This window comes from Acidobacteriota bacterium (assembly GCA_016713675.1).
Taxonomy (GTDB): Bacteria; Acidobacteriota; Blastocatellia; order Pyrinomonadales; family Pyrinomonadaceae; genus OLB17.
This window is the reverse complement of the sequence record JADJOS010000001.1, coordinates 634,387-749,729: the sequence shown is the minus strand read 5'-3', so window position 1 is coordinate 749,729 and position 115,343 is coordinate 634,387. Positions and strand designations below refer to the sequence as shown.

Sequence of the window (115,343 nt, the reverse complement as noted above, 5' to 3'; positions counted from 1 at the left end):
TACGGCGGTGGCCCAAGACAAGCTCGAACTACCGCTAAAAAGGGTATATGTTACTATCGACGGCAAAGAGATCGAATTAAAGCAGATCAAATTGGTTCTGTCTGAATCGCCATCAAACAAAAGTGCCTCGGCTAAGACGTTTGGTGCCTTTAGGGCAGATGCTCTGTACATCCTGCCGATCAAACTCCGTATGGCCATTGGTGATCTAAACGCCGATTTTGCAGCCAATAAGACAGGATTCAAGATGGCGGCATTCGGCACGCCTGTCTCGGACGATGTTGGCCAAATCATCGCTAAGGGTATTAGAGGTCCGGGACTTAACGAGCCTGCACTGGATAAGTTCATCAAACGCGAGTTTCCGAGTTTCTTCAATTAGTCCAAAACTACTTCCTTTCCGCTGACTAGGACTTTCACTACATCCCTCGCATTCGACGCGAAAACCAGCGCGGTGTGAACATCGCTGACGGGCTGCTGGGCGATGTTGGCGAGTGAGATGACGGCGATGTCGGCTTGTTTGCCTGGGTCGAGTGTGCCGATGAGGTGGTCGAGGCCGAGGGCTTTGGCTCCGCCGAGCGTTGCGGTTTCGAGCATTTGTTTGGCTGAGATGAACTTCGGTGACGAAAACGCCCTTACTTCGTGCGGGCTTCCGCAATTGGTGCGGTTTCGTGCAACCAAGGCGGCGAAGCGGGATTCTTCGAGCAGGTCGCAGGTGTTGTTGCTGGCGACGGAATCGCTGCCGAGACCGACCGCGATGCCGGCGTCGAGAAACGCTTCGAACGGCGCGTAGCCGTGGCCGAATTTTGCGTTTGATTTCGGGCAGTGGGCGATCTTTGCTCCGTTTGAAGCGATCCGTTTGATGTCGCTGTCCGGAGACAACGACGCAATGGGCAAGCAGCGGTTGTGTTGATAGAACGCCGAGGCGTTCGAGGTATTCGATCGGCGTGCAGTGCGGGCTGTTCCAATCGATACCGTATTTTTCATACACCGAGGTGAAAAATCCGGTGCCCTGCGTCATCAGTTCGTGCTCATCCATCGATTCGGCGGCGTGGATCGTCAGCGGAACACGGTTTAGGATCGAGTACTGAGCGATCAGCTCGAACAAACGCGACCCGACCGTGTACGGCGAATGCGGCGAAAGGCCCACGCGGACAAGCTCGGTCTCTTCACTTTTAAGCTGCTCGAATTTCGCTGCAAGCGTGAGAAAATTGTCGTCTGCCGTCCGGTTGTCCGGCGAAAACTCGGTCTCCTGAAAAACGATGCCGCGAAGGCCAACCGTTTTTAATGCATGCACGCCGGCATGCCCCATACGCCCGATATCGCCAAAACACGTCACGCCCGCACGGGCACCTTCGATCGCTCCGTTTACAGCTGCGGCGAGAATGTCTTCGTCAGAAAGCTCCGCTCGTAGGCCATTTAGCTTGAGCAGCCAAGCCGCAAAATCATGCTCTACATCATCCAGGCACCCGCGCATCGAGGTGATCTCGAGATGCGAATGGCAATTGACCATGCCCGGCATGATCGCCGCCTCGCCCAGATCTTCGATATCGATCCCCGGAAATTGCTGAGCGATCTCGTCCCTCGTCCCAACTGCCGCGATCTGAGCGCCGTCGATCGCGACCGCACCATTCGCTATTGGCTCGGACGAGATCGGCAAAACATGATCGGCAGCGATGATCTTCATTGGACAATTAGAACAAAACTGCGACGAAATCGAAAATCCGAAGTTAGCGGACACTTGTTAATTTTTTCCTCGTATTGTGTGGAGCGGTTGGACGCCGAACGGCATCTTGGTGCTGATGAGTTGCGAATGGGGCGGCGATGGGATGTTGGAGATCGCTCTTTTGAATGGGAATGTTGGGGAGCGATGGGTCTTTGTTACAATTGGACCGCAGCGGCGGCCTGTGACAGTTTTTTATACCCGTTTTACGATTGTCGCTGGGGGTCTTTTTTATTGTCGCTGACCCTGTTTTTTACTGTCGCAAGCCCCCTAAAACATTGTCGCTGTCCCCCTTAAAAACTGTCGCAGAATGCATTTTTACGGCACTTTTCGCAATTTTGTTGATGAAATTGTGGTACGTACCACAATTTTATTGTGAGGTGAAAATTACACGTTTGGTCTTCACCAAAAACGCGCCCGATGTCATCATTTTTGTGCTGGAACCGATCGGTATCGCGTGAGGATAGATGAGACGTAGTTTTTGGTCGAGGCGATTCCTATGCGGGCAACAAAATCGGATTCGGACAGAACACCAGTGTCCGTTTCGCGTGTCCATTCCTCGACACGGCTCGGGCCGGCGTTGTAGGCAGCTAGGGTCATAGCGGTCTCAGACGGCAGATCGCGGTATTTTTCGCGGAGCTTTTCGTAATACCAGCAGCCGACCTGGATGTTTCGTTCCGGGTCAGCAAGAAACGTGTTGACGTTCTCGGCTGCCTGCTTTTCAAATTCCTTGAGGCCTGTTTCCTTGGCCCATTCTCGAGCAACGACGGGCGTCACCTGCATCAGCCCGACTTCTTCGTCGGCACCGATCTTCCACGCCCGAAAATAGGTCTCTTCGTAAATGATGCTCCAGACCAATTTTGCGTCGACGCGGTAAACACGGGCCTGCCGCTCGATCAGGCCGTCATATCGATGGACCCAATAACTTGGGAAATAGATCGCCCCTGAAGCAGCGATCACAATGAGCACAAAGATGATGGAGACCAGATAGCGAAGCATCGATAGCCGTTATTAAATCAATTCTTTGTGGTATCTACAAGGCGGATCAGGTTTCGGGAACAAGGTCGGTGTGGCTTTCGACACGTGCTATCGCGTCGTCGGCCGTGTTAGGCGGTTCGGCGGTGCGCATTTCTTTTCGATCCTTTTCCGTGACCGAGGTGCTGCCGGTGCGGGCCATCTCAGAAAACAGATCTACGTCAAAGTCAGCCTCGGCGGACATTTCCTTGCGGATCTCGAGCAGCACTTCGATAAACTTTGAACGGCGGTACATCTTTTTGTTCTAAGCCTTTTGCGACAGCTCCTTTTCGCTTTGTTCTGCCGCGAGCGTCCGGTAGGCCAGGTTTTCGCCATCGAGAAAGACCTCGACCGACGAGTCTTCGGCGACATCGCCCTGCAGCAAACCTTCGGACAGCTCATCCTCGATATATTTCTGAAGTGCCCGTTTCAGCGGCCTCGCACCATACTTTCGGTCGCCGCATGTGCGGTCGATGAGCCATTGTTTGGCGTCCGTGGTCAGGCTGATCTTGAGCTGGCGGTTTTCGAGGATCGTGTTGAGACGGCCGACTTGCAGGTCGATGATCTCAAGCAAGGCCTCATCATTCAGCTCGTCAAACAGCACGATCTCGTCCAGACGATTAATAAATTCGGGAGCGAATGTCTGACGGACGATCGCCATCACTTGATCTTCGAGCTTGTCACGCGACGACGCTGCATTCGCCTGAAATCCGAGTGTGCCGCTCTTTTGGATAACCCGTGCACCCAGGTTCGACGTCATGATAAAGATCGCGTGTTTGCAATCGACCGTTTGCCCCATGGCATCGGTCAAAACCCCGTCCTCAAAGACCTGCAGCAAAACATTGAAGAGATCGGGATGTGCCTTTTCGACCTCGTCGAACAGCACGACCGCGTACGGCGAACGCCGTAATTTCTCGGTCAACTGTCCGCCTTCTTCGTGGCCGACATATCCCGGAGGCGAGCCGATGAATTTCGAGACCGAGTGCTTCTCCATGAATTCGCTCATGTCAAATCGAATGAGCGAGCGTTCCGAGCCAAAGAGAAATTCCGCGAGACTGCGGGCAACCTCTGTCTTGCCAACACCGGTCGGGCCGAGAAAAAGGAACGATCCGACAGGCCGGCTCGGATTCTTGAGTCCGGCACGCGAACGGCGGATCGCCCGTGCCAGAGCCGAGATCGCCGGACGCTGCGAGACGATGCGTTCGTGCAGTGCCGCCTCGATCTTCATTAGCTTTTGAGCTTCTTCCTGCTTGATCGACGCGACCGGAATTCCGGTCCAGCGGGCGATCACTTCCTCAACGTCGTCACGCGTCACTTCGACCGCAAAGAACGAATCTTCGAGCGTCTGCAGCTCGTAGGAGATCAATTGATCTTCGTTGGCGGCAACGCGTTTCCAGTTCTCAACAGTCTCTTTCCACGAGGGCTCACCGCGATTTTCATGCTGGTACCGTAGCTTGGCCCTTGCTCCGGCTTCGTCCAAAACATCGATAGCCTTGTCAGGCAAAAATCGGTCGGCGATGTAGCGGTTCGATTGCTGTACGGCGGCCGCGAGAGCATCTTGCGAATAACGAATTTGATGGAACGCTTCGTAGCGTTCAACGATTCCCTTAATGATCGTCAGAGCCTCGGCCTCGTTCGGCGGATCGACCTTGACCGCCTGAAAACGGCGTTCGAGGGCCCGGTCTTTTTCGATGGTCTTGCGGTATTCCCCAGGCGTCGTGGCTCCGATACATTGGATCTCGCCGCGTGAAAGTGCGGGCTTTAAGATGTTAGCCGCGTCGAGCGTACCTTCTGCCGAACCGGCACCGACGAGCGTGTGGAGTTCGTCTATGAAGACGATCGAATCGCTGGTCTCACGCAGTTCGGCCATTATCTTCTTCAGGCGTTCTTCGAATTGCCCTCGGTATTTCGTTCCCGCTACGATCAGCGAAAGGTCGAGAGAAAGGATGCGTTTATTCTCGAGAAAACTCGGTACATTTCGATCAACTATGCGCTGGGCAAGTCCCTCGATTATTGCCGTCTTTCCGACTCCCGACTCGCCGATCAGGACAGGATTGTTCTTGGTGCGGCGACAGAGGATCTCGATCAGTCGTTCGATCTCGGGCTCGCGGCCGATCAGCGGATCGAGCCGTCCATCCGAGGCTTCGATGGTCAGGTCACGCGTAAATTCCGTTAGACTTGGCGTCTTGCTGTTGTCTTTCGCCGGAGCAAAAACGCCCGGAACTGCTGCCTGGCGGCTCATCTCGTCGCGAACGTCGTGCAGCCTAAGGCCGTAACCGAACAAGATTTCCGCTGCGATCGATTTTTCCTCTCGGACAAGGCCGAGCAGCAGATGCTCAGGCCCGATATGGCGGTTTTTTAACTGGCGGCTTTCTTCGTTAGCGTAAAAGAGAATGCGTTTGGTGATCGGTGAAAGATGCAGCTCTGAAGATTGCGGAATGCGTTCTTTCAGAACGATACGTTCCTCAACATCGCGGCGGATCGTATCGACCGTCAAGGCGTGGCGAAACGGGAAAAATCTCGCTGAGAGATTCTTATCCTCTCGCATCAATCCCAAAAGGATATGTTCAGGTGCGATGACCTGCGAACCGTATTGGAGCGCTTCGTAGCGAGCAAAAAAGATAACCCGGCGAGACCTTTCGGTGTAGCGTTCGAACATATAGTTTGCGACCAAACGAATTTTCAGCTAACGACAATAATTATATCGAAAATTCGTGCCGACGCGTCAATTTCTTACGTAGTTTATTTTCTAACGAGCTTGCGTAAAATACAGTTGCAAAGCTCGCGAAAATCCAGAAGAAAATGCGTCTCGGCCGCAATTAATTTGGCAAGGCCGAGACCGGCTCTATCGCCGACAGATCGTCCGACTTTATTTCCCGGACGATCGCCTCGTCTTTGTTCTTGATGCTGCGCAATATTTGACCGGCTGGTGCGAGTTCAACACGGGCAGTGAGAACGCGAGAAACGCGTTTCGGCAGGAACTTTGGAGCGAGTCCAGCGATCGAATCGGAAAGGGCCACGATATCGCCGCCGCCGGACCAATGTTCGCGAACGACCGATTCGTCGCTGCGGTTGACCAATCGCAGCAGCACCAGAGCAACAACATAAATATCGTCGATCTGCCCGATGAAAGGGAATACGTCCGGAATGAAATCCAATGGCGAGATCACATAAACGATAGCTGCGGCAAAGAGAGCCTTTTCGGCGATGGGGACGCGGTTGTCTTTGAGCAGTCGCCCAAGCAGCATTACCATATTAGGCAGGAACATCAGAAAGCTGTGCATTCTGCCTTTCAGTTCGGACTTTTCACGTCGCTTGATCTTTGTTTTTGACTCTTTCATCCGGTTACCTCGTTCGCTTTCTCAAAGTGTATTGAATAGCCGATATTAGAGCAAGTTTCGCGCCTGATAGTTGTATGATAAATTCGAAGTCGAAACCTATGATATTGCAGCAGATCAGACAGCGAGCCCATGCCGATAAACAACATATTATTTTGTCCGAGGGCGAAGACATTCGCACTGTCGAGGCTGCCGCGATCTGTGCCCGCGACGGCATCGCCAAGATCACGATCCTCGGCAGCGAAGAGAAGATCCGCGAGGCCGCCTTGCAGGCGGGAGCCAATCTTAACGGCGTCGAAATACTCGACCACCGAAAGTCAAACGATTTTGGAAAACTCGCAACACTCTACCATCAGATGCGTCGTGCGAAAGGTGTGACACTTGAGGAAGCCGAGCAAACGGTTAAGGATCCGCTCTATTTTGGTAACCTCATGGTCCGCGAAGGAAAGGCTGACGGCTCGGTGGCCGGTGCGACAAATACGACGGCTCACACGGTCGCTGCCGCTTTGCGGTGCATTGGTGTACGGCAGGGAATGAAGACCGTTTCGAGTTTTTTCCTGATGGTCGTGCCTGAAAAGAAGTTCGGAGCAAACGGGGCGATGATCTATGCTGATTGCGGCGTTGTTATCGATCCCGACGTAAGCGAATTAGCCGAGATAGCCATTGCATCGGCGGACTCGTGTCGGGCGTTGCTCCAAGTCGAACCACGCGTAGCGATGCTCTCTTTCTCAACAAAGGGAAGTGCCAAGCACCAACTTATCGACAAAGTTATCGAAGCGACAAAAACTGTCCGAGTCCGTATGCCCGACCTCATTATCGACGGCGAACTCCAAGCCGACGCCGCTCTGGTCACATCCGTCGCCGAATCAAAAGCGCCCGGTTCACCCGTCGCAGGCAGGGCAAACGTTCTAATTTTCCCTGACCTCAATGCCGGCAACATAGCCTACAAACTTACCGAACGCCTCACCGGCGGCACCGCGATCGGCCCCATTCTACAGGGCCTTGACCGCCCGTGCAACGATCTCTCACGCGGCTGCAAGGCTGAGGACATCGTCGACGCCATAGCAATTACTGCGGTTCAGTCACAAGCCCGAAAAACCTCTTGATCTCGAAATCCGTATGGATCGCAAGGACAACCCAATAAAACGACTTCTGGACCGCCTCGGTCCGGGGTTGATCACGGGCGCGTCTGACGATGATACTTCGGGGATCGGGACGTATTCGCAGGCCGGTGCGGCATTGGGATTTGCGACGTTGTGGACGGCGATAGTGACACTGCCGTTGATGGTCGTTGTGCAGCATATTTGTGCAAAGATCGGCATGGTCTCAGGACGCGGCCTAGCTGGAGTTCTCAACAAATATTATTCAAAAAAGCTCTTATATCCCGTTGTTATTGGGCTCGTGGTTGCGAATACGATCAACGCCGGTGCGGATATTGCGGCGATTTCGGCGGCGATCAATATGTTTGTTCCCATACCGATCTCGGCGATGGTAATTCCGATAGCTCTGGCGATCGTCGCACTTCAGGTTTGGGGCTCATATCGCTTTATCATGAAGATATTCAAGTGGCTGACGCTCACGCTTTTTGCTTATGTGATCGCGGCTTTTCTGGCAAAACCGGAATGGTGGGCGGTGTTCAAGGCAACGTTCGTACCGCAGATCTCATTTACGAGCGAATACATCACGACCATCGTCGCGATCCTCGGCACGACCATTTCGCCATATCTCTTCTTTTGGGAAGCGAGCGAAGAGGTCGAGGAAGAAAAAAGCGAAGGCCGCACCAAACTCTTCGAGCGAAAAGGTGCGACCGACAGTGAGATCAGGAAGGAAAAGATCGACACTATTGTCGGCATGCTCTTTTGCAACGTAGTTTTCTATTTTGTGATCCTCGCGGCAGGCGCGACGCTTCACGTGTCGGGCAAGACCGACATACAATCCGCGACCGATGCGGCACAGGCATTAAGGCCGCTGGCCGGGAATTTTGCAACTGTGCTGTTTGGTATCGGACTGATCGGTGCGGGCCTGCTTGCGGTTCCTGTTTTGACCGGTTCGGCGGCCTATGCTGTGGCTGAGACTTTCGGCTGGCCGTCGGGGCTTGACGAAAAACCCCGTCACGCAAAGAAATTCTACGGCGTCATCGCCGCCTCAACGATCATCGGCGTGTTGATCGATTTTGCGGGGATCAATCCGATTAGCGCTTTGTTTTGGACTGCGGTGATCAACGGCGTGATTGCTCCGCCCTTGTTGGTTGTCGTGATGCTGGTCGCCAATAACAAACGAGTAATGGGCAAACGTGTTAATGGAAAATTTACAAATATTGTTGGCTGGTTCGCAGCCGCAGTGATGTTTGCGGCGGCGATCACGATGTTTGCTTTGTGGTTCCATTAAGTTCACCGTGGTCCTCAGTCAGGCATTTAGGGCACAAACAATCGCTGAATTGTGACTTGAGAACTGTCGCCGCCGCTGCCGGAATTTCGATATCGAAGCACCAGCAGCCATCGAGTTTTGCTCCGCAGCCGAACGATTCGCCGCATGATTCGCAGATCTTAATTTCCGCCATGTCCTTTACTCTATCTTGCATAAGGGTTCGGTTCTCCCTCCGGGCGAGTTTTCCAGCGTTTGTGTATCCATAGCCATTGGTCGGGAAATGCCCGGACAAATGATTCCATATCTGCGGTCATGGCGGCCGTGGATTCAAATACGTCGCGATGGCGGTCATCGGTAAAGGGCGTTTCGATCAAACTGCCGTGATGAACGACGTATTTCCGCTTATCTTTATCCCACACGCAGCACATCGTGATGATCATTGCGTTCGTGCGACGCGCCAATGTCGCAACACCCGCCGTAGTGCATGCGGGAATACCAAAAAACGGAACGAAAACGCCGTCCTTTTTTTGGACGTTTATGTCGGGCATTACACCCAGAACTTCCCCGTTTCGAAGCAGCCCGATCGTTTCATTGAATGAATTTTGTTTGTTGATCGAACGATTGCCAAATCTGGTACGAATACCCGTGATATAGTTCTCGATGAGCGGGTTATCCATACGGCGGGCAAGGTAATTGATCGGCATTCTCGAGGCCGAATAAGCGAAAATGCCGATCTCCCAATTCCCCATGTGCGGCCCCGCAAGTATTGTGCCTCGCCCTTTTGCCACCTGAGCATCGTAATATTCGCGCTCGCTACCCAGGCCGTCAAAATCAAATTCGACCAATTGTGAAATACCTTCGGGGGTTGCAGTCGGGAAATGACAAACTTCGCCGATAACGCGGCCGAGGTTGTCAAAACATCCCCGCACAAGACTCCATCGTTCGTCATCGCTCTTTTCGGGAAACGCGATGCCCGTATTAATGAATGCCGTTCGTCTGAGATCAGAAAGAAAGAGGAAGAGAAAATTAACGATCAGTTGGCCGACCCGGACCGACAGCCGCCTCGGCATAATACCCAGAACCCCCGCAACGACCAGCACCAGAACATACTCGGCCCTAATTTGAAACGAACTTTTTTTGGCCATTTTCGGGCGATCAGCCTTTCCAGCGACGAAACGCCAGAACCGCGTTGAGACCACCGAATGCAAACGAATTTGAGATCGCAGCATCAACGGTCTTCTCGCGTGCCGTATTGGCGATGATGTCAATATGGCATTCCGGATCGATCTCGGTGAAATTAATGTTTGGGGGCAAAATGCCATGGTGAAGCCCCAAAACCGTTGCTGCCGACTCGATAGCTCCTGCCGCTCCGAGCGAATGCCCCACCATTGATTTTGTCGAACTTACCGCGACATCCTTTGCGTGCTCACCGAAAACAAGTCTGATCGCCGCCGCCTCCATTGTGTCGTTGGCCGCTGTCGCAGTGCCGTGTGCATTTACGTAGCCGACCTCGTCAGCGTTTATTCCTCCGTCCTCAAGTGAGAGACGCATAGCTTTTGCAGCTCCGGTCGTTAACGGCATTGTCAGGTGATGGGCATCGGCGGACATTCCGAAACCGACGATCTCGGCATATATCGTGGCACCGCGTGCCTGTGCATTTTCAAGCGTTTCCATCACGAACATTGCTCCGCCTTCGCCGAGTATCATGCCCGTGCGGTCCTTTGAAAATGGGCGGCATGTGTCTGGCGACACGACACGCATCGCTTCCCAGGCCTTGAGATTACCCCAGCAAAGCGGAGCCTCGCTGCCGCCAGTAACAGCGACGTCAACCGTTCCTTGTCGGATCAACCAAAACGCATGTCCCATTGCATGGTTAGCAGACGAACACGCTGTCGAGAGTGTAAAATTTGCTCCCGTAAATCCGTGCTCCATTGCAACTTGGCTGGCGACCGCGTTGCTCATCGCACGCGGAATTACCGTAGGCTGCTGACGGATTTTGCCTTCGACATAATACTTGTAATAGATATCGTCCTCGGTAGTCTTGCCGCCGAGGCACGAACCGGTCACAACACCGGTCTTATCTTTGAGCTCATCTGTAAATACAATGCCTGCGTCGGCAAGTGCTTCTCGAGCGGCGACAATGCCGTAGATACCAAACTCGTCCAGCCACATCAACGCCTTGTCGTCAAAATGTTGGGTCGCATCGAAACCGCGCAGTTCGCCGCCGTTCTTGAATCGGATCGCCGACACATCGGCCCGCTGTATCTCGCGGATCCCCGATCGTCCATTAGAGACGCCATCCCAAAAATCAATCGCGTTATTTCCGAGCGGCGAAACGACGCCGACTCCGGTTATCACAACTCTTCTCATCTATTTTGTTTGCTATTTGGCGTCTTCTGATTCCGCTGGCGGTGCGGCCGTTTCGTCTTTGTCCTTTATTCCGGCGCGTTCTTTCAAGATACGTTCCATTTCAGCCGCGTTGTCGACCGGATTCGCGAGCAGCCATTCTATGCCTTCGACGGCTTCGGCTACGCTCTTCATCATCTGGACCTTGTCGTCAGGGATCATAATGTCAAACTCTTCTTCGAGTTCGAACACGAGATTAAGGCCGTCGAGTGAATCGAGGCCCAGAGATTCGAAAGTGGTTTCCATCGAAATTTCTTCCGGCGGAACCTTTTTGAAATTTGCAAAGACTTTGATTACTCGTTCGGCAACTGTTTGTTCTGACATCTATTGATCCTCTTTCACGTTGAAATCCAACAATGCTGAAACGATATTATAGTAAAAAGCCCGTGCAAACGCACGAGCCTCATCGAACGCCGTTTTGGTCAGCTCGCGCTAATTGTCTTTGAGGCCGTAACTGTTACATAACTCTTACAATTACCGACCAACAATCCTGCTATGGTTAAAAGTGGACCGAGGTTCGGTCCAATGTGCAATTTTAGTTACAGAGGATATAATCAAGTGCAAAACGTAGTCGAATTTACACCTTCTCGAGTCGGAAAATACAATTGGAACACGATCTTTTTTGTGTCGGCGTTTCACCTTGCGGCCCTTGCAGCCATTTTTACATTTAGCTGGGCAAATCTTATTGCCACGCTTGTGGTTTGGGTGATCGCGGCGAGCTGGGGCATCGGCATCGGCTATCACCGATTGCTGACGCATCGTGGTTTCACGACATCTAAATGGATGATGCGTTTTCTCGCGACTTGCGGCACGCTCGGTCTCCAGAGTGGCCCGATCTCATGGGTTACGACGCATCGTTTGCACCACGCATTTACCGACACGGACAAAGACCCGCACAGTCCGCGAAAAGGGATCTGGTGGTCGCACATCGGCTGGATATTCGAAGGAACCGCACAAAATCAGCCGCAATCTGTCCGTCAACGCTATTCGCCCGATCTGCTCAAAGACCCTTACTTGGTCTTTATCGATAAGTATTATTATGTAACAACGCTCTTGTTGGCCGCGGGGTTGTTTGCGATCGGCGGGTGGACAATGGTCATCTGGGCGATCGTTATGCGTGTTGCCGTTAGCTGGCATTTTACCTGGATGGTCGATTCGGTAACGCACCTTTGGGGCAGTCGTCGATTTGATACGCGTGACGACTCGCGAAATAACGCTCTCGTCGCCGCCGTCACGTGGGGCGAAGGCTGGCATAACAACCACCACGCGTTTCCGCGTAGTGCCAAACACGGCTTTACCTGGAAAGAATTTGATATTAACTGGTACCAGCTCTGGATGCTCCAAAAGCTCGGGCTGATCTCGAACGTCTATGCCTATGATCTGGCAACCGAATCAGAGTCGCCAAAGGAAATGAAACTAGCAGCGTAAGAAGACGAGGAGAAAGGGAGAAGGGGAGAGGAGGAGAAAGGCTCGAATGCCGAATTCCTTTTCTCCCCTTCTCCTTTTCTCCTCTTCTCCCCCACTCAATTGCTAAAGCTGTGAAATAATAACGCTACGTGATGCGCCGACGTAAAACCGCAATATTCTTTCTTATCCTAGGCATCTGTCTTTCGGTGCTGGCGGTTGCTCTGAATATAGGCTGGGTCATCTTGAGTCTGCGTGAGGTCGCTCTGCTTGTGTTTGGAGTGGTCTTTTTTTTATTGATCATCACGGGCTTGATCCTCAATACGATCTTCCTGGTTCGCGAAATCCGCCGCAACGAACAGCACGATGCTTTTCTAAACGCTGTTACACATGAACTAAAAACGCCGATCGCTTCGATCAAGCTATATCTCGAAACGCTCAAGGCACGTGACCTTCCGCGTGAGAAACAGCTCGAATTTTATGACATCATGCTCGACGACAATGCCCGCCTTCTCGGCACTGTTGAGCAAGTGCTGCAGGCGAGTCGCACGCGTGAGAAGCAGCGTCTGATGAATCTCGCCGAGATAGATCTAGGTGATCTGATCAGCGAGACTATCCGGGCGACCGTTGTGCGTCGCCATCTGGATGACTCCGCGATAAGATTTTCGCCGCCGAATGAGAAGATCGAGATCATGGGCGATCGTGCCGAACTCCAAACGGCCATCGCCAATCTGATCGACAACGCGATAAAATATTCTCCCGACGGGCCCAAAATTACCATAAAGCTTCGTAGTGCTAGGCCAAAAAAGGCAGAGATATTTGTCCGCGACAATGGTATCGGCATGGCACGCAGCGATCTGAAACGTGTATTCAAACGATTCTACCGTGCCCAGAATTCCACATCGTCGACAACAAAAGGAACCGGGCTCGGGCTCGCTATCGTCGAGTCAATTGTCGCAAAGCACGGCGGCACTGTGCGTGCCGAAAGCAAGGGTGAAGGTCTCGGAACCACGATAATTGTACGGTTGCCGAAAGTTTAATTTCTGTTCGAATATGAAAATTCTCATTGTCGAAGATGAACAACATTTGGCCGACGGCCTTCGGTTCAACCTCGAGGCCGAGGGGTTTCAGGCCGAGATCGCTGAGGATGGGGAAATTGCGGTCAAATGGCTCGAGGCCGCGAAATTCGACGCTGTCGTGCTCGATGTCATGATGCCCGGGATCGACGGATTTGATGTTGCCCGAACAATGCGTTCCCGAGGAGATTACACACCGATACTGATGCTGACTGCTCGCGGCCGGCCCGAGGATGTTTTGCTGGGTTTTGAGGCCGGAACTGATGATTACCTCGCTAAGCCGTTCGACTTGGAGATATTCCTCGCTCGTTTGAAGGGCCTCCTTCGCCGCAGGCAATGGTTAGAATCGGATACCAAATCAAAGGACATCGCGAGTGTAGTAACCGTTAACGGACGTACGATCGACTTCGAAAATCTGGAACTCCGCAACGGCGAAGAACTGATCCACATTACGCTGATGGAAGCGAAACTGTTGAGTTACTTGATCGAGCACGAGGGCCGTGCGGTGTCGCGAAAGGTGATCCTCGAAGAGGTCTGGGACCTGCAGGAAGACACCGACACCCGAGCCATCGACAATTTCATCGTCCGCCTCCGCCGCCATCTCGAAAACGAACCAAACAACCCAAAGATCGTCCAGACCGTCCGCGGCATCGGTTACAAATTTGTACAAGACAAGAGCTAATTGCCGCGAAAAGGCATAAAAGACGCAGATTATGAAGCCTGATTTTGCGTCTTCTTTGCCTTTTCGCAGCCACTATATGTCTATTCCGATGTGCCCATTCGCCCAACCACCCGGATCGCTTCACGCCAATGTTCGTGCAGTTCAAACCGCCAAAGTTCGATCTCGGGTGAAACTGCTTTAGCAAAAAACTCAAAATCTCGATGAAAGCTCCACGCCGGAGCGGTGAGGTAGACGAGTGCGGGTTTGTCCATTATCTCCATGCCGCCAAACAAATTTGCTTCGGCAAGCAGTCCCCGCCGACGCTGTAATTCTATCTTTCGCCAATAGTCCGCTGCCTGAAAGACCATTTCGCGGTCGGGCTGCGTCTTGAGTTCGATTATTACCAAACGACCGTCACATCGGAGTGCGAGCAGGTCGATCTTGTCATTCGACGAGCGAAACTGATTATAGATCGGTGACAAGATCACATTACCGTCGAGCAATTTGATATTGCGGCGAAGGATCGATTCGAGCCAAGCTTCGGGAGCCGTTCGAAAGAACTCGTGGCGTTTATTCGGCGGATCGGGCGAGCGGTTAAGTGTGAGTTCTGCGACTAAATTCCTGAGCCTGTCAGCATTATCGTGACCCAGGATCGACCGATTTGTGCCGACACCGAACCAGGCCTTTTCCTCTCCCATGATCGATCTTACACGGCCAAACGGCAGGCCCATGAACCGCAGTGTCTCGCCCTGTTTCGAGTAGATAATGTCGATCTTTTCCGGAGCAAGATCGATAATCTTTCGTGCAGTTTCGCTCGGCATCGGATCTGCCGGTATGACAAGTTTTCTGGCCTTTTCACGCCATAGATCGCGGATCTTGCGTTTTGGCAATTCTATCAGCCGCGGCGGATCGAGCTTTCGGTCGATCTCTAATACTGTGATCTTGGCCTTCCATTTTTCGGTGAGCAGAGTGTGGAGTTTTTGGGTGTTTCGCGAACTGCGTTTTTCGCATATTATCCAGATATCGAGGACCGGTTTTTTCTTTCGCGAGCCTAATTTTTCGAGCCAAAGCATCGCGGCGGTCATGACGGCTTCGCTTGTAAGCTTGCCGGTAATATCGGCGATCGCCGCCATCGGGATCTTATCGATCGTTTCGAATTGGATCTGAGCAAGACGGCCGGTTTCGACATTTAAGGCGACGCGGCCGAGTTTGGTTCCCGGGAAACTCGGCTCGATCATTGCGGCGATCTCATTCGCCATCTTTAGCCTAGCGATCTCGATCTCAGCAGCGATCTCGGCCGCGGCGACTCGCGGAACAAGCCTGATCGTTTCGCGTTTCCGTCCAAAAGCACCGGCAACATCGAGCGAGATCTCGTTATTTGAAAGCGTTGCGTCGTTCAACCTCCATGAGTGAAAACCATTGTCGTCGAGAAATCCGAACATGGTCTTATCACCATCGACTCCAACTTCGATCTCAGTGCGGTCGAGCGGAAAGGTCTTGTCGAATTCGCGAACCAACAGCCATTCGTGATGGCCGTCGAGGAACGCACAAATATCGTCAATGTTCACCATTCATGATTGGCGGCAAAGTGCCTGATCATTGCCTCGGCCCAGTCGCGATAGCCCTGTTCTGACGGGTGAATGCCGTCTTCGAAGAATCCTTCGGCGGGCACATCGACGGGCTGCGGATAATAGAAGACGCGATCCATATCACGCGTGAATTCACGAATATTCGCGTCGTGCATTTGTGATAACGTCCAGAGAATGGTCTTCACCGGCTCAGGCATGATTGGCGATAGGACGATCATCGGGCAGTTTGAGATGAATATGACAGCGTCGGGATTCTTATGGCGAACGATACCGATCAGCTCGATCATATCGCTGCGCCATTTTCGCGGGCTGGAGAGCCTCATCACATCGTTTCCGCCGATGCCGAGGAGAATGTAATCGAACTTTTCATCCGGCATATGAGGGACGAGTTCGTTGATCGTCCGGCGGGCCGTAACGCCATTTTTGCCCAGCACTTTCCATTCGACAGGACGATTTTTGTGCAGGCTTAAATACTTAGCAAATTGTCCGGCGAGAGCCACTTCATGTGTTCTGGCTCCGAGACCGGCGACTGTCGATTCGCCGATCACATAGAGCTTTGCCGCGTTGTCGCCTTCACCATATTTTCCATGCTTGCTGCCCGCCGCGTCAGGAAGTAGGCCGACTTTCCAACGTGTGATCTGGCCCTGAATATACAAAAACGGGGAGATCGGGATGATCGCTGCCGCCCCGAGCAGATATTTCCGCTGAAGTCGGCGTAAATTGTCGTTATTATTGTTCGTATCCACCGTTATGTTAAAATTTAAAGACTCCAATGTTTTTGTCAAATCTGCACCGACATTTCCTCCTTTTGATCTTGATAGTTCCGATATTCCAGGCGTGTAGCGGAATTCCCGCGAATTCAAATTCAAACACACCTATTGCTAGTGAAATAAAGAGCGAATTCCCATTCTCGACCAAAGAGCCCGAAACTTATCAGGGCGATTTTGTGGTGACAATCGGCACAACGGAAGAACATTTCTTTCGAGCAAGAAAGGGAGATAGCTCGCGAATCGATCTTTTTGAGGGAAGTGACATATCTTCGACGCAGATCGTTACAGACAAAATATACAACATCGATCCCGCACGAAAGATATACACCGAGGAATCGATCGCTTCGGGTGCCCTCAATTCGGTGCCGGTATTTGATGCTACAAACGGATTTTTTGCGGGTAAAGAGTACACCGCGTTCGAAGAAACCGGTCACGACGGCAGCATCACGAGATATCGGGTCAAGAACACAGACACGTCGAAAGGCGAAATACTCGTTTCTGTTGATAAGGCTAGCGGTCTCATGGTGCGTCAGGAATTTATCGCTTCAATGGTCGAGGGCTCGGAGCCAGCCCCAAATTTGATCTTCGAGATACGCAACCTCAAGCTGGACGTAGACGAAGATATTTTTAGGCTTCCGGCAGGCCTCAGAAAGGTCGGTAAGAGCGAGTTTCGTACACCGACACCGAAGGCAGACAAATAATTTCCGGCAACGGCAAAATTCCGTTCTGCCGCCGCCGTGATAAAATCAAAAAAATGTACCTTTCAAAATTTGCAAAATATTTCCTCGTCGCAGCATTCGCAATGCTCGTTGCTCAAGCCTGCAAAACTGTCTCGACGGGCGAGATGTCAAACACGCAGTTAGTCGAAGCGTCAAAGACCGAACCGCCTTATTCGAACAAAGAGCCGGAGAAATATCAGTTTGAGATCTGGCAAACATCGCCGACAGGAACCGAGAAATTCTTCGCCATCCGCAGCGGTGAAAAGTGGCGGATCGATTCGGCATATGGAGAGGTGAATCAGGTCACGAGCCTGCACACAGATAAGGATTACGTGATCGCATTCGTAAACAAGACTTACGCCGTCTATGGCTCCAGCCACGGGTTTGACGAACGCGAAAATATGATCAACGAGATCACCCGAGGCATGCTCAACAACCAGACCAAAGGCATATTCGAAAAGCAAACGACCGACAACGGCATTACCAAATACAAAGTGACCTCCGATATCGACAAAGGAAAGGAGGCGATAATAAGCTTCGATGAAAATGCCGGTTTTCCGGTTAAGAAAGAGATTTACACGGTCGATGGTGCCAACCGCATTCTTGAAATGACTGTAACGTTAAATGGGATCAAGACCGACGTGGACGAAAAGCTGCTTACAATTCCGGCCGGTTTCAAACAGGTTGATTTGGAATTGATGAAAAAAACACTTAGCGGAACTCCAAAGACCAATTAATGAGCGATAAGGAAACGAGACACGAGATCACTGACGAGCAGCGGGCCTTTGCGGCAAACGCACTGCATAGTTTGCCGTTTTCAAAACTTATTGGAATGGAACTCGTCGAACTCGAGATCGACAAGGCTGTTATCAGTATCGAGATGCGTGACGATCTGCGGCAGCCGAGCGGTGTTTTGCACGGCGGCGTGACCGCAACATTGATCGACACGGCGATGGCATTTGCGGTACGGACGCGAATCCCAATGACCGAGGCGACGGCCACTATTGACCTCACGATACACTACCTACGTCCGCATCTGACCGGTACATTCACCTGCACTGCCAATGTTGTGCGTGCCGGCAAACGCATTTTCACCGTCTCCGCCGACGTCGTGAACGAACACGGCAAACACATTGCTACGGGACTCTCGACGTACACAAGAGTATAGGCGAAGTCTTGGAAGTTCGGTCAGTCGGGGAAGCCTATTAAAGAAGATTCACTCTTCTCAAAATTCCCAGACCTCCTAGACTATCCTTGCTTCATCGACTAATAGAATGGAACAACTTCGCAAATTTGCCGTCTATTTCAGTCCATACAAATGGCTTATCATTCTCGGCATTTTTTTCATTTTGTGCTCAATGGCTTTTGGGCTGTTTGTTCCATATATGGTCGGGCAGGCAGTTGACGATCTCGGTCAAGGCGTGACACGCGACAAGATTATCTATTATCCCCTTGTTATCCTAGGTATCAATCTGATTAGCGGCGTATTTCTATTTTTGCAGCGGCGGTTGCTTATCAACACCTCAAGGCATATTGAATTCGACATGCGCCGCGATTTTTATGCTTCGCTTGTCGATCAGCCTCTCGAATATTTCCAGTCAAACCGCGTCGGCGACCTCATGGCTCGTGCGACCAACGACCTGGCCGCCATTCGACAGATCGTCGGACCGATGATCTTGTATAGCTTTCAGGCCATTTTTGCACTGTGCATAAGCTTGCCGATAATGCTCAATATATCGGTCAAGCTCACTTTGCTGCTACTTATCCCGATGCCGCTGGTGAGCCTGACAGTAAAGTATCTTGGAGCTCAGATCCACACTCGATTCGAAAAGATCCAAGGATTTTTTAGCGACATTACTGCGAGAACACAGGAAAACCTGACGGGCGTCCGCGTGATCCGTGCTTACGCCCGCGAAGAATCTGAGATCGAACAATTTCAAACTCTCAACCGCGAATATGCAAGCCAAAATCTCAAGCTAGTAAAATACGCCGCTGCGATGCGTCCGCTGCTCTTCTTTTTTATAGGCTTGGGCTTTGTGATCATCGTTGCCGTTGGCGTGCCGATGGCTGTTCGCGGCGAGATATCTGCCGGTGATTTTACAGCTTTTATGCTCTATCTTCAGCGGATGATCTGGTATCTTATCGCTCTCGGCTATGTCGTCAATTTGTGGCAACGTGGCACTGCTTCTTTGAAACGCTTCAACGCTATCCTCGAAGCCGAACCCGGCATACGCGACGCCGATCATGTGCGGGAACAAACGCCGATCAAAGGTGATATTGAATTTCGCGATCTGAACCTCTCCTACAACGGCAAGCCGGTCCTGCAAAACATCGATCTAAAGATCGAACAAGGCAAGACGGTCGCACTCGTGGGCAAGACCGGCAGCGGTAAATCGACGTTGGTAAGTCTTATTCCCCGACTGCTCGACACCTCCGATGGCAGTGTCCTTATCGACGGTCGGAGTGTTCGCGAGTATCCGATCATACAACTGAGAAAAGCCATCGGCTTCGTTCCACAGGAAACATTCCTTTTCAGCGACACGCTAGCTGCCAATATCGCGTTTGGAATGCAGAGTAACGAATGGAAAATTGAGAATACTGACTCCGATTCCCAATCCTCAACTCTCAATTCTCAATCGAGCGTCGAGAACGCGGCCAAGATTGCCGGCCTTGCCGATGACATTAACGAATTTCCGGGCGGCTACGAACAACTCGTCGGCGAACGCGGTATTACGCTCTCAGGCGGCCAAAAACAGCGCACCGCTATCGCACGAGCTATAATTCGGGATCCGCGAATATTGATCCTCGACGATTCGCTCTCTGCAGTCGATACTTATACGGAAGAGACGATCCTCAAAAACCTCCGCAGTGTCCGCTCGGGTCGCACGACGCTCATTGTCTCGCACCGAGTCTCGACCATTCGTGACGCAGACCTCATCTGTGTTCTCGCCGGCGGTAGAATAATAGAACGCGGCACACACGACGAACTCCTCGCCTTCGATGGCGAATACGCCGACCTCTACGAACGCCAACTCCTCGAAGAAGAACTCGACGCGACGGAATAGCGAAAAAATTTCGTGCTTTTGGGATGTTTCGCGGTAAAATCTTCGCAATGCAAAACGAAAATACCAATCCCGAAGCGGCATTCAAGACAATGATGACGATCTGGGCGGCACTCGTGATGTCGCAGATATTTTTTCCGGTTATTGTATTTTTCGCCAAGCCGGAGCTTTTTCGGTTTAAAGTAAGTAGGCCGCTGTTTGGAGATTTTGCGGTTGAGATTGGAACAATAGGCGTCTTGTCGCTGGTAATGTTTATCGTATCGTTCACACTTCGACAGCGATTTACCGGACAGGCGATCGCGACTGGCAATGTCGGCCTTGTTCAGACGGCGATGATCTTCGGTTGTGCATTTTGCGAGCTCAGTTCGCTCTTTGGCCTGCTGGTCGCATTTGCCTTTGAATTTCAGTACTTTTTCGTTCTGTCGGTTCTCGGAATTATCGGCACCCTGCTGCATTTCCCTCGTCGCCGCGACATCCACGCGGCGAGTTTTAAAAGATGAGCGATCGAAGTTCTTACCATCGAATCGAGCAAGATCCGTCACCAAGGACCCCAAAAAAGCCGCTCCATCATGATGGAACGGCCAATTATCATTTTATTAAATTATTGTGTTAATTATTGAGCTGAAAAGATTTGAACAGATCGTCGGCCAAATTTTCTGGCTTCACCGCAACCGGGAACCCAGATGTCGATCTTTTTGCCTTTAATGGCACCGCCTGTATCTGACACGAGATACGTCCCGCTCCAGGCACCTGCACTGACATATACACGCGAACCGAGCTTTAACACCCTGGGATCGGCTGCGATCAAACCGCGGCGGACGGGATGTCCCATTGCCGTGCGGCCCGAAAAGCAATATGCAGTTGCGGAAAATGCTCCGCGGCTAGCTCCGGCACCCGTCGCTTTTGTCGAAACTGTCTTCTTGACCAGCTTCTTCTTTTCGTCCTGCTGCTGTGCCGTTTCTACGATAGTTTCAGTAATAGTAGTTTCAATTTTAGCTTGCGAATCATTCGCTATAGCGAGAGTGGATTCTGTCGGGGCCTGTGCGTACATAAATACGACGAACAGAGTCAACATTGACAGGATCGCGCCTCCTCTAACGAGATTTTTCATTCTTAATTCTCCGGTAAATCGTACCTCGTCTAAACGCAAAAATAGTGTCTGAGATTTGGGTCATCAGCCACTATCGCCACGCAACGAAGACTGTTTCGGCGGACTTATTTCCACCTGTTCTCGTGCTCCGTAGTTTCCTACAATGCCGAAACATATTGGTATGTTAGCATCCTCGCACAATCTTGTCCACCCCGCCAAAAACCGCAAGCCCTTATTCTATATGCAATTGCTGAATTGTAAGGCGCTTACGCGTGTCAATTTTTTTCGATTTTGGTAGACTTTAGGGGCAACATAGGCGTATATTTCGAGACGGTTCACCTTTGGTTTTCAGCGATTTTTTGGAAGGACAAATGTATGGATGAAAGACGCGGCGGGGCACGGCATATGGTCTCATTTCCTATCCGTTTGCGATGGAAAGATGCGAGCGGTAAAGAGGTCGTACAGGAAGGCCTGACCTAAAACGTGGGCCCGCAGGGTACGCTTGTATATCTGCCGCGCAACCTGCCGCTTGTCGGTGGTAAGGTCCAACTTACCGTTACCGAGAATCCTGACGACGAGGTAACCGTCGTAGCATCGGTCATCCGGCTCGAACGAAACGCTGCCCATCCGCAGGCCGCCCTGCAACTTATCGACGGAATGAGGCTTTGGAAGAAAAAGGTTTGGGAATACGCCGGCGGCATCATCGCCGCGCAGGAGCCCGAACCGCTGGATGAATGGTAAGGTCAAGCGGCAGAGCGCAGTTGGCGGTATGCAATCACTGCCCTGGATTCCTATTGTGTATGCCGGAAGGCTTTGGCCAATTGCCTAGTATATTTTATTAACATGAAAATTCTCGTACTCGGAGCCGGGCGAATGGGACACGGTGCCGTTTTTGACCTTATCCACAATTCGCCGGGAGTCGAGTCGGTCACGGTGGCCGATTTTGACATTGATAAGGCGGAGGCTGTGGCTGCTTCTGTCGGTAGTGACCGCGTTGTCGCCCATCATGTCGATGCGTCGAATATTTCGGACGTTGCTGATCTGATGCGCGGCTGCGATTCGGCGATCTCGTGTGTCAATTACTGGTACAACGCCGCACTTTCAAAAGCTGCGATTGAGACCCAAACAAATTTCTGCGACCTCGGCGGAAATAATTACATCGTCGACGAACAACTTGCCCTTGACGATGAAGCCAAGGCTGCCGGCATCAACATCATCCCCGACTGCGGCCTAGCTCCCGGCATGGTATCGATACTGGCAATGTACGGTGCTGCCCGTTTCGATCAATTAGATGAGATCCATATCCGCGTCGGCGGCTTACCACAAGACCCACAGCCGCCGCTCAATTATCAGCTCGTTTTCTCGGTCGAAGGCCTTATAAATGAATATCTTGAGTCGGCCCGTGTGATCCGCAATGGCGTTATCACCGAGGTCGATTCTATGACCGAGATCGAAGAACTTTCGTTTGACGGCTTTCCGCCGCTCGAGGCTTTCCAGACCAGCGGCGGCACCTCGACGCTACCCGATTCGTTCCTCGGCAAGATCAACGAACTCGATTACAAGACAATCCGATACGTCGGGCACAGCGAGAAATTTAAGACGATGATGGATCTCGGACTTTGTTCAAGCGACGAGATCTTGGTCGATTTTCAAAAGGTGAAGCCGAGGAAGGTCTTTGGCAATTTACTGCAAATGCATTTACCCGCTGACGGTCCGGACTATGTTTTGGTACGACTCGATCTCGTCGGCACCAATAATGACGTGTCAAAAACCCTTCGCTTCGATATAGTTGATAAGTTCGATCCGGCAACCGGTCTGAGCGCTATGATGCGTACAACAGCTTTTCCTGCTTCGATCATCGCTCAGATGATGGCCCGCGGCGACGTTCTATCTCGCGGTGCGACGCCGCAAGAAAAGGCTATCGACCCCGAAAAATTTGTCGCGGAGCTATCCGGGCGGAATATTGTGATCGACGAAAAGTGGTTATAGAAGCGTCAAGTTTTAAGACATCAATAAATAAACAAAGGGCTGCAAATTTTGCAGCCCTTTATAGTTAATATTGCTATTTTACTAGACGCTCAAACCGATAAGACGCGGATTCGCCTTCTTTTTGAGCAGCTTCTGCAGCTTGAGGCGTGCCTTGTGAAGCTGTGATTTCGATGTGCCGACCGAGCAGCCGAGAATTCTGGCGACCTCTTCGTGCTCAAACCCTTCGACATCGTGGAGGACAAATACATTCTTGTAACCATCCGGCAGTTGAGCGATCGCGTTCTCGAGGGCGATCTTATCGACGATCTGCATCCGCTGCGGATTTAGCGTTCCGGTTACGACCTGATCCGGAGTTTCACCTTCGTCCGTGACCTTTTCGTATTTCACGGTTCGCTTACGGAAGTGCATCAGTACCTGGTTAACCGTCATCCGGTGCAGCCACGTCGTAAAGGCCGAGTCGCCGCGAAAACTGCCGATCTTGCGATAAAGCTGGATAAATACATCCTGCGTCAGATCTTCGGCCTCAGAGGCGTTCTGCAGCATTCTAAGGCAGATCGAATAGACGCGCCGATGATGGCGTTTATAGATCTCTTCGAAGGCCCCCATGTCGCCGCGTGCGGCTACCTTGGCAAGTTCCAGGTCAGCGGCCTTCGTAATGTCGCCGATGGCAACATTCGAATTGAATTTCACTACATCCGACTCGATACCTTGCTCGCTATGAAAAACCGGGTAAGTTAATGTTTCAGTAGTCATTGTGATTCCCCCCACGATCAGCATACATTTCAATTGCCGTGCCAGACTGTTCGCGACCGTACAAATGGCGTTGATCCCATAGTAAAAACTGCGATCTGAGCAAGTTTTTACGGGCATACTTCTCTATTCGCATTTCATCCAATTCCAGATGCGTCTCGTACTTGATCCGGCGTGTGCGTCAAATCGTATACGATTTGGTGCGCTCCGATTACCCTAAAGCGTAAGGCGCGTTTTTCGCGGCGAAAAATGCTAGAATCTACAAACCGTCTGGCACCGGTCGCGGAGTAATTGTAATGTTGAGAGAAATAATAGGTATTGTGCCGAAAAGGTTTGCGTTTGCGTTCGTTTCCTTGCTGCTCGTGGCCGTTCCGGCCTTTTCTCAAGCAGCCAACCCCTACAAGAGCCAGGAAGTATCCGAAAGTGACGGCATTCCCGTTCTCATCAAACATCTTCCCGATTGGGAGTCGTATCGATCGACATTGACCTTTATACGGGACGTCAATTCCCTCAAACAGGCTCTGGGCGAGCGTCCGGTGTTTGACCTTATCGATTTTTCTGCGGGCACTGAGGCCGTTACAGCTCCGTACGATGCCGGGAGATTGCTTATAGTCGAATATGCGACGCCTCAAAGCTCGGTCGACGCTGACAACAAGATCAACGATCGTCTCGCTGAGCTTGGCCCTTCCGCAAACATCACATACCGCCGCATCGGCAATTACAACGTGTTCGTGTTCGATACGACCGACGGTGATGCTGCCGGTGCATTGCTCGATCAGGTCAAGTACGAAAAGAATGTGCAATGGCTAGGCGACGACCCGTTTCTGCTTCGTCGAGCAGAGCGGGCATTTATCAATACGACCGCTGATGTATTTGTCTCGACGCTTCTTTGGATCACGATGGGGCTTGGGTTTTCGATCCTTGCCGGGATCGGCACCGGATTGGTCTTCTTTAGAATTCGTGAGCAAAAACGCCGCTCGATGCCCACGTTCAGCGACGCCGGCGGTATGACACGGCTTAACCTTGACGGTTTTACTCCGGACATTGTGCCCAAGGGTCTTCTTGGCGACTAGGGCAGAGCCTCGATCAGCCGATCGATATCACCACTATTATTGTAGAAATGCGGGGCGATACGCAGCCGGTCGCCGCGCGGGCTGACGATAACGTTTCGGGCCCCGAGCTCAGCGGCAATGGCGTTCGGGTGAATGCCGTCGCGGTGTTTGACGCAGACGATCTGCGAACGCTCGCCGTCTATACGGGAACTCACGAGTTCGTAATTCTTACCGCCGAGGCCATCGCAGAGCTGGTCGGACAATTCGGCTAGGTGCGATTCGATATTCGACGCACCGGCATCTATCAGCAGTTTGAGGCTTTGTTCGAGGCCGTAAAATAGCGACGCACATCCGGTTCCTGATTCCCAAGCCAAGGCGGTCGGTTTGAACGGCTGTTCACGGTCGGCAAAGTCCCAAGGCGTTTCGACGCTTATCCAGCCCGTGAGTATCGGACTCACACGCTCCCTCGCCCGGTCCGACAGATAGATAAATCCGCAGCCCTCAGGAGCGCACAGCCATTTGTGGCTTGCACCACAAGCGGCATCGACAAACTGGGCCGGCAGATCGAACGGCATAGCGCCTAAGCCCTGAATGACATCGACGCAAAACAAAGCATCAACGGCACGTGCGGCCCGGCCTATGCGTTCCAGATCGGCCCGAAAGCCCGATGCGAACTGCACCGCACTGATCGCGACGATACGCGTATTGCGGTCGATCATCGCGATAAGCTCATCGAGGTCGATGCTGCCGCCGTGTTCGGGAGCGAGCCTCAGTTCGACGCCGTATTCATCGCGGATCCGCCGCCAGGGATAGAAGTTAGAGGGGAATTCGGCGGCGAAGCTGACTATGTTATCTCCCGCCTTCCACGGCAAGCCAGCGGCTATCGACGCGAATCCGTCTGAAGTATTGCGCATGAAGGCGACCTGCTCGTCGCGTACGTTCATCATCGACGCCAGCAATTTGCGGGCTCTGCCTTTTGTATCGATCCAATTGTTAAAGTTGACCGTGCCGTTTGCCGCTACGTCGTTGAGCTGTAAATTAACAGCTTCGATCGCGGTCAACGGCATCGGCGAAACGGCGGCACTGTTGAGGTAAGTGTATTTGTTTGCAGCGGGAAATAGGGAACGGATCGCTTCATTCATATTCAAAATTCTTTTGACAAAGTGCTTGGCAAAGACGGATTATTAAGACGTAGCAGCGGCGGGCCAACGCCGAGCGGTAAAGGCGTGTCTATAGTGCTTGATTATGTTCGATTTTAAGGGCAAAAACCAATTTGAGTTCGGTTTCGTCTCGGCCGCCGACGACCGCGATATCGAGGTGACGCATCTCAAACGCGAGTCCCGGCAGGGCCTTTGGTCCGAAGGTTTGCGCTTGATGCGCGACATATTCCTGATCGTCGTTGTCTTTATTTTGTTCGGAGTTTTCTTTGTTCAGCCGGTCGTTGTCGAGGGCACCTCGATGCTGCCGCAGCTGCATGACGGCGAGCGTCTACTGGTCAATAAGCTCGTATATTACAAGATACAGAGCATCAGTTGGGGCCATATCGAACGCGGCGACATCGTCGTCTTTTGGTATCCCAACGACCCTGACAAGAGCTTTGTAAAACGCGTCATCGGCCTGCCCGGCGAGAGCGTCGAGGTCCGCAACGGCCGCGTCTTTATCAACGGCATCGAGCTCAAGGAATCGTATCTCGACACCGAACATAACCAGTCGCTGCCGAGCTGGCCGGCGAAAAAGGTCGAGGACCATCACTATTTCGTAATGGGCGACAATCGCGACAATTCGCTCGACTCGCGCTACTGGGGACTCGTCCCGGAAAAATACATCTACGGCAAAGCCTTTTTCCGCTATTGGAAACCATCCGAGATCGGCTTTCTCGAACACGGCGAGTACGGTGACAATGCTCCCAAACCAATACCGAGCCCGATCCCAAACAGCGAATTTCGCCTCGACGGCGACAAGTAGTTTGTGACATTAGGCCACCGGCCCGACAACACCCAACAAGAACTTTTGATGCCTTAACGCCCGGTTTTTGGGAAAACCAAACGTGTATTTTTTCACCTCACGCTCAAATTGTGGTACGTACCACAAATAGATCAACAAAAAGCGAGAAAATGCTATAAAATGGCGTTCTGCAACAGTTTTTAGGGGGCCTAGCGACAATGTTTATATGGGTCAGCGACAATCCAAACAGGGGCCAGCGACAATAAAAAGCAGCCCTGCGACAATTAATTTTTAGACCTTTACTGAAAGTAGCAGCTTGAGATCTGAGCAAATTCTCCCGAATCGGGCCAGCTGAGCCGCCCGGAAGAAATTGATCGATACGACGACTTTGACCGACATGATGTGATCGACGATCTTGAGCTCAAAAACCGGGTCTTGACCTCGGAAAATAGCCTTGAACCTGAGCTATTCACGGACGGCCACCGACGACACCGACCAGAACGACTACTTTGAAATGACCGACAATTGCGACATCTGCGTAATAGCCAAAATGCTCTCACAATGGGTAGTCATTTGTGCAATTTGCCGATCTCGATCTCGGCAGCAATTCCATTGACCAAATATGCGTCGAATTTGCCCTCGGGCTTTGACTGCACAAAAGGAAACGGATTTTTTGCCTTGAGGCCGAAGAAGATGTCGATATGATCTGCCTTGATATCGCCGCCGACGTCGGCCGCGAAGAAATATCCGTCGTGTTTGGACTTAGCACCGTTCGGCAGCGTGATCTCGACTCCAACGGCCTGCGGAATGAAGATCAGCGAGCCGATCGGGATGAACTTCTTATCGACGGCGATCGTTCGAAACGGTACAAGTTTGTAGCCCGAAACGCCATCGCCAAATTCGCCTTTAGCCGGTGCCCACAGCGTGTAGCCGATCTTTTTGTTGGCGTATTTTGCGTACTTCGGACAGGTAAGGTTGCAGTCGCACTGCTGGGTTGAGCTCGTTGTGGCGTAGTTTAGCGTGACGGGCTTGCCGTTCTTGTCGGTGGTGCGCACCGTTCCCTCGATCGCCGCATCGCACCAGTCGCAATTTGCGAGTTTTACGCCGGTCGGCTTGCCATCGGCATCGTTCAGAGCGACACCGTTCGCATCGTACTCTGCTTCGTGAACGTAGTAGTACGTGGACCAAAGCGATAGTTTAACTGCCGAATTGAGCGTCGGTGCCGAGTGCCCAAAGCCATTTTTATCGAGCTTTGAGTAGCCAAAACCCGAAACGGCAGCGAGCAAAACGACGGCTAAAATAAGTGTCTTTCGTGTTATCACCCAATGCACTGCCTAGTAACCCTTTTTCTTTGGAAAATTCGCGTTCGCCTTGACCTCTAGGATCTGTTTTACGTGCCGCTCGGTGTGCGCCGACAAAAATGCGATCCACAGATATGCATCGATCTCTTTTCCAAATGCCGGATTCATATAGAATCGCTCACGCATGTCGCCGTTGCCTTTATCGACGAAATCGATAGTCGTTTGACGCCGCTGTTTGAATGCCGTGATCGTGTCGGGCATCGTCGTCCACGGCGACTTGTCGGGTCGGATCGGTTCAGGCGCCTGAAACTTATTGGTGCGATCCGGAACCATCGTCATGATCTGCTGCATTGTGACCGCGGTCGTTTTGTTCGCATCTGCCGGAGTCTTCATCACAGCTCCATTGATGAGATCGAAAAGGAACGATTCGGCCAAGGCGATATGCTCAGAAACCTCAAACACCGACCATTTATCGGGTGCTGCCTTCCATTTTAACTGCTCGTCGCTGAGGCCTTTGACCGAATCGAGGAACAGCTTCTTAGTATGTTTTAGGTATTCGACGGCGGCCTTTCGCTCGGCTTTGGTAACGGGCTTTGCCCACACGCTTTCGACACCGGCAAGCAACAACAAAATAACTATGCAACTGAGAACTGAATATTTCATATGCGACTCCTAGACCCGATATTTTCACATATTATTCGCCGAAAATAAATTTACGGACGCCGCAGGATCACTGTGCAACACTGATCAAGCTTCGACGCGGATCCCGCCGTTGAGAATACGGCTAAAGCTCGCAGGCGTTATGCGGCGGCCGCGGCTTTGCGTTAAAATCAAAGCTAATGCAGCAGAAGGCAAAAGCGATATTGGTACTTGAGGATGGGCGCTCGTTCACGGGCGAGTCGTTTGGGGCGGACGGCGAGGCGTATGGCGAGATGGTGTTCAATACGTCGATGTCGGGGTATCAGGAGATATTGACCGACCCTTCGTACGCCGGACAGGTCGTCTGTATGACCTATCCGCTGATCGGCAATTACGGTACGAACGAAACCGACGTCGAATCGCGAAGGCCTTGGGCCGAGGGTTTTGTCGTGAGGGAAGCAAGCCGCATCGCATCAAACTTTCGATCGACGATGTCCCTGCAGGACTATCTCAAAACCAACAACATCGTCGGCCTCGAACACATCGACACACGCGCCCTCGTCCGCCACATCCGCGACAAAGGCGCCATGCGTGTCGGCATATCGACCATCGATCTCGATCCCGAATCGCTGCTCAAAAAGGTGATGAGTTCCCCAAAGATGGAAAACCGAGAACTCGCTAGCCAAGTGACCGTCGACGAAAGCTACGAGTACGACGCATCCGAATCCAAAATCCAAAATCCAAAATCCAAAATCGACCAATACCACATCGTCGCCTACGATTTCGGCGTCAAGACGAACAGCTTGCGAGAGTTTGCCAAGTTCGGCTGCCGCGTGACGGTCGTTCCGGCCGAGACCTCGGCCGCGGACGCGATGGCTCTCAAACCGGACGGCATCTTTCTATCCAACGGCCCGGGCGATCCGGCGTCGATGACGGCAGTCGTCGAGGAGATCAAAAAGCTCACGGCTTCGGAAACGCCGATGTTCGGCATCTGCCTAGGGCACCAACTGATCGGCGAAGCGTTTGGTGGAAAGACCTACAAACTCAAGTTCGGCCACCGCGGCGGCAACCAACCGATCAAGGACCTGACCACCGGCAAGATCGAGATCACCGCCCACAACCACGGCTTCGCAGTCGATGCGGCGAGTTTGCCGGCCGATGTCGAGGTCACGCACATAAACCTCAATGACAACACCGTCGCCGGCCTCCGCCATAAAACGCTGCCGGTCTTCTCCGTCCAATACCATCCGGAATCAGCTCCCGGGCCGCACGACAGCGAGTATTTGTTCGAGAGATTCATCGATCTGATGAATGTGTCGGTAGCCCGCACGTGAGTAAGGGCTCAACATACCCTTAATTCAATTACAAATTGAACTATCCAATGCGAAACCCATGAAAACAACGACACGGATATGAAGCGCGACTACATCGATTTTCAAGACCGATCGGTCGCTAAGGCATACCTGATCACATTTCGATGTTACGGAACCTGGCTGCATGGCGATGATAGAGGTTCCGTTGACCGTCGGTTCTACAACCGCGTCGGAACTCCGCGTATCACCCCAGACTCAGAAAAAGTTGAGCGCAAAGCGGGACAAATGAAGCACAATGTCTTCCTGCTTGGCGCAGCTGAAAGGAAGGTGGTAGAAGCGGCGATACGCGACGTCTGCCGCGTCAGAGGCTATGCGTTATTCGCTCTGGACGTAAGGACGAATCATGCTCATGTTGTTGCAAGCAACTCTGCAAAGCCCGAACGGATGATGGACAGTTTTAAGGCATAGCGACCAAAGCATTGAGGACAGCAGGTTTGATCGGTGAAACTCAAAGGCCTTGGAGTCGTCACGGAAGCACGCGGTACCTGTGGACTGACGGGCACGTCTCTGCGGCGGTCGAATATGTAGTAAATGCGCAGGGCGGGGAGTTGCCTTCGTTTGATTAAGCTTGAATGTAAAGCGCGTTGAGCCCTCACTTACGTGCGGGCTACGGACACGGGGCTGCGGACGCGCGGGCCATGGACTCAGTTGGCCGACAAGATCGCTTTCAGAAATCTATCATCGCCGTCGCCGGGATAGCGGATGTCGTAGATCTTCCAGAGCTTGTTTTTCTGCTGGCGAAAGCGGAATGAAACCATCGTTTCTTTGCCGCTCAGTTTGAATGTGACCTGGACGACTGCTTCGGTCGCGGGGCCGAATTTGGCGTCGCCGCCCCAGCCCGTGTCCATGATGACAAAGTCGGTGTGCGTATTGTCCTGTACGCCGAAGAGCGGATCAAAATCGAGTTTGCCGACTTCGCCGTTCGCCTCTTTGGCGTCTTTCCAGATCAGATCGGCAAGATCCTTGGTGAAATATTTGTCGATGACGACACGGCTCTTCGTCTGAAAGAACGGCCCTGTTCCGGCCTTTTGGGCTTTGTAGAGGTTCTTGATGATGACGTTCGGATTGGTCGTCTTGGCCGATTTAGCCTGTGCAAGACCGATCGATGCGAACGCCAACAAAAGTGCGAGAGTAATTAACGCTTTAATTTTCATTTTTTGTGTACTGCTGGTAAACATTCAAAAAAAGGACCGCCGAAGCGATCCTTCCGTTATCTTAGTCAAGGCCCAATCGAGTGGTTGCTTGAGATTCCCATTCTTCGGTATCGACGCTGCCGATCTCAAACTTTTCCTTGGAGACGACCGAATTTGTTACTTTGGTCTTTTTACCTTTCCCGGTGGTAGTAATGCGTTTTCCGGTGAGGTAATTTGTGCTCTCGCTCGTCACGCTGCCCTCGGCACGGTCGCGGCTGACATAGTCAAAACCGATAAGGATGAACATGCCGGGCTGTTCGTCATAGCGGAATTTGTACGTTACCTCGGTCACCCAACGCGAACCGTGATCATTCATGACCGTCAAAACGCCCTTCGCGATCGAGACATTTGCCGGAGCGGGCATTGCACCGTAAAATGCTCCGCCGCACGCCGTGCACTGAAGGATCTTGCCGGCTACGGCCGCTTTTCTCAGGCCGTCATTTCCGCCGAACACGATCACCAGTGCACGGCCGAGGTCAACCATTTCGTCTTTCTTCGGGTCCGGGTCGATCTCGATCAGCTTTAGGGCATGGTCAATGACGCCGTCCTGATTGAGATCGCCTTTCACATCTTCTTCGATCTTCCAGCCCGCCGGCACAAAATCCTTTACCGTCTTGCCCGAATCGGGTACTAGCGATTCGTCAAATTCGGTCCTCGCCTCTTCGCCGTCCTGCGCAAGCGACGGAGCGGCAGCAAAAAATGTAAATACGGCGCACGCGGCGGCGCCCAACATAAGTGTTCTAAACACTCTATTTCGAACGGTCATTGTCTTTGATTCTCCATTAAAGAAAAATTATCGAAAGTTAAAGATGCGAATGCCCGATCTCGCAGTTGCCATATATTTTGGCTTCGTTGAAGGTCGGGCATTCACACAGACATAAGTTAGATCGCCGATGCGGCGGCGTCGATCACATCTATCGGCTTATGCCGGCTATGAACGGAGCTATGACGAGCGAGACGATCGACATCAGCTTGATGAGAATGTTCATCGACGGCCCCGAGGTGTCCTTGAACGGATCGCCGACCGTGTCGCCGGTCACAGAAGCCTTGTGCGGCTCTGAGCCTTTGTAAAACATCTCGCCGTTGATCTCGACGCCCTTCTCGAACGATTTCTTGGCATTGTCCCAGGCACCGCCGGCGTTCGATTGGAAAATTCCCATCAGTACACCCGAAACAGTGACACCGGCGAGCAGTCCGCCCAAGACCTCAGGGCCGAACGTAAATCCGACGAGTACCGGCGTGATCAACGCGATCGCTCCGGGCATGATCATCTGTTTGATCGATGCGTTGGTCGAAATGGCCACGCATTTTTCATATTCCGGCTTGGCTTTGTATTCCATGATGCCCGGAATTTCGCGGAACTGGCGGCGGACCTCCTCGACCATTTCCATCGCGGCCTTGCCGACGGCCTGGATGCACAACGCCGAGAAAATGAAAGGTATCATACCACCGACGAACAGTCCGGCGAGTACGTTTGCCTTGTAAATGTCGATACGGTCGATCCCTGCCATTCCAACGAATGCCGCGAACAAAGCGAGCGATGTCAGAGCGGCTGACGCGATGGCAAATCCTTTGCCGGTTGCGGCTGTCGTGTTGCCGACGGCATCGAGATTGTCGGTGCGTTCGCGAACCTCAGGAGGCAACTGGCTCATTTCGGCAATGCCGCCGGCGTTGTCGGCGATCGGTCCGAAAGCATCGATCGCGAGCTGCATTGCGGTGGTCGCCATCATACCGGCTGCCGCGATCGCGACACCGTAAAGGCCCGCAAAATAGTACGAAGCGATGATACCGCCGGCGAGCGTCAAGACCGGAATGACGGTCGATTTCATGCCGACCGAAAGGCCGCCGATGATGTTGGTCGCGTGCCCGGTCGATGACTGGCGGACGATCGACAGCACCGGCTTTTTGCCCATTGCGGTGAAATATTCGGTGACGATACTCATGATCGCTCCGACGATGCTGCCGACGACGATCGCGCCGAATACACCGTTGCGGGTGAAAGCGGTTCCACGTGCGGAGTTGGCCCACGCCAGGTTTTCGGGCAGCATCCACATGACGACAAAGTACGATGCGATCACCGTCAGGATGATCGACGCCCAGTTGCCGATGTTGAGTGCGTTTTGAACGCTCGATTTGTCGTCCTTGATCCTGACCATTGCGCAGCCGATGATCGAGAAGATAATACCAAGTCCGCAGATGACCATCGGCAAAAGGATCGGCGACATGCCGCCGAAATTGTCAGTTACCTTTATCTCTTGTCCGAGGACCATTGTTGCGAGGATAGTCGCTACATACGAACCAAACAGGTCGGCACCCATACCGGCGACATCGCCGACGTTGTCACCGACGTTATCGGCGATCGTTGCGGGGTTGCGGACATCGTCCTCCGGAATTCCGGCCTCGACCTTTCCGACGAGATCGGCACCGACGTCAGCCGCCTTGGTGTAAATGCCGCCGCCGACACGTGCGAACAGTGCGATCGACTCGGCACCGAGCGAGAATCCCGTCAACACTTCGATCGCCGTCTTGATTTGATTGGCGCCGAGTCCCTGGAAGATGGCGAGGAAAAGGATGAACAGGCCACCGAGGCCAAAGACAGCAAGACCGGCGACGCCGAGGCCCATTACCGTCCCGCCGGTGAATGACACTCTCAATGCCTGTTTCAGGCTTGTGCGGGCAGCCTGCGTCGTGCGGACGTTAGCTTTGGTCGCGACCTTCATTCCGATATAGCCTGCGGTCGCGGAGAAAACTGCTCCGATGATAAAGGCGATCGCGATCAGCCAGCTCGAATGGATCTCTTTGCCGTTTACTTCGTGGATCGTGCCGGAATATGCAAGTAGAACCGACGTGAACAGCACGAAAATGCTGAGCACCCGCCATTCTGCTTTCAAAAACGCCATTGCTCCGTCGGCGATATAGCCGGCGAGTTCCTGCATTTTCTCGTCACCGGCATCCTGCTTACCGACCCAAGCCGACTTAAATGCCATTACCAGCAAACCCAAGACCCCTAATGCGGGCACCAAGTAAATTACGTATTCGTTCATATTGTTTCTATTCCGTGTTTTCGCCAAGGCGAGGCAAACCTTTACAAACTACCTCAATAAATTGGCATTAAAACTCAGATAAATTCTAGTTAATATCCAAAACTAATGATTATCAAATACTTGCCCCGATTTAACAAATATCGCGCAGCAAAAAGTGGGATTCACCACAGCGTCGCCGCAGACCCTGAGCCAGATAAGATCGTATTCGTTCCCGCTATTATTTTTATCTCAGTGTTCACCGCGTCTCTGTGGTAAATTTCCTTTATGACCACAGGCTATTCAGGAACACCGCTCGCAAAGAAACTTGGCATCAAGGACGGCTTTCTGGTCATGACGCAGAATGCCCCGGATAATTATTCCGAGCTCGTCGCACCGCTGCCCGACTCGGTTTCGATCACAGATAGTTCGGCGGCCGACGCGGATCTCATCCATCTATTTACCAACAGCCGCGACGAATTATTCGGGAAACTTGCCGAGTGTATTCGCCTGATCAAACAAGACGGCTCGATCTGGGTCTCGTGGTATAAAAAGGCCGCGAAACTGCCGACGGAGATCACCGAGGACACGATTCGCGAGGCGGCATTTCCGCTGGGGCTGGTCGATGTAAAGGTCTGTGCGTTCGATGAGAAATGGTCGGGGCTAAAATTGGTTATTCGCAAGGAAAATCGTATATAATACGGTTCACTTTCAATTGATGGAGAGGTTGTTATGCCGACAATAGATCCGCGGATCGACGCGTATATCGAAAAGTCGCAGGAATTCGCAAAACCGGTCCTCACGCATCTTCGCGAGCTCGTTCACGAAACGTGTCCGGATGTTACGGAAACGCTCAAATGGAGCATGCCGAGCTTTGAATACAAGGGCATCTTGTGCGGGTTTGCGTCGTTCAAACAGCACTGCACGTTTGGCTTTTGGAAACAGACGCTGATGGAATCGGCCGAGTTCTCGGAAACGAAAACAGCGATGGGCAGCTTGGCAAGCTCACCTCGTTAGACGATCTACCGAAAGACGCCGTGATGAAGAAGCTCATCAAACAGGCGATGAAGCTCAACGATGAAGGCGTCAAGGTAACAAAGCCGAAGCACGAAAAGAAAGAGTTCGTCGTGCCCGACATCCTGCTCGAGGCGCTGGCAAGAAACGATAAGGCCGCCGAGACCTTCGACAAATTTCCGCCGAGCTGCAAACGCGACTACGCCGAATGGATTTCTGACGCCAAGACCGACGCGACCCGCGACAAGCGGCTGGCAACCACGATCGAGTGGCTGTCAGAAGGGAAACGGCGGAATTGGAAATACGAAAAGTGTTGAGAAGAGTGAAAGAAAAATATGAGCGAACCAATACTCGTTGCAAAAAAGGATGCAAACGAATTCTATCTTTTGCCGCAGATGGCCAATCGTCACGGCGTTATTACGGGGGCGACCGGAACGGGTAAGACAGTTACCCTGCAGAAGCTGGCCGAGGGCTTTAGCTCACGCGGTGTGCCTGTTTTTATGGCCGATATCAAGGGCGACCTGACCGGTGTGACACAGGCCGGCGGCGGCAATGCCAAGATCGACGCCCGCAACGAACTGCTCGGCATCACGCCCGCGTTCGAAGGCTTTCCTGCGACGGTCTGGGATGTTTTCGGCAAGCAAGGCCATCCGCTGCGGGCGACCGTTTCGGAAATGGGCCCGCTGCTGATCGCACGGCTTTTGCAGCTCAACGACACACAGGAAGGCGTGCTTTCGATCGCGTTCAAGTTTGCTGATGACAACGGCCTGATGCTGATCGACCTCAAGGACCTGCAGGCGTTGATGCAGTTCGTCGGTGAAAGTGCGGCGGAGTTGACGCTCCAATACGGCAACGTTTCGGCGGCGTCGGTCGGTGCGATCCAACGTGGCCTGCTCCAGATCGATGAGCAGGGCGGCGACCTTTTCTTTGGCGAGCCGGCCGTAAAACTCGACGATTTTATGCAAAGCGTCGGCGGCAAAGGCGTGCTGAATCTGCTCGCTGCCGATCAATTGATCAACTCGCCGAAGCTCTATTCGACGTTTTTGCTCTGGCTGCTTTCCGAATTGTTCGAGGAACTGCCCGAGGCAGGTGACCTTGAAAAGCCAAAACTCGTGTTCTTCTTCGACGAGGCCCATTTACTGTTTTCTGACGCTCCGCAGGCACTGATCGATAAGGTCGAGCAGGTCGTTCGGCTTATTCGATCGAAGGGCGTCGGTGTATATTTTGTCACGCAAAATCCGGCTGACATTCCCGAGAAGGTCCTGGCACAGCTCGGCAACCGCGTTCAGCACGCTCTGCGAGCGTATACGCCGCAGGAGCAGAAAGGCGTCAGAGCGGCCGCGTCGTCGTTTCGTGTTAATCCGGCCCTCGACACCGAGACGGTCATCACCGAGCTTGGCGTCGGCGAAGTTCTGATCTCGACGCTCGACGAAAAGGGCGTTCCGACGATGGTCGACCGGGCGTTCGTTGTTCCTCCGGCAGGACACATCGGGCCGATCTTGCCCGAGCAGCGTGCGGCCTTGATCGCAAATTCGCTCGTTGCAGGTGTCTATGAAACACCGATCGACCGCGAATCGGCTTTTGAAATGCTCAAGGTAAAATCTGACGCACGGCTTGCCGAACAGCAGCTCGCCGCCGAGCAGGCCGCGATCGAAAAACAGCAAGCCGAGGCGGTAAAAGCCGAAAAGGCCGCCGCTCGTGCCCCCGATACCGTTTGGGAATCGATCGGCAAGAGTGCCGTCCGCAGCGCAACCAGCAGCATCGGCCGTTCGCTCGGCACTAAGCTGGTTCGCGGCGTGCTTGGCGGATTGCTCGGCGGCAAGAAGAGCTGGTTTTGATCAATTTCGATATGGCTCGCGACTGGAGCACATTTACGCGGCGGATAACCGTCAACTATCCAACCAAAGCGATCTACGACGCTTGGGCGATACCGTCTCAGATCGAACGCTGGTTTCTGCGTTCCGCAGAGTACGTCGGTGTCGATGGAGCCTCGAAGAATCGTGACCGCGAGGTCGAGGCCGGCGATTCTTATCTGTGGCGTTGGCATGGATATCTCGACGACGTCAGCGAGAGCGGAATGATTCTCGAAGCCAACGGCCTCGATAAGTTTGCGTTCACGTTCACCAATGGCTGCCCCGTCACGGTATCGATCGCCGAAGAAAAAGGTGAAACTGTCGTCGAACTGATCCAAAGTCAGATACCTGACGATCCCTCTCGACATATTTACATCGAATGCGGTCTCGGGTGGGCATTTTATCTTGCAAATCTCAAATCGATCCTCGAAGGCGGCATCGATCTCAGAAACAGAAATGTCGACATCAAGGATGTTGTAAACGCTTAGATCACGGAGAGGTTTATGGCTGAGAAAGGTACTTTGCTATTGGTCGGAACGGCAAAAGGGCTGTTCATTCTCGAGCGGGCGTCCGGCAGCGATAAATGGTCGATCGAAGGGCCGCATTTTGCTGGGCTCGCGGTATATTCTGCGTTTCTCGATCAGCGAAAAGGCCGAAACGAGATGTGGGCCGGTCCGGCGAGCTGGCATTTTGGTGCTGAGCTTTGCAAGAGCACCGATATGGGCAAGACGTGGGATATGCCCGAAAAGCGGCGTATCAAGATGCCCGCGAATACGAAAACCGCGCTCGAGAATATCTGGCAGATCGCTCCGGGTGCGAATGACGATACGCTTTACGTCGGTACGGCTCCGGGCGGGCTTTTCGAATCGCACGATCGAGGCGAAACCTGGAAACTCAACAGCGGCCTCTGGAAACACAAGCACCGCAAGAATTGGACTCCCGGATTTGGCGGCCTCTGTCTGCACACGATCATCACCGACAAAAAGCACCCGAACGATCTGAAGATCGCGGTCTCCTCCGCGGGCGTTTACCGATCGGCCGACGGCGGTGAAACGTGGGCGGCAACAAATGAGGGCATTAAGGCGTATTTTATGCCGAACCAATATCCCGAATTCGGCCAGTGCGTTCACAAGATCGTCAGGCACCCAAAAAAGAAGAAGACGCTTTTCCTGCAAAATCACCACGGCGTTTACCGCAGCCGCGACGACGGCCATACGTGGCAGGAGATCGAGAACGGGCTGCCGTCGAACTTTGGATTTGGAATGACGGCGAGCGGTTCGGGGTCGGTGTTCATCGTGCCGCTCGAGGCTGATGCGAAACGGTTTACCTGCGACGGCAAGCTCCGCGTTTACCGAACTCGCGACGAAGGCGAAACGTGGCAGCCGCTGACCAAAGGCCTGCCCCAAAAGAACGCCTACGAGGTCATCCTGCGCGACGCTGTCGATTCCGTCGGCACGGACATCTTTGTCGGCACCAAGAACGGCAAGCTCTTCGGCTCAGACGACGACGGCGACTCGTGGAAACTGATCGAAGGCTCACTGCCCGAGATCTGCTGTGTCAAGGCGTATTCTCTAGGTTAAATATGTCGGTCTCACTGCGTCCTCGGCGATCTCCGCGTTTAGAATTAAACGCAGAGTCCGCAAAGGACGCAGAGTAGGATAGAAATGTCAGTTACCGTTCATCTCAGCGGATATCTGAGACCGTTTTCCGGCGGCGAGACCGAGGTGCACCTAGACGGCGAACCGGCGACCGTCGGCGACGCTCTTGAATCGCTTTTCAAGCTCCACCGGGCACTTCGCGACCGCGTCCTGAACGAGCAGGGTGAGATCCGCCAGCACGTCAACATCTTCGTCGGCGGCGACGACGTAAAGCGAATTAAGGGTCTCTTGACGCCAATCAAGGGCGACGAACTGCATATTTTCAACGCCGTCAGTGGCGGTTAACGGAACATCGATGCTGATCAAGAACGTGATCCTCGACGATATTAAGGCCGGCAAGATCTCGCTGATCTTTCGCCGCTGGAAAAAGCCCGGCGTGAAGGCCGGAGGGACGCAGATGACTCAGCGTGGCGTGCTGGCGATCGAAGCGGTCGACGTGGTAACCGAACGAAATATCAAAAACGAGGATGCGATCGCGGCCGGATTTGCGTCGAAACGTGAGCTGCTAGCACAGTTGGTCGAACGCGACGAGCCGACCGAAATCTACCGCATCGCAGTGCATTTTGCGGGCGAGGATCCGCGTAAGGAACTCCGCCAAAAAGCCGACCTGTCTGACGATGAGATCGGCGAGATCATCGCCAAACTCCGTAAACTCGACGCCGGCAGCAAACGCGGGAACTGGACGCAAATGTATCTGCAGATGATCAACGACCAGCCCAACACCCACGCCGCCATTCTCGCCGAACAGATCGGCCTGGACATCCCGCACTTCAAACCCTGGGTCCGCAAACTAAAAGCCCTCGGCCTGACGGAAAGCCTGCGGCCGGGATATCGGTTGTCCCCGAGAGGTGAAAAGGTGCTCGACGCATTGCGGCGCGTAAAATAGTAGACTAGCTGTAATGAAAGTACTTCTTACCGGTGCCAATGGTTACATTGGAAAGCGGCTCTTGCCGATACTGATCGAGCGAGGTTGTGAGGTAGTCTGTGCGGTCAGGAATAAGAACAGATTCCCACGGGACGGCTTTTATGCACACCCAAACGTTAGCGTCCTCGAAATTGACTTCTTAGAGGATGCGTCACCAAAGAATACGCTGCAGGATATCGACGTTGCATACTATTTGATCCATTCGATGAGTGACAACGATTCGTCCGGTTTCGACAAGCTGGAGGAGACCGCGGCGTCGAATTTTGTCACGCTGATCGACCAAACATCGGCAAAACAGATAATCTATCTGGGCGGCATCACCAACGAAAAGAAACTCTCAAAACACCTGGCGTCTAGGAAAAAGGTGGACGAGATACTGCGAACAAGCAAAGTGCCGGTCACGTCGCTCAAGGCCGCGATAATCGTCGGCTCGGGCAGTTCGTCGTTCGAGATCATACGCGATCTGGCCGAGAAACTGCCAATAATGATCACGCCTAAATGGCTGAATACGAGGACCCAGCCGATCGCGATCCGCAACGTACTTGAGTACCTCACGGGCGTATTGCTTCGTGAGGACACCTACGGCCGGTCCTTCGACATCGGCGGCCCCGAAGTTATGACGTACAAGGAAATGCTGCTTCAGTTTGCCGGGGTCCGCGGATTGAAACGATATATCTTTACCGTCCCGATAATGACGCCAAAGCTCTCGTCATACTGGCTATACTTTGTTACGAACACGTCTTACCGACTCGCGGTCAATCTGGTCAATAGTATGAAGGTCGAGGTCGTCGCAGAACCAAATGATCTCGGAGAACGGCTGGGCATCCAACCGATAACCTACCGAGAGGCCGTGGACCTAGCTTTTCAAAAGATCGGTCAGAACAGTGTGGTTTCAAGCTGGAAAGATTCGCTTGTTTCGAGTTACCGGGACAATTCCCTGCTTGAGCATTTGGAGGTGCCTGTCAACGGGTGCTTTGTTGACGAACGGATCGTGCCGGTCACGACGGATACCGATCAAGTGCTGGATAATATCTGGTCGATCGGCGGCAATCGCGGCTGGTACTACACCAATTGGCTATGGTCGATCAGGGGGGTTATGGACAAGATGTTTGGCGGTGTCGGACTCCGCCGCGGCCGGACCAACTCTAACGTCATAAACGCCGGTGACACGCTCGATTTTTGGCGAGTGCTGGTTGCGGACAAGCCGCAAAAGCGACTCTTGCTTTACGCTGAAATGAAGCTGCCCGGTGAAGCCTGGCTCGAATTTGTGATCGTTCGTAAGGACGGGCAGGACCGTCTGAAACAGACAGCGACTTTCCGTCCCACGGGGCTGCTCGGCCGTATGTATTGGTACTCAGTCTTGCCGTTCCATTATTTCGTATTCCAAGGTATGGCCGAAAATATCATCAAATATAGAACGTCGTAAAACTTATCAATAAAGCAGATACGGCTTTCTTGCCTCACGGAATGCCGCCAAACCATCGGCCCAATCCGATTCGATCTCGTTAAGAGCTACACCGTTCTCGATCTGTTTGCGGATCTTGTCGGTGCCGCAGACGACGTCGAATGGGTTAACGTCATAGACGTATTCGTACGCTTCCTGTTTCCACTGGAAATGCTCGGTGTACATGTCGTAGGCCGTCTTTATGATGGCGATCCCGACGATGACGGGCGTAAATGCCTCGCGGTCGGTGACGTGGATCTGGACGCCGCCGCAGGTTCGCTCGGCCCACTTTTGGAATGTCGGGCGGAAAAAGACGTGGCGAAACTTAACGCCGGCAAAGTTAAAGCTGTCGAGCTCGCGGACCCAATCGTACGGGTCGATGAACGGTGCGCCGTTCAGCTCGAAAACGCGTGTCGTACCGCGGCCTTCGCTGAGTTCGGTGCCCTCGATGTGGACGGTTGCGGGAAAGACGACGCAGGTATCGACCGTCGGGATGTTTGGCGAGGGCAAGATCCATTGCAAACCGGTCTCATCGCCCCACATTTCGCGTGTCCAACCTTCCATCTCGACGACCTCTAGGTCGCAGCCGATGCCGAAATGTTCGTTGAACATCCTGGCGAGTTCGCCGATGGTCATACCGTGCCGCGTCGGTAGTCTCGAACTGGCCGACGAACGATCTGAACTCGTGCTCGGTGATGTTGCCTTCGATGGCGTTGCCGTTGATCGGATTAGGCCGGTCGCAGACGACCACCTTTTTCCCAAACTGTTTCGCCGCACGCATGCAGTTTGCCATGGTGTAGACGAACGTATAGATGCGGCAGCCGACGTCCTGCAGATCGACGACGAATGTGTCGATATCGCGGACCATCTCTTCGGTCGGCACGCGCGTCTCGCTGTAGAGCGAATAGACCATGCGGCCCGTACGCTCATCGACGGAGTGCGGCGTCTCGATCATGTTGTCCTGAACGTCACCTCGAATTCCGTGCTGCGGGCCGAAGAGCGTCGTCAGTTCGAATTCGCCGCGCTCGCCAAATGCGTCAGCGGCATGTACGAAAGTATCGGGCAAAACGGATGCCTGATTGCACACGAGCCCGATCCGCTGTCCGCGAATGAGATCAATCTTGTCGCTGAGGAGGCGTTCGACGCCGAGTCTTGTTCTGGTCATATTAAAGAATCTAACCGCGAAACACGCGAAAAATACTAAAAATCAGAAACAACTCTTTTTAGTTTCTTTCGCGTGTTTCGCGGTTAGTGGTTTTAAGAAGTCTATGCCTCGACGGTTTCGGCACCCGGAGCATTTTTCATTACCGAAGCGATGCCGTTCTCCATCGATGCTTTCGACGAATACATTTCGCTGCGGCCGATCTCTTGGCCGTTTCCTGCCTTTATGACAAAATACGGATCACCCTTGGCCGACTCGCGGCGCTCAAAGCGGCCTTCGTCAGCGGCATTCTTCGAGACCGAAGCAATTCCGTTCTCGGCGGCGGATTTTGATTCATACATTTCAGACGAAAGGATGATCTGACCGTTTCCTGCCAAGAGATTAAAATGATACTTACCATTTTTCGATACTTTTAGTTCAAATTTCCCAGCCATTTTATTGTCTCCTTTACTAATTGATAGAAATACAACTTTTGAAAATGTGCGTCCAAACCGCGTGTAAAATATCGCACACCTTTTGCAGCCTCGCAACCTATGTTATTCAAGAAAATCGTGCGGCATATCGCGAGGTCCGAGGTTGTTTCGCTTGATGATGCGGACGCAGCCATTCCAACGCAAGATCGCGTCGTCACGGCCGGCCGGCCGCATTGATTCGGCGGTTTCGAAACAGTCCATCGCTTGCCGAAAAAGCTCGTATGCACCGACGCCGCCGCGGGCGAGTTCGGCCTTGCCGCGGCGTTCGTACATGATGCCCGTATAGTATGAGCGTTCGTAATCACTCTTGATCCGCGTGATGTATTCGGTAATGCGGGCGTCGCCGATGGCATAGTCTTTGCCAAAACGGTCGCTCATCGCAAGGACGATGTTTTTGGTTGCCTCTTGATTTTCAGGTTCGATCTCGAGAATATCCAGATAAATGCTCTCGGCCGCACCGGGTTCGTTCAGCAGCCGATACCGGTTCGCTTTTTCGAGTGCGGCCGGCACAGCGTCGGATGACAGAGGTTTTAGTTCGAACATAAATGCCTTTTATTTCCCCGTGTTTTGAGTAGTAAATTCGCGTTCATTTCGACGCCAATTGATAAATCCCATTATAAGCCCAAACAGCGTTCCGTGAAGCATGAATCTGAGCCAAGTGGTCGAATCGGCGAAATATTGTCCGAATGATTGAGCTTCGCCGGGAAAAAGGAAATAACCTACAACCTGCAGGATCACGGCGAACGGGCCGCCGGTGATCAAGATCCCGTCAAACAGCAGAAAACGCCAGATGCCTTTTGCCCGTTTTGCGGCCCAAACTTCGGGGGTATATCTCATTTCTTTCTAAACAGCTTTACGAGCTTTTTGAGCGGATCGTAGTGCTCGTCGACCACACGTTCCTTAAGCGGAATGATAGCATTATCGGTGATCGTAATGCCCTCAGGGCAAACCTTCGTGCAGCATTTTGTGATGTTGCAGTAGCCGATGCCAAAAAGATCCTTGAGATCCTCGGTGCGGTTCTCGGTGTCGAGCGGGTGCATCTCGAGTGCGGCGGAATAAACCAGGAAACGCGGGCCGATGAATTCGTCGTGTTTCGCGTGATCACGAAGAACGTGGCAAACGTCCTGACAGAGATAACACTCGATACACTTGCGAAATTCCTGAACGCGGTCGACGTCCTCCTGCTGCATTCGCCAGCTGCCGTCCTCGGCGTCGGGCGTTCGCGGCTTGAATTTCTTGATGCGCTTTTTGACCTCATAATTCCACGAAACGTCCGTGATCAGATCTTTGACAGGCGGAAAAGCACGCATCGGTTCGATCGTGACGGGCTGGTCGAGTGGGATAGTGTCGAGCCGCGTCATACACATCAATTTGGGCATGCCGTTGATCTCGGCAGAGCACGAACCGCATTTTCCGGCCTTGCAGTTCCAACGGCAGGCGAGGTCCGGAGCCGACTCGGACTGGATCTGATGCACGGCGTCGAGCACGACCATACCTTCGGTGACCTCGGTCTGATAGTCGACCATTTTCGCCGTCTCGCGACCGCCGCGTCTGATACTGAATGTCGCTTTTTTCATAGTTACTCTACCGCAAAGACGCGGAGACGCAGAGCCGTTTATTTAACAGGATAGACAGGATGGACGAGTTAAATTAGATATTGACGGACATTTCTTTCTCATCCCATAAATCCTGTTCATCCTGTTTGAAATGACTCTGCGTCTCCGCGTTTCTGCGGTTCAATTCCTCTAACCCATTTCTTCAATGATCGCTTTTAGCTCGGCCGGCATTTCGGGGATCGGGACCTTTTGGATCTCCATTCCGCCGTCGGCTGATTTTTTGAGGGAGTAGTTGAATTTTGCAAACTCGGGGTCTTTGCCCGGGAAATCGTCGCGGAAATGGCCGCCGCGGCTTTCTTTTCGTTCGATCGCGGCGCGTGCTATGGCCTCACTGACGACCAGCAGATTGTGCAGGTCGAGAGCCGTATGCCAGCCGGGATTGAAATCTATATTGCCCGGCACGAATGTCCTTGCAGCTCGATTGCGTAGAATGTCGAGACCGTTAAGAGCCTCGATCATCTCTTCTTGTGTGCGAACGATGCCGACATTCGCCTGCATCATTTCCTGCAGATCATGCTGGATGGCGTACGGATTTTCGCCGCCTTCGCGTTCGAACGGTTCGAGTGCGGCTCTGGCCGCTTGTTCGATCTGGCCCTTGTCGAGCGTGCCGTGTGCGTTTTCCTGAGCAAAGATCGCGGCGTATTCGCCCGCACGTTTGCCGAAAACGATCAGGTCGGACAGCGAATTTCCGCCGAGACGATTGGCCCCGTTGATGCCGGCAGCGCATTCGCCTGCGGCGAAGAGGCCCGGAACGGTCGAGGCCTGCGTGTCGGCGTCAACACGGATACCGCCCATCACGTAATGCGTGGTCGGGCCGACCTCCATCGGCGTCGTCGTGATGTCGAGATTCGCCAATTGCTTGAACTGGTGATACATACTCGGCAATTTCTTTTTGATGTGCTCGGGTGCGTTCTGGATCTTTTCCTTGATCCAGGCGATATCGAGGAACACGCCTCCGTGCGGCGAACCGCGTCCGGCCTTTACTTCGCGGACTATACATCGGGCGACGTGGTCGCGCGTAAGCAATTCGGGCGGACGTCGGGCATTCTTGTCGCCGGTCACATATCGCCAGCCTTCTTCTTCGGTGTCGGACGTCTGATCTTTGTAGTTGTCCGGAATGTCGTCGAACATGAAGCGTTTGCCTTCGCTGTTGAGCAAAATGCCGCCTTCGCCGCGGACGCCTTCAGTGACCAAAATGCCGCGAACACTCGGCGGCCATACCATGCCGGTCGGATGGAATTGCAGGAACTCCATATCGATCAGTTCGGCTCCGGCGTCGTATGCGAGTGCGTGTCCGTCGCCCGTACCTTCCCAGCTGTTCGAGGTGATCTTGTACGCACGGCCGACGCCGCCGGTCGCGAGAATGACGGCTTTTCCCTTAAAAATACGGAAACGTCCGTGTTCGCGTTCGTAGGCGAGACAGCCGATGACGCGGTCGCCATCCTTGAGCAGAGTGAGGACAGTTACCTCCATATAGACCTCGATGCCTTGGTGGATGCCGTGGTCTTGTAAAGTTCTTATCAATTCGAGTCCGGTGCGGTCGCCGACGTGAGCGAGGCGAGGATATCGATGGCCGCCGAAGTTTCGCTGGAGGATCTTGCCGTCTTTTGTACGATCGAAAACGGCACCCCAGGCTTCGAGTTCGCGGACGCGTTCCGGTGCTTCTTTGGCGTGAAGCTCGGCCATGCGCCAGTTGTTGACGTACTGGCCGCCGCGCATTGTGTCGGTGAAATGCACCTTCCAATTGTCGCGGTCGTCAACATTTCCCATCGCCGCCGCCATTCCGCCCTCGGCCATGACGGTGTGTGCCTTGCCGAGCAAAGATTTGCAGATCAACCCGACGCTGACGCCGGCCGCCGAAGCCTCAATAGCAGCCCGAAGCCCGGCACCGCCGGCACCGATAACGAGAACGTCGTGTTCAAAAATTGGATAGTCCATTTAGATCAATTCACCACGGAGACACAGAGAGCACAGAGGCAAACCAATAATTCATATTCAACCACTCCGTGTCCTCTGTGACTCTGTGGTGAATTCTTCCTAGAAAATTCTAAAATCCGCCCAAATTCCCATCGAGCAGAGCCGAACATAGATGTCAGAAAAACCAACAACAAATAAGCTGATCCAGGCGAAAAGCATGTGACGTTTGTTCAACGCGCTGACGCAGCCGTAGGCTTTTTTGCGGACGGGTTTATTTGACAAGATGTCCCATGCACCGCCGACTAAGTGACGTAGGCTGTGGCAGCTCAAGGTGTAAAACCCTAGGCAAAATACGTTCGCAGTCAGAACGATCGTGCCGACGCCGACGCCGAAATGCTGTTTTCCGTCGGCTCCCGCGAACCACATCGCGTTCCACGCGTCATAAGCAAGAAAGAACAGGAATGCGAGTGCGAGATACAGGAAATAGCGATGGACGTTCTGCAAAATGAGCGGGAATTTGCGTTCGCCGCGGTAGTTGTGACGCGGCTCGCCGACGGCACATGCCGGCGGATCGGCCCACATCGATTTGTAATAGGCACCGCGATAGTAATAACAGGTAAACCGAAATCCGCCGGGAGCCCATAGGATCAAAAGTGCGGGCGAGAACGGCAGCCACGACGGCAGCCAGCTTGGCGGCGGGCCGAATAAAGCGTGCGGCGAATTGCCGAATAACTCTGGCGAATAGAACGGTGACAGGTAGTTGCCAAACGTGTAATGCTGGCCCTGAAATGCCGCCCACGTCGAATAGACGACGAACGCCCCGAGGCCGATGAAGGTCAGCACCGGAGCGACCCACCAGTTGTCCTTACGCATCGTCTGTCCAAATTTACGCCGCTCGATCGAAACCAGATTAGATGCCATAGACGCTGATCAACTTGCCTGAATTGGATTGAATTGTCTGTTCGGAAAACTGCTCAAGTTTTACGCGAATTCGGAGTCTAAGTCAAGTTTTTGAGGTCTCCGCGTCCTCGGCGTCCGTCTCTGTGCTCTCTGCGTGGAAAGATCACTAAATAAGAATTCCTCGCAGAGGACGCAGGTATTTTCGCATAGGACGCAGATTCGTTGGATCTATTGTTCGTAGACGTTTTCGATCTTGTCGGGCAGCGGTTCGGCGGTGAGGCCGCATTGGAATCCGCGCAGGATGTCCATCCCGCCTTCGAGGAGCCAGAGTTTTTGGAGCTCCTTGTCTTCGAGGATGACGGGCATGGCTCGGTGGTATTGGGTCATAAAATCGTTGGCGTGCGTCGTTATGACGGCGAATGACTGACGCTGTTCGCCGTTGTCGTACCAATTGGACCAGAGTCCGGCGAGGGCGAACGGATGGCCGTTATTGGCCCGTATTTCGATGGGCGGTTTGCCCTTTTCGGGCCACTCGTAAAAGCTCGTGACAGGCATGATGCAGCGTTTTGAGACGAGCAGCTTTTTCCACATCGGGCTGGTCTCAAGGCGCTCGATATTGGCGTTGAAGGTCGCGTATTTGGTGCTCCACTCGCGTGAGCCGTCGAATTGGCACCACCAGCGGGCGTCGACCGTCTTGACGGCGTCGCGGTCGTTGATGACGATGGCGACGTCCTGTGTCGGTTTGATATTGCCGCGAAAAAGGTCGCCCTGCGGGTCGAACTCGTAGACGTAATTCCGAAAATCCTCGCGTTTTCCCCGTTGTGATGCCCGTCCGCACATAATAATTTACTGAAAATCGTGTGACTGTATTTTGCTTATAAAAGCATTTATCGGCTCGAAAAACAAGGCTTTGATCATGCCGCCCTCCTCGGCCTTGCCGCGGATGAGCATAAAATCGCTCGATACGATAACGGAACGAAAACGCTCGAAAATATCGGGCATGACGATGAAGTTGGAATAGCCTGTCTCGTCCTCCATCGTGATAAAGACGACGTCGTTGGCCGTGCTCGGACGCTGGCGAACGATGACGGCACCGGCGACGGTGACGACGTCCCGCTTTTTGAGATGCGTGGTCTGATAGGCCGCGATAACGCCGTGTTTGGTCAGTTCTTCACGAAGGAACCCCATTGGGTGCTTGCCGATGGTGATGCCGGTCGTCATCAGATCGGTCTCCATCAGCTGCCATTTGCTCATCTGGTTGATGAATGGCGGGACGGGCTGCTTTTCCTCCAAACCAGCGAAAAGCTCGCCCGCGGGCTGGATGGCGAGTTCCGATTCCCAAAGTGCCTGACGGCGATGGACGGTCGAATCGAAATTGAGAGCGCCGGAGAGGCTGAGAGCTCTTATTTCCTTTTTGTTTATTGTGGGGACGCGGCGGACGAGATCTTCGACGGACGTGTACGGCACGATCGCAGGAACCCAGTCGCTACCGCTCCCGGTTCTGACAGGATCGGCGGGGACGATGGCAAGCTGGCAGCCTGCGGTCCGGCGGGCGACGATCTCGTCGGCGACATCCTTGCGGAGGCCTTTGACGTATTTTAGGCCGATGCGCACCTTGCCGTCCTCGATGGTGAAGAGTCTTTGCGAGGCGTTGATATTGATCGCGTTGAAATGCAGGCCGTGCCGCTGGGCGTCCTTGATAAGCGTCGTGGGCGAATAGAAGCCGAGCGGATAATTGTTGAGCATCGCGGTCGTAAATTCCGCGAGGTAATGCACCTTTAGATAGGCGGACGCGTAGGTCAGCAGGGCAAAGCTCGCGGCGTGCGATTCGGGAAAGCCGTAGTTGGCAAAGGCGAGGATGCTCTTGACGATCTTGTCCTGCGTCTGTTGAGTGATGTTTTTATCCGCCATGCCGGAGCGTAGACGCGTTTCGATCTTGGCGAGGCGTTTGTCGGCACGTTTGAAGCCGAGCGCCCGCCGCAGTTCCTCGGCCTCGCCGCCCGTAAATCCGGCGATCGTCATCGCCATTCGCAGCAGCTGCTCTTGAAACAGCGGAACGCCGAGCGTGCGCTTTAAAATCGGCTCGAACGACGGGTGCATGTAATCGACCTCTTCTTTGCCCATGCGGCGGGCGATGTAGCCGCTGAGCATCTTGCCGACGATCGGGCCCGGGCGGATGATGGCGACCTGGACGACGATGTCGTAAAACGTCTCCGGCCGCGATTTGGGCAAAAAGTTGATCTGGGCACGGCTTTCGACCTGAAACATCCCGATCGTGTCGGCCTCCTGCAGCGTTTTGTAAACGAGCGGATCTTTTTTCGATATCTTGCCGAGATCGACCTTTTCGCCGCGGTGCTCTTCGATGAGCGTGAGCGTGTCGCGGATGACGGCCATCATTCCGAGGCCCAGGAGATCGACCTTGACGATGCCGAGGCGTTCGCAGTCGTCCTTGTCCCATTGGATGATGTTGCGGTTTTCCATCGACGCGGGCTCGAGCGGCACGACTCCGTCGAGGCGCCCCAAAGAGATCACCATGCCGCCGGAATGTTGGCCGAGATGCCGCGGATAATCGAGCACGCGGGCGTACATCTCCATATATTTGGCGATGCGGTAGTTTTCTTTCGGGTCGAAGCCGGCCTCAATGAATCGCGCCATCATCTCGGCCCGAGTGTGCGTGCCGTAGTGCGGAATGATCTTGGCGAGGCGTCCGAGGCATTCCTCGTCAAAGCCGAAGACCTTGCCGACCTCGCGGGCGGCCGAGCGTCCGCGATAGCTGATGACATTTGCCGTCATGCCGGCCCCGCGTTCGCCGTATTTTTTGATAAACGTGCTGGATGACCTTGTCGCGGTCGTCGCCCGACGGCAGATCGATGTCGATGTCGGGATATTCGGTCCGCTCTTCGGAGAGAAAGCGTTCGAACAACAGATCGGCCTCGATCGGATCGACGGCCGTGATGCCGAGAGCGTAGCAGACGACCGAATTTGCCGCCGAGCCGCGTCCCTGCGAGAGAATGTTGTTTGCGCGGCAAAACTGCGAGATGTCCCAGACAAGCAGAAAATAACCGGCGAGCTTGAGCTTGGCGATCATGTTCAGCTCATAGTCGAGCTTTTGACGTACCTTCGGCGTCAGCGACCAGTAGCGCCAAACGGCACCTTTTTCGGCCTGCTTTCTGAGGAAGGAGTCCATCGTCTCGCCCGGCGGCACGGGATAATCGGGGAAGGTGTAGCCGAGTTCGTCCATCGAGAACTTTACGCGTGAGGCGATCTCAGCGGTCGTCGCGACGGCCTGTTGGTAGTCGTCGAACTGGTAGAGCATCTGTGCCGCCGGTTTGAGATAGCGTTCGCTGTTTTCAGAGATCAGGCGGCCGGCATTTTCGATGGTGCAGTGATTTTTTATGCAGGTGAAAACATCGAACAGTTCGCGGTCACGCTTGTGCGCGTAGTACGGGCCGTTGCTGGCGAAATAGGGAATGCGGAACTTGTGCGCGAGCCCGAGGAGCGACTGGTTGATGTCCTCTTCGTGCGGCAGATGATGGCGTTGGAGCTCGACGTATAGACGGTCGCCGAAGACGTATTTGAGCCAGGCGAGGTCCTCCTGGCCGCGGCGGTTCTTTATGCTGCGGTGGATAAAGCCGTCGGCTCCGCCGGTGAAGCAGAGCAATCCGGCAGCGTGTTCCTCGATATCCTTTCGGGTCGCGAAATGCTCGCCCTTCTTATGCCGCAATTTGACGGTCGTGATGAGGCGCGACATATTTTGATAGCCGCGAAGATCGATCGGCATCAGCGGCAAAAGTGTTCCGTCGTCCATTGTGATCTCGGATCCGATCATCGCCCGCACGCCCTGTTCCTTTGCCTCGAGATGAAACCGAACCGCACCCGAGACCGTGTCGCGGTCCATCATCCCGATCGCGGGCATATCAAGCTCACCGGCGAGCACCGCGATATCCTCGGGCAGCGAGCCGGAAGACAAAAAACTGAACGCGGAGCGTGTGTGGAGTTCGTAAAACATAAAGCCGGGACGCAGCCTGCCGCCCTCAGATCGCAGGCTGGCGGCGTGCGTTCCCACGGAATCAATCAAATTCACCAATTACCAGCCATTCGTTGCCCGTTTTTCGCAGGCGGTAGACGCCGCCTTCTTCGATCTCGACGTGCCATTCCTGGATGTCCCAGGCACGTTCCCACCAACGCGAATTGAGTCGCCAGACGCCGCTGCATGCCGCGACGCGGCCGGCAAAATAGCGTGTCCGCAGGTAGATGAGCTGTTTATTTCGCACAAGGACCTCGGCTGCGACGGGCGGCTCGTAATACTGGAACGCGATGACCGGAGCTTTTGGTTCGGTGCGAACGTGCTCTTTTCCCAGAGGCAGCGAACCGGCGTCGAGGGCGAAAGGGCGTTCGACGCGGTTTTCGAGCAGAACGGGCACACCGACGTTCTCTTCGCCGACGAGCTTTTTGATCTTGCCGACGGTCAGCAAAAGGCTCTCGGGCTGCGGCTTGGACGCGGCATAAAGCCCGCTCTGGGCGGGACGCGGACGCGTAAAATGGGCAGTGACGCCGATCGCGGTAATTCCTGCCTCGGGCGGATCGACCGAGATGCGAAGGTTGATCAGCTTGAGCCAGAATGTCCGGTCGAGCGTCGGGAACGACGTTTTTATCTCGTAGGATTTTGCGACTTTTTTGTCGAGCTTGAACGTGATATCGATCTGCTCGGTGCTCCAGCCGTTCTTACCGACCGCAGCGAGCATTTCCTCGAGGCCGCGGTTGACGATAAAGATGAGCTGCTCAAAATCATCGACCGGAAAGTCGAGTTCGTACTTCCATTTAACGCTTGTTTCGGCGACGTTGGGGACGACGTCGCGTTTGTCCTGTTGGGCGATGACGTCGATCACCTCGCGAAAATCATGGCCGTAGCGTGCGGTGAGTTCGTCCGCCGGAATTTGGTCGAGGTCCTCGATGCGGGTGATGCCGAGAGCCTCAAAAACGCCGACAGTGTCACGGTCGATGGCGAGATTGCGCAAGGGCAATTGGCGAAATGCGTCCGGCGACGCGGCAGTGCGGCTGAGGCCGCGGTTCTCGCGTGCGAGCAGGAGCGCCGTCTCGACCGTCCCGGCGACGGCGACATTTCCGTTGATATCGTTGTTTTCGAGCTCTTTCACTATTTTCTGAGCGATCTTTCTCTCGTCGCCGATGAGTTTTTCTAATCCGCTGACGTCAAACAGCACGCCGTCATCGAGCCGTTCGACGCGATAGGCAAAACCGTAGGCGACGGCCAACAGCACATCGGCGTCCTCACTCGCATTTTGTGAAATGATGCATGCATATGCTCTAGACATCGCTGTAATCGAACGCGATCCGGGCCGAGCCCGGCTGGCCGTAAAAATGTTTACGCGAGTGAAAATCGAGGTGAAATTCGCGGAGAAGCTTGTACCGGCCGAGGCCCGACCAGACGGTGTCGCGGCGTTCGAGTTCGAACGACTGGTGCGAGGCGGAACCTGCGGCCGGATCTTCGGCGGTGACGATAAAGAGCGTCGGTGTTTCCTTGATCCGCGTGCGGTAGCGGAACCAGTAGGTCCGCGGCACCATTCGCAATTTCTGTTTCGACAGCCCGTCGAGATTGAGCCAGATCGCTCCGAAGCCTTTCGCCTGAACCAAGAGATCGGCGGCTGTGAACGCCCGTTCGAGGTCGCCTTCGCAGCGGACCCAGAGCATATTTTCGAGCTCGACGCCGGCTAGAGCGGCCGAGCAAGGGTCAAAACTGTTTGACGAATCGACCACCGCGCAGACCTCGCCCTCGGCCGTCAATTTGGCAAGCAGATTGAGCACGAGGCTGGTCCGGCCGGTGCTCGCGTCGCCGACAAATTCGGTCAAAGTGCCGCGCGTCAGGGCGATCCCGACGGCATCGAGCAAAACCTCTTCGGAATGTTTTTGTTCCTGCGAGAGGTGAGATAAACTTTTTACTACACTCAGATGCCTCATACGGATTATTGCGATAACGCAATTCTATTCCATAAATGAAACGCCTGTCAAAGATTTTTTGGCCCTCGTGTTTCACGCCTTCGAGACGCTTATTCCGAACGCAAATTTCGTCCAAAAAGCACAGTAAGGTCTTTTAAACGATCGGTGAGATCGTCATGGATCGAACCGGGCGGCATACGCCACGACCAATTGCCTGACGCGGTCGCGGGCAGATTCATGCGGTGTTCGCTGCCGAGGCCGAGAACATCCTGCATCGGCACGATCGCCGTGTCGGCGACCGATCCAAAGGCAGCACGGATCATATCCCAATGGATCTCACGCCCTCGCGTTTGCAGATATTTGCGGCAATGGTTGCGGGCATTCTTATCGGCGGCCTTATACCAGCCGGCGGTTGTGTCGTTGTCATGAGTGCCGGTGTAGACGACGCAATTCTTTACGTAATTATGCGGCAGATCGCGGTTGTAGGCGTCGCCGCCGAAGGCGTATTGCAGGATGTGCATGCCCGGCAAACCGAACGCATCACGCAAGCTTTCGACCTCGGGAGTGAGTGAGCCGAGGTCTTCGGCAATGAGCGGCAAGTCGCCGAGCCGCTGGCGGATGATAGTAAAAAACTCGCGTCCGGGAACGTCACGCCACGCACCGTTCTCGGCAGTTTCGTCTCCGCCCGGCACTTCCCAGTTGCGGGCAAAGCCGATGAAATGATCGAGCCGCAGGACATCGACCGTTTTTAGCGTGAACGCGATGCGGGCCGTCCACCAGCCAAAATTATCGCGGAGCATCGCATCCCAATCGTAGATCGGATTTCCCCAGAGCTGGCCGGTCTTTGAAAAATAATCGGGCGGCACACCGGCGACGAATTTTGGCGAGCCGTCGGCATTCAGTTTGAACTTGCTCTGATTGCACCAGACATCGGCCGAGTCGAGAGCGACAAAGATCGGAGCGTCGCCGATGACGAGAACGCCGTTCTCATTTGCGTATTTTTTTAGTGCGAGCCACTGGCGAAAGAAGAGGAACTGGTAAAATTTTTCGGCAGCGATCTCACGCGAGAGTTGTGAACGGACGACCGATATTGCTCCTTCGTCTCTCATTTTCAGCGGCATTGCCCATTGAAACCATGCCTGATGTTCGTGCGAACTTTTGATTGCCCGAAAAGCGGCATAATCGTCGAGCCACCAGAAATTTTCGCGAGCGAAGAATTCAAATTCATCGTGAAGCGTCGAGCCGGAAGTCGATCTGAATGTCTCAAACGCCTTTGAGAGGATTATTTGTTTCCATTCTTCGACCTTCGCGAAATCTACTTTAACAGCTGAAAATTTCGGGGAATTGTCAATGTCAGCCGCCGTTACGAGGCCGTCAGTGACGAGCGATTCGAGCGCGATGAGCAATGTATTTCCGGCAAATGCAGAATATGCCGAATAAGGCGAATTGCCTTGTCCGACCGGTGCAAGCGGCAGTATTTGCCAATAGGTTTGTCCTGCTTCGACCAGAAAATCGACGAATTTGTACGCTTCGCCGCCGAGATCGCCGATGCCAAAGCTGCCGGGCAGCGAGGTCGGATGCAAAAGTATTCCGCTGGCTCTTGGAAAATTCATTGTTTGGTTCATTATCATTGTGTTTGGCAGCTAAGACAAATAAAATTGAGTGAATGAGCTGGCGGCGGAAAGTGCTCCGCGAACAATGCGACCGATTTCGTTGAAGATCCGAACCGCAACTATGTGAATTGGGATAGACTGGTATTTGAATTGCACGGCCTTAAAATTTACAAAAAGCTGAACTGGTTGAACGAACTGCCCTTGGACGAGGCGGAATACGTGTTTCGCGAATGTTGCGGATCGAGCGAATGGGCCACGCGGATGGCACGATCACGGCCTTTTCCGATGCTCGACCATCTATTTGTCCGAGCTGATGAGATCTGGGCGGCGCTGTCACCGGCGGATCTATTGGAGGCAATTGCTGCCGATGATGATATTGATGCGGGAGTAGTGACAGTGCCGGAAGTTCGCAGGAAATTGGCGGATGCCATGAGCTTGTACATTTCCAGGTTCGGGTTTCGGTTCGTTCTGCGTACTGCCGATAAAAGTGCCGATGAAATACTTGCGATATGTCATTCTCGGCTTGGCAATTCGCCGGCGACCGAACTAATGATCGCGACCGAAGAACAACGGAAGATCACCGAAGACCGGCTCGGTAAATTACTTGAGCGATGAGCAGAATTACCACACATATATTAGATATTTCGACAGGCGAACCCGCAAGGGACGTGATGATCCTGCTCGAGCAAAAGGACCCGGCACTTGGTTGGCAAAAGATCGGCGATGGGCTGACGAATGCCGAAGGGCGTCATACAAATCTTGTTCCGCCAAACATGCTGCTTGTGGCCGGACACTACCGCCTCGTTTTTGAGACGGGAGCATACTATGCCGCACAAGGTACTATTTGTTTCCACCCGCAGATAATTGTCGCCTTTACGGTTCGCGATATTGCCCAACACTATCATGTACCGCTCTTGATCGGTCCGTTTGGCTATTCGACCTACCGCGGCAGTTAGTTCGAGCCGGTAATTGCATACAGTTAGGTTCGAAATCCCGGTTGCCGCGAAACTGAACCGAGAACTTGTTCTATGCGTACATCAATTTCCGCAGAATCATTAGAACATATAACCAAGCCTCTGAGAGCGTCGATGGCGGCGTTCGACAAGCGATACCCCGGCGAGTCCGGCCGGCGGCAGCCGGTGCATACCGTTTATGGCGGTGCCCATTTGTTCAGGTCGGATACGGCGGTTCGTTTGGGACATTTGGCGATGCGTTCGTTCGAGACATATGCTCCCGACGTTGAGACATTTGCAAAGGTGTTTAGCCTGTCGCCGGGGTTTGCTGCGGCGATCCACGATCGGGTTGGCGAGAAACTCGCCCGCGAGGCCGTCGAGGATTTTCGCATCGACTTTGAAGACGGATACGGGATCAGGCCTGATGTTGAGGAAGACAGGCACGCGATAGCCAGCGCGGAAGCAGTCTCGAACGGTATGGCCGCCGGATCGCTCTCGCAGTTTGTTGGAATCCGAATCAAGCCGTTTTCCGACGAACAACTGTCGCGGAGCCTGAGAACGCTCGACCTTTTTCTTACAACGCTGGTCGAGACGTCGGGCGGAAAGCTCCCCGACAATTTCGTCATCACATTGCCAAAGATCGTGACGACCGAACAAGTCGGGGCACTGATAGACGTATTTGATGAGATCGAACCGAAGTTGGGCCTCGCCGCCGGCACGCTGAAGATGGAGATGATGATCGAGACCACCCAATCGATCGTTGCAGCTGACGGAACCCTGATAATGCCCAAATTGCTTGGCGCCGCCCGGGGACGCTGCATTGCGGCGCATTTCGGGGCATTTGACTATACGGCGAGCTGTTCGATAACCGCCGCCTATCAGGACATTCGTCACCCTGCGTGCGATTTTGCACGGAATATGATGCAAGTCGCATTTGCCGGTACGGGTGTCTGGCTTGCCGACAGCGTGACGAATATCATGCCGGTAGCGCCAAATCGCGGCGAAAACCTATCTGCCGAGCAGATCGCCGAGAATTATTCCGTCGTTCACGGTGCTTGGAATCTGCACTACCAAAACTGCCGGCATTCGCTCTCAAACGGTTTTTATCAGGGATGGGATCTGCATCCCGCCCAACTCACGCCGCGGTACACGGCGGTTTTCGCGTTCTTTCTCGAAGGACTCGAAACCGCAGCTGAGCGGCTTAAGAATTTTGTTGAAAAGGCCGCACAGGCGACGCTCGTCGGCGATGTCTTTGACGACGCGGCGACAGGGCAGGGACTACTCAACTATTTTCTGCGTGCCATCAACTGTGGAGCGGTAACAGAACAAGAGGCCATCGACCGTACGAGCGTTACACTGGATGAGCTGCGTTCAGGTTCGTTCGAAATGATACTCAAAAACCGCCGGCTTTAAGACCGGAATGCTCCCTCTGAAACTCCACTAAATCCGGCGAAAGATACCGTAGTCATTTGGTCGAAATATGGCAATTGGTCAAACCCAATGTGGTTACGTTTGCAAAGTGGTCAATATATTCATCGAAAGGTGCTCGATCTGAAGCGACGATATTATGGCGATTTAGCTATATATTTACTAGGGAATGCGATTTTTTTGATTTTTCTGCATAATTCTGTCAATTTTCGCTTGCAATAATTGGTAAAACCAATTATGATTTTGGGAGCTTCAACTGGAATCCAAAAAAGTAATGAAAATCATACAGGACGGAAATATGAATATTCAGAAAAACTGCATGGAAAATTGATCTTAATGGCGGTCATTTTGATGATCGGCTCAATGGCGGTATTAGGACAGGAGTTTCGCGGAACGATCGCCGGAACGGTGAGCGATCCGAACGGAGCCGTCGTCGCAGGTGCGACCGTTCTCGTCAAGAACATGGCGACCAACGTATCTCAAACGGTTTCGACAAACAGCGAAGGTGCATTTTCTGTTCCGTTCCTACAGCCTGGAGTTTATGATGTTTCGGTTTCGAGCACCGGCTTTAAGAGGTCATTGCGTGAGAACTTGACCGTCGCGGTTGATGACAGACTGTCTATTGATTTTACACTAGAGATCGGTGCGGATGCTGAGGTCAGCGTTTCCGCAGGCGGCGAGCTTTTGGAACAAGGCACTGTGAATGTCGGCACATCGGTCAGCCAACGGCAGATCGAGGAATTGCCGCTTGCCGAGGGTGCCCCTTATACCCTGGCAACTCAGGCACCGGGCATTGTTTATACCGGCGATCCCAATTTCCAGGGACCGACAGCTAACGGCAACCTTGCCGGATTCAGAACCAACGGTACCGCCGGCAACCAGATCAATCTTGACGGTTCGCCGAATTTGGCTTACGGCGGCCAGGTCGCATTCACGCCGCCATCTGATTCGGTACAGGAATTCAAGGTGCAGACGAACAGTTTTGATGCCGGCAGCGGGTTTACGGCCGGATCGACCGTGAACGTCGCGATCAAGAGCGGCACCAACAAGTTTCACGGTGCGGGTTACTTTTACGATCGAGACAAATCGCGAACCGCAAACAACTTTTTTAACAACCGCATCGGACGTGAACGTCCCGACCGTAAATATGCCCGATACGGGGGCGTGATCAGCGGCCCGATCTTTAAGGACAGGACTTTTTTCCTGTTTTCGTATGAACGTCAAAAGGACAATGTAGCTCAGCCGACGACCTACTCGGTCCCGACGGCAAGAATGAGAACCGGCGATTTCACGGAATTGATCGTAAACCCCGCGAACATCGCTGATGCGGCAAACACTATCATTTACAATCCGTTCAGCGGCGTTCTGGTCGGATCTAATGTGACGCGTACGTCATTTGGCTGCCCGACGACTGGCGCTGTTCCGGTCGGTTCAACCTGCAACATTCTCCCCGCGGCGGCGATGTATGGTCCGGCTCTGGCATTTCTCAATCTTTTCCCGGCTCCGAATCAGGCGGGATTGGTCAATAACTATGTGACCGACCAGAACCTGATCCGACCTTACCGCTCCTATATGGTCAAGATCGACCATAACTTCAACGATAACAACCGTATATTCGGTAAGTATTATCACAGCCGGAATACTGAGGATCGTTACAACCTCGAAGGCACACCTGATTCGATCACACGCGGATTTGAGAATCGTCGAAACAATGGCGGAAATGTCGATTTCACATCGACACTTTCGTCGACAATGGTGCTCGATATCCGCGGCAGCTGGAACCAATTCAGGCTTTTGCGATATCAGGAAGGGCAGCCGACGGCAGCTGATCTTGGATTTACAGGCATACCGACCATACGTCAGACGAACATCTTTCCACGTTTCGATTTTAGAAATTATATGACGCTTGGCTCGCAGCGGGCTGATTACAACAACGGCCAAAATCGTCCGTTCGATCTGTTCTCCATCCAGCCATCGGTAACACAGATCGTCGGAAACCATACGTTACGGTATGGACTTGATTTCCGAAGGTTGCATGAGCGTTTCGCTTCGGACGGCTATGCATCCGGCAGGTTCTTTATAGACGGGACCTACACGATGCAGGCTTCAAACTCCGGAGCTACTCAACGTGACCGAGCCGGACGCGACCTTGCTGCCTTTTTGCTGGGCGTGCCGGTCGCTAACGGAAACAGTATTATCGACAACCCGACAGTATATGACACAAATTCGGCATATTTGGGCGGATTCATCCAGGATGACTACCGGATCAGACCGAATGTCACCATAAATATCGGATTGCGTTATGAGATCGAACGAGGCGTTCGCGAAAGCGAAGGCCGGATCGTGACGGATTTCAACCGTACTATCGACAGCCCGATCGCCGTCCAGGTGTTGGCAAACTACAATGCGAGCGTACCCGCATCGGTACCATTGGGGAGTATGGCCGCACTCAAAGGCGGATTGATATTTGCAAATGATCCGAAAGAATCGAACCAGTCGACAGATTCCAATAACTTTCAGCCGAGGGCCGGCGTTTCGTGGGGTATTGACAGCAAGACCGTTATTCGGGCCGGCTTTGGTATCTTCACTTCACCTTTCCAGATCCAAACGGTCTTTCAGCCCGGATTTTCTACACCGACACTGTTCGTGCCCAGTACGAATAACGGATTGACGTTCCTTGCGACGCTTGCTAATCCTTTCCCGGCCGGGATCGCTCCATCACCGGGAAATTCGCAGGGTGCAATGACGTTCGTTGGACGCGATGTGACTGCGGCAAACGCAACCGGACCGACATCGACGGTGCTTTCTAACGAACGAAAGAATGCTAACTATACGCGTGTAATGATGAGCATTCAGCGTGAACTTCCGTGGCAGATCGGCGTCGAATTGACCTATATCTATTCACGGGGCAGCGATCTGGCGGTCAGCCGCGAGCTGAACGCGATCCCGACACAATATCTCAATCGATTTACACCGCAGACCGATCCGTCAACGATACTTGCCTCGATCACGGCGGTCAATACGTTTTTGAATGCGAACGTGGCAAATCCTTTCCGCACGTTGGTCGCGAGCAGTGCAACATGGAACGCTGCCACGATTCAGCGTCGACGTTTATTGACGCCGTTCCCGCAATACGGAAATATTGCCGTGACCGAGTATAACGGCACCAGCGACTATAATTCGCTGTCTCTACAGTTCGTCAAGCGGTTCACGGCCGGATTGTCGGTCAACGGTTCCTACACATTCTCGCGTGAGCATCAACGTGCTCAATACCTCAATCCGCAGGATACCGACCTGACCGACATTGTTTCGCCGACCGAACGTCCGCACCGGTTCACTTTGTCGACCATCTACGAATTGCCGTTCGGTAAGAACCGCAAGTTCGGCAACAACTGGCATCCGGTCGCTGACGCGATCCTCGGAGGATGGCAGATGCAGGCCGTATACGAGTGGCAGAGCGGCGAACCGCTGCAATTCGGAAATGTTTACTACAGCGGCGATCCGTATCAGCTGGTCAGCCTGCTTGGCAAGAAAGATCCCGGCGGCCGCCGATATGGAATAGACATACCTGCGTTTGATCTTACCGGTTTCTCTATCGGAGGTGTAGTGCCGGGATTTGCAAACAACTATACAAGCAGCAGCACAAACACCGTCAGGTCAATGCCATTGACGATGGGGCAGTTCCGGAATCAGCGTTTCTTGAAATTTGACCTCGGTGTTTCGAAGAGTTTCCGTATCCGCGAAGGAATGAAGGTCCAGGTCAGATTTGAGGCGATCAATGCCCTAAACAGACCGTACTTCTCGGGGCTCAATCTTGATCCGACAAGTGCAGCGTTTGGCCTAGCAAATAACCAACGGCAGCCGCCGAGGGACATCCAGATCGGCGGAAAGTTTACTTTCTAGTCCGGCCGTCAACTTGCATCTAATTTGCTCCGGCGTCGCATTCCTGTTTCACGACTGACAATGCGGCGCCTTTTTTATCAATATGTTGATCCTCCGTTACTTACAAATTAGTTTGCTCGCAACGCTGACAGCAGCCGTTGCCGCAGCGATGCCGGCAAAGGCAGACCTAACCGTTGCGGCTGACGGCAGTGGTGACGTAAAGACGGTGCAAGCGGCGGTAGATCGTGTGCCGGAGAATAACAAACGCCGCTTTGTGATCGACATCAAGCCCGGAACATATACCGAACAGGTTCGTGTTCCGGCAAACAAGCCTTACGTTTCGTTCATTGGCAGCGTCGCCGAAAAGACCATTATTACCTTTAGCCTCTCAAACAAAGCTGCGGGTTCAACATCGGCGAGCTACAGCGTTTATATCGGCGGGCACGATTTTTACGCAGAGAACATCTCATTTGAGAATTCATTCGGTATCGGATCGCAGGCCGTAGCGGTGCTCGTAGAGGCAGATCGAACTGTATTCAACAAGTGCAGATTCCTTGGCTGGCAGGACACGCTGTATGCAAAGAACGGCAGACAATACTATGTCGATTCATATATCGAAGGCCACGTCGATTATATATTCGGCCAGGCGGCCGCGGTGTTCGAGAATTGTCACATTCATAGCAAAGGAGACGGCTATATAACGGCGCCGATGCGATTTGCCGCAGACGAGCCGGCCGGATTCGTTTTTCATAAATGCCGTTTGACCAGCAACAACACGAAGAACGGTATTTATCTCGGGCGGCCATGGCGTGACTATGGCCGTACCGTATTTCTAAACACCCAGATCGACGCCGATATCCGCCCGGAAGGCTGGCATCATTGGGAACCACAACGCGAAAAGACCGCTTATTTTGCCGAATACGGTTCGACCGGCAAGGGGTCAAACGCCGAAGCTCGAGTCGCTTGGGCCCGCAAGCTCACCGATGCAGACGTCAAGGTGTTTTCCGGCGAGTATTTCCTGAGCGGCCGGGACGGATGGGACCCGTATAAGGCAGAGAACTTCGCATGGCAGGAAAAGACGCAGCCTGACTGGAAGCTCGTCACTTGGAACGAAGTTTTAAAGCAAAAGCCATTCTGGTACCAGACCGATGAGGCGGCACGGATAGGCGATCAACTGCTGCTCTATCAAAAGTCGAACGGCGGATTTGAAAAGAACATCGACATGGCACTGATGCTGACGCGGACCGAGCGTGAAGCATTGGCCGCGAGCAAAAGTGACATCCGCGAAACGACGATCGATAACAAAGCGACCTTTACGCAGATCAGATACCTCGGTAAGCTCATTACTGCCAGCTTGCTCAAATCTTCGCCTCCCGGAAATCTGCCGAAATATAAGGAAGCGTATCTGAAAGGCGTCGATTATCTGCTCTCATCGCAATACGAAAACGGCGGTTTTCCGCAGTTCTTTCCGCTCAAAAAGGGTTATTATTCGCACATTACATTCAATGACGACGCGATGATCGGTGTGCTCGAATTGTTTCGAGATATTGCTGAACGCGAGACCGACCACTTATTCGTGGACGACGAACGACGTAAGAAATGTGAGGCCGCTCTCGCAAAGGGCCTCGATCTCACGGTCAAACTGCAGGTTTCGATCAACGGCAAGCCGACCATTTGGGCGGCGCAGTATGACGAAGTGACGTTAAAGCCGGCAAGGGCCCGTGCATTCGAACCGATCTCGCTTACCGGCGGAGAATCCGTAGCGATCGTAAAGTTCCTGATGGGCGTCAAACAACCGTCAAAAGAGGTGATAGCTGCTGTCGAGTCGGCAATCGCCTGGTATCAAAAGAACAAGATCGTCGGCCGAAAGCTGGATCGGACCTCGACGCCTGCCGGTTGGAAATATTCACTGGTCAGGGATCCCGCGGCAACGCCGCTGTGGGGACGATTCTATGAAATGGAGACGATGCGTCCGGTATTTGTCGGCCGTGATGCAGTGATCAAATACGATATCAAGGACCTCGACCCTGAACGGGCAGGCGGCTACACTTGGTACGTTTCGAGTCCGCATAACCTGCTCGAAAAGGATTACCCAAAATGGAAGCAGAAACTCGGAGGAGTCACAAAATAGGCCTGGAAATGATAGAGGATTATGCAAAATAGACGCGATTTCATTGTCAATTTCTCGATCGGAACGGCCGGGCTTATGTTAGCGCCGGCACTTGCCTTTGGACAGGCCGACCCGTGGACGACCGAGTATCCAAAGATCCTTGCACGGATCAAGGCACCGAAATTCAGGAAGCGGGACTACAGCATTCTGAAATTCGGAGCAAAGGCCGGAGGCCAGGTCGACTGCCGTGATGCGATCAACAAGGCCATCGATGCCTGCAGCAAAGCGGGCGGCGGACGTGTTGTCGTGCCGGCGGGCGAGTTTTTGACCGGAGCGATCAGGCTCAGATCGAACGTCGATCTGCATATTTCAAAAGGCGCTACGTTAAAATTTGCTACGGATGCCAAGGCGTATATGCCCATTGTTCACACCCGTTGGGAGGGAATGGAGCTGATGCACCTTTCGCCGCTGATCTTCGCTTATCAGGAAACTAATATTGCGATCACGGGTGAAGGCACGCTCGATGGGCAGGGCAAAGCGTTCTTTTGGAAATGGCACGGCAATCCGAGATACGGCGGCAATCCTGAGGTCATGAGCCAGCGGGCAGCACGTGCAAAGCTCTACGAATTCATGGACCGGAATGCACCGGTCGAAGAGCGCATTTTTGGCGGTGAGAAGGATTATCTTCGGCCGCAGTTCATACAACCTTATAAATGCAAGAACGTGCTGATCGAAGGCGTCAAGATCATCGATTCGCCGATGTGGGAAGTGCATCCGGTCTTGTGTGAGAACGTCATCGTCCGCAATCTGCACATCGCGACGCACGGCCCGAACAATGACGGCTGTGATCCCGAATCGTGCAAGGATGTCCTCATCGACAACTGTTTTTTCGATACCGGCGACGACTGCATCGCGATCAAATCGGGCCGCAATAACGACGGTCGCAGGCTCAATACACCGACCGAGAACGTCATCATCCGTAATTGTACGATGCGTGACGGCCACGGCGGCATAACGGTCGGCAGCGAGATCTCGGGCGGCGTTCGCAATGTATTTGCACACGACAATAAGCTCGACAGTCCCGACCTGTGGACCGCGATCCGATTCAAAAATAATGCGTCTCGCGGCGGTAAGCTTGAGAATTTCTACTATAAGAACAACACGATCGGCACGGTCTCAAGGGCCGTGATCGAAATAGATTTTAACTACGAGGAAGGCGCTAAGGGCGCGCACATTCCGCTTGTTCGAAATGTCCGGATCGACGGGCTGACTTGCGGCACCGGCAATCGTGCGGTCGATCTGCAGGGGCTCGATAACGCTCCAATTTACGATGTGTCACTCAGGAATTGCACGTTTGGCCAAATGAAGAACAAGAACATCGTTAAAAATGTGAAAGGTATAAAGCTCGAAAACGTGGCCATTGGCGGAAAGAAGGTCGATTCGCTCGAATAGACATTATGAAGAAAGACAATATTGACCGACGCGAATTTGTAAAAGGCGGAGCCTCAGTGGTCGCGGGTGCGGTGCTTGCCGGCACGTCGCTCGCCAGAGTTGCGCCGCTCGAACGGCTGCGTTACGCAATCATCGGTACCGGCCACCGTGCGACCGGAATGTGGGGCAAAGACATTGCCGAACGGTACAAAGACGTGGTCGAATTCGTCGGCCTGTGCGACATCAATCCTCTTCGTGTCGAGGCCGGAAAGAAATTGATCGGAGCCGATTGTCCGACGTTCACCGACTTTGACAAGATGATCGAAACGGCAAAACCTTCGACCGTTATGGTCACGACGGTGGACTCTACTCATCACAAATTCATCAAGCGAGCCCTCGAAAAAGGTGTAAACGTGATCACCGAAAAGCCGATGGTGATCGAGGCGAAGGACTGTCAGTCAGTACTCGATGCCGAGAAGAAGCACGGCCGGAATATCATCGTCACCTTTAATTACCGATACGCACCAAAGCACGAGAAGATAAAGCAGATCATTTCGTCAGGCGAGATAGGCAAGGTCATATCGGTCGATTTCAGCTGGTATCTGGACACCCGACACGGTGCTGACTATTTTCGCCGCTGGCATCGGCTCAAGTCAGGCGGCGGCAGTCTTTGGGTACATAAGGCAACACATCATTTCGACCTGATAAATTGGTTTCTCGATGCCGATCCTGTCGAGGTTACGGCATACGGGGCGTTAAACGTCTACGGCAAGAACGGGCCGTTTCGCCACTCGAATTGCCGGCCGTGTCTGCACAAAACAAAATGCCCGTTCTATTGGGATATCACAAAGGAAGCTCGTTTGACCAAATTGTACTCCGAATGCGAAAGTGCCGACGGCTATTATCGAGACGGCTGTGTTTACAGGGATGACGTTGATATTTATGACTCAATGTCGGCGATCGTGCGTTATACGAACGGGGCAAGCCTTGCATATTCGCTGAATGCGGCGATGCCGTTAGAAGGGTATCGGCTAGCGTTCAATGGAACAAAAGGGCGGCTCGAGGTTCGCGATTATGAACGCCAGCCATGGGAAGTCGCGCGCGAATCGACGGCGTTCTTGAGCAAGAACTTTGGAAAACACGAGGAGTTGGATATGCCGCAGATCAAGGGCGGGCATTCAGGCGGTGATGATAGGCTGCGTGATGTGATATTTCGCAACGCATCCGTGCCGGACTATCTGAAATTGCCGAGCGCTCGGGCAGGAGCGATGTCGTGTATGGTCGGCGTTGCCGCACGCACAAGCGTCGAGGAGCAGCGTCCGGTCAAGATCAACGAATTGGTCAAAGTATGAATTATCTGCTTTTCATCTTAATTTTGTCGACGAGCGTTCTCGCTCAGCCGCGGGTGGTCACAGTGTTTCTCGCCGGCGATTCGACGTGTGCGGACAAACTGCCGGAGAAACGTCCTGAAACAGGTTGGGGCGAGATGCTAGGAAAGCATTTTAAGGACGGAAAGGTGCGGGTCGAGAACCGTGCAATGAATGGCCGGAGCACAAAGACGTTCATTTCTGAAGGGCGATGGCAGAAGATCGTAAATGAAGTAAAGAAAGGCGACTCGGTGTTCGTGCAGTTCGGGCACAATGATTCGTCGAAAGACAAAGGCGAGCGTTACACGCCGCCCGACGCATATCGGGCGAATCTGATCAAATTTATTGACGAGGTTCGCTGCAAGGACGGTAACATCGTGCTGATGACGCCGGTGATGCGCCGTAGATTCGACAAAGACGGCAATTTAGTCGATTCGCACGGTGAATATCCAGACATAGTTCGTGCTGTTGCAGAAGAAAAAAAAGTGCCGCTTATCGATATGCATCGTAAGACCGAAGCGCTGATAAAACGCCTCGGCGTCGAGGGTTCAAGGAGTTTATTCCTTCAACTGAAACCTGACGAAAATGCGAATTATCCGAAAGGCATCGAAGATAACACGCATTTCAATCCAAAGGGAGCCGACGAAGTGGCGACTCTTGCGGTCGAGGGAATAAGCGAATCGAAATTGAAATTACGTAAATACCTAAAAAAATGAGACTTATAACTTTGATCGCACTAATTCTGATCGTCGCCGCAACATCTTTTGCTCAAGGCACGCTTGTTTCCGAGCGTCTCGCCGATACGGCGATGAATCGAATTTGGGTCGATAAGCGGAATTCGCCGGGCATTCCGCCAAAGTGGAATTATGAGCAGGGCGTCATCCTTAAAGCTATTGAATCAATGTGGCAGGAGACCGGCGATCCCAAATATTTTCGTCATATTCAAAAAGGAATGGACCATTGGATCGACGAAAACGGCAACCACAAGGATTATCACCTTGAAGAGTACAACATCGACCACGTCACACCTGCGATCGCGATGATGATGATGTATCGGATCACAGGCGACGCGAAGTATCGAAAGATGGTCGACCTGTTTCGCTCGCAGCTCCGAACGCATCCGCGTACTAAAGAAGGCGGATTTTGGCATAAGAAGATATATCCCTATCAGATGTGGCTCGACGGCCTCTACATGGGCCAGCCATTCTATGCGGAATATTCGCAGGTTTTTGGCGAGGACAACTGGAATGACATCGCTAACCAATTCGTTTGGATGGAAAAAAACAGCCGTGATGAGAAAACCGGCTTGCTGATCCATGGCTGGGACGAATCAAAACAGCAAAAATGGGCTGATAAAACGACCGGCAGATCTCCGCATTATTGGGGACGGGCAATGGGTTGGTACGCGATGGGACTCGTCGATACACTCGAATATTTCCCAAAGGACCATCCTCGCCGAGGCGAGTTGATCGCCATTCTGCAACGCGAAGCAGCTGCGATCGAAAAGGTACAGGACAAACGGTCCGGTGTTTGGTATGACATCCTCAATCTCCCTGATCGTAAGCCAAACTATCTCGAGTCGTCAGCGTCCGCAATGTTCGTCTATTCGATCGCTCGCGGCGTTCGCGAGGGGTATCTCGACAAGCGGTTCATGAAGGTCGCATCCCGCGGATGGGAAGGCATACAGAAAGAGTTCATCAAAACGAACGCAGAAGGCAAAACCGATTGGGAAGGCACCGTTTCGGTTTCGGGCCTCGGCGGAAATCCATATCGGGACGGGTCGTTCGATTACTACATGAGCGAAAAGCTGCGGACAAATGATGCGAAAGGCCTCGGGCCTGCGATCCGTGCGGCACTCGAAATGGAGTCATATCAACGCGGCTGGATCGGCTCAGGCAAGACAGTGATGCTCGATGACTATTTCAATCACGAGGTCCGTAAGAGCAAAAATCTGCCGGAAGATGAGGTGTGGCACTACAAATGGAACGAAAAACCGGACGCCGGATTTCACTTTTGGGGGCAAGCATTTCGCTCGATGGGTGCTAATGTCGCACAGCTATCCGGTGAACCGACCGCTGCCGAGCTCAGCCGTGCGAGCGTTTACATCATCGTCGATCCTGACACAGCAAAAGAAACACCGAGCCCAAAGTTTGTCGAACCCAAGCATGTCAAAGCGATCAGCGACTGGGTAACACGCGGCGGCGTTCTGGTGCTGATGGGCAACGACGCACAGAACGCAGAGCTTGATAGATTCAACACGCTCGCGGCGGCGTTCGGCATTCAGTTCAACAAAGACCGCAAATTCGAGGTCACAAATAACGATTATAAAATGGGCGGCATCGATATCGCACCGGGAGATCCGGTCTTCAGGACTGCCAAGAAGGTATTCGTAAAAGAAGTTTCGACACTCGCCTTGAGCGGCAAGGCCAAGGCCGTCGTGAGCGCAAATGGCGATACGATCATGGCCGCCGCGAAACACGGAAAGGGAACTGTATTTGTCATCGGTGATCCGTGGCTTTATAACGAATATGTCGACGGCCGCCGCTTGCCGGCGGAATTTCAAAATTTTGCGGCATCACGTGATCTGGCAAAATGGCTGCTTGCCGCAGCCAGGGGAAAATAGAAAATGCGAGTAGTATTAACAACATTTTTGATAATGATGGGCTCTGTCGCAGCCTTTTCACAGGTTCGTCAGCCTTCGACCGCCTCTGGTCCGTACGTAGTCAAATCGAAACAGCAAGTTGCCGAGATCGAGAAGATGCTCGCTGCCAAGCCCGGAAATACTAACGAAGATGTCGTGGCTGCCGCCGGGGAGCAAACTCGAGTGGCGATCTTTCACGATTCGAAACGTGAGAACGACCTGAACGAAGTACACGACGGTTCGGATGATATTTACTATGTGCTGAAAGGCAACGCGACGTTGGTATTAGGTGGATCGCTGTTACAACCGAATGAGATCTCGCCGGGCGAATGGCGTGCAAAATCTGCGGTTGGCGGAAACAGCGTGACGATCAAGAAGGGCGATCTTATCTTCGTTCCGCGAGGCACAAGGCATCAGCGGACCGTTACCGGTAAAGGGTTTTCAATGATACTTATCAAGATATTCGCCTCGAAACAGCCGGCAAAATGATAATTTCGACAAAAATTGTTGAGTTGCGATAAAATAAGGTGGACAAAAAAATGCCGCGAAAAGTACCAGCAGTTTTCAAAAATCTAAATTCGGAAAAGAACGGTACTACTGCCGAAGAAGTGGTTGAGCGCCTGCGCAATATGATCCACAACGGCGAATTGTCGTCAGGTGACCGGTTGCCGCCGGAACGAGATCTGGCAAAACTTCTCGGTGTGAGCCGTCCGACACTAAGGGCCGGGATCCGTTCACTCTCAACGATCGGCATTTTGCAGTCGAAACAAGGTGCAGGTACATTTGTCGCTCCTGCCGACGAATCGCCGACTCTCGACAGCAGTGCTTTGAGGATGCTGTCGGCCTTGCACGGATTCACATCCGACGAAATGTTCGAAGCCCGACTTGCTCTCGAGATGAGCATTGCCGGCCTCGCGGCGGAACGTGCTACGAGCGAACAAATGACGCTCATGGCCGAAGAGATCACCGGGATGTATGCTTCGCTCAGCAACCCGGAGCAGTATTTGGTCCACGACATGCGGTTTCACCAGACGATCGCCGCGGCGTCGAACAACCGTATTCTTACTTCGCTGATGAACATGGTCGCTACGATCCTATTCGACAGCCGCAGCAAGACTGTAAAACGTGCGACCGATCTCAAACAGAGTGCCGAACAACATCACGAGATCTATCGGGCAATGCGCGAACATGACGCCGAAGGTGCTCGGATGGCGATGCATGACCATCTAGTCGAGACTCAGAAAGCACAGCGACTCGAAGAAATGGAAAACGCAGCCCGAAACGGCAAATAACAAAATACAGGATCGACCGATATGATATTAGTTTCGAGATCAGCCTTGATCCTCGTTCTCCTTTTTGCTGCCATCGGCGCAAGATCGCAGATATCAAAGGTCTGGGTTGCTGATAACGGTGACGGCTCATACAAGAATCCGATATTAAATGCCGATTATTCCGATCCGGACGCGATACGCGTCGGAGACGATTTCTATATGACGGCGTCGAGCTTTAACGCAGTACCCGGATTGCCGATCCTTCATTCCAAGGACCTTGTGAACTGGCGGTTGATCAATCACGCTTTTCGCGAACAGGAACCTAGGGACGTATTCGCGAAACCCCAGCACGGCGGCGGCGTTTGGGCTCCGTCGATACGCTTCCATGCCGGTGAATTCTATATTTACTACGGTGACCCGGACTTTGGTATTTATATGACGAAGGCGGCGGATCCTGCCAGCGAATGGACCAAGCCGTTGCTGATCAAGGAAGCAAAGGGCTGGATCGACCCGTGTCCGCTTTGGGATGACGACGGAAATGCTTATCTCGTCCACGCATTCGCCGGAAGCCGTTCGGGGATCAAGAGCATTTTGGTCGTCAATAAGATGAACCGCGAGGGCACGCGTATCTTGGACGACGGCGTTCTGGTTTTCGACGGGCATGCGGCGGACGCGACGGTCGAGGGCCCCAAGTTCCTTAAGAAGGATGGTTACTATTACATCTTTGCTCCGGCCGGCGGTGTTGCAACAGGCTGGCAGCTTGCTCTGCGTTCAAAGAACATTTACGGGCCGTATGAAAAAAAAGTGGTACTCGCTCAGGGCAATACGGCGATAAACGGGCCGCATCAAGGGGCTCTGGTTGATACACAGAACGGTGAATGGTGGTTTGTGCACTTTCAGGATAGAGGGCCGTACGGTCGCGTCGTTCATTTGCAGCCGACTGTCTGGAAGAGCGGTTTTCCTGTGATGGGGGCCGATCCGGACGGAGACGGTAACGGCGAACCGGTAATGACATTCAAAAAGCCGAATGTCAGCAAGACATATCCGATCGCAACTCCGCCGGATTCGGACGAATTTAGCGGGAATGAGATCGGCCGCCAATGGCAATGGCACGGCAATTCAGAGGCTCGATGGGCGTTTCCTTTTCCAGAGAAAAGCGTGCTTAGAATGAACTCGGTCCAATTGCCCGAAGGTTATAAGAATCTATGGGATCTCCCAAATCTACTTCTGCAAAAATTCCCGGCCGATGAATTCACGGCGACCGCAAAAGTCCGGCTGGAGCCTCGATTTGAAGGGGAACGATTCGGACTGGTCATAATGGGAATAGACTATTCCCTCATCGCCGTGACGAACCGCGGCGGCAAATCGTACATTTCACAACCGATCGCAAGCGACGCGGACAAAGGCACGCCGGAAACGGAGATCTCGCCGAAATTGCTCACCTCAAACGATTTCTATCTTCGGGCGAGTGTAAAAACCGGAGCTGTCTGTAATTTCAGTTATAGTATCGACGGCAAGAGTTTTACGGCTATTGGCCAACCTTTCAAGGCACGCGAGGGCCGTTGGATCGGTGCGAAGGTTGGCTTTTTCTACACGCGTCCGGGTAAATTTAATGATGCCGGTTCGGCGGATATTGACTGGTTTCGGTTTGAGAAATAAATATCGCTGCAAAATAGACAAATGGCACGAATTCATCCGATCTGAATTCGTGCCATTTTTGTTATTCGGGGCTAGTTATTAATCATACTTGATATTCGCCGGTTCGAGTTTCGGTGCCAGCAGGTGAATTATCAGCAAAGCCACGAGATAGGCCGATGCCGCGATGATGAAAATGGGAACGTAGCTCCCGGTCGTCTGCAGGATGTAGCCGACCAGCGGCGAGATCACCATGCCGCCGATCGCACCAAACATACCGCCTATTCCGACGACCGAACCGACCGCTTGTTTCGGGAACATATCAGAAGCGATCGTGAAGATATTCGCCGACCAGCCTTGGTGGGCAGCTGCCGCAATGCCGATCAAGATCACAGCCAGCCAAAGGCTGGTTGTAGTTGAGGCGATAACTATCGGGACGACCGAAAGTGCACAGATAAGCATTGCGGTCTTTCTCGAACGATTGATGGTCCAGCCCATTTTGATCATCTTCGAAGATAGCCATCCGCCACCTATGCTTCCCACGTCAGCTATAATGTAGATCACGGCGATCGGCAGTCCGAACGTTTTCAGATCAAGCCCGTGCTTATCGTGAAGGAAACTCGGCAGCCAGAATAGATAGACCCACCAGATCGGGTCGGTCATAAATTTGCCAATGGCAAAGGCCCAGGTTTGTCGATGAGGGAAAAGGCGTTTCCAGGGAATTCGGACCGCCGGTTCGACCGGATCGCTTTGAATGTAGGCAAGCTCAGCGGATGATAGTCGATGATGTTCTTCCGGTCGTTTATAGATCACCAGCCAAAACAAAAGCCATAGGAAGCCGATCGCACCGGTTATGATAAAGGCTTCCCACCATCCCCAATAAAGGACGATCAGAGGCACGAGGAGAGGCGTTGCAAGTGCTCCGACGTTCGTTCCGGAATTAAAAATGCCGGTCGCGAGAGCTCGTTCCTTTTTCGGGAACCATTCCGCCACAGTTTTGATCGAGGCGGGAAAGTTGCCGGCTTCGCCGAGACCCAATATGAATCGCACGACCATAAATCCGACGACCGACGCAAATGCTGTCGTAGTCGATACGTATCCCAAATAGTTGAGCAATGCTGCTGCTGCGACACCGATCGGCACAGCCCATGCATGGGCGATCGCGGCGAGGCTCCAAACAGTGATCGATAGTGCAAAGCCTTTTTTCGTCCCAAACCGGTCCATCAAACGGCCCACAAAAAGTAAACCGATCGCATAAGCAGTTTGGAACGAGAACACTATCCAGCCATAATCGATCTCCGACCACCCGAATTCTGCGGTCAATGTCGGCTTTAAGATCCCCAAAACCTGACGGTCGATATAGTTGACCGTCGCGGCAAAAAACAGCAGCGTACAGATCATCCAGCGATAATGCCCAACGCGTACGGTCGGGTCGCCGACGCCAGCTATAACGGCTCCGGTCGCAGAACCGCCCGACTCTTCGGGTGCCGACATAAATTCTCCGTCGTCCTGCGTTTTTTGGCTTTCGATGATCTCGGATTGATCGTTCATTAGGAATGCTCCTTCTATTTAAATCGATAAAATGCCGGGAGAAAAATATTCGCGTTCTGCGACAGTTACGGCGATCTGCGGAAACTCGGGTGAGGCCGTTATGGTCTCGACGCCGTTTTGGGTAACCAGACATGTGTCTTCGACCTTGGTGCCGGTGATCGACGGATTCCAGGCAAATGCCTGATCCGGCTGCACTATTTCGCCGCATTGCGGATGAGCGACCCATTCGCGCGTTCTGTATCCAGCGGCACCGCCTTGATGATGCCGGCCGATCTCGCCCGCGAATCCTTGCGCAGCATATGCGGTTGCGGCCGTTTGATATAATTCGGCACCCTTCACACCCGGACGTGTGGCATCAAGCAAACACGCATTGACATAGGCGGCCGATTCGGTCTTTCGTTTTAACTCGTGCGGCACTTCGCCGACACACACCATGCGGCTGAGACTGACGATCAATCCGCCGCGTTTGGCACACATGACCAGCAAAAGCGTTTTGTTCCAACGGTTCACTGTAGGAATAGGATGGCGATACTTCGAGATCCGATCGTCGGCGGCTACCAGAGTAACGACCGATGCCATTTTGCCGAGAGCGAGTTCGTGCCGCAATTTCTCCGCAATTTCCAGCTCGCTTTCACCGATGGAGAGTTCGCTGATCACTTGCCCGAGAGCTGATGATGCATCGCCAGCCAACGATCGAAGCCGATCTGTCTCTTCGTCAGTGAGTGAATAACGACACCGGGCGATCTTGCCTTCGATAGCGTAGTCCGTAGTTGCTATACCGCCGCACACCGACTTTGCCTTTTCAAATACAAGATCCGCGTTCGCCTTTTCATCCTGCCAGCCATATTCCAACGGCTCGAACTCATCACTCGAGATCTCCTCGGCAAGCATTCGCGGCATTTCAATGTTGTTTGCCAGCAGATATCGTTGGCCCTCGACCGTCACTAGGATCGAAGCGGCTCCATTTTCGCGGCTGAGATCGATGCCGTTATTCCGGCCGCCGGTGATCCAAGCAAAATTGTGCTGAGCGTTGATCAGAACCCCGCCGAGCGAATTTTCGCGGAGCAAATTGATGAGCCGTTCTGTTTTGATCTCGATCTCGTTGGACATTCTATTCGATCACTGATTAACGCCGCTCGCCAGGAATCCTCCGTCAACGACAAGCACCTCGCCCGTGACAAAACTCGCGGCTTCGGACGAGAGGAAAACCGCGGCACCGGCGAGTTCCTCGACCTTGCCGAATCGGCCCATCGGCGTTCGCGTGAGAAATTCGCGTCCGCGTTCACTTTCGTCGAGCAGTTTTTCGTTCAATGCGGTTCTAAAAACACCGGGTGCGATGGCGTTGACGTTGACGCCGTTCTTTGCCCATTCGATCGCAAGAGATTTGGTCAATGATGCGACGGCGGCTTTGCTTGCTGCGTAAGCGGCGACCTCGAAAAGGGAAACGAAAGTCGAAAGCGATGCGATATTAACTATTCGCCCATAGCCGTTTTCGATCATGTGGCGGCCGAACACCTGGCACGAGCGAAGTGTGCCGGTCAGGTTCGTTTCCATGATGCCGTTCCATGTCTCTTCATCGACGTCGAGGGTAGGCTCACGTTTTGTTCGCCCGGCCGAATTGACGAGGATATCGACCTTGCCGAACGCCGCGACACATTCGGCGAGAAGGTGCTCAAGGGAAGCTTTGCTAGATACGTCAGAAGGAACGCGGATCGTGGGCCGCCCGATCGATTCGATCTCAGCCGCGGCGGCCGCAACTTGTTCGGTGCGGCGCGATGTGCAGACAACATCAGCTCCGGCATGTGCGAGTCCGTGTGCGATCGCCCGGCCGATGCCTGAAGTGCCTCCAATAACTACGGCAACCCTGTTATTCAGTTCTAATTGTGAAAAGCTCATAATGTGATGATCCTCATATTGGTCAGCGAGGGTTTTGCACAAAGGTATTACCATTTATGCTTTAGAGTCGGAAACTGCTTTGGCATCGTTTCAGTAACGGTTTCCAGCAAATACTCGTATTTCCCCAAAATTGTTAGCAAAAGTATCTCCGATCTTTCGAGTTTCAATATTTCGGAAAATTATACTTGATTTTAATTGGTTTAACCAATTAAGATATTACGATAAAGAGTCACAAATGCAAACATCCTCTAAAAAGACATTTGGCCGCCGAGTTGCCGGAGACAATATTTGGCTTGGCCTGAGAGAAAACGAGCAAGAGTTCGGTTCGTTCAAAGGAGCTTTCAAATATAACGTGCTCGAATCTGAGACCACCGTTGGTCAGGCAATGTACGACGAACTCGTCGCTTATGCCACCGAAAATCGCGGTGACATCACTATTATCCTGCTTGGAGGAAGAGGCGCCCAGGCGATGTATCGTTTGATCGCCGGACTTGCCCAAACCGATGAGATCGACGAATTGCTCGGCCGGCTGCATGTTTTCACACAGGACGCGTTGGCCCCGATGCGAATGAACAACGGACTTAGCTTTGTCCGCGATTTTGAAAGGCTGCTCGGACCCGCTTTCTTTTCGAAGATCAAGAGCTTTACGCCGATGATAACCGAGACCGATGATATCGAGGGTGACCTGGTCAGTTACGTCGAAAAGCTGGAGAGCCTAGGCGGCATTGACCTGTTCTTTCTCGGGCTTGGCCCGGAAGCTGAAGCAGCATCGCACCTTTGCTATATCAAACCGGGCTGCGGGGCGACATTTGATGATTTTGCCGGAATTATCCCCATTAGTTCGAGCATTCTGGAACATCATATTTCGAAATTCAAGGTCGGCGGCAGTGAAGTTTCAGAGGAAGATGAGACAGAGTGCCGCAACGCTGCGTATATATTGACGCTCGGGCCGGCGGCGATCCTCGGAGCAAAGAGAATCGTTCAGGCGATCGTCGATGCCTCGACTGCCCCGGCCAAGAGGGCCAGTTTCAAGCGAATGATCGAAACGGAATTATCTGGGAATCGAACTGAATTACAACGTCAGGTTGACGTTAATCCGGGACTTTTGGTGCGGCTGCATAACGATGTTCGCAGCTTTGTGTTGCCTGATCTATTCGAATAAGCAAATATGTTGGACACCTACGCTGAAAAAGCGGTTGCGATCAGCGATTACGCGATCATTGTAAACCCGGAAGACAATGTTGCCGTGGTCAAAAATGAAACTGTGCCCGGAATGGAATTGTCGATGCCAAATGGCGGCGATGTCACCGTTGCGGCGGCCGTTCCGCCGGGGCACCGCTTTGCGACTTCAGCGATCCCGGCTGGAGAATTTGTCCGGCAATACGGCCAGCCGATCGGGACCTCGCTGGGAATTGAAAAAGGGGAATGGGTCACTCACGAAAATATGTCGGATGATGTGCCGGTTGTGCGAAATCTGCCGGACGATCTGCACACCGCAGCACCTGAGTATTTTGACGCGAGCGAGATCGGAACGTTTATGGGATTTCGCCGGGCGGACGGCCGCGTTGGCACGCGTAATTTTGTTTTGATAGTGCCGACGTCGATGTGTGCGAGCCACGAGGCGACCCAGATCTCGATGATGGCCGAGTTCATGCACTACGATCGCGAGAAATTCCCTAATGTCGATGGAGTGGTAGCGATTCCGCACAACAAGGGTTGCGGTTGTCAGGACGGTTCGACTCTCGACGTGATGATGCGAACACTCGCGAATTATGCCGATCATCCTAACGTCGGCGGTGTCATACTGATCGACCTTGGCTGCGAAAAGACGAACCTTTCGTTCGTCGAAAAATACTTGACCAAACGCGAGAATCCGATCATGAAACCGGTCTATAAGATCGGCATTCAAGAAGTCGGCGGAACTCAGGCGGCGATCGAACTCGGTCTGCAGTATGTCAAAGATCTTTTACCCGAAGTCGATAAATGCGTACGCGAGGAATTTCCGGTAAGCGAACTCGTACTCGGTGTGAAATGCGGAAGTTCTGACGGATTTTCGGGTATTTCAGCAAATCCGTCGCTAGGGTATTGCTCAGATCTGCTTGTGAAAAGCGGCGGGACGGTACTATTGACGGAGGTGCCGGAGTTTTGCGGTGCCGAACATATTCTTGCAAATCGTGCCAAGGATTCGGTGACGGGCCGTAAGATATACGCACTTGTTGATTGGTACAAAGAATACGCATCCAAGTTTGGAGGCGTTCTGGGGCAGAACCCAAGCACAGGAAACAAAGCCGGCGGGCTATTGAATATTACGATCAAATCGCTCGGAGCGATCGTCAAGGCGGGAACAACACGGATCGAGGACTGCGTCGAGTACGCTGAGACACCAAAGTCTCGCGGCATCAATCTTATGCAGGGCCCTGGTTATGATCAGGAATCAACGCCCGGACTTGTGGCGGCAGGGGCGACGGTCGTTGTGTTCACGACCGGAAACGGTACAACTATCGGGAATGCGATCGCTCCGGTCATTAAGCTTGCGTCGAACAACCGCGTTTTTGAGAAAATGGCCCAGGATATTGATATTTCGGCGGGCAATGTGATCACCGGGACTGAGAGTATTGTCGAGGTTGGTACGCGGCTTTTTGAGCATGTGCGTAAGACCGCAAGCGGCGAGATACAGGCGAAAGCCGAGATCTTGAAGCATAGAGAATTTCAATTTTGGGCTGAACAGACCGTTTCACTTTGATATTCAGACTTGTAGGATCAATCGTATGCAAACACAGATCAAATTGGAGAACATCGATCCGGCAACATGTATCGTCAAGGCGACGCACATGCATAAGGGGCGAACTCGCTCTGTCGAACCCGGAACAACCGCATCGCGCAACCTATTCTATGGACGCATCCGGTTAGAAGCGGGTGATGCGCCGATCGCGTTTGAAAATGCGACGCACGAGACCGGTCTCATATGCCTTAATGGCTCGGGCCATGTGACGACTGGCGGCCAGACGTTCGCAATGAGCCGATACGACGCACTCTACATACCGCGTGATTCGAAGATCATTGCCGCCAGCGACGGCGATTTTGATCTGGCTGAACTTTCTTCGCCGGTAGAGAATCAATATCCACTGCAGTTTGTCGCGTTCAACGATATTCGCCGGGATCCGGCACTTCATTTTGTCGCCGGCAAACCGCCGACCGAACGCGACCTCAATGTCCTTATCGGCAAAAACGTCGACGCCGGCCGCATCATGGCAGGCGTGACTTTTTCGTCGGACGGAAATTGGACATCCTTCCCGCCGCACGAGCATCAGAATATGCTCGAAGAAGCCTACCTTTACATCGACATGCCCGCTCCGCAGTGGGGCATTCAGATGGTCTATACTACGCTCCAGGAACCAGAGATAGTTCAGGTCGTCCACGAGGGCGATGTTGTAATTATGCCGCAGGGCTATCATCCTAACGTTGCCGCTCCGGGCGGGTCGATAAACTTTTTATGGATGATGGCTGCCAACCGTGAAGGTGACGATCGTCAGTTCGGCGTCGTAAACGTACAGCCGGAATATGCCTCGGGCGGATCCGGTCTTGAAGCTTCGCAAAAATAAGTTCGCATTCTTATCATTCAATATCAGCCGCTCTCCGATCGGGTGTCTAGGCGCCGATCGTGTATCGGCGCGCCCGAATTACGGAATGCCGGCAAAATTCAACACCGCTCGGCCTGTGAGGCTGACCACCAAACAGCCGACTATCATTAGCACTATTCCCGGCCAAAACATATCGCCAAATCTGACGCCGCCTTCGCCGAACGCCATTGCATTTTGAGGCGTCGAAATAACGAACGGAATACCGAACGACGCGGAAACCGCGATCAGTATTGCCGTCGAAGGATACGGGATCAGCGCTGATGCAAGCGGGATCAGCAGAACGGCGGTCGCGGTGTTGCTCATCAATGAAGCCAGCAATGCACTAACGAGACAAAGGACAAACAGGCTGATCCTCGGGTCCAACTCGCCGAACGGGACATTTGCGGCAATAGCTTTGATAAGGCCTGATTGCTCGAACAGTCTCCCTAGAGTAATGCCGCCGGCGATAAGGATAAGTGTTGACCAATCAAGCTTCGTCAGATCCTTTTTGCTTAACATTCCGGTTAGGAAGATAAACGCTGCCGAACCTATCGCAACGACCGACGAAGGTATGCCATGCAGCGGCTCAGTAAGCCAGAGCAAAGCTGTGATCACCAACACACCAAGGAACACAGCCTGTCCCGCCGGATCTTTTCCTTCGCCAGCTTCGGAAAGAGCTTTTTTAAGATTGTCGTCTCGTTTTGTCCAGGACGCCGAGATCGACCTTGTCCGCCAACACAACATTCCGAATCCAAGAAACAGCATTCCGACCGTAAGCGGAAGGGCAAACGCCATCCAGTTGATAAAAGAAACATGGCTGACCGGAGCCAAAAAGGCTATCGCGATAGCGTTGGGGCCAGTCCCGATCGGAGTTGCGATCCCGCCAAGATCCGCCCCAAGGGCAACGCCGATCAGCAGAGTCCGCCGCATAAGGTGGTCATCCCCAAACTCTTTCAATACCGGTCTCAGGCACGCCAATATCAAGGCGGCTGCTCCAATATTTGAGAGCCACATCGATAGAAACGCCGTAAAAACAATGATCAGCAAAAGGAACAAGGGGAACGAACGTCCGGCACGACGAAAAGCGAAACGAGCCATTCGCTTGTCTAGGCCAAATGCCTGGGTCGCGATTCCCAACGTAAATCCGCCAAAGAACAGAGCCATCACAGGGTCGACCGCCCACGAAAGTACATGTGCTAACGAATATTTGGGATCGAAATGGCCCAGAACCAATGGGATAAGTGCCCAAAGGACCAGGGTCGGGACGAAAGGTGGTGTTGTCTCGGAGATCCAAAGATATAGGCAGACTGCTGCGACCGCCGTGACGCGGGCAAAGACCGGAGATTCGATAAACAGCAGTGGAAACGCGGACAACAAAAAAACCGCAATGATGGTTACAGCCCAACGTTTCATATCAGGGATGTTCGGCCAGAATTGTCAAAAAGTAAAGACAAAATGGGCAGCAGGTGCCGGCACGGCGCGTCCGGTGAACCTGCTGCCCTTCAAACGGCAATTACGCCGCCTGAACTTTTACCTTTGCAACCTCGGTTTCGGCCCGCTTCTTGAGAGCTAATGTAAGCACGCCGTCTTTTAGTTTCGCGTCAATGTCCGCCGTTTCTACCTCGCTCGGCAATGCCAGCTTTCGGAAGAAGCGATCGCTTCTCCATTCGCTGTAGAACGTGTCCTCGTCTTCGTTCTTCATCTCTTCGGACGTTTGGCCGGTGACAATCAGCATCTTGTCCTTTATGCTGACCTCGATCTCGTTGGCCTTAAATCCCGGGACCGCGATCGCCACGTTGACCAGATCCTTGTTTTCCGTGATCTTAGCCGGAGCCGCCCTGAGCATTTCCGATTCGGCACGCAGCCAGTCTTCCAAGTGCGTGCCCAACTGAGCTCCTCTTTCTATAAAGAACTCATAGGCCTTGGCCGCAGTTTCCTTTGTGATCTCGGCGAACCTCTCGAACATCTTTTCCGCATCAACGATCACCGGTGCAGGGGCGTTTTGCGGTTCAGCTTTTGTTAATTGTGTTTCTTCATTACTCATATACTTACTCCTGAGTTTCGAAAACCAAAATTCCGCTCTTCCTGACTATGCTGATCTATACGAAGTAACAGCAGAAGATGCTTTCGCCGACACTTCCGCCAATGGTTTGGCTGAAGATCGCTGCTTGACGTCATGCGGATGTGAAACGGCTCCGGGGAGCACACACATCATTCCCATAAACACAAAACCAAAAGCGACAAAGCCGAATACGACGGTCGTGAACATCGTCATTAGACCTGCCAGCAAAACAACCGCTGCCGCCAAAAAATAGGTCGCCCACAAGAAGCCGTAGAATTTAGGTGACATATAAAAACCTCGCAGATTTGATTTGATATTTGAACGTTTCAAGATCGCTCGCATTAAATGTCGCAATTCGCGTTCCATTCGGAATGTCGGTATTTATTGGTGTTGACGAAATTGCTGGCCGTGAAAAATTTCACGTAGTCCAAAATTTGCGTGAGTTTTTTCACATTAGAGACGGGCAGAACTCTGGACGGAAACATTGTTCGTAGCCGTTTAGCCGAGCTGGCGGTTTGGTACGAATTTTGCGCACTTTCAGTGTGACAGTTGATGTCAGAAATTGATCGGATATTTCGGGAGGCAGTTATGACAAGCGAAATACAGAAATTTGAGTGGAAGGCATTTTTAGACAAGTTGAGTCGCGATGCAGCTGACTGGGAATCAAGAGTTCTGGTTATGAATGACCGCGAGGGCGTCCAGATCTTGTCCGAGGGATTGCCGTTCAACGGCGTGACTTTGGATGAGAAAGGCGGGAAGACAGTAGTCGAGTTACTCATCGGGAGCGGAACTGAAAACCATCAGACGCACAACATAAAAGAACCCGTCAAAGTTGCATTTTAGCCGGTGGCAAAAGGCCCGGCGGGAACGCTCGATATCGAAGACGTTTCAGGCACTAAGACCCTGATAACCCTTATCGGGCCGATGCCCGTTTTGGCAGTGTACACACGTACCGAAATGGTAGCGGTACTATGATCCAAACAGCTCGAGCCGGTGCATTGCTGCTCGGGTCAACATACGCGTGATATTTTGTCAGATAACGTCTAATTGTTCTCCGCTTTGCGGTACGAAAGGTGTATCGCCGGTTCGATCCAACGCCCTCCTGCCACTGGTTGCGGTCTGCACTATTTGATAGATCACCTCGATGTTTTCTCGGACCCAATCGTCCATCCATCTGATGCTGACGGCAGGCGTCAGAGTCGGATTGATCTTCGAGATCAGATCAAGAGCAAGATCGCGTTCCGGCCCGGCGTCAAGTTCTTCTGCTACTCCATCGACGATAACACTTTTCCAATTGCGATTTGATTCGACTTCTTCTGCCTGTAAACAAACATTCGGATTCTTTGCTATGAAATCAACCTTTTTACCCTCTGTCGTGTATAGATAGATGCGGCCATTAAGATAAGCAAAGTTAACCGGGACGACATATGGGATCAAGTCGCGGCAACATGCCAAATGACCGTAGTTTAACCGGCCTAGTAATTCCAAGATCTGTTTTTCAGATAAATCAACGACTTCGATCATATTCCCGTACTCCTTTTGATATTACTCACGACCATTATACGCGATGCGTGTACCTGTGAGAATTTATTCGGCATGATGCGGAGAAATCCACGTCATCTGAGCGGCGGAGTTGTATTTTCGATAAAAGGAAGCAATAAAACCCGACGTTTTTCACTCGAAGAGTCCGTTAACGTTGATGGTACGAAGATTGCGCTAAATAAGTGTAGTTAAGGGGCTAGGACCCAAAGGAGGAGACTGAAATGAGAATACTTATTGCAACCGACGGTTCGGATTACAGCAAAGCTGCGGTTGAGCAAGCCTGCCGTTTGGTGATAAATCCGTTGAATGCTGAGATCTTGATCGTTTCGGCTTATGAGGACACTTATCCGATCACTGCCGAGCCATTCGCGGTGTCGGCCGAATATTACCAGCAAGTGGAAGCCGCCGTCCGCGATCAGGCCGGCGTATTCGTCGAAGACGCAAAAAAGGCGATTCAAGACAAGTTTCAAGGCTCTGGTCTAGTGATATCGACAGAGGTGTTAAGAGGATCGCCTGACCAGGAAATACTCAATAAAGCTAAAGAGTGGAACGCCGATCTGATCGTCGTCGGTTCGCACGGACGCGGTTTTTGGGGTCGTCTCTTGGGTTCGGTCTCGAACGGCGTCGTTCATCATGCACCATGCTCCGTTCTTGTTGTACGACAATAGAGATCGGGTCACTTTTTCGGCAAAATGGCTGCAAAGGCAAAACTTATTACTCGTTCGATCGCCGTTTGGCTATTGATCATCGCGACAGAAACGGTAAACGGAGTGGTGCGGGAATTATTCATAGCGCCCAGAGTCGGAGCCCAAATTGGGAGGCGTGTTTCTTTTTGCATCGCGATCGTTCTGATTGCTCTCGTGGCATTGTATTTTGTCCGATGGATCGGGGCGGTCACTGTTACGCAATTGTTGGGTGTCGGCTTTATATGGGCGATTTTGACATTTCTGTTCGAAGTGTTGGCAGGTTCGCTGATCGCCGGGCGTGAATGGGATCAGTTGATCACGGATTTCGATCCATCGAAAGGCGGATTGATGGCATTTGGATTGGTCCTTATGCAGATCGTGCCGGCACTCGCGTATCGTTTGATATTAATCTTGCGGCCTGAGATCGGTTGATATCTGATCGTTCAACGATAGAACTTCCTTGAGGGCATTGAGAAGGGTCTCAGCCGTGTGTGGTTTTGATAAGAAATCATGCACGCCGAGATTCTTCAGTTCAGTTGTTTGGTTCTCGCTAATAAGGCCGCTCATCGCGATCACTCTGATATTTGGGTCTAATCTCCGTAGAGATCTGATCAATGCATTGCCATCCATATAAGGCATCGCAATATCTGTCAATACTAAGGCGACATCCTCCTTACACTGCGAATAGACCGCCAACGCGTCGGTACCGTCAACGGCGGTGAGAACGCGATATCCAAATCTGACGAGCGTTGCTTCAGCCACGTTTCGGATATTTTCTTCGTCATCGACAATCAGGATCAGCTCGCCATTTCCATGCGGTAATTTGTCTTTAGGTGTTTTCTTAACGGATTCAACTTGAGTTTCAGCCGACGGCAGATATATCGAGAATCTGGTTCCTTTTTTGAGTTCGCTGTACACATTAATGAATCCGCCGTGGCTCTTTATGATCGTCATTGTGGTGGCAAGCCCAAGCCCAGTGCCTTTTCCGATCTCTTTTGTAGTAAAGAACGGGTCGAATATTCTCGCCACGATCTCAGTAGGCATACCGGTGCCCGTATCACTGACCGTTACCATGATATAGTTGCCCGGTTCCGCGTCGATGTTCATTCTGGCGTAATTTTCATCGATCTCTACGTTGTTTGCCGTCAACGAGAGTGTTCCGCCGGACGGCATGGCGTCGCGGGCGTTGATGCATATATTCATCAGGACCTGATGTATCTGGGTCGGGTCTGCAGAGATCGTCCATAGGTCAGGGTCGACGCTGGACTTGACCGTAATGGACTTTTGTATTGTTTCTGTCAACACGGCGACAAGGTCCTTAACCAGATGCTTCAACTGAACCGGCATTCGTTCGCCCGTCATCCCGCGGGCAAAGGTAAGAACCTGCTTTACCAGATCGGCGCCTCGCTCTGAATTTTCCTTTATCATCCCGAGCCACTTTGCGGTTTCGGGGTCGGGATCATTTAACTGGAGCATGTCAACTGCAAGCATGATCGGCGACAAGATATTATTCAGATCATGGGCGATACCGCCGGCCAGCGTTCCGATCGATTCCATTCTTTGAGCGCGGAAAAGGTGTTCTTCGGTTCGTTTCTGCTCAGTGATGTCCGTGTTCGTTACCAGATAATAATCCGGATCGCCATCTTCATTTCTGACCAGCGTCCAGCGGCTTTCAACAATTATGGATTCGCCGGAATGGGTTGTGTGTCTGGACTCCGATTTCCACTCGTCCGACTTTTCCAGTGCGGTCAATGCTTGTCTGACATGTTCGTCGTTGCCGCCGCAAACAATATCTCCAAGCTTGCGTCCAAAAACTTCATCTGCCTTATAACCATAGATACGTTCGGCACCCTTGTTCCAAAACAGGATCTGGCAATTGAGGTCACATACCAAAATCGCGTCCTGGGCCTTATCCAGCAGCGACGCTTGTTGACTGATACGCTCTTCGCCGAGTTTTCTTTGGGTTATTTCGTAGCGAACCGCCACATATTGGAATGGTTTGTGGTCTCCATCAAGAAACGGAACGATCGTAGTATCTACCCAATAAAATGAACCATCTTTCGCTCGGTTGCGGATCTCACCCCGCCATATCATTCCACTGGAGATGGTCGTCCAGATATTACGGATAAACTCCTTTGGATGATAGCCGGAATTAATGATCCGATGATCCTTCCCGATCAATTCTTCACGGCTATATTTTGATATCTCGCAAAATTTATCGTTGACATAGGTTATCTTACCGTTCTGGTCGGTCATCGCGACGATAGCTGATTCGTCTAGAGCACGCTTTAGGTCGGTGAGTTCTTTCAGCGGATCCTGATTGGGTTCTTTTTCAGCCACTTGATTATTCGTCGCCTGCTTCATGATCGTAGCCTGCTTTTCGAAGCTTGTAGCGTAGCTGATCACGTGAAATGTCCAGTAATTTTGCGGCCTGGGTTAGATTTCCGTTCGTTCGATCAATTGCTTGAATAGCAAGATCGAATTCAACTGATTCAAGCGGCGCGCCGCCGGGCGGGAGGATGAATGCGGCGGATCGGCCGGCGCCGGAAGCGGAATTTGTCGACAGTATGTCAGCCGGCAAATGGGTCACGGTTACCATGTCCCCATCCTCAAGGATCGACGCCCGCTCAATGATGTTTCTCAATTCACGGACGTTGCCGCTCCATGAATAGTTTTTAAATATCTGTTCAACTTCGTGCGAGAGACAACGCAATTGTTTGCCGCGACGTTTGAGGTTGGCTTTTTCGATGTAATAATTTGCCAACAAAACAACGTCATCGCCGCGATCCCGCAACGGCGGAATATCGACTTGAATCACCGAAAGTCTAAAATAGAGGTCAAGCCGAAAATTGCCGACCTCAGTTTCCTGCTTAAGGTTTCGATTCGACGCGGCAATGATACGCGCATCCATTTTTATGTCCTTAAGGCCGCCAACTCGGCGAAAAGTACTTTCCTCAAGTACACGCAACAGCTTTGCCTGCAGCGATATCTCCATTTCGCCGATCTCGTCCAGAAAGATGGTTCCGCCGTGCGCCTGCTCGAAAAGGCCCTCTTTCTTCTGTTTGGCGTCGGTGAATGCGCCTTTCTCGTAGCCGAAGAGTTCCGATTCGATCAGATTTGCCGGGAGAGCAGCACAATTTATGGCAAGGTACGGGGAATCAGCCCGTTCGGAGGCGTAATGGATCGCTCTCGCAAAGAGATCTTTTCCTGTTCCGGTCTCGCCATTGAGAAGAATAGAGCCAACGTCTGATTCTGCAACACGTCGCGCGAGTTCGATCGCCTTCTTCATCGAATCGGATTCGCCGATGATCTCCGAAAAGCTGAACCCCCGTTTCCTTTCGGCACGGGCCTGTTTTACCTCGCGGCGGAGCGTCCTCGTTTCTGAAGCGTTGCGGAGCGTGACACGAAGTTCTTCGAGCCGGACGGGCTTTCCGATGAAATCGTGAGCGCCGCCGCGCAACGCGCCAACGGAGTTGCTGACATCGACATTGCCGGTGATCATGACAACGATCGTGTCGGGGTTTGATTCCTTGATCTCGTTGAGAACATCAAGTCCGGAACCGTCGGGAAGGTCGATATCGAGCAATACGATCTCGGGTTCTTCGTCCACGAAGACCTTCTTTGCCGCTTTAACGGTATCGGCCTCGACGATCTCATATTCCCAAGTGCGAAGAGCCTCGCTTAATGCCATTCGCACAAAACGATCGTCATCAACAATTAGTACTTTCCCTGCTGGTTCTGCCGTTTTTCGCATTCGTGGAGTAATTCTGTTTACAACAATATACTTATCACGGCTGGCGGATTTAGCGAAGTGCAGGCGCGAAAAAATCCGCGTTCGCGGATCTTTTCGTTCTAGATCGAGATCATTTCGAACCGATCTTTTGTATGTCGTCCTTCAGCTTTGCGAGTGACGTATTTTTAGGATCGAGGCCCTCCAGTCTAGCGATCGTAGCGTTGGCTTTTGCTGCGTCACCTTTCTTTGTGAAAGCCACCGTCAGGTTCTGAAGCGTTTGAACGTGATTTGCGTCCACCTCAAGCGACTTGGTAAATTCCTGAATAGCTCGGTCGTAATTCGGCTGCTTGCGGAACATGAATGTCAGACCAAGATCGGTTCGGACATTGATATCATCTGCCTTCTTTGCAAGTGCGGCGGTGTACCATTTCTCAGCCTCTTCGTATTTATCGGTATCGAAATTTGCGTTGCCCAAATGGACGATCACTTCGCGTTCGTCCGGCCTTATTTTGTTAGCAGCGGTCAGGTATTTGATCGCGTCGGTCAAATTATCTGCTTGGTAGTACGCCTCTGCAGCTTTGATCTGAGCGTCGAAATCTTCGGGCGATTGCTTAGCTTTCTCGACCGCTGCCAACCCTTCAGGCGTTAATTCGCCCTTTACGCCGCCGGGAATTGTCGTACCCGGCGGTATTGCGGGATGGTCGGGCGGCATATTTGAATTTGCCTTCATAGCGTTTGGGGTAGATGTTCCTGCCACGGCTCCCTGATTGACCGAATTCGCAAACATAAAGCCAATGATCAAACCGGCCAGCAAACCAACTACTCCAAAAAGTACATTTTCCTTGTTCATAAATTTATGCGTACGAATGTAATCCGGGCAGCAAATAGCTCACACCCAAATAGGTAAAGATAACAAAAAGGAATGCCACGATCGCAAAATATGCCGACTTTCGTCCACGCCATCCGTAAGCGATCCTGGAATGAAGGAACCCCGCATATGTGAGCCAGGCAACAAGTGCTCCGACCTCTTTGGCATCCCATCCCCAATAACGGCCCCACGACTCATTAGCCCAAACGGCACCGGTCATAAGCAGCAGTGCAAGTCCCGCAAATGCCACGCCCGCGAGTTTGTACATCAGGCCGTCCAGCGTGTCCGCCGATGGAAGCATCGTACGGATCTTCTCAGTATTGATGCCGAATAGTACGATAAAGAACGTTCCGGTAAATGCCGTGATCAAAGCAGCGAGTTCCACGGGATTAGCATTTAGGCTCAGGTGCAACTGCGAGCCATTCTCCATGATCCATTTGTTAGCAATGTCATAAAGCTGCTGCGGAGCCATCGCATTGATCTGGGCTTGCGGCATATCTTCCTGCTGCAGCATCCAGGCTCCGAATTTCGCATACTGGGAGGTGCTTATATAGCTGACAATGTTCTGCAGACTCTTGATCTGATAGACGAGCATGCCGATTCCGGCCGCCTGTACTACAAACGCAGACCAAAGGAATCTGGTACCCCACTTGCGCGCATTGGCGTCATTCTTTGTAAAGGAAATTATATTTGCGACTATTGCTCCCAGCAAAAGAGCGGAGGCGGCTACGATCAGCCAACCAACGTAAGGAATATCAGCCCTAAGCCCGAGCGACATTCGCGACGTGCCGATAAATGTCGATGCCGTATATACGCCAAAGGTCGAAAGCGAAAAGATGCTGAACTTGCTGATGGTAATAAAGACCGACAGAGCAAAAAGACTGGTCCAAACGGCCATCTTCTCGACCTTTAGTCCGTCCTTGAGCAGGTAAAGTACCGCGACCGCAAAACAAACTAAGGCAATTCCATAACTGATCGATGCGATCCCCACGTGTATCGGTCGCCAATACGAATCGAGCACCGGCGGAAGGTCAAGGATCTCGCTCCCGATGAACCGAGCAAGAACAAGGATGATCGCCGCAAGCGGCAATGAAAGCGCCGCCACGATCCGGAATTGATTCCGACGCATGACGATCAGGGTAGTGATGCCCGCCCCAAACGCAAATGCAAGACTTAGGTCGTACAGATTTGCAAAAGGAACATATCTGAACAGCCACGGCATATCCGCTGCACCTTGCCCCTGAGCGTTAAAGATGGCAAGTTCGCGGTCGTACGCAGCTACCCATCGCACGAGCCAGCTTGAGAGGTTAAAGAAAACCCCAAGTGTTGCAGCCCACATTCCAAGTTTCTCGGCGAACCTGAATGGTGCATACAAATTGGTCAAGTGAAATACGGCCGCGATCAAGTATGATGCCAACGCGAGCATCATCAATGCGCCGTCTGAAATAAAGCGTTCGCCGCCCAAGTTGATCCTTAAAGCGACCAAGGCGAGCGATCCCAAAATGGCGAATGCGGCCGGCCCGTAGGACCAAAGCGTAGACATTCCAATTGACGGATCATCTGTCGTATCGGACACCATTACCGGTTGTTTAAGTACTTCCTGATTCATATATCTTTCCCCTCTGAAAATAAAGGCCGGGCCGTTTTGCGCCGCATGCGGGGATACGGCCCGGGTCTTGGTTAATTATCAACTATTTAACGAACGCACTGGCAACCGCAATATCGGAGCTAAGCCCGAAGTTGATCACGCTCAAACTGCCGGAACTGCTCAAACGTTGATACCAAACGCCGTTTCTATAAATAGCGGCATCGGTCTTGCCGTCGCCGTCGTAATCAGCCGGCACAAGTGTGTCGGTGTTAAGGCCCCAACGAATGTATGCAGTCTGAGAATTTGAGCTTTGTTTGATATACCAAATTCCGTCCCTGAACACTGCGAGGTCCGTCTTCGAATCGCCGTCATAGTCAGACGGGATGAATTTGTCTGATGTAAAACCCCATTCTTCGTAACGGACAGCCGCGTTAGAACTCTGCAAAATATACCAGACGCCTGTCGACGGCCGAAAGACTGCTGCATCCATTTTGCCGTCGCCGTCATAATCGCCGCGCATTGCTCTGTCGCCGCCTGCTCCCCACGGGAGATATGTGACATTTCCGCTAGGATTATTAAGCGAACCGCGGTAGTAGAAATTGTTCTGTGGTCCGCCGCCCGGACCGCGATACACAGCCGGATCGGCCTTGCCGTCGCCATCCCAGTCGCCGACGATCGTCGGGTCGTCGCCGGTCTGTCCAAACCTTTCGATCCGCATTGTGTTGTTCGAACTCTGCAAAATATAGAATCCTGCAAGGGTCGCTGCGTCTTCGCGCCATACTGCGACATCCGCCTTGTCATCACCGTCGAAATCGGCGGGAGTCAACTTATCGGTCGCAATACCCCATTGGGTCGCAGCAAATCCGGCAGTGCTGCGGTTAATGTACCAGAAACCGTCCGAACTGCGATATACGCTCGGGTCAGCCTTGCCATCTGCGTCAAAATCGGTAAATCCGTGATGAATAGCAACCGGCACGGCTGGTGTGACAGCTTGGGTGATCAAGTACACCTGGTCATTTGCGTCGTCGTCGCCGTTATCGCCGTGAAGAACCGCCACGTAATGTGTAATATTTCCGACGTTTGTGGCCGGAGCGGTCCAATTGAAGCTCCAGGTTGTTCCTCCCGTCTGACCGGGAAAGACGCCGGCGGTGGTGTGTGTCGAATATTGACGTACGCCGCCCGAAACGGTACCTGTCTTGGTTTGGGTAAATGATGTCGTATGGGAATATGTGCCCGCGGCCGTATTTGCTGATGTTAACGAGGTCATCTCAAATCCCCATGAGGCTCTCGAGTTGTCCGCCGTTGATGTAGTCACCTGTATCGTATATGTTTGTCCGGGAACGTATGTGGCCGGAGCGATCAGGCTGGATTGTCCGGTCTGTGCGGATGCTGAATGACAGCCTGTGCAAGTAGACTCGCCGGGTGCTCCGGTTCTGCGAGAAGGTGCCCCCGGAACCTCCGCGTGAGTAACGACTGTGGTTGTATCGGCAAATATAACTGCCAATGCCATCATTACCGCAAACGATGTAAGTACCCCGATCTTCAAAGTTCGATTATCTATTCTCATTTTGCTTTTCCTCCAAAATTACTGCTGCTGTCGGAAAGCCACTTCTCCAATAAAGCGTTTGAATTTGTCCTCAAACGCGTTCACACTGCGGTTTGTGTTACCGCCAAAAACTACATTTCGAGATGGGCCCGATCCATTCTCGATCGCTGCCCATACGCGTTGATGGGAAAAGAAGAACACCGCCACCAATGTCAAGAACAACAATATGAACCCGACATAGACCACATTTGCTCCAGGGTCTCGCTGGACGGACAAAATATGCTGATCTGCGACCTTTTCAAAATCTACCAACTGGTATGTGTAACCTGCGACCGGTTTCGTCGCTACCGGAATATTTGCCATTTTCGGGCCGAAGGCATAGGCCGTCTGCGGCAGCGTGTCAGGCTGAGTTACCTGTAGGACGGCGGCGGGGTTCGGATATTCCGAGGTGTCCTCGTTAGGATCTTCGGCACCGATGCGAAAATTACCGCGAAACTCCTTGAAGTTGATCTTTGTTCCGTCAGGAAGCGTTGTCGAACCGTCACGAGGAAGGGTCACTTGTTGTGGTTGACCTCCGCCGGCCGGTACCGCATTGACCGTGATGCTGCGGGCACGCCCGACCGGGATGAAGCTTGCTTGAAAGAAACGGTAACCTCGATAATCGAAAGGTTGGTTCATCTGAACGAAAGCATCGGTTGTGCCGGTTTCGTCCGTTATTGTGAATTTGGTCATCCAGTCGATCGTGTTCATTGCTGACAATGAGCCATCCTTTTTGATCAGCTTCTGCTGCATATCGGTACATTCGATACTGAAGGGAAGCTGTTTGGTCACTTGGGTCGTCTTATCGAGATCGACAACGGTGTCGAGCATTAGATTGGTCGGTTTGCCCTGTGTTACAGGCAACTGGCCCGTTGCGCCGAATTGAGCGGTCAAGAATCCGCCGGTGAAAATTGTCAACAGCCCGACGTGTACTGCGTAAGCTCCAAAACGGTTCCATGTGCCGGATTGTCCAAAAATGTAGGTTCGGCCGCCTTTTTCGCTGGTAACGATCTTTCGCCAGCCGGCATCCTGCATTGAGCTTTTGATACGACCGGTGATTTCGTCTTCTGAACCTTCCATTGTCAATTCGGCCGTTTGTTTTTGTTCACGCAGCCAACGGACAGGAACCGTCAAATTTGGCTTTGAAATATACGTCCAGGTTTTTGGAAAACGATCGATCGACGCAAGAATAATATTCAGCGACAGTACGGCCAAGAGTACATTGAAATACCATACATGGTAGATGTTAAAGAGGCCGAGTCTCCCGTACACGAGTCTTTGTGCCGGTGTCAGTTCCATAAAATACCGGTCGAATCCATCTACGTTCTGCTGCATTACGATCATTCCGATAAAGCATGCAAGTCCGAGCAAGACCAGCAAAGTTACCCCCAAACGCACCGAGCACAGGAGCTTGAGAAACTTAGCGAAAAGAGAATCACGTGATCGCGGTTTCGATGAGATAGTTGTCGAATCTTTGTTTATTGCTTGTTCTATCGTTGACATAATTAATTGAGATAGTCGTGGGCACCTTGATGCTTACCTTTGGCAAGATGCGTGCCTCCATCCTTTTCGGTCGTGAGGTGACCGAAACTCATATATTCGCTGCATTTGAGGTAATCCCGGCATTTCGGCGAATCTCAAGCCGACGAGGAGAACGCGGAATTTTTCTAAGTCACCGTGAAGTATTTCGCGAAACTTACCATTTCCGTGTGATAATGGTCACATTACCCCCCGCGTATTTCAAATATACTAGCAACGAGAGATTAGCGCACGATGGGATCAATTAGTAATAAAACGAAAAGCCGGATCGCCGTCGCGACATTGATATTGTGCGTCTTTGCCTCGGCTGCTTATTTCGCCGAACCCAGCGTCGTTGCAGCCGGATCCATTGTTTCGCCAAAACCGACGCCTAAACCAAAAGCAACGCCTAGAAAGGTGAAATATTCTGAATTCCCGCACGACACGAAAGCTCACAAGCTCGATTGCACCACCTGCCATAAGTTTCCGTCAGAAAACTGGAAGACCGTACGAACAGCTGCCGATGCATTTCCTGATATCACTGAATATCCGAAGCACGAATCCTGTTTGAATTGTCACAAGCAGCAGTTCTTCAAAGGTGCAAGGCCTGCGATCTGCTCGATCTGCCACGTCGCTCCATCTCCGCGAAATAGCTTGAGACACCCTTTCCCAAACCCGCGTGAGGTCTTTGACCGGTCGCCAAAGGGGAAAAATGCGGAATCAGATTTCGTTATTGGATTTCCTCATGACAAACACATCGAGATCGTTTCTATCCGGCGATCAAATTCTGGTCCGTTTACGAATGCCTCGTTTATCAGGAAAGGAATCATGCGGGCCGGAGAAGAGAGTTGTTCAGTTTGCCATAAAACGCTAAGTCCGCAAGGCGATTCGGCCGAGGAATATTTTACGCCGCCGCCGGCGAAACTAGGTGACGGATTCTGGCTTAAGAAAGGGACGTTCAAATCAGCCCCGCTGGGCCACACGACTTGCTTTACCTGTCATTCGGCTGATTCGGGGATGCTTCCAGCTCCGACCGACTGTGCGACCTGCCACAAAATAAAACCGGTCTTCGCTGCGGCCGACTTCGATGCAAAACTCGCGGAACCGATGAAGATCGAGGACAAACTGATAATGCAATCTTGGCGTCGGCGAGATTCTTCTGGTAAGTTTGCTCACGATTTCTTTGCCCACACCGAGTTGAGTTGTTCGACCTGCCACAACGTAAGCACAATGAATACGGCTGACCCAAAAACTATGCGGGTGAGCATTGCATCTTGTGCTACATGCCATGTGACTGCGACGGCGGGCGACGGCGGGGCACTGAACTATGAGGCAGATCAGCGGAAAGCAAGTCCCGCATTCCAATGTGTCAAGTGTCACACATCGTTCGGGAAACTACCGATCCCTGAATCGCATACGAAAGCATTGGCGGAGGCCGGCAAATGACCATAAAACCGCCCAAGCAAATTGTAAATAAGCCTGCTCGCACCAAATATCTGGAAACAGCTGTAATGGTGCTCTTCATTTCTGTATTCGCCGCCGCATTCACGATGTTCCCGAGAACCTCCGCTGCGGACGATTCGATCGTGCCGGGCGATGTTGTCGAAGAGGCTCCGGAAAATCAAGATTATTCCAAGTTCAGGCACGCAAACGAGGCCCATTCACGGCTCCCTTGCCTGCTTTGCCACAATAGGGACGGCAAATCTCCAACGCTAAAAAGGTCCGTTGGACATTCGCCGTGTGCGGGCTGTCACGTGGAGCAATTTTCCAGCAACACGAGTCCGATGTGTCTTATCTGTCACAACCCCGGATCAGTAGCCGTTAAGGCGTTTCCGCGGCTTCGCAGTTTCAATATCAAGTTCGATCACGGCCGTCACCTCCGCCAGACGAATTGTGCAACCTGTCACAAACCTTCGAGGCGGGGCGTTGCGTTGTCGATCCCGTCCGGAGCATCGGCTCACAATTCGTGTTTCCAGTGTCACGGTCCGAATACGGAAATTGGCGGCAAGAATATCGGTTCGTGCTCCACGTGTCATGAACCGGGAAGACCTGTACGAACATCTGAGTCGGCCAAGGCTTTTTCGCTGAATTTTAGCCATCAGGAACATGGACGAACAGGGAAACTTAACTGCGCAAGCTGTCATACGGTCCGAGCCGGCGCAGCGAGAGGACGACAAGTGTCTGCTCCGTTGGCGTCGATGCACTTTGCTCCCGCGGGAACGCCAAGCTGTGCAGCTTGCCACAACAACAAGAGGGCATTCGGGCCGGGCGATTTCAATAACTGTAAGCGGTGCCACGAAGGTAAGACTTTCAAGTTCTGACGCATACGGTGCGTAAAATTTCGCGTTCTCCGCGAAGATTATCGGTTTTGAGGTACTTATACTGGCGGAACAGCTAAGGCATTGTTAAGCAAATACCTATCATTGTGTCTCTGAGGGCATGGCACGCCCTTTGCAATACCTGATAGCGGCGAATCGATGATTTGTATTTTAGCCGATTCGAAAGTCTAATTTCAGGAGTTGAACATGAGAACCAATCAAATTAAGTTTTTCGCAATTTTATTTTTAGCTTTTCCTCTATTACTTTTGGCGGTATTTAATGCGGCTCCCGCCAAAGTGGCGGCTTTCGTTCCGGACGATCCGGCAGTTGAATACAAAGCAAAATGTGCAATGTGCCATACCGCAACGGCGAGTAAGTATTATGATCCGGCAAAAACTGACGAGCATCACGTTCAGGCGATCCTAAAAGGTCAGAAAGGCGAGAAGCCGCCCTTTATGCCCGGATTTGAAGCCAAGGGAATGACGGAAGAGACGGCAAAGGCTTTGGCAGCGTATATGAGAACGCTGAAGCCGGCAAGTTAATTGATCGATGATCGGTCCGAGCTCCTTTTAGAGCCATGGCCGCCGTCGCGAAAGCGGGCGGCCTTGACCTATATAAGAGTCGAAATATTGGTATCAGGTGGGTATTATGGCAGACGACGAAAATATCAACGAAGTGCCCGAGAACGAGGAACAGCCGAAAATGCGGACGCCGAGTTTACTCCGCAACTACATTAGTTTCGTCGGTATGGCGATAATTGTATCGGCAGTCACCAGCGACTTGCTTCTGTTTTTGATCGAGATAACAGCTACCTCCGAGAACGCCTACATAGGTATTCTCACCTACATTATCCTGCCGTCAATAATGATGTTCGGGATATTTGTGGCGATAGTCGGGATGATCGTTGAACGGCGTAGACGGCGAAAGAAGACGCCCGATGACGTTCTTGCCTATCCGATGCTCGACCTCAATAATCCGCATACGCGACGTTCCTTCATGGTGTTTCTCGTTGGAACTCTCATGTTTATTGCGGTGAGTGCATTCGGCAGTTACAAGGCATTTGAATATTCCGAATCCGTAGTGTTCTGCGGTGAGACCTGCCACACAGTGATGAAGCCGGAGTTTATGGCATATAAGGCAGGGGCTCACGCCCGTGTTCGCTGTGTTGACTGTCATGTCGGGTCTGGAGCGGACTGGTACGTGCGGTCAAAATTGTCCGGAGCGTATCAGCTCTATTCCGTCACCTTCAATAAATATTCACGGCCGATCACGACACCGGTCCATAATTTGCGTCCTGCACCGGATACCTGCGAGCAATGCCATTGGCCCGAAAAATTCTTCGGTGCTCAGATGAAGGTATTCAACCGGTACGGCGACGACGAAAAGAACACCCTCCATCAGACTCGCATGCTCCTCAATGTCGGGGGCGGTAGCACGGCCGCGGGCCAGGTGACCGGTATTCATTGGCATATGAATATTGCCAACGAGGTCACATATATCAATACTGACGAACAGCGGCAGGTAATACCTTGGGTCAGCATCAAGGATAGGGATGGTAATGTGACCGAGTATTACGATCGAAATAATCCGCTGCCGGAGAACAAGGTCGCTACTGCGGTCAAACGTAAGATGGACTGTGTGGACTGTCATAACCGTCCGGCACACAAATATCTTCCGCCGGATGATGCCGTTGACGAAGCATTTGCGGCAGGCACTCTTGATCCGTCAATACCTTTTCTTAAGCGACAATCGGTTGCAGCACTTACAGGGAATTACGAAACGACAACTGAAGCTCTAAGTTCGATCGAGTCGAACATCACCGAATTTTACCGAACAAATCACAAAGAGGTCTTTGCACAAAGACAAGATGTGATCAAGAAGTCTGTCGAAGAATTACAGCGGATATTTCAGAACTACTTCTTCCCCGAGATGAAGACAAATTGGCAGACGCATCCAAACAATGCCGGCCATCTCAATTCACAGGGATGCTTCCGTTGCCATGACGGCCAGCATGTCAGCAAGACCGGCAAGGTCATTACAAACGACTGTAATGTATGTCACACCGTGATCTATGATTCAAAATTGCCGCCGGAACAGAACGTAAAGACCGGGCCGTTCCGGCATCCGGTCGATCTTGGCGCACTTGCCGAAAGGAAATGTGACTCGTGCCATCGACCTGATCAGAAATTCAAGCATCCGATCGATCTGGGGGACATTTCGAAATTTCAGTGTGCGGTGTGTCATACGAAATAGCCGGAATTAACAAAACAGGTCCTTCGAGACATTTCATAGCAAGAAAATTTGATAGCAAGAAAATTTGAAAACGCCCGGAAGACATTAGTTTTCCGGGCGTTAGTTTTTACTGAGGTCGATCAATTGATCAGTGTCTAGACAACAATGTGACGAAGATCGCGACGACCATTATCAACCCCGAAATATAAGCGGCAAATCCAAATATCTTTGACGCGATCCGGGCAGATCGACTTGGCGGGTCGGTGAGGACCGTATCGAGTTTGCCCTCGCTGACCAGACGCTCATATTCAACCGAACGCTCTTCCTTAAATCGGGATAAGGTCATTTTTCCGGTAAAGATCACGGTGTCCATTGGGAAATTCTCAGGACGCAGGTGGTTATGGAAGAAATGGAAAGCAAAGATAAAGGCGGTCGCCAACAGCGCTTCTTCGCCATGGATGATCATTGCCAAATTTAGAGTCACGCCGGGCAACAATTCCGTTACCAGCGTCGGAAACCAAAGCATCAGCCCTGAGATCCCGATAACCGGAACACCCCAAAATACCGCGAAATAATCGAATTTCTCCCAATATGTCCATCTATCGAGCTTAGGCCGAGGTCCGAGATAGAAGAACCAGCGAACCATATTCCAAAGATCGTAAATGTCCTGCACACGCGGCACCATCGAATCGGGCCCATAAAGTATCGAGTATTTCTTCTCGAGAACCGCTTTTCGAAAAACATAGACGATGTGAATCAGCGCGTAAACAAGCGTAATTACCGCACATATTCGGTGTACAAGACGAGTTACCTCAAGGCCGCCTCCTAATTGCTCCAGAGCCCGTCCCCAACTTGTGTAGTAGTACATTAGCGGCAAACCGGTAGCGGCGAGCAAGATAAAACTGATAACGATCAATAAATGCGTAAATCTGTGCACCTTGGCAAATCGGACAACATAAATGTCATCATCCGGAGACTTTTCGTGCTTCTCACTAATGTAAGCAATTATCGACCGCTGGATCCAAAGCAGCGTATGGATGCCAAAGAAGCTAAAAACACCAAGCAGCAGCCATTCCATAAAATGGCTTACATAATAGACGAGCGCCGATTTTTCCGGGTCATTCGGTTCCGGATGCGGACTGTACATTACGAAGTTCGTATTTACACTCGTATGACAAGCGGAGCAAGTCTGAACCAGATTGTCCTTATGAACAGACGACATCGGGTTGCTCGCCGGCAGGTTTTTATGCGGCGTATGACAATCGGCACAAGTGGCTGCTAGCTTAAAGTCCAAAGCGGTCGCCTGACCGTGAAATGTGTCGCGGTAGCTAGGAGCCTGCTTTGAATGACAGGAACTGCAGTTATTCACCATCTGCATGTTGAAGTCACGACGCGAAAGCGGCGCATCAAGATGCGAAACGGCGGTATGGCAAGAAGTGCAGGTCGGTGCTTTGGCGTTTCCTTGTTTGAACGACTGGCCGTGGCTGCTGAGGTCATAATCCGCTACGTTTTGCGTATGGCACTTTGCACACATCAGTTCGGCATTTGCGCGATTCATCGCCGAATCACCTGCCTTGACCGGCAAGATACTATGTGACCCATGACAATCGGCGCAGGTCGCAGCCTTGGTATTGCCGCTTTCACTTCGGCTTCCGTGAATGCTATGGTGAAACGAATTAACCGCCTCTTTGTGGCACGCACCGCAGGTTTGTGTCATATTCGCACGATTGACAGTCGACTGCGGATTCTCGGCCGGCAATGCCGTGGTCATATCTCCGTTGACAGTGTGGCACGCTTTGCACGAAGCGACAGGAGTGCCGTTGGGGCCTATCTTGGCGTGAATGCTCTGTTCCATCGCGCCGTGGGCATCCTTATGAAACTGCTCGCCGGCTAAATTTGGAATTGTCTTGCCCGGACCGTGACAGCCTGCACAGTCAAGATTTATATTTGTCGGAAATTGATCTGCCTGCTGATTAGCAGTGAGGTACGTTCCAGGTGCATTCTGAGCGCTAGAGGTTAGGGATTGATAAAAATAGAAACTTGTCCCAATCGCCAAAAAAAGTAGTATGACTGCGGTTTTTAGATGTGTTCCCATCGAATTGTACCAATAACGAATGCCGTTAACTCAGCGTACCGCGTCCCCAGCCTATGTCACTGTGATGTCAGTCACAAAGGCATTTCAAAGTCTCAAATTCCGATCTCGACATCGAATCGCCTGTGTTTCCATGCCACAATGACCAAACTGGGGCTCATGTGCATGCGATGATTCAGTTCGAACGCTCCATGACATGCGTTTGCCACATAACGCTATTAAAGAATGGACGAGATCCCGACCTTAAGAGACAGCTTCCCTTCGGAAGCAATTTTGATCAGCATTGCGGAATTATACACAATATAGATAAATTGATATATGAAAAACGAAAAACGCCGGTGTGCTGGTCGCACCGGCGTTTTAGTTTGGTGGAGGGTTATGTGCAATTAACGGTCGGCCGCACGGCCTCCGAAGTAGATCCGGAGAGACGTGTACGGCAGGTGAGCCTTGTAGTTCTGAGTTAGAGTTTGGTCGTCGCGGTACTTGAAATACTGATAGCCGACGTTCCAATCGACATTTCGCGTGATGCGGAAAGCGATGCGGAATTCCGGTGAATCCATTTTCATCGGATACGACGAGATGATGAACTGCGGCAAAGCTGAGAATCGTGTGCCCTGGCCACGGTCAAGATTGATACGGTAGCTTCCGAAGAACGAGACTCGCTTATGCGGTTTTGCTGACACATCAATATTTGCAAAATTGTCGCGGACAAAATACTGACTAAAGCCAAGAACAATTCCACCAGTGATCGGCACCCTGATCGGGGTGTTAGCTGTGATATGTCTATAAGTATAACCTGCATTGATGGACAGCTGATCGATCGGATCGAAATCAAGAGAACCGGAATAAGTTCGGGACTTGATCTGAGTTCCGAAGTCGAGCGGCGGAATCGTCGCAGTCTCGGATGGATTCGAATTGTCCTTGGAGATCGCGGACGCATTAAATGCAAACTTATCGACTGTTATGCGTGTGCGAGCACGGAAATTGGTGAATTCGTAATTTTCAAGCCGTGTAAAGACGTTATCGGCCGTACCGTGTTCAACATCCCAGAATATCACCCAATTTTGATCGGTTTGATCTTCATACCAGCGATCAAGGTATGAGTGCTATTCTTCTCGCTTTCAAGAATAATATTTGGGTTGGTTGCAGACGGAGCTGATGTCAGAGTTGCATCATATCCAATTACATCCACGCTTCGATTTGTATACCGATAACCAACATGTCCTGCGATGGAATTGTTGAACTGATAATCACCCTCGATAGTATTGACATAACGCGTGTAGGAGTTTACACGATAAGCTCTGGAACGGACAATACTAGTCGCCAATGGGTTCCCCGCCGCGTTGCGGCGTAATAAAGCTTCCTCAAGTGATTCGCCGCCGTTTACGTCAAAGTCGTCGAACGAGAATGTATTTGAGATACGGAATTTTTCGTTAAAGTTATATGTCAGCCCGATATCGCCGCGCTTCTGCAGTCGCTTGTTCAACGCATAGATATCGAACCTAGCGAGATCGACGAAATTGTTGCTGCTGTCCCTGCCACTCATTATCTCGATCATCGTCATATTGCTGCGAGTGTTGAGTATATAAATCTTGCCCGAAAAATCGAGCTTTTTAGCAAACGTTCTCTGAAGATTAGCTGATGTGAAATATGAATTTCCGTCGGTTGGGAAGTATCGGCGAAACGAAGTTAGTCTTGCGTTGTTCGTCGGGTTGTTTCCCAGGTTGAGGTCAGTGATCTCGTAGGCCGAACGGTCGCGGAATATCCTGACGCCTTGAGTAAGACCGTAATTGAAACCAAAGAGTTTGCCCTCGACCCCAAATCGGAAATCGGTCGCTCTATTGTTGGTAGACTGGGTAGTTTGAAACTCATCGCTATACGCACGAATGTTGGTAGTTCCGGGGCCGTTGTAATCATAGAACGATATTCCGAAGTTGTAACGGATCTTCTCGTCCTGGGGTCTAAACGTAAAGTCGAAATCGCCCATCGTATTCTTTGCGTTCGATGTATGCTGGCCTAACGCATGATTCGACAAGTTGTTGAAGTAAGAAACACGGCGGACTGTCCCGTTAAATTTGTAGACACCTGTTTTTTCTACGTTGACACGTGTAAATCCTTGCGGATCTGAACCCCAACCAGAATTACTAATAAGCAACGAATCGAAATATTTGCCCTTTCCGCTGTCGCTCTCAAGCAAGAGGTTCGTGTCAAATGAACGCAGGCCTTGTTTATAGTTCAGGTCGCTCCGATATTTATTCTCGTTCCCTTCGAGGTCGCGCCAGCGCCAGCCGATCTCGGTGGTGGATGTTACATTGTATCCTCCCAAGTGACATTTGTGTCAGCGGGTGGTGGGTTGGTCGATTGTCCCGCCGCTGAAAGTGAAATAGCAAAAATGACCAGTGTGAGCGAGCCGAAGAATCGGATAATACGGGCAACGGCCACGCGGGGTTCTATAGTTTTAATGTCTTGCATATACGTCTCCTCCAGGTTCTCGATTACCTTAAGAACCTGTTGCTCGCATTTGATCCATGAACGGTTGTATGACAAACCGTACAGTTCAGGAATCGAATATTCGTTTGATTATGAAAACTCGGTGTATTGGGAGGACCGTCTGAATCAGCGGAGATAGCGCTGTGGCACTCCATACAGAGTTGTCGAACGGAATTACGTGACAACATTTTTGGATTCGCAGAGCCGTGCGGTGTGTGGCATGCAGAGCAGCCCTCGGTCTTAAGCGGAGCATGTTCGAATGCGAATGGTCCCTGTTTGTCGCCATGACACTTGATACACGAAGCATCGGCTCCGACCGCCAATTTGGTCTGCTTCGACTCAAATCCGCCGTGAGCGTTGTGGCAGTCGCTGCATTTCATCGCGCCTTCGAGCACCTTGTGATGAAACGGCTTGCTGAATTGCGCCCTGGTTTCGGTATGGCAGCCAATACACAGCTGCGGTTCGCTCTGCTTGAGCATGGCAACGGTTGCGATGCCGGGGTTCTGGACGGTCGTTTGACCGATCTCAGTTATCGAGCTTGGCCTATTATTTCCAAACGAGCCATGGGAACTGTGGCAATCGGTACATCCGACATCATTGCGCCAATGTTCGCCGCGGCGGAAGTTGTTGTGGCTTTCTTTGCCGGTATGGCAGGCAAGACACGTCTCCGAGATCTGTTTGGAATTCTTGCCGGCGAACGTAATGATCTTTGTCTTATCGCCGCCGCCCTCTACGTGCAGTTTGCCGGGCCCGTGGCATGATTCGCAGCCTTGAGCCTTGTCTTTCCAGCTGGCGACATCCTGCAATTTAGCGTGCTTAGTGCTTTTAAATTTCTTGAATTGGTCCTCATGGCAGGCTTTACAGGTCTCGCTGCCTACGAAATCGTCAGGATTCGCATTAGCGGCCAGTATGGCGGCCGATGAATCGCTTTCAATTACATCGCCGCTTGCCTGTGAGACCGTACCTGTGACCACCCAAGCGATCAAAAACAGTGTAAAAACTGAAAAAGATACAACCTTAATTTTATTAGTTGACGTCATGACGCATGCCTCCGATTTGGTGCGTTTGACCTGGAACAGGCCAAATATGATTCAAGGGTAGCGGACATCGAAGTCTTGATATGTGAGCGTCGTCACAAATCAGGCGGAATGTGAAAAAAGTTGCAGATTTTTTACGATCAATGGGCTTTGATCGTTTCTAGGGCGTGCTGATACATGCGGCTTAACAGTTCGGCCAGACGGAAGCACAATTCGGGTTCATTCTTGATAAAGCGTAGGAACTCGTCGCGGTCGATCACATCAAAATCGCTTTCGGTGATGGTCTTTGCGCTCATCTTGAAATCACTTCCCGATAGGGCCTCGACGAGGCCATAGATACAACCTGCTCCAACCGGACAGGCACTCAACAGGTCTTCGACGCGATCGTTCCGAAAAAGGGCAAGCTTGCCGCCGCGGTGGACGAAGATCTGTTCGGGTTGGTCATGCGAGTCAAAGACGAGCGTGTCGGGAGCGAAATGTGAATGATGTTCGATCCGGGCGAGTGACCGGCGATGGCGGGGAGCCAAGCCGCTGAGGAGATCTTCCACAGAGATAAGATCGCGAAATAAGTGTGTTTCCGGCGCTTTCTCGAGCATCATCGTTGCACCTCCCGACAATCATGGATTATTAGATCTGGATCTATCGAATGATAGGACACGCGTCACAGTGAGAAGTGACGCGTGTCACATTTCGGTGTGCAGGTTCTTGCGGGTACCGATCACGGCCTTTAGCCGCCGCCGGTCGTGGATGATCATCTCCGAGCCTTTAAGAGTAACCAAGTCGTGCTCGCGAAAATATTTGAGGGCACGCGTAACTGTCTCGCGTGATGCGCCGATCATTTCGGCCATTTCTTCGTGGGTGAAAAAATTCTTCATTCGGACTAGTCCGTCGCCGCCGGTCCCGTTACCGCTCCAGCCGAGGAAGAGCTTTGCCAGCTTGTCGGCGACCGAATCTGATAAACCGAGCGAACAAACCTGACGATAAGCCGTCTGGTAATTGCGGCTCAATTGGCGGGCAGCATTAAGGCATGCATCGGTGCTGGAACGCATCAGGCGAATAAAATCATCAGTAGCCACATAATTCACCTGACAAAGTTCGAGCACTTCGGCTGTCGTTTCGTATTCAACACCATCGAGAGCGGCACTTAGTCCGATCACCTCGCCGGGTTCGACGATACCGAGAATTATTACTTTCCCGTCCTGTGAACATGTTGAGAGTTTGACCTTGCCCTGGCAGAGCATATAAACACCGCTCGCCGGCTGGCCTTCGACAAACAGCATCGTTCCTTTCGGATACACTTTTGTCATCGCGATCGACTCAAAGCTATCCCAGCCGGGAGAAGAGATGTGGCAAAAGAAATTCTCGTTGTGAAGTGAACAGGACTGGCATTTATCCTGAATTTGTAGATCGTGAGATGCCTTCATTGTATTAAACTCGACCCTGACGCCGACCCTTCTTCTAAATAGTAGATATTGCCTTCTTGCACTAAAGGCTTAACTTGCTCAAATGCAATTAACATTCCGAACATGGAGCAACCGTAAATGTTGCAGATAAGGCGGTTGGCGTTGATCTATAAAGCAAACCGGCCGGACAAACGCGTCGTATTACCCCATGCTGTGAAAAAATTCGCACTGCGGTCATTCCGTGTGCCTCTCAAAACGCAGCACTGTTGAGGTACCGTTCGTGCTCTTGATATCGACTCCGTCGTCATCGCCCGATGCACTCAAATGAAAGGCGATGTCAACAACCTGGTCGACCTCATGGCAAAGCACACCGACTGAGATCTGAACTGATGGAAGGTCCTTATGGGTATCGATATCAAGCCCGTTGAACGGCAATCCGCTCTCGAGCCAATAGTCATTGACAGTTTCACCTTGTTTTTCAAAAACTCCTAACCGTGTCAGCCGTCCCTTATTGTTCTCGGTGTAAAATTTCGTGTATTTTGTCCATTCGTGTTGTGTTGACGCAGCGTTCATTTTTTTTGTTCCCTCCATCGTGAATATCTTCCGGGCACCAAATGAGAACTACATGACTTGACCGAGCTTCTCTTCGAATAATTTTGTCGAAACGGTCAGGAAATCATAAGCAGTGATTATGCCTACCAGTCGTCTATCCCTAACGACGGGAAGACAGCCAATATTGCGTTCACGCATTATGTCGAGTGCCTCGAGCGTTGGTGTATCGGGTGAAACGGTCACAATATCCGTCTGCATAATATCCTTGACCGTGATGCTCGCAGAAGCTCCGAATTTTCCTGAAGCCATCAATTTGATCAGATCTCTATGCGATACTATTCCGATCAAACGGCCCGCGTCGTCTTCGACAGGAACGTGTCGGACGTGACGCCAGTGCATTAAGCTCGCAGCAAGATCCAGGACGTCGGCCGGCCTAACGGTAAATAGGTCCACGGCCATGAATTGTTCGACAGTTTTGTAGTTGTCGATCCACTGGGAATCGTTTGGTATCTCGGCAAGCTCCCACGTATGCATCGGTTCGTCACTTTCCTCCTGATGGGCCTTCATCGCAGCCGTCAGGGAACGAAGCCGCACATTAGGCTTGGCCCGCTGATCCATTGCCGCATAAGAATCGAGCATCCATTGGGATCCTGATTTTTCCTGTGAAACTCTTTCCTCGATTATATCAAGAAGCCGGTCGCTATCAGCTTCGTCGACACCGGCCCTCGCCAAGCCCTTTCTCGCTCTTGGCAGCAGTTCTTCCAAGATTATTCGACACACTGGACGGCTCTGGCCGTCGAGGCCGCGTATCTGACCCTTGAGGCCGTACCGGGCGGCGTTATAAAAATTGGTACGGGCGTCGTCAAACGACATGTGCTTGCGAATATCTCCAAACTCTTCGGGCAGCTCGGTCATCAGGCCGAGGAAAAACGCGGCATTGGCCATTTCGTCTGCCACAGTTGGGCCCGCCGGTAGAAATCTAGCCTCGATCCTAAGTCCTGGCTTGCCATCGGTCACGCCGTAGCACGGCCGATTCCAACGCCAGATCGTTCCGTTGTGCAGACGCCACGCCGATAGTTCAGGAATGCCGCCTTCAGATAGAACCTTCAGCGAATTTTCCTTAATATCCTGGGTCAGCAAGATCCGGAATCGGATCGCATCTTCGTGCAGCACCTCGATTATCGAATCATCGACCCATTGATCACCAAAATTGACCCGCGGTTTTTGATTTCGCTGCTTATGCGTCAGTGAGCGCGTGTCTGTAGACTGCTTGAATACAGCCAGTCTTGTTTCGTGCCATAAGCGGTGGCCAAGTAGTATTGGTGAATTTGCTGCAGACGCGAGCACCGGTGCCGCGATCGCCTGAGCCCAATTGTAATACCGGACGAAATCTTTCGCTCCGACCTGCATATGCACCTGAAAACTTGTGTTGCAAAACTCAATGAACGTATCTTGCAGTGTCAACTGCAGCTCGTCCAGGCCTTTTATGTGAATCACACGATTTTCGCCGTGGAGTTCGGTGACGATCCGGTCGATCTCGTAATAGCGAGGGTGAGGTGTTAAATTCTTGCTCGTTAGATCCGACTGCTGGATTGTCGGAAGAATGCCTGCAAGGACAACTCCGCCGCCAAATTCGACAGCAGATCTGCGAACGACGCCTAATATTTCATTCAACTCGTCTTCCATTACCCGAAAACAATCATCTTTGAATTCGAGCGGCGTCAAATTGGCTTCGAGGTTGAATTTTCCAATTTCTGTGGTCAACCTGCTGTCCTTGGCCTGACCGATTACATCCAGAGCAAGCGGAGCAGGACGGTAAGCAGAATCGATAAGGAACATTTCTTGTTCGGCCCCGATCCGGCGGACATCTTCCTCAAACATTCCGGCTTTGAGCATGTATTCGAGAGCCTGCAGGTCATTAAGAACGCCCAGCGTGAATGCTCGCATCTGTTCGTCATCATAATCACGTGTGACCTTTTTATCGCCCATATTTTAATTTCCTTTCCATTTGAATGGACCGTCGGTGTCATGCCTTCGGCGGCTTACGATAAGTTTGTTTCCGCTCCAGCGTCGACGCCGAAAACCGAGCAAGTGAAACACCTGCAGCGGAAAGAGCCGTGCAACGCTCGTGTTTACGATCAAAGTTCCGGCGTCATGTTCATCGCGAGCCACGCCGGGAAGCCAATAAACGATCTTCTGAATACCAATTCGACGGAGCAGTCCGGAAAGTCCAAGCCAAAACGGCGAGATCTCGCGGCCAATAAAGAATCCATCTTCTCCGAGCTTTTGATATAGCGGCATCAGTATCAGGCCTCCCTCGATCGCGGTTACTTCGCCGCTGCGGTCGGTGCCAAGAACTTCGCCTTTTGCAATCCGATCGAAATTTGCATATCCGGCGTTCATCGAAAACTGGTCGTCCTCGGTGATCGCGTGTCGGTATCGGACCTCAAACACTCGCGAGCGTCCGTGGCTTCCGGCCAATTGTTTTTTGCTTGATTCAATTTCCGGAACGTCGTCGGCATCGAGAATGCCGGCATTTACAAGCCCAAGCCAAACCAATGCTTCGTGATTGTCAACGGTTTCAGGGCCGATATGCTGGCCGCCTTCAAAACCCAGGGTGACGGCTCCGGCGTTGTTCAAATATTCCAGCATCGTGCCGTCAAGTTGTTCTTCGATACCGAGGAGAATCGCGACCGGGAACTTACGTGCAAAATCACGATTTCTCAACGTGTCGCCGACGGTTGCGAAAGGCATTCCGCCGGTCGAGGTCGAATGCAGATCGAGCACATATACCTCGTCCATCGCAGTGATCAGTATTCCGTCGAGGATGGCGTCGAGTTCACGTATCTCAGAACGCTCCGACGAATTTGCCATCACAACCGCTCGTTCACTAGATAGATTCGTCGGCGTCCACGAGCGGTTGAGATCATGATCGATAAAGCGGACACCGGCCGAAAGTGCCCTCGTGTTGCCGGCCAGAAAATAGACCCGGCCTTTCAGCCTGTTTGTGCGATCGGCTAACTTTTGAGCGACTCTGGAAAGAGCGGAAACTCCGCCCGGTTCATTTCCGTGAACGCTGCCTACCGCAATTAACGTCGGCCCGGTAGCGGTGCCAACAAGTGCCGCGATGATGTGCTCGCCGTTGTCGTGCTTTTCGATCGCACGAAACTCCGCGTTTGCCGCATATTGCCGATCGCTTGCATCAATATAAGTATCCATTTAGCTACCCCAAGTGGTCAGAATGTGACTCGCCCAGATCGGTGATGATGGAGAGCGATACGGTCGATCAGGCCATAAGCTAGAAATAGCAAGCCGGGAACTGTAAATAATGCAAAAGAAAAATCCGCTTGGCAAAGACCCGTTCGCGACCATCCCGTAAATAAGATAAAAGGCAGCAACGCTAACAACAGATATTCCTCCGCCGGCAAGTTCGTTATGCCAACCGACCGCAAATCCGATCAACAGGCCGAACGGAAAGAAAAGCAGTCCGATCAGCTCCAAAGCGGCCAGCTCGGAGAAATGCAAACCTTCGCCGAGGAAGAAGAGTGCCAAAAGCAACCCCGTCGCGAGGCTTAGAAGCCTTCCTGTCCAACGGATGAAAAACATCGCAGCTGATTCGCCTTCTCGCTTATGTAACATCGCCGTTACCTCCGTAGTTCCGGATCCAACGCAATATTTCTTTCAATTCATGTCCGGAACACTGCGCAGTGCAACCATCGTTCCAATGTTAGATCCCATCCGCAGCCATATTTTATCGACTTAGTGCTGACCTGAGCAGCGAGGAAAAAGGATCATCTCGGAAACTTTTCGCGGCCCCCCGCGAAAATCTACGCACCTGTTCGACCGAAACAAGTCAAAAACAGTCTGTTTTCGTTTGGCACAATGCTTGCAATACGTCCGCTCAAGCCGTGGATCTCCCGTTAGCTGTTGGCGGGGCGGCAATTTAACAATAGGTGGCGACAAAGATGCGAATTCTTATTGGCTATGACGGTTCCGAGGCTTCAAAGGCTGCACTCTATGATATGCATCGTGCCGGGCTTTCGGGTGCGGCCGAGGTCCGACTGATAACCGTAGCCGATTCATGGCAAACGCCAAGATCGCTGGACGAAGCGGGGAGCGTTTCTCGAGAAGGGCTTTCGATACTTCATGCTGAATTTCCAAGTTGGAAGTTGGCCGCCGAGATACGTGAGGGTTCGCCGCCCCGTGAGATATTGGCAGCCGCGGAGGTTTATCAACCCGATCTTCTCGTTCTTGGAGAGCGACAAAATATCGGACACGGCACTAGTTTTCTCGGCCAAACGACTCAGACATTATTGACCGAAGCAGAATGCTCCGTTCGGATCGCTCGCGGAAAGGGCGGCAGTGGCGATCAGCCCGAAAAGATTTTGGTCGGATTTAATGGTTCGCCCGCCGCGATAAAGGCCGTCGATGCGATCGCTCTCCGAAAATGGGGCCCGGCAGCCGAAGTAAGTCTCTTGGCTGTGGCCGACTCCTCCGTTTTGAGCACGATCGGACGTTTTACTCCACAAATGTCGGATGCAACCATCGAGGCCAGATTCGCACACCAATGGGCTGAAACGCTGGCGGCAAGTGCGCTCGAAAAACTAACGGACGCGGGGCTCCGCACCACTCTGAAAGTAACGCTCGGGCATCCTGCCGAGATGATCACCGAACAAGCCGAGATCTGGGGAGCGAACAGCATCTTCGTTGGCCCGCATTGTTCGCTTAATTCGTTCGAACGATTCCTTCTCGGCAGCGTTTCGGTCGCCGTCTCAGCCCGTGCATCTTGTTCAGTCGAGGTCGTTCGCATGCCCGAGCCGGGCCGGCATTGACTTTTCCGCTCAAAACCCCCAATAAATATCTCAATATCGAACGCCGAGCTATGAGATCGATCGGTTCGATGCGGCATGTTCGAATGTTCATTACTCGCTGCCGGTACGCGAATGGCTCGGAAATACTCCGACAGCCGTTTCAAACTGTATTGTCGGGATCAGTCGATAATGTGTAAACTGAACAGACAAATATATGATCTCGAAAATTCTTCTGCTCGCATTAGTATCGGTTCTGATCTCCATCTTCCACGTCGTTGAAACCGGACGGGTTGCCGCTGCTTCCGCGGCTTCGGTTGATGTTCGGATCGATAAATTGGAACTTTCCAAAACGGTAGTTATTAGGCCATGTGCGCCCGGTATCAGACCTTCGGGTGAAGGCTGCAGCGACGATTGGACAATTCGGGTCAAGGCGACCGTCGCAGGCCGGGACGTAAAAAATGCCCGCGTGGACGTAATAGTTTCGGGTGGCCGGGCAAATCGTGTTGGGCCGCTCGAATTCGACTGGGACCTTTCCGGGGCAATGGCCGGAACGTACACGATCACGGCGGCGGCGGTCGAAAAGGACGGGCGGGTCACCGAGTCGAAAACTGCTACCGCCACGGTCAAAGAATGTGATAGCTGTGTCCACGTGGATGTTTGCCCTGTGATAAAGGTTGACGGCCCGGACAGAGCATTGAACGTGGGCGAACAGCTTACTTTTACGGCTTCGGTCGGCGGATCGGTGGACGCCACGTACAACTGGACCGTTTCCGCCGGTACCATCGTCAGCGGTCAAGGCACCCGTTCGATCAACGTCGCGACAGACCGGTCGGTTGCGGGGACATCGCTAACGGCTACAGTCGAAATTTCCGGCAACAGCTGGATGCCGGCGTGCTCGACAACCGCGTCGGATTCTGTGATTTTTGAGTTATGGCCAACTGCACGCTTGGTCGACGAGTTCCGAACTGCCGGCAATAACTGTGAGGAAGGGTTTGCTCGCTTGGATTCGTTCCTGATCGAGCTCAATATCAACCCGAACGATCAGGGCGTGATCGTTATCTACTCAGCTACTGCCGAACCTGATTCTGGCCGTCGCCGTAAACTTTCGCTCACCAATTACATCAAGATGCGGCAATTCGACCAAACACGGCTGACCTTCACCGATGCTTCATTAATGAAAGATGCAAAGACGCAGTTCTGGCTCGTGACCGCGGGAGCGGATATGCCAACGCCGGAAGCGGGCGACGGCCCCATCGATACGCCCAAGGAAGCCAAGCCGCCAACCAAGCCGTATATGTATGCCGCCGAATATTCCGACGGAATCCCAGGTTGTTTTGGAAATCTGTATGACCTCAAGGAATATGCGGCGGAACTCAATGCCAGCCCGAAGAGCCGGGGCAAGATAGTGATCGCAGAAACGTCCCAGGCAAAGTTCGCACAAAAGCGGCGTGAAATTCTAAGAGATCTCGCCAAATTCGGTGTGACGGCCGGCCGCATCACGAGCGTTTTCAAGCCCGTCCGCCGCGATCGCGCGTTGGAATCAACCGAACTGTGGGTCGTTCCGAACGCGAAGTAATTAAAGTATGTGTGCCGCGAAGGTGCAGCAAACCAGCACCATCCTCCGGTCGCCGGTGCGTTTACACAGAGCCCATACGGTATCGATTCCGAAGAAACTATAGCACTTGGCCTAGACCGGCCGAATGGCCGCACGCTGAAATTTTTCGTCTTGAATTATGTGGAGCCGCCCATCGGAGTCGAACCGACGACCTTTCGATTACGAATCGAACGCTCTACCAACTGAGCTAGGGCGGCAAGAATTGTCGTGTTCGGGCAACTGACGAAAGAGAATTTGACTAGCCCGATTCGGCAAGGCCGAATTACAGAATATACGGTTTTGTTGGGTGCTGTGTCAAGGTACGACAGATCTTGGGAGTGACCGGTCCGGTACACGCTTGTCTATCCGTTCTCGTTGAAAGTTCCGGATCACTCAGCGTGACGGCTGTGTCGGTGGCTTTCTGTTTTCGCGACCGCAACATTCGTCGATGAGTTTGCCGATAGGCTCGCTGGACCTTACCAAAATAGGCAACGTTCCTTATCTCAGGTTAGGGAACGGAACAGTGTCGATCAGACAACTAATTATCACGCGAAAACCGATGTGATCGCTTTGATTTCTTGAAAACGTATAGTAACATTTGCATTAATGAAGAAAACAGACGTTTTAGACATGGGTGTCAACAGCGATTTTGTTCGTCGGCTTGATCGTACGTTTGAGCACGAGATGATGTCAGATGTCGCCAGACGATTAGGCATCCCGCACGCAACGGTGCGAAATTACTACCAAGGACGGCTGCCCGCTCCGGAAGTATTGATCAAGATCGCAAACGTAACGAATGTTTCGCTCAACTGGCTGCTGACCGGCAAGGGTGAGATGTACGGGAATCAAAAGCCCGCGATCGGGTTAGGCAGGTTTCTCGAGGACAAGATCACTGAGATCGTCGATAAACGCCTTGCCGCTCTTGGGCACCCCACCGTCCGGGAATTCGGTTCGATCGACGCTTTTGATATCGAGAGAGCGATCTCTCGTTTTGATGACCCGATCCGCATCATGAACGAGTGGCACATATTTGAGGGCCGCGAATGTCCGTCCGATTACGGCATTGTTTTTTTTCGCGGTTGGGAGAAGTTCACTGATGATGAAAAGATCGCAGCGGTTACAGATGCTAAGCGTGTACTTGACCGGTCGGCGCAAACCAAAGCTTGCTGAGATGTCGCAGCAATGATACAATAGTGCATCGACAGTGATTCTGTTATGCAATTCGTCGTAGACAAGATCTCGCCTCTTTGCCCCGGCTGGAACAAACGCCCACTGACCGAAGACGATTTCTACCAACTCTGCAAACGGTTCCGGATCGGCGTAACAGAGATGCCTTTGACCGTAGGCGGTTTTTACCACCGCGTATCGGGGCGGGATTTTATTGCAGTTGACAGCCGGCTGTCGGGCGCTGAAAGGGTGCTCGTGTTATTCCATGAACTCGGCCATTTTCTCCTCCACACGCCTGATTCCGGTGCGACCGCAAGCTTTCACGGCGTTCAAAGATCAAGCCGTAAAGAGATCGAGGCCGATGCGTTCGCACTGTGTGCCGTCATACCAAAAACGCTTTTAGAGTCGAGATCGACGGACGAGTTGATCGCGGAAGGGATCGACCGCGACACGCTTCGGGAACGTGTCGAGATCTACCGTCGTTATCGATTGTAGAACGGACAGCACCAACTATCTCCACAATTATTAATTGCCTTCCGCGAAAATGTCACTGGTCAAAATAACCTGGCCGAATCATACTCCGCAAAAAAATGAGATCGCCCTTTCGGACGATCTCGCAAAAGAAACAATAGTAAATGTCGGACTACGGCAGATATCTGCGCGGCGTTGGGATATCGGTCGCAAGGCCGAACGGTGCAGTGAAGAACCCCGAAGTAGAGTTGTTTACGTACCACGTTCCACCGCGATATACGGCTTGGTCATATTTGCCGTCACCATCGTAATCTCCGGGAACCGGTATATCACCATCTAGCCCAAACGAAGTATAGCTGATACCGCCCGTCGATCTTTGGACATACCAGAAACCGTCAGACGGACGCCATACCGCGACGTCGTCTTTTCCGTCGCCGTCGTAATCAGCAAAGACCGGAATATCTGTCGCGAGGCCCCACGGTGTGATCGTCACGCCGTTGTCGGTCGAGCGGGCAATATACCAGGTCGCATTAGATGGCCTAAAGACGGCAAAGTCCGCCTTACTGTCACCGTCAAAATCGCCTTGGACCGGTTTGTCGCCCGTCTGGCCAAAGCGATAGTGCTTTAGGCCTTCGGCAAGTGACTGCAGAACATAGAAATCACCGGTCGCAGGCCGCCAAACAGCGTAATCCGCCTTGCCGTCTCCATCATAGTCCGCGATCACCGGCAGGTCACCGGTTACGCCCCAGGCCTTGCCCGTGAAGGTCGAATCTGCACTGCGGAAAACAAAGAAATCAGGCTCTCCCTCGACATTCGACGGACGGAATACAGAGAGATCGGTCTTTCTGTCGCCGTCAAAATCACCGGTTACGATCGTGTCAGTTCCGAGTCCGAATCCGGCTGCCGAAAATCCCGACGTTGAACGGTTCAGATACCATGTCGCATCGCTCGGGCGGAATACGGAAAGATCGGTCTTGCCGTCACCGTCGAAATCGCTGCGGACGCCGCGGGCGTTCGGGTTCGCCGTGATCGTGAAATTGGCGTTATTGATGTCAAAGAAGATATTTCCGACCGCCTCGATCTTGATCCGAGCCTGGGTCGTCGCATTGTTCGGCACGGTTATCGCTTGGGTCCCGTCATTAGGGGTCGAAGCGGAGATCGTGATCGGGAACGACAGTCCGCCATTGGTCGAGAGTGAGATCTTGACGTTTGCGGCGTTGATGCCGTTGGCGTCGGTACCGGCGACATCCCAGGTTATGGTCTGCGTCGAACCGCCGGGCCAACTGGTAACGATACCCTCATCGCCCAGCGAATTTGGCGAAGTTACACGGAAAGGCCCGGCTGCACCGGCGACCGCGACCGTGGTGGCAGAATCGGCGATGCCGCCGCGTTGGTCTCTTACCGCGACACGGAAATTCATCGTTCGAGCGACCGAGGGCAGATTTTCACCGGTAACGCAGGTGACCATAGGTTCGCAGACCGATCCGGTGGTGCCGGTCGGATGTGTTCCGGTGTAGGTCAGCGGCGGATTGTTGGTGCCGGCCGGATTATTCGTGCCGGTGTTAAGAATGTAATTCAGGCTCGGAAACGTTCGCGAGTTGCTAGCGACAGGTGAATATGCACGAAACAGCGGACGCAATACGCCGTCCGTATCGACATCGTATGTATTGGCAGGCGTTCCAAGCTGTCCGCTCGCCGACGGTGCCAGATCGTACTGTTCCCACGAATAGAGCAGGTTCGGTACATCTGCGGGGTCGGCATCATTACCAGCTGCCGTAAGTGTGAACGGCGTCAGTCTTGGTATTGTAAAGCTCGGTCCGGCACTGACGGTCGGGATCGAATTTGCATTTGCACCTGCCGTTCCGCAGGTGTTGCCGTCGCCGGTTTGAATGTTTGTGAGCATCGTCGTCAGGCTTCGGATATGAAACATCGGCACGATCGTATCTACATATTGCTGCAGATTTCGTTGGTTGCAGATGCCGACGTACGACATGATCGTCGAACCGCTGGCGACCTCGAATGCATCGGTCGCAGAGCGGGTGGTACAGGCACCGCCCGGATCGGAATTATTATACGTGTGGTCGGATCCGAACTGGTGTCCAAGTTCGTGAGCGGCATAATCAACGGTAAACGGATCGCCGTAGAATCCGGCGCGTGCCGAATAGCCCTCGGCCTTTTGCGTCGAACAAACCGATGGCGACGATGCGACACCGCCTCCGCCCGTACCGTAAAGATGACCGACGTCATAGTTTGGAATCCCGACACGAGCATTTATCGTCGTCTGATTGATTCCTAACTGCGGGATGCCATCCGTATTGTCATACGGGTCGGTCGCAGGGTCGTCGAAGATGATGTTTGTCGCGTCATTTGTGATCGGCGGGTTTACCAGCTGCAGCGTGACAGAAAGTTCGCGGCGATAAATTCCGTCGAGGCGATTTACGCTTGTTGTTAGAGCGGCAAGTGCGGCAGTCCTGACGGTTTGCGGATCTGTCGACATCGTCGTTCCGCGGGCCCATTCGCCGGTCGTGGCAACGGCAATGCGGTATGTGCGAATATTGGTGCCGTTAGTAAATGACGGAGCCGATTCGGGCAGATCGAATTTCAGATCGGCGACGCCAAGCTCTTTTCGGAATCTGTCGTCGAAGCCGCAGGAGAAATCATCCGCAGCCGGCCGTGGGTAATCGCTCTTGTAATAAACGATGTAGTTTTGCAGGTCATTTTCCTGAAACGGATCGATATATACGGTGCCTTTTGAGGTAAAGATGTAACCGTGAAATCCTTTGCTCGTCCAGTCAAAACGCCCG

107 protein-coding genes, 1 tRNA gene and 2 pseudogenes (2 of these 110 only partly in view) are annotated in these 115,343 nt (G+C 52.4%); 52 read left to right on the top strand and 58 right to left on the bottom strand.

What is annotated here, in order from left to right; all coding sequences use genetic code 11:
* Positions 1-376: the 3' end of a hypothetical protein gene (locus IPK01_03410; GenBank protein MBK7932545.1), read on the top strand. It extends 683 nt beyond the left edge of the window; only the last 376 of its 1,059 coding nucleotides appear in the window; the start codon falls outside the window, past its left edge; it ends in the stop codon at positions 374-376.
* Here the strand turns inward: IPK01_03410 and IPK01_03405 are convergent.
* A complete protein-coding gene (locus IPK01_03405; protein MBK7932544.1) occupies positions 373-981 on the bottom strand; it encodes an amidohydrolase family protein in 609 nt (202 codons plus the stop codon). The two genes, IPK01_03410 and IPK01_03405, sit on opposite strands and share 4 nt — an antisense overlap.
* Positions 982-1,441: 460 nt before the next feature.
* Between IPK01_03405 and IPK01_03400 the strand changes: the two genes are divergently transcribed.
* Positions 1,442-2,014, top strand: coding sequence for a hypothetical protein (locus tag IPK01_03400; GenBank protein MBK7932543.1), 573 nt, complete (start codon positions 1,442-1,444; stop codon positions 2,012-2,014).
* A 129-nt stretch (positions 2,015-2,143) separates the two neighbouring features.
* On the opposite strand, the gene IPK01_03395 is transcribed toward IPK01_03400, so the two are convergent.
* From IPK01_03395 to IPK01_03380, 4 genes are all read right to left on the bottom strand, one after another.
* Complete coding sequence (locus tag IPK01_03395) at positions 2,144-2,716, bottom strand: transglycosylase SLT domain-containing protein (GenBank protein MBK7932542.1); 573 nt, start codon at positions 2,714-2,716, stop codon at positions 2,144-2,146.
* 46 nt (positions 2,717-2,762) lie between these two features.
* Entirely contained in the window at positions 2,763-2,987 is a 225-nt protein-coding gene (locus IPK01_03390) for a hypothetical protein (protein MBK7932541.1), read from the bottom strand.
* A gap of 9 nt (positions 2,988-2,996) precedes the next feature.
* Entirely contained in the window at positions 2,997-5,390 is a 2,394-nt protein-coding gene (locus IPK01_03385; protein ID MBK7932540.1) for an ATP-dependent Clp protease ATP-binding subunit, read from the bottom strand.
* Between the two features lie 160 nt (positions 5,391-5,550).
* The gene (locus tag IPK01_03380; protein ID MBK7932539.1) at positions 5,551-6,072 is read right to left on the bottom strand and encodes a DUF1232 domain-containing protein; all 522 of its coding nucleotides are present in this window, start codon (positions 6,070-6,072) and stop codon (positions 5,551-5,553) included.
* Between the two features lie 98 nt (positions 6,073-6,170).
* Between IPK01_03380 and pta the strand changes: the two genes are divergently transcribed.
* Positions 6,171-7,175, top strand: a complete 1,005-nt coding sequence (gene pta, locus IPK01_03375; protein MBK7932538.1) for a phosphate acetyltransferase — start codon at positions 6,171-6,173, stop codon at positions 7,173-7,175.
* Positions 7,176-7,188: 13 nt separating this feature from the next.
* Positions 7,189-8,457, top strand: a complete 1,269-nt coding sequence (locus IPK01_03370) for a divalent metal cation transporter (protein ID MBK7932537.1) — start codon at positions 7,189-7,191, stop codon at positions 8,455-8,457.
* On the opposite strand, the gene IPK01_03365 is transcribed toward IPK01_03370, so the two are convergent.
* Genes IPK01_03365 through IPK01_03350 form a run of 4 tightly spaced genes read right to left on the bottom strand, consistent with a single transcriptional unit; the run spans position 8,429 to position 11,166 of the window.
* Positions 8,429-8,650, bottom strand: a complete 222-nt coding sequence (locus IPK01_03365) for a cysteine-rich CWC family protein (GenBank protein ID MBK7932536.1) — start codon at positions 8,648-8,650, stop codon at positions 8,429-8,431. The two genes, IPK01_03370 and IPK01_03365, sit on opposite strands and share 29 nt — an antisense overlap.
* Positions 8,640-9,581: a lysophospholipid acyltransferase family protein gene (locus tag IPK01_03360; GenBank protein MBK7932535.1), complete on the bottom strand. Its 942-nt coding sequence runs from the start codon at positions 9,579-9,581 to the stop codon at positions 8,640-8,642. Before IPK01_03360 ends, IPK01_03365 begins: the two co-directional genes overlap by 11 nt.
* Positions 9,582-9,591: 10 nt before the next feature.
* Positions 9,592-10,806 (bottom strand): beta-ketoacyl-[acyl-carrier-protein] synthase family protein, encoded by a 1,215-nt coding sequence (locus IPK01_03355; protein MBK7932534.1) that lies wholly within the window; start codon positions 10,804-10,806, stop codon positions 9,592-9,594.
* 12 nt (positions 10,807-10,818) lie between these two features.
* Positions 10,819-11,166 carry a hypothetical protein gene (locus tag IPK01_03350; protein ID MBK7932533.1) on the bottom strand — a complete coding sequence of 116 codons (348 nt, stop codon included), beginning with the start codon at positions 11,164-11,166 and terminating at the stop codon, positions 10,819-10,821.
* Positions 11,167-11,367: 201 nt separating this feature from the next.
* Between IPK01_03350 and IPK01_03345 the strand changes: the two genes are divergently transcribed.
* The 3 genes from IPK01_03345 to IPK01_03335 all read left to right on the top strand — a co-directional run bounded on the left by IPK01_03345 (position 11,368) and on the right by IPK01_03335 (position 14,004).
* Positions 11,368-12,270 carry a fatty acid desaturase gene (locus tag IPK01_03345; protein ID MBK7932532.1) on the top strand — a complete coding sequence of 301 codons (903 nt, stop codon included), beginning with the start codon at positions 11,368-11,370 and terminating at the stop codon, positions 12,268-12,270.
* 131 nt (positions 12,271-12,401) lie between these two features.
* Positions 12,402-13,286 (top strand): HAMP domain-containing histidine kinase, encoded by an 885-nt coding sequence (locus tag IPK01_03340; GenBank protein MBK7932531.1) that lies wholly within the window; start codon positions 12,402-12,404, stop codon positions 13,284-13,286.
* A gap of 13 nt (positions 13,287-13,299) precedes the next feature.
* The gene (locus IPK01_03335) at positions 13,300-14,004 is read left to right on the top strand and encodes a response regulator transcription factor (GenBank protein MBK7932530.1); all 705 of its coding nucleotides are present in this window, start codon (positions 13,300-13,302) and stop codon (positions 14,002-14,004) included.
* A gap of 80 nt (positions 14,005-14,084) precedes the next feature.
* Here the strand turns inward: IPK01_03335 and IPK01_03330 are convergent, their stop codons facing one another.
* Entirely contained in the window at positions 14,085-15,554 is a 1,470-nt protein-coding gene (locus IPK01_03330; GenBank protein ID MBK7932529.1) for a hypothetical protein, read from the bottom strand.
* Positions 15,548-16,318, bottom strand: coding sequence for an SGNH/GDSL hydrolase family protein (locus IPK01_03325; GenBank protein MBK7932528.1), 771 nt, complete (start codon positions 16,316-16,318; stop codon positions 15,548-15,550). Before IPK01_03325 ends, IPK01_03330 begins: the two co-directional genes overlap by 7 nt.
* 62 nt (positions 16,319-16,380) lie before the next feature.
* On the opposite strand from IPK01_03325, the gene IPK01_03320 reads away from it, so the two are divergent.
* The 5 genes from IPK01_03320 (at position 16,381) to IPK01_03300 (ending at position 20,623) form a co-directional block, all read left to right on the top strand.
* Positions 16,381-17,043, top strand: a complete 663-nt coding sequence (locus IPK01_03320; protein ID MBK7932527.1) for a hypothetical protein — start codon at positions 16,381-16,383, stop codon at positions 17,041-17,043.
* 53 nt (positions 17,044-17,096) lie between these two features.
* Entirely contained in the window at positions 17,097-17,798 is a 702-nt protein-coding gene (locus IPK01_03315; GenBank protein ID MBK7932526.1) for a hypothetical protein, read from the top strand.
* Positions 17,798-18,229 (top strand): PaaI family thioesterase, encoded by a 432-nt coding sequence (locus IPK01_03310; GenBank protein MBK7932525.1) that lies wholly within the window; start codon positions 17,798-17,800, stop codon positions 18,227-18,229. The genes IPK01_03315 and IPK01_03310 overlap by 1 nt, the downstream gene beginning before the upstream one ends.
* Positions 18,230-18,335: 106 nt before the next feature.
* On the top strand, positions 18,336-20,126 hold the full coding sequence (locus tag IPK01_03305) for an ABC transporter ATP-binding protein (protein MBK7932524.1): 1,791 nt from the start codon (positions 18,336-18,338) through the stop codon (positions 20,124-20,126).
* Positions 20,127-20,173: 47 nt separating this feature from the next.
* Entirely contained in the window at positions 20,174-20,623 is a 450-nt protein-coding gene (locus tag IPK01_03300) for a hypothetical protein (GenBank protein ID MBK7932523.1), read from the top strand.
* A 113-nt stretch (positions 20,624-20,736) separates the two neighbouring features.
* Here the strand turns inward: IPK01_03300 and IPK01_03295 are convergent, their stop codons facing one another.
* Complete coding sequence (locus IPK01_03295; GenBank protein ID MBK7932522.1) at positions 20,737-21,234, bottom strand: 3D domain-containing protein; 498 nt, start codon at positions 21,232-21,234, stop codon at positions 20,737-20,739.
* A gap of 462 nt (positions 21,235-21,696) precedes the next feature.
* On the opposite strand from IPK01_03295, the gene IPK01_03290 reads away from it, so the two are divergent.
* On the top strand, positions 21,697-21,954 hold the full coding sequence (locus IPK01_03290; GenBank protein ID MBK7932521.1) for a hypothetical protein: 258 nt from the start codon (positions 21,697-21,699) through the stop codon (positions 21,952-21,954).
* 102 nt (positions 21,955-22,056) lie between these two features.
* Entirely contained in the window at positions 22,057-23,202 is a 1,146-nt protein-coding gene (locus tag IPK01_03285; protein ID MBK7932520.1) for a saccharopine dehydrogenase NADP-binding domain-containing protein, read from the top strand.
* An 81-nt stretch (positions 23,203-23,283) separates the two neighbouring features.
* Here the strand turns inward: IPK01_03285 and IPK01_03280 are convergent, their stop codons facing one another.
* Positions 23,284-23,955 carry an RNA polymerase sigma factor gene (locus IPK01_03280; protein ID MBK7932519.1) on the bottom strand — a complete coding sequence of 224 codons (672 nt, stop codon included), beginning with the start codon at positions 23,953-23,955 and terminating at the stop codon, positions 23,284-23,286.
* A gap of 293 nt (positions 23,956-24,248) precedes the next feature.
* Between IPK01_03280 and IPK01_03275 the strand changes: the two genes are divergently transcribed.
* A complete protein-coding gene (locus IPK01_03275) occupies positions 24,249-25,025 on the top strand; it encodes a hypothetical protein (protein ID MBK7932518.1) in 777 nt (258 codons plus the stop codon).
* Here IPK01_03275 and IPK01_03270 read toward each other — a convergent pair.
* Positions 25,022-26,146 (bottom strand): aminotransferase class V-fold PLP-dependent enzyme, encoded by a 1,125-nt coding sequence (locus tag IPK01_03270; protein MBK7932517.1) that lies wholly within the window; start codon positions 26,144-26,146, stop codon positions 25,022-25,024. The genes IPK01_03275 and IPK01_03270 overlap by 4 nt on opposite strands.
* Positions 26,147-26,249: 103 nt before the next feature.
* Here IPK01_03270 and lepB point away from each other — a divergent pair, with 103 nt between their 5' ends.
* Positions 26,250-26,969, top strand: a complete 720-nt coding sequence (gene lepB / locus IPK01_03265; GenBank protein ID MBK7932516.1) for a signal peptidase I — start codon at positions 26,250-26,252, stop codon at positions 26,967-26,969.
* Positions 26,970-27,517: 548 nt separating this feature from the next.
* Here lepB and IPK01_03260 read toward each other — a convergent pair.
* On the bottom strand, positions 27,518-28,270 hold the full coding sequence (locus tag IPK01_03260) for a hypothetical protein (GenBank protein ID MBK7932515.1): 753 nt from the start codon (positions 28,268-28,270) through the stop codon (positions 27,518-27,520).
* 12 nt (positions 28,271-28,282) lie between these two features.
* A complete protein-coding gene (locus IPK01_03255) occupies positions 28,283-28,912 on the bottom strand; it encodes a DinB family protein (GenBank protein MBK7932514.1) in 630 nt (209 codons plus the stop codon).
* Between the two features lie 176 nt (positions 28,913-29,088).
* Here IPK01_03255 and carA point away from each other — a divergent pair, with 176 nt between their 5' ends.
* Both carA and IPK01_03245 read left to right on the top strand, forming a co-directional pair.
* Entirely contained in the window at positions 29,089-30,222 is a 1,134-nt protein-coding gene (carA, locus tag IPK01_03250; GenBank protein ID MBK7932513.1) for a glutamine-hydrolyzing carbamoyl-phosphate synthase small subunit, read from the top strand.
* Between the two features lie 78 nt (positions 30,223-30,300).
* Positions 30,301-30,669, top strand: a complete 369-nt coding sequence (locus tag IPK01_03245; GenBank protein ID MBK7932512.1) for a hypothetical protein — start codon at positions 30,301-30,303, stop codon at positions 30,667-30,669.
* A gap of 236 nt (positions 30,670-30,905) precedes the next feature.
* Here the strand turns inward: IPK01_03245 and IPK01_03240 are convergent, their stop codons facing one another.
* The 3 genes from IPK01_03240 to IPK01_03230 all read right to left on the bottom strand — a co-directional run bounded on the left by IPK01_03240 (position 30,906) and on the right by IPK01_03230 (position 34,498).
* The gene (locus tag IPK01_03240) at positions 30,906-31,415 is read right to left on the bottom strand and encodes a DUF3828 domain-containing protein (GenBank protein ID MBK7932511.1); all 510 of its coding nucleotides are present in this window, start codon (positions 31,413-31,415) and stop codon (positions 30,906-30,908) included.
* A 61-nt stretch (positions 31,416-31,476) separates the two neighbouring features.
* Entirely contained in the window at positions 31,477-32,220 is a 744-nt protein-coding gene (locus IPK01_03235; GenBank protein ID MBK7932510.1) for a hypothetical protein, read from the bottom strand.
* A gap of 148 nt (positions 32,221-32,368) precedes the next feature.
* On the bottom strand, positions 32,369-34,498 hold the full coding sequence (locus IPK01_03230) for a sodium-translocating pyrophosphatase (protein ID MBK7932509.1): 2,130 nt from the start codon (positions 34,496-34,498) through the stop codon (positions 32,369-32,371).
* A gap of 264 nt (positions 34,499-34,762) precedes the next feature.
* Here IPK01_03230 and IPK01_03225 point away from each other — a divergent pair, with 264 nt between their 5' ends.
* The 8 genes and pseudogenes from IPK01_03225 (at position 34,763) to IPK01_03190 (ending at position 41,350) form a co-directional block, all read left to right on the top strand.
* Positions 34,763-35,173: a DUF3052 family protein gene (locus IPK01_03225; GenBank protein MBK7932508.1), complete on the top strand. Its 411-nt coding sequence runs from the start codon at positions 34,763-34,765 to the stop codon at positions 35,171-35,173.
* Between the two features lie 33 nt (positions 35,174-35,206).
* Positions 35,207-35,805: pseudogene (locus IPK01_03220) on the top strand (YdeI/OmpD-associated family protein).
* Between the two features lie 18 nt (positions 35,806-35,823).
* Positions 35,824-37,326, top strand: coding sequence for a DUF853 family protein (locus IPK01_03215; GenBank protein ID MBK7932507.1), 1,503 nt, complete (start codon positions 35,824-35,826; stop codon positions 37,324-37,326).
* Positions 37,323-37,829 (top strand): SRPBCC domain-containing protein, encoded by a 507-nt coding sequence (locus tag IPK01_03210; GenBank protein ID MBK7932506.1) that lies wholly within the window; start codon positions 37,323-37,325, stop codon positions 37,827-37,829. Before IPK01_03215 ends, IPK01_03210 begins: the two co-directional genes overlap by 4 nt.
* A 15-nt stretch (positions 37,830-37,844) precedes the next feature.
* Entirely contained in the window at positions 37,845-38,921 is a 1,077-nt protein-coding gene (locus IPK01_03205) for an exo-alpha-sialidase (GenBank protein MBK7932505.1), read from the top strand.
* Between the two features lie 84 nt (positions 38,922-39,005).
* Positions 39,006-39,284, top strand: coding sequence for a MoaD/ThiS family protein (locus IPK01_03200; protein ID MBK7932504.1), 279 nt, complete (start codon positions 39,006-39,008; stop codon positions 39,282-39,284).
* A 10-nt stretch (positions 39,285-39,294) separates the two neighbouring features.
* Entirely contained in the window at positions 39,295-39,885 is a 591-nt protein-coding gene (locus IPK01_03195) for a hypothetical protein (GenBank protein MBK7932503.1), read from the top strand.
* 13 nt (positions 39,886-39,898) lie between these two features.
* Positions 39,899-41,350: an SDR family oxidoreductase gene (locus IPK01_03190; protein MBK7932502.1), complete on the top strand. Its 1,452-nt coding sequence runs from the start codon at positions 39,899-39,901 to the stop codon at positions 41,348-41,350.
* A gap of 6 nt (positions 41,351-41,356) precedes the next feature.
* Here IPK01_03190 and IPK01_03185 read toward each other — a convergent pair whose 3' ends face one another.
* From IPK01_03185 to malQ, 13 genes and pseudogenes are all read right to left on the bottom strand, one after another.
* A complete protein-coding gene (locus IPK01_03185; protein ID MBK7932501.1) occupies positions 41,357-42,004 on the bottom strand; it encodes a DUF1343 domain-containing protein in 648 nt (215 codons plus the stop codon).
* Complete coding sequence (locus tag IPK01_03180; GenBank protein MBK7932500.1) at positions 41,898-42,533, bottom strand: DUF1343 domain-containing protein; 636 nt, start codon at positions 42,531-42,533, stop codon at positions 41,898-41,900. The genes IPK01_03185 and IPK01_03180 overlap by 107 nt, the downstream gene beginning before the upstream one ends.
* Before the next feature lie 101 nt (positions 42,534-42,634).
* On the bottom strand, positions 42,635-42,964 hold the full coding sequence (locus IPK01_03175; GenBank protein ID MBK7932499.1) for a YegP family protein: 330 nt from the start codon (positions 42,962-42,964) through the stop codon (positions 42,635-42,637).
* Positions 42,965-43,066: 102 nt separating this feature from the next.
* The gene (locus tag IPK01_03170) at positions 43,067-43,546 is read right to left on the bottom strand and encodes a hypothetical protein (protein ID MBK7932498.1); all 480 of its coding nucleotides are present in this window, start codon (positions 43,544-43,546) and stop codon (positions 43,067-43,069) included.
* A 9-nt stretch (positions 43,547-43,555) separates the two neighbouring features.
* Entirely contained in the window at positions 43,556-43,840 is a 285-nt protein-coding gene (locus tag IPK01_03165) for a hypothetical protein (GenBank protein ID MBK7932497.1), read from the bottom strand.
* Positions 43,837-44,580, bottom strand: a complete 744-nt coding sequence (locus IPK01_03160; protein MBK7932496.1) for a succinate dehydrogenase/fumarate reductase iron-sulfur subunit — start codon at positions 44,578-44,580, stop codon at positions 43,837-43,839. Before IPK01_03160 ends, IPK01_03165 begins: the two co-directional genes overlap by 4 nt.
* A gap of 168 nt (positions 44,581-44,748) precedes the next feature.
* On the bottom strand, positions 44,749-46,557 hold the full coding sequence (locus IPK01_03155) for a fumarate reductase/succinate dehydrogenase flavoprotein subunit (protein MBK7932495.1): 1,809 nt from the start codon (positions 46,555-46,557) through the stop codon (positions 44,749-44,751).
* Between the two features lie 99 nt (positions 46,558-46,656).
* Positions 46,657-47,457, bottom strand: coding sequence for a succinate dehydrogenase (locus tag IPK01_03150; GenBank protein MBK7932494.1), 801 nt, complete (start codon positions 47,455-47,457; stop codon positions 46,657-46,659).
* Positions 47,458-47,664: 207 nt separating this feature from the next.
* Complete coding sequence (locus tag IPK01_03145) at positions 47,665-48,276, bottom strand: SOS response-associated peptidase (protein ID MBK7932493.1); 612 nt, start codon at positions 48,274-48,276, stop codon at positions 47,665-47,667.
* Between the two features lie 6 nt (positions 48,277-48,282).
* Positions 48,283-51,445 (bottom strand): annotated as a pseudogene (locus IPK01_03140) (error-prone DNA polymerase).
* Positions 51,446-51,506: 61 nt separating this feature from the next.
* Positions 51,507-52,769: a hypothetical protein gene (locus tag IPK01_03135; GenBank protein ID MBK7932492.1), complete on the bottom strand. Its 1,263-nt coding sequence runs from the start codon at positions 52,767-52,769 to the stop codon at positions 51,507-51,509.
* The gene (locus IPK01_03130) at positions 52,762-53,412 is read right to left on the bottom strand and encodes a hypothetical protein (protein MBK7932491.1); all 651 of its coding nucleotides are present in this window, start codon (positions 53,410-53,412) and stop codon (positions 52,762-52,764) included. The genes IPK01_03135 and IPK01_03130 overlap by 8 nt, the downstream gene beginning before the upstream one ends.
* Before the next feature lie 89 nt (positions 53,413-53,501).
* Positions 53,502-55,004 (bottom strand): 4-alpha-glucanotransferase, encoded by a 1,503-nt coding sequence (gene malQ / locus IPK01_03125; protein MBK7932490.1) that lies wholly within the window; start codon positions 55,002-55,004, stop codon positions 53,502-53,504.
* Between the two features lie 123 nt (positions 55,005-55,127).
* Here malQ and IPK01_03120 point away from each other — a divergent pair, with 123 nt between their 5' ends.
* The 12 genes from IPK01_03120 to IPK01_03065 all read left to right on the top strand — a co-directional run bounded on the left by IPK01_03120 (position 55,128) and on the right by IPK01_03065 (position 71,746).
* A complete protein-coding gene (locus IPK01_03120; protein MBK7932489.1) occupies positions 55,128-55,619 on the top strand; it encodes a 2-oxo-4-hydroxy-4-carboxy-5-ureidoimidazoline decarboxylase in 492 nt (163 codons plus the stop codon).
* On the top strand, positions 55,616-55,960 hold the full coding sequence (uraH, locus tag IPK01_03115) for a hydroxyisourate hydrolase (GenBank protein ID MBK7932488.1): 345 nt from the start codon (positions 55,616-55,618) through the stop codon (positions 55,958-55,960). Before IPK01_03120 ends, uraH begins: the two co-directional genes overlap by 4 nt.
* A 72-nt stretch (positions 55,961-56,032) precedes the next feature.
* On the top strand, positions 56,033-57,370 hold the full coding sequence (locus tag IPK01_03110) for a phosphoenolpyruvate kinase (protein MBK7932487.1): 1,338 nt from the start codon (positions 56,033-56,035) through the stop codon (positions 57,368-57,370).
* A 351-nt stretch (positions 57,371-57,721) separates the two neighbouring features.
* On the top strand, positions 57,722-61,288 hold the full coding sequence (locus IPK01_03105; protein ID MBK7932486.1) for a carboxypeptidase regulatory-like domain-containing protein: 3,567 nt from the start codon (positions 57,722-57,724) through the stop codon (positions 61,286-61,288).
* 82 nt (positions 61,289-61,370) lie between these two features.
* The gene (gene pelA / locus IPK01_03100; GenBank protein ID MBK7932485.1) at positions 61,371-63,398 is read left to right on the top strand and encodes a pectate lyase; all 2,028 of its coding nucleotides are present in this window, start codon (positions 61,371-61,373) and stop codon (positions 63,396-63,398) included.
* Between the two features lie 21 nt (positions 63,399-63,419).
* Positions 63,420-64,829, top strand: a complete 1,410-nt coding sequence (locus IPK01_03095; GenBank protein MBK7932484.1) for a glycoside hydrolase family 28 protein — start codon at positions 63,420-63,422, stop codon at positions 64,827-64,829.
* Positions 64,830-64,834: 5 nt separating this feature from the next.
* On the top strand, positions 64,835-66,160 hold the full coding sequence (locus IPK01_03090) for a Gfo/Idh/MocA family oxidoreductase (protein MBK7932483.1): 1,326 nt from the start codon (positions 64,835-64,837) through the stop codon (positions 66,158-66,160).
* Complete coding sequence (locus IPK01_03085) at positions 66,157-66,891, top strand: rhamnogalacturonan acetylesterase (GenBank protein ID MBK7932482.1); 735 nt, start codon at positions 66,157-66,159, stop codon at positions 66,889-66,891. Before IPK01_03090 ends, IPK01_03085 begins: the two co-directional genes overlap by 4 nt.
* On the top strand, positions 66,888-68,798 hold the full coding sequence (locus tag IPK01_03080; GenBank protein MBK7932481.1) for a glycoside hydrolase family 88 protein: 1,911 nt from the start codon (positions 66,888-66,890) through the stop codon (positions 68,796-68,798). Before IPK01_03085 ends, IPK01_03080 begins: the two co-directional genes overlap by 4 nt.
* A gap of 3 nt (positions 68,799-68,801) precedes the next feature.
* A complete protein-coding gene (locus IPK01_03075; protein MBK7932480.1) occupies positions 68,802-69,305 on the top strand; it encodes a cupin domain-containing protein in 504 nt (167 codons plus the stop codon).
* A 50-nt stretch (positions 69,306-69,355) separates the two neighbouring features.
* On the top strand, positions 69,356-70,108 hold the full coding sequence (locus IPK01_03070; protein ID MBK7932479.1) for a FadR family transcriptional regulator: 753 nt from the start codon (positions 69,356-69,358) through the stop codon (positions 70,106-70,108).
* Positions 70,109-70,129: 21 nt separating this feature from the next.
* Positions 70,130-71,746, top strand: coding sequence for a glycoside hydrolase 43 family protein (locus IPK01_03065; protein ID MBK7932478.1), 1,617 nt, complete (start codon positions 70,130-70,132; stop codon positions 71,744-71,746).
* Positions 71,747-71,824: 78 nt separating this feature from the next.
* Here IPK01_03065 and IPK01_03060 read toward each other — a convergent pair whose 3' ends face one another.
* From IPK01_03060 to IPK01_03050, 3 genes are all read right to left on the bottom strand, one after another.
* Positions 71,825-73,216 carry an MFS transporter gene (locus IPK01_03060; GenBank protein ID MBK7932477.1) on the bottom strand — a complete coding sequence of 464 codons (1,392 nt, stop codon included), beginning with the start codon at positions 73,214-73,216 and terminating at the stop codon, positions 71,825-71,827.
* 75 nt (positions 73,217-73,291) lie between these two features.
* Positions 73,292-74,383: a M24 family metallopeptidase gene (locus IPK01_03055; GenBank protein MBK7932476.1), complete on the bottom strand. Its 1,092-nt coding sequence runs from the start codon at positions 74,381-74,383 to the stop codon at positions 73,292-73,294.
* Positions 74,384-74,392: 9 nt separating this feature from the next.
* A complete protein-coding gene (locus IPK01_03050) occupies positions 74,393-75,169 on the bottom strand; it encodes a glucose 1-dehydrogenase (GenBank protein ID MBK7932475.1) in 777 nt (258 codons plus the stop codon).
* Between the two features lie 235 nt (positions 75,170-75,404).
* On the opposite strand from IPK01_03050, the gene IPK01_03045 reads away from it, so the two are divergent.
* The 3 genes from IPK01_03045 to IPK01_03035 are packed head-to-tail and all read left to right on the top strand — an operon-like array spanning position 75,405 to position 78,771.
* Positions 75,405-76,331, top strand: coding sequence for a hypothetical protein (locus IPK01_03045; GenBank protein MBK7932474.1), 927 nt, complete (start codon positions 75,405-75,407; stop codon positions 76,329-76,331).
* 6 nt (positions 76,332-76,337) lie between these two features.
* Positions 76,338-77,912 carry an altronate dehydratase gene (locus IPK01_03040; protein ID MBK7932473.1) on the top strand — a complete coding sequence of 525 codons (1,575 nt, stop codon included), beginning with the start codon at positions 76,338-76,340 and terminating at the stop codon, positions 77,910-77,912.
* Positions 77,913-77,937: 25 nt separating this feature from the next.
* The gene (locus IPK01_03035) at positions 77,938-78,771 is read left to right on the top strand and encodes a 5-deoxy-glucuronate isomerase (protein ID MBK7932472.1); all 834 of its coding nucleotides are present in this window, start codon (positions 77,938-77,940) and stop codon (positions 78,769-78,771) included.
* Between the two features lie 78 nt (positions 78,772-78,849).
* Here the strand turns inward: IPK01_03035 and IPK01_03030 are convergent, their stop codons facing one another.
* The 3 genes from IPK01_03030 to IPK01_03020 all read right to left on the bottom strand — a co-directional run bounded on the left by IPK01_03030 (position 78,850) and on the right by IPK01_03020 (position 81,139).
* Positions 78,850-80,202 (bottom strand): DASS family sodium-coupled anion symporter, encoded by a 1,353-nt coding sequence (locus IPK01_03030; protein MBK7932471.1) that lies wholly within the window; start codon positions 80,200-80,202, stop codon positions 78,850-78,852.
* Between the two features lie 100 nt (positions 80,203-80,302).
* On the bottom strand, positions 80,303-80,833 hold the full coding sequence (locus IPK01_03025) for an Hsp20 family protein (GenBank protein ID MBK7932470.1): 531 nt from the start codon (positions 80,831-80,833) through the stop codon (positions 80,303-80,305).
* Between the two features lie 45 nt (positions 80,834-80,878).
* Complete coding sequence (locus tag IPK01_03020; protein ID MBK7932469.1) at positions 80,879-81,139, bottom strand: hypothetical protein; 261 nt, start codon at positions 81,137-81,139, stop codon at positions 80,879-80,881.
* Positions 81,140-81,439: 300 nt separating this feature from the next.
* Between IPK01_03020 and IPK01_03015 the strand changes: the two genes are divergently transcribed.
* A complete protein-coding gene (locus IPK01_03015; protein ID MBK7932468.1) occupies positions 81,440-81,694 on the top strand; it encodes a DUF5335 family protein in 255 nt (84 codons plus the stop codon).
* Positions 81,695-81,883: 189 nt separating this feature from the next.
* Here IPK01_03015 and IPK01_03010 read toward each other — a convergent pair whose 3' ends face one another.
* Positions 81,884-82,375, bottom strand: coding sequence for a pyridoxamine 5'-phosphate oxidase family protein (locus tag IPK01_03010; protein ID MBK7932467.1), 492 nt, complete (start codon positions 82,373-82,375; stop codon positions 81,884-81,886).
* Positions 82,376-82,614: 239 nt separating this feature from the next.
* Between IPK01_03010 and IPK01_03005 the strand changes: the two genes are divergently transcribed.
* Positions 82,615-83,061, top strand: coding sequence for a universal stress protein (locus IPK01_03005; GenBank protein ID MBK7932466.1), 447 nt, complete (start codon positions 82,615-82,617; stop codon positions 83,059-83,061).
* 24 nt (positions 83,062-83,085) lie between these two features.
* On the top strand, positions 83,086-83,511 hold the full coding sequence (locus tag IPK01_03000) for a hypothetical protein (protein ID MBK7932465.1): 426 nt from the start codon (positions 83,086-83,088) through the stop codon (positions 83,509-83,511).
* Here IPK01_03000 and IPK01_02995 read toward each other — a convergent pair.
* From IPK01_02995 to IPK01_02970, 6 genes are all read right to left on the bottom strand, one after another.
* Positions 83,485-85,419: a PAS domain S-box protein gene (locus IPK01_02995; GenBank protein ID MBK7932464.1), complete on the bottom strand. Its 1,935-nt coding sequence runs from the start codon at positions 85,417-85,419 to the stop codon at positions 83,485-83,487. The genes IPK01_03000 and IPK01_02995 overlap by 27 nt on opposite strands.
* Before the next feature lie 4 nt (positions 85,420-85,423).
* A complete protein-coding gene (locus tag IPK01_02990) occupies positions 85,424-86,833 on the bottom strand; it encodes a sigma-54-dependent Fis family transcriptional regulator (GenBank protein MBK7932463.1) in 1,410 nt (469 codons plus the stop codon).
* 109 nt (positions 86,834-86,942) lie between these two features.
* Complete coding sequence (locus IPK01_02985) at positions 86,943-87,662, bottom strand: tetratricopeptide repeat protein (protein ID MBK7932462.1); 720 nt, start codon at positions 87,660-87,662, stop codon at positions 86,943-86,945.
* Between the two features lie 4 nt (positions 87,663-87,666).
* A complete protein-coding gene (ccsA, locus tag IPK01_02980) occupies positions 87,667-89,289 on the bottom strand; it encodes a cytochrome c biogenesis protein CcsA (protein ID MBK7932461.1) in 1,623 nt (540 codons plus the stop codon).
* A gap of 82 nt (positions 89,290-89,371) precedes the next feature.
* Positions 89,372-90,835 (bottom strand): hypothetical protein, encoded by a 1,464-nt coding sequence (locus IPK01_02975; protein MBK7932460.1) that lies wholly within the window; start codon positions 90,833-90,835, stop codon positions 89,372-89,374.
* A gap of 18 nt (positions 90,836-90,853) precedes the next feature.
* Positions 90,854-92,356, bottom strand: coding sequence for a cytochrome c biogenesis protein ResB (locus IPK01_02970; GenBank protein ID MBK7932459.1), 1,503 nt, complete (start codon positions 92,354-92,356; stop codon positions 90,854-90,856).
* A 270-nt stretch (positions 92,357-92,626) separates the two neighbouring features.
* Between IPK01_02970 and IPK01_02965 the strand changes: the two genes are divergently transcribed.
* The 4 genes from IPK01_02965 (at position 92,627) to IPK01_02950 (ending at position 96,943) form a co-directional block, all read left to right on the top strand.
* On the top strand, positions 92,627-93,817 hold the full coding sequence (locus tag IPK01_02965) for a hypothetical protein (GenBank protein MBK7932458.1): 1,191 nt from the start codon (positions 92,627-92,629) through the stop codon (positions 93,815-93,817).
* On the top strand, positions 93,814-94,692 hold the full coding sequence (locus IPK01_02960) for a hypothetical protein (GenBank protein ID MBK7932457.1): 879 nt from the start codon (positions 93,814-93,816) through the stop codon (positions 94,690-94,692). The genes IPK01_02965 and IPK01_02960 overlap by 4 nt, the downstream gene beginning before the upstream one ends.
* Before the next feature lie 204 nt (positions 94,693-94,896).
* Positions 94,897-95,232: a c-type cytochrome gene (locus tag IPK01_02955; protein ID MBK7932456.1), complete on the top strand. Its 336-nt coding sequence runs from the start codon at positions 94,897-94,899 to the stop codon at positions 95,230-95,232.
* Positions 95,233-95,338: 106 nt separating this feature from the next.
* Positions 95,339-96,943: a NapC/NirT family cytochrome c gene (locus tag IPK01_02950; GenBank protein MBK7932455.1), complete on the top strand. Its 1,605-nt coding sequence runs from the start codon at positions 95,339-95,341 to the stop codon at positions 96,941-96,943.
* Between the two features lie 127 nt (positions 96,944-97,070).
* On the opposite strand, the gene IPK01_02945 is transcribed toward IPK01_02950, so the two are convergent.
* The 11 genes from IPK01_02945 to IPK01_02895 form a co-directional block, all read right to left on the bottom strand.
* Complete coding sequence (locus IPK01_02945; GenBank protein MBK7932454.1) at positions 97,071-98,777, bottom strand: hypothetical protein; 1,707 nt, start codon at positions 98,775-98,777, stop codon at positions 97,071-97,073.
* A 623-nt stretch (positions 98,778-99,400) separates the two neighbouring features.
* Entirely contained in the window at positions 99,401-100,072 is a 672-nt protein-coding gene (locus IPK01_02940) for a hypothetical protein (GenBank protein ID MBK7932453.1), read from the bottom strand.
* Complete coding sequence (locus IPK01_02935; protein MBK7932452.1) at positions 100,069-101,340, bottom strand: hypothetical protein; 1,272 nt, start codon at positions 101,338-101,340, stop codon at positions 100,069-100,071. Before IPK01_02935 ends, IPK01_02940 begins: the two co-directional genes overlap by 4 nt.
* Positions 101,322-101,486, bottom strand: a complete 165-nt coding sequence (locus tag IPK01_02930; GenBank protein MBK7932451.1) for a hypothetical protein — start codon at positions 101,484-101,486, stop codon at positions 101,322-101,324. Before IPK01_02930 ends, IPK01_02935 begins: the two co-directional genes overlap by 19 nt.
* Before the next feature lie 23 nt (positions 101,487-101,509).
* Entirely contained in the window at positions 101,510-102,490 is a 981-nt protein-coding gene (locus IPK01_02925) for a cytochrome C (GenBank protein MBK7932450.1), read from the bottom strand.
* A gap of 191 nt (positions 102,491-102,681) precedes the next feature.
* A complete protein-coding gene (locus IPK01_02920; GenBank protein MBK7932449.1) occupies positions 102,682-103,140 on the bottom strand; it encodes a cyclic nucleotide-binding domain-containing protein in 459 nt (152 codons plus the stop codon).
* An 84-nt stretch (positions 103,141-103,224) separates the two neighbouring features.
* Positions 103,225-103,848: a Crp/Fnr family transcriptional regulator gene (locus IPK01_02915; GenBank protein MBK7932448.1), complete on the bottom strand. Its 624-nt coding sequence runs from the start codon at positions 103,846-103,848 to the stop codon at positions 103,225-103,227.
* A 330-nt stretch (positions 103,849-104,178) separates the two neighbouring features.
* Positions 104,179-104,517 (bottom strand): hypothetical protein, encoded by a 339-nt coding sequence (locus IPK01_02910; protein MBK7932447.1) that lies wholly within the window; start codon positions 104,515-104,517, stop codon positions 104,179-104,181.
* A gap of 48 nt (positions 104,518-104,565) precedes the next feature.
* Positions 104,566-106,485, bottom strand: coding sequence for a CBS domain-containing protein (locus tag IPK01_02905; protein MBK7932446.1), 1,920 nt, complete (start codon positions 106,483-106,485; stop codon positions 104,566-104,568).
* A 3-nt stretch (positions 106,486-106,488) separates the two neighbouring features.
* Entirely contained in the window at positions 106,489-107,715 is a 1,227-nt protein-coding gene (locus IPK01_02900) for a succinylglutamate desuccinylase/aspartoacylase family protein (protein ID MBK7932445.1), read from the bottom strand.
* Entirely contained in the window at positions 107,716-108,135 is a 420-nt protein-coding gene (locus IPK01_02895; GenBank protein MBK7932444.1) for a hypothetical protein, read from the bottom strand. It abuts the gene before it with no gap.
* Between the two features lie 326 nt (positions 108,136-108,461).
* On the opposite strand from IPK01_02895, the gene IPK01_02890 reads away from it, so the two are divergent.
* Both IPK01_02890 and IPK01_02885 read left to right on the top strand, forming a co-directional pair.
* Positions 108,462-109,328, top strand: coding sequence for a universal stress protein (locus tag IPK01_02890; protein MBK7932443.1), 867 nt, complete (start codon positions 108,462-108,464; stop codon positions 109,326-109,328).
* Between the two features lie 193 nt (positions 109,329-109,521).
* Positions 109,522-110,883, top strand: coding sequence for a hypothetical protein (locus IPK01_02885; protein MBK7932442.1), 1,362 nt, complete (start codon positions 109,522-109,524; stop codon positions 110,881-110,883).
* A 160-nt stretch (positions 110,884-111,043) separates the two neighbouring features.
* On the opposite strand, the gene IPK01_02880 is transcribed toward IPK01_02885, so the two are convergent.
* Positions 111,044-111,119: transfer RNA gene (locus tag IPK01_02880), tRNA-Thr, on the bottom strand.
* A gap of 388 nt (positions 111,120-111,507) precedes the next feature.
* Between IPK01_02880 and IPK01_02875 the strand changes: the two genes are divergently transcribed.
* Positions 111,508-112,071 carry a helix-turn-helix domain-containing protein gene (locus IPK01_02875; protein MBK7932441.1) on the top strand — a complete coding sequence of 188 codons (564 nt, stop codon included), beginning with the start codon at positions 111,508-111,510 and terminating at the stop codon, positions 112,069-112,071.
* Between the two features lie 45 nt (positions 112,072-112,116).
* Positions 112,117-112,563 carry an ImmA/IrrE family metallo-endopeptidase gene (locus tag IPK01_02870; protein ID MBK7932440.1) on the top strand — a complete coding sequence of 149 codons (447 nt, stop codon included), beginning with the start codon at positions 112,117-112,119 and terminating at the stop codon, positions 112,561-112,563.
* A 148-nt stretch (positions 112,564-112,711) separates the two neighbouring features.
* Here IPK01_02870 and IPK01_02865 read toward each other — a convergent pair whose 3' ends face one another.
* On the bottom strand, positions 112,712-115,343 hold the 3' portion of the coding sequence (locus IPK01_02865; protein MBK7932439.1) for a VCBS repeat-containing protein. 404 nt of this gene lie beyond the right edge of the window; 2,632 of the gene's 3,036 nt are visible here — the last part of the coding sequence; its start codon lies beyond the right edge, outside the window — the gene reads right to left on this strand; it ends in the stop codon at positions 112,712-112,714.

Coding starts and splice junctions, on each gene's coding strand:
- IPK01_03405 (MBK7932544.1), bottom strand. CDS start 981: ATGAAAAATACGGTATCGATTGGAACAGCCCGCACTGCACGCCGATCG.
- IPK01_03400 (MBK7932543.1), top strand. CDS start 1,442: ATGCTCTACATCATCCAGGCACCCGCGCATCGAGGTGATCTCGAGATG.
- IPK01_03395 (MBK7932542.1), bottom strand. CDS start 2,716: ATGCTTCGCTATCTGGTCTCCATCATCTTTGTGCTCATTGTGATCGCT.
- IPK01_03390 (MBK7932541.1), bottom strand. CDS start 2,987: ATGTACCGCCGTTCAAAGTTTATCGAAGTGCTGCTCGAGATCCGCAAG.
- IPK01_03385 (MBK7932540.1), bottom strand. CDS start 5,390: ATGTTCGAACGCTACACCGAAAGGTCTCGCCGGGTTATCTTTTTTGCT.
- IPK01_03380 (MBK7932539.1), bottom strand. CDS start 6,072: ATGAAAGAGTCAAAAACAAAGATCAAGCGACGTGAAAAGTCCGAACTG.
- pta (MBK7932538.1), top strand. CDS start 6,171: ATGATATTGCAGCAGATCAGACAGCGAGCCCATGCCGATAAACAACAT.
- IPK01_03370 (MBK7932537.1), top strand. CDS start 7,189: ATGGATCGCAAGGACAACCCAATAAAACGACTTCTGGACCGCCTCGGT.
- IPK01_03365 (MBK7932536.1), bottom strand. CDS start 8,650: ATGCAAGATAGAGTAAAGGACATGGCGGAAATTAAGATCTGCGAATCA.
- IPK01_03360 (MBK7932535.1), bottom strand. CDS start 9,581: ATGGCCAAAAAAAGTTCGTTTCAAATTAGGGCCGAGTATGTTCTGGTG.
- IPK01_03355 (MBK7932534.1), bottom strand. CDS start 10,806: ATGAGAAGAGTTGTGATAACCGGAGTCGGCGTCGTTTCGCCGCTCGGA.
- IPK01_03350 (MBK7932533.1), bottom strand. CDS start 11,166: ATGTCAGAACAAACAGTTGCCGAACGAGTAATCAAAGTCTTTGCAAAT.
- IPK01_03345 (MBK7932532.1), top strand. CDS start 11,368: ATGTGCAATTTTAGTTACAGAGGATATAATCAAGTGCAAAACGTAGTC.
- IPK01_03340 (MBK7932531.1), top strand. CDS start 12,402: ATGCGCCGACGTAAAACCGCAATATTCTTTCTTATCCTAGGCATCTGT.
- IPK01_03335 (MBK7932530.1), top strand. CDS start 13,300: ATGAAAATTCTCATTGTCGAAGATGAACAACATTTGGCCGACGGCCTT.
- IPK01_03330 (MBK7932529.1), bottom strand. CDS start 15,554: ATGGTGAACATTGACGATATTTGTGCGTTCCTCGACGGCCATCACGAA.
- IPK01_03315 (MBK7932526.1), top strand. CDS start 17,097: ATGTACCTTTCAAAATTTGCAAAATATTTCCTCGTCGCAGCATTCGCA.
- IPK01_03310 (MBK7932525.1), top strand. CDS start 17,798: ATGAGCGATAAGGAAACGAGACACGAGATCACTGACGAGCAGCGGGCC.
- IPK01_03305 (MBK7932524.1), top strand. CDS start 18,336: ATGGAACAACTTCGCAAATTTGCCGTCTATTTCAGTCCATACAAATGG.
- IPK01_03300 (MBK7932523.1), top strand. CDS start 20,174: ATGCAAAACGAAAATACCAATCCCGAAGCGGCATTCAAGACAATGATG.
- IPK01_03295 (MBK7932522.1), bottom strand. CDS start 21,234: ATGAAAAATCTCGTTAGAGGAGGCGCGATCCTGTCAATGTTGACTCTG.
- IPK01_03285 (MBK7932520.1), top strand. CDS start 22,057: ATGAAAATTCTCGTACTCGGAGCCGGGCGAATGGGACACGGTGCCGTT.
- IPK01_03280 (MBK7932519.1), bottom strand. CDS start 23,955: ATGACTACTGAAACATTAACTTACCCGGTTTTTCATAGCGAGCAAGGT.
- IPK01_03275 (MBK7932518.1), top strand. CDS start 24,249: ATGTTGAGAGAAATAATAGGTATTGTGCCGAAAAGGTTTGCGTTTGCG.
- IPK01_03270 (MBK7932517.1), bottom strand. CDS start 26,146: ATGAATGAAGCGATCCGTTCCCTATTTCCCGCTGCAAACAAATACACT.
- lepB (MBK7932516.1), top strand. CDS start 26,250: ATGTTCGATTTTAAGGGCAAAAACCAATTTGAGTTCGGTTTCGTCTCG.
- IPK01_03255 (MBK7932514.1), bottom strand. CDS start 28,912: ATGAAATATTCAGTTCTCAGTTGCATAGTTATTTTGTTGTTGCTTGCC.
- carA (MBK7932513.1), top strand. CDS start 29,089: ATGCAGCAGAAGGCAAAAGCGATATTGGTACTTGAGGATGGGCGCTCG.
- IPK01_03245 (MBK7932512.1), top strand. CDS start 30,301: ATGAAGCGCGACTACATCGATTTTCAAGACCGATCGGTCGCTAAGGCA.
- IPK01_03240 (MBK7932511.1), bottom strand. CDS start 31,415: ATGAAAATTAAAGCGTTAATTACTCTCGCACTTTTGTTGGCGTTCGCA.
- IPK01_03235 (MBK7932510.1), bottom strand. CDS start 32,220: ATGACCGTTCGAAATAGAGTGTTTAGAACACTTATGTTGGGCGCCGCC.
- IPK01_03230 (MBK7932509.1), bottom strand. CDS start 34,498: ATGAACGAATACGTAATTTACTTGGTGCCCGCATTAGGGGTCTTGGGT.
- IPK01_03225 (MBK7932508.1), top strand. CDS start 34,763: ATGACCACAGGCTATTCAGGAACACCGCTCGCAAAGAAACTTGGCATC.
- IPK01_03215 (MBK7932507.1), top strand. CDS start 35,824: ATGAGCGAACCAATACTCGTTGCAAAAAAGGATGCAAACGAATTCTAT.
- IPK01_03205 (MBK7932505.1), top strand. CDS start 37,845: ATGGCTGAGAAAGGTACTTTGCTATTGGTCGGAACGGCAAAAGGGCTG.
- IPK01_03200 (MBK7932504.1), top strand. CDS start 39,006: ATGTCAGTTACCGTTCATCTCAGCGGATATCTGAGACCGTTTTCCGGC.
- IPK01_03195 (MBK7932503.1), top strand. CDS start 39,295: ATGCTGATCAAGAACGTGATCCTCGACGATATTAAGGCCGGCAAGATC.
- IPK01_03190 (MBK7932502.1), top strand. CDS start 39,899: ATGAAAGTACTTCTTACCGGTGCCAATGGTTACATTGGAAAGCGGCTC.
- IPK01_03185 (MBK7932501.1), bottom strand. CDS start 42,004: ATGACCATCGGCGAACTCGCCAGGATGTTCAACGAACATTTCGGCATC.
- IPK01_03180 (MBK7932500.1), bottom strand. CDS start 42,533: ATGACCAGAACAAGACTCGGCGTCGAACGCCTCCTCAGCGACAAGATT.
- IPK01_03175 (MBK7932499.1), bottom strand. CDS start 42,964: ATGGCTGGGAAATTTGAACTAAAAGTATCGAAAAATGGTAAGTATCAT.
- IPK01_03170 (MBK7932498.1), bottom strand. CDS start 43,546: ATGTTCGAACTAAAACCTCTGTCATCCGACGCTGTGCCGGCCGCACTC.
- IPK01_03165 (MBK7932497.1), bottom strand. CDS start 43,840: ATGAGATATACCCCCGAAGTTTGGGCCGCAAAACGGGCAAAAGGCATC.
- IPK01_03160 (MBK7932496.1), bottom strand. CDS start 44,580: ATGAAAAAAGCGACATTCAGTATCAGACGCGGCGGTCGCGAGACGGCG.
- IPK01_03155 (MBK7932495.1), bottom strand. CDS start 46,557: ATGGACTATCCAATTTTTGAACACGACGTTCTCGTTATCGGTGCCGGC.
- IPK01_03150 (MBK7932494.1), bottom strand. CDS start 47,457: ATGGCATCTAATCTGGTTTCGATCGAGCGGCGTAAATTTGGACAGACG.
- IPK01_03145 (MBK7932493.1), bottom strand. CDS start 48,276: ATGTGCGGACGGGCATCACAACGGGGAAAACGCGAGGATTTTCGGAAT.
- IPK01_03135 (MBK7932492.1), bottom strand. CDS start 52,769: ATGTCTAGAGCATATGCATGCATCATTTCACAAAATGCGAGTGAGGAC.
- IPK01_03130 (MBK7932491.1), bottom strand. CDS start 53,412: ATGAGGCATCTGAGTGTAGTAAAAAGTTTATCTCACCTCTCGCAGGAA.
- malQ (MBK7932490.1), bottom strand. CDS start 55,004: ATGAATTTTCCAAGAGCCAGCGGAATACTTTTGCATCCGACCTCGCTG.
- uraH (MBK7932488.1), top strand. CDS start 55,616: ATGAGCAGAATTACCACACATATATTAGATATTTCGACAGGCGAACCC.
- IPK01_03110 (MBK7932487.1), top strand. CDS start 56,033: ATGCGTACATCAATTTCCGCAGAATCATTAGAACATATAACCAAGCCT.
- IPK01_03105 (MBK7932486.1), top strand. CDS start 57,722: ATGGCGGTCATTTTGATGATCGGCTCAATGGCGGTATTAGGACAGGAG.
- pelA (MBK7932485.1), top strand. CDS start 61,371: ATGTTGATCCTCCGTTACTTACAAATTAGTTTGCTCGCAACGCTGACA.
- IPK01_03095 (MBK7932484.1), top strand. CDS start 63,420: ATGCAAAATAGACGCGATTTCATTGTCAATTTCTCGATCGGAACGGCC.
- IPK01_03090 (MBK7932483.1), top strand. CDS start 64,835: ATGAAGAAAGACAATATTGACCGACGCGAATTTGTAAAAGGCGGAGCC.
- IPK01_03085 (MBK7932482.1), top strand. CDS start 66,157: ATGAATTATCTGCTTTTCATCTTAATTTTGTCGACGAGCGTTCTCGCT.
- IPK01_03080 (MBK7932481.1), top strand. CDS start 66,888: ATGAGACTTATAACTTTGATCGCACTAATTCTGATCGTCGCCGCAACA.
- IPK01_03075 (MBK7932480.1), top strand. CDS start 68,802: ATGCGAGTAGTATTAACAACATTTTTGATAATGATGGGCTCTGTCGCA.
- IPK01_03070 (MBK7932479.1), top strand. CDS start 69,356: ATGCCGCGAAAAGTACCAGCAGTTTTCAAAAATCTAAATTCGGAAAAG.
- IPK01_03065 (MBK7932478.1), top strand. CDS start 70,130: ATGATATTAGTTTCGAGATCAGCCTTGATCCTCGTTCTCCTTTTTGCT.
- IPK01_03060 (MBK7932477.1), bottom strand. CDS start 73,216: ATGTCGGCACCCGAAGAGTCGGGCGGTTCTGCGACCGGAGCCGTTATA.
- IPK01_03055 (MBK7932476.1), bottom strand. CDS start 74,383: ATGTCCAACGAGATCGAGATCAAAACAGAACGGCTCATCAATTTGCTC.
- IPK01_03050 (MBK7932475.1), bottom strand. CDS start 75,169: ATGAGCTTTTCACAATTAGAACTGAATAACAGGGTTGCCGTAGTTATT.
- IPK01_03045 (MBK7932474.1), top strand. CDS start 75,405: ATGCAAACATCCTCTAAAAAGACATTTGGCCGCCGAGTTGCCGGAGAC.
- IPK01_03040 (MBK7932473.1), top strand. CDS start 76,338: ATGTTGGACACCTACGCTGAAAAAGCGGTTGCGATCAGCGATTACGCG.
- IPK01_03035 (MBK7932472.1), top strand. CDS start 77,938: ATGCAAACACAGATCAAATTGGAGAACATCGATCCGGCAACATGTATC.
- IPK01_03030 (MBK7932471.1), bottom strand. CDS start 80,202: ATGAAACGTTGGGCTGTAACCATCATTGCGGTTTTTTTGTTGTCCGCG.
- IPK01_03025 (MBK7932470.1), bottom strand. CDS start 80,833: ATGAGTAATGAAGAAACACAATTAACAAAAGCTGAACCGCAAAACGCC.
- IPK01_03020 (MBK7932469.1), bottom strand. CDS start 81,139: ATGTCACCTAAATTCTACGGCTTCTTGTGGGCGACCTATTTTTTGGCG.
- IPK01_03015 (MBK7932468.1), top strand. CDS start 81,440: ATGACAAGCGAAATACAGAAATTTGAGTGGAAGGCATTTTTAGACAAG.
- IPK01_03010 (MBK7932467.1), bottom strand. CDS start 82,375: ATGATCGAAGTCGTTGATTTATCTGAAAAACAGATCTTGGAATTACTA.
- IPK01_03005 (MBK7932466.1), top strand. CDS start 82,615: ATGAGAATACTTATTGCAACCGACGGTTCGGATTACAGCAAAGCTGCG.
- IPK01_03000 (MBK7932465.1), top strand. CDS start 83,086: ATGGCTGCAAAGGCAAAACTTATTACTCGTTCGATCGCCGTTTGGCTA.
- IPK01_02990 (MBK7932463.1), bottom strand. CDS start 86,833: ATGCGAAAAACGGCAGAACCAGCAGGGAAAGTACTAATTGTTGATGAC.
- IPK01_02985 (MBK7932462.1), bottom strand. CDS start 87,662: ATGAACAAGGAAAATGTACTTTTTGGAGTAGTTGGTTTGCTGGCCGGT.
- ccsA (MBK7932461.1), bottom strand. CDS start 89,289: ATGAATCAGGAAGTACTTAAACAACCGGTAATGGTGTCCGATACGACA.
- IPK01_02975 (MBK7932460.1), bottom strand. CDS start 90,835: ATGAGAATAGATAATCGAACTTTGAAGATCGGGGTACTTACATCGTTT.
- IPK01_02970 (MBK7932459.1), bottom strand. CDS start 92,356: ATGTCAACGATAGAACAAGCAATAAACAAAGATTCGACAACTATCTCA.
- IPK01_02965 (MBK7932458.1), top strand. CDS start 92,627: ATGGGATCAATTAGTAATAAAACGAAAAGCCGGATCGCCGTCGCGACA.
- IPK01_02960 (MBK7932457.1), top strand. CDS start 93,814: ATGACCATAAAACCGCCCAAGCAAATTGTAAATAAGCCTGCTCGCACC.
- IPK01_02955 (MBK7932456.1), top strand. CDS start 94,897: ATGAGAACCAATCAAATTAAGTTTTTCGCAATTTTATTTTTAGCTTTT.
- IPK01_02950 (MBK7932455.1), top strand. CDS start 95,339: ATGGCAGACGACGAAAATATCAACGAAGTGCCCGAGAACGAGGAACAG.
- IPK01_02945 (MBK7932454.1), bottom strand. CDS start 98,777: ATGGAACAGAGCATTCACGCCAAGATAGGCCCCAACGGCACTCCTGTC.
- IPK01_02930 (MBK7932451.1), bottom strand. CDS start 101,486: ATGCAAGACATTAAAACTATAGAACCCCGCGTGGCCGTTGCCCGTATT.
- IPK01_02920 (MBK7932449.1), bottom strand. CDS start 103,140: ATGATGCTCGAGAAAGCGCCGGAAACACACTTATTTCGCGATCTTATC.
- IPK01_02915 (MBK7932448.1), bottom strand. CDS start 103,848: ATGACAAAAGTGTATCCGAAAGGAACGATGCTGTTTGTCGAAGGCCAG.
- IPK01_02910 (MBK7932447.1), bottom strand. CDS start 104,517: ATGAACGCTGCGTCAACACAACACGAATGGACAAAATACACGAAATTT.
- IPK01_02905 (MBK7932446.1), bottom strand. CDS start 106,485: ATGGGCGATAAAAAGGTCACACGTGATTATGATGACGAACAGATGCGA.
- IPK01_02900 (MBK7932445.1), bottom strand. CDS start 107,715: ATGGATACTTATATTGATGCAAGCGATCGGCAATATGCGGCAAACGCG.
- IPK01_02895 (MBK7932444.1), bottom strand. CDS start 108,135: ATGTTACATAAGCGAGAAGGCGAATCAGCTGCGATGTTTTTCATCCGT.
- IPK01_02890 (MBK7932443.1), top strand. CDS start 108,462: ATGCGAATTCTTATTGGCTATGACGGTTCCGAGGCTTCAAAGGCTGCA.
- IPK01_02885 (MBK7932442.1), top strand. CDS start 109,522: ATGATCTCGAAAATTCTTCTGCTCGCATTAGTATCGGTTCTGATCTCC.
- IPK01_02875 (MBK7932441.1), top strand. CDS start 111,508: ATGAAGAAAACAGACGTTTTAGACATGGGTGTCAACAGCGATTTTGTT.
- IPK01_02870 (MBK7932440.1), top strand. CDS start 112,117: ATGCAATTCGTCGTAGACAAGATCTCGCCTCTTTGCCCCGGCTGGAAC.